Origin of the sequence: Bacillus sp. T2.9-1, from assembly GCF_950097965.1 — a bacterium.
GTDB classification, from domain to species: Bacteria; Bacillota; Bacilli; order Bacillales; family Cytobacillaceae; genus Niallia; species Niallia hominis.
In genome coordinates, this window is the sequence record NZ_CATNHG010000086.1 from 1 (window position 1) to 115,343 (window position 115,343).

Sequence of the window (115,343 nt, forward strand, 5' to 3'; positions counted from 1 at the left end):
GAACGTATTGGGTCAAATACAAAAACTTCAAATGGAGTAAGCTCAAACATTAAGGTTGGTCTAACTGAAAAAATCGTTTTTTTTCGGTCAAGGGTGAAGTCTGCCCAAAATTGACCCATTGAGAAAGTAAATTCAAGTATTAGTTTTGAACAGTTCATTTTTATAAAAAGTTTCATAAAAATTTAGTTTTTTATCCTTGAATTTAGCTGATTTTATGAGCTATGAATATTTCAGGTATAATCATTTAAATCATAGCCAAAGAGCGGAAATGATTCGATAAAGGAGCCGCGACCTGCCATAATTTCGGCACGTCCATTTGAGAGTCCGTCCAATGTTGCAAAATCTTGAAATACTCGAACTGGATCATCAGAGGAAAGAACGCTAACTGCACTTGTTAAGCGGATCCGGCTTGTTTGTGTAGCTGCCGCTGCTAAAATCAGCGCAGGTGCTGATGCCGCGTAATCCTTTCGATGATGCTCCCCTACTCCAAAGACATCTAATCCCACTTTATCTGCTAAAATTATTTCCTCTACTACTTGACGAATTCGTTCTGCATGACTAACGACCTTCCCTGAATGAGGGTCTGGTGTCGTTTCCACAAATGTACTTATTCCTATCTCCACTATTGTATATCCCCCTTAATCAAAAGCAAAAAATCAAACTAGGTACTACTTCTCTAATTAAAACAGGAGATGTCTCGAATTACAACTATTGTGTGCTACTGATAAAAAAGTAATGAACTTCCTGCTCCTTTCCCTTACAATAAGGGAAACATACATCATTTAACTGGAGGGATACGATGTTTCAGCATACAATCGATAAAGATTTAGCATTAAGAGTGTTTCGCTTAGACGATGCGGAAGAATTTTTTCAATTAACGATTAAAAATAAAGCCTATTTAAAAGAGTGGCTTGGCTGGCTCGATTATACGAACACAGTAGAAGATACGAAAGAAAATATTCGTGGAAGATTGCAAGGAATGGTGGAAACAGGTGGCTATCCAAAATCAGTAGTTATTTCTTATAAGGGAAAAATTGCTGGAACGATTGGCTACAATGAGATTAACCGTACAAGCAGAATTGGGAAAATCGGCTATTGGTTAGGAGAAGAATATCAAGGAAAGGGAATTATGACAAAAGCATGCGAAGCATTCATTACATATGGCTTTACAGAATTAGATCTTAATCGCATCGAAATTGCCGCAGCAACCGGGAACAAGAAAAGCAGAGCCCTGCCAGAAAGACTAAAATTCACAGAAGAAGGTACGATTAGACAAGCCGAATGGCTTTATGATCATTATGTAGACCATGTTATCTATGGGCTGTTACGCGAAGAATGGGCAAGAAATCATAGCTGATTTGCTTGGAGGGATAAAATGAAAATCATGGAAGTCAGCCCCTTTTCAGAGGATGCAAAAATGCTCATGGAGGAATTATCCTCAACCCTTGAATTTCTAACAGGAAGCAGTGGGCAAAATTCAATTCAATTAGTTGATTTGACGAAACCAAACGCGAAATTCGTTGTTGCGTATGAAAAAGGAATGCCTGTTGGTTGCGGTTCCTTTCGCCCACTCACTCCTGACATTGCCGAAATAAAAAGGATGTATGCGAAATATCCTGGTCAACAAATTGGAAAAACGATCCTTCTGCATTTAGAAGCATTAGCCAAAAAATCCGGCTACAAAAAAATCTGGTTGGAAACAAGAGTAAAAAACAGAAATGCTGTTGCATTCTATCAGAAAAATGAATATAGCAAAATAGAAAATTATGGGAAATATGAGCATATACCAGAAGCTATATGCTTTGCAAAAGTCTTAGATTAGATGCTCCAATACTATTAGACATAACAAAAAAGGATGGGATACGATTGTTTTATAAACTGACAAAAAAACAACAAGATGATATGATTGCCGATATTCAATTCTTCTTTTCTGAAGAAAGAGAGGAAGACATCTCCGAATTCGCTGCTGAAAGAGTGTTAGACTTCGTGAAGGAATCCCTTGCTCCCCATTTTTATAATGCTGGGGTTAAAGACGCAAGAAAAATAGTCGAAGAAAGAACTAGCGCTCTTGAAGACGAGCTATTAACACTAGAAAGACCGCTTAAATAAGAGCTCTCTATCTTCTACTTCAATCCAAGGGTGAGAGTAAGCTCTCCCCTTCTTTTTGTTCTTTTTCAAAAATTAATTCCATCGTTAAAGCCATCCCACCATTTCCAAAAGGCGGCGTTAGGATACTATGAAGCTGCCCTCCCTTTTTTCCGTCTCCTTACACGAAATATACTTCTTATTGGTTTCATGCTTTTTTCTTACATAAATTTATTTATTTGGCATATATTATAAACGAACAAATGTTCTGAAAAACCTTTAAAAAGAACAAACGTTCTGTTATTATATGGAGTATAGAAGGAGTGTGTTTTTCATGATTAAAGACCGTGGAACAAAAAAATGGGTGGCGATGATGCTGCCAGAACATGTTGCTGCTGTGAAAGAAGAACTATTAAATGAGAAAAAGGTGAAAAAACCAGAATTAGATCAAGAAAAGCTAAATGACATCGATTTACTGATTCACGAAGGAATGGAGTACCATTTATCCCTAAAATTCTCCTTATTCAAACAGGGTTTTATCGAAATACTGATTGGAAGAACAGTTTTTATTGACTACATAAAAAAAGAGCTTCGAATCGAGGATGAAAACAATACCATTCACTACATTCCGTTTCATATGCTAATCGATGTGGAACGTCGATAATTTAGAGGAAGACATCATGAATAGACTATCAAAGGAAGAAATAAAAATACTGGAGCATCTCATTTATTTACCTCTCTTACTAGCTGTTTTAGAAAGAGATTACCAGCAAGCAAAAACAACTCCCTTTAAGTTAAACCAAGTCTATATAAACCTTATAGAAAATACAATGTTAAAAGTCCAAGCCGATTTAAAAGGATTCAAGGAGAAATTGTATAAAAATAACATGAAACTGGTAAAGGGAAATACAGATAAAAGCTTTACCGAATATCATTATTATGTGGCCAACTATCATGAAGTCCGTCGTTATACTAATGCAGTATTAAAAGCAAATACGGAAAAGCTATTATGCTACTATTTGTTTAAGGAAAATGCTGGTTAATTAGCAAGAATCTTTGAAAAGCTACAAATGAATCTCCCTCACCATAAAAAAGCAATGTCCTCCTACAAGTAGGAAACATTGCTTTTATCCCTTATCCATACACTTTAATTATTTCGTGAAAAAAGAATCGGAATACAAACTATTTTGTTCGTTATCCATCCTCTACTACGATATTCCATATATGTACAGCATATAAATCTTCTATTGTTTACGATTGCTAAAAAAGTTATGTGAGCTTACTAATTGCTTCCATAATAGCTGACACATCCTCTTCTTTCTTTACTGTGAATAAATAATCAGCTTCTCCTGCTATTGGAGTAAATGCCTCCATACCTGTTTCCTTGTTTTGACGAGCAAGCACCTCATCATAAGAGCAGGCAGTTCTTAAACGAAGTGTATCACGGTTGGTTTTGGCAATTCGCTCTTTTAATAGGGTTAACGGAAGATTAAAATGAACAAGAACAGAAGTAAAATCATGTTTTTTATAATAGGAAAGCAATTCCTTGCGACTTGCCTGATTACGATTGGCATTGCTCAAAATAAGATGACAATCCGAGTGATGAACGGCATAATCAACAATCAATTTTGTCAAAGCATGCTTTATATGATTGGTTCCACCTTCTGGCACCAGTTTTTCATAGTGGGTCTGTAAAAATTCACTATGGTTATCTTGGTCGACAACAACTGCGTTTTCAAGCCTGTTTTCCAGCGCTTTTGCAAATGTCGTTTTCCCGCTATGTGTCATGCCAACTGTCATGATGACTAATCTGCTCATCCTTTTCCCCTCCATAAATTAGTTAATACCTTCATTTTACAAAAACCAACTATCTTTTCCCATCAAAAAATTGTTTCAGGTATATTCCTCTCCTCTTTTGGAAGGATAAAAAGGATATGTGATTATAAATAAAGGAGTTCTATGATTCATGTATTTTTATCGAGAAGATTTAATCAATATGATCGTCCCTGATAAGCCAGATCCGAATGCAGCAAAAGTTTTACAAGAAGCATTAGGTGGGCAATTTGGAGAAATGAGAACAATGATGCAGTTCTCTTTTCAAAGTGCAAACTTCCGTGGAAAGGCAAAGAATATCGTGACTTAATTCGCGGTGTGTTTTTGGAAGAGCTTAGCCATATTGAGCTCGTTCAAACCACCATCAATCAGCTGCTAAACGACTCAGGCGAAAGCATGCCAGGTAATCTAGCAAGTGACGGAGCTCCTTTAGATGATGTAATAAAAGCCGGCGCAAATCCTCATCACTATATAATCGGTGCTAAAGCATCTCTTCCTGTTGATGCAGGCGGCAATCCATGGAATGGCTCTTGGGTATATGATCACGGGAATCTCGTTGCAAATCTGTTGAATAATCTTGTTTTGGAATCAACTGGCGTTCTGCAAAAATCAAGAATCTATGAAATGAGCAGCAATAAAACACTAAGAGAAACAATTGCTTTTTTAATCGTCCGAGATAATGCCCATCAAAATGCCTTTGCTAAAGCACTAGAGACTTTAGGAGTAGATTGGGGTAATATCCTCCCTGTTCCAAACTATGATATAAACAAATATCCAGAATGTCGAAAATACGTGGAAATGGGCTTCCATAATGCGCAATTCAATTTCCGCCTTGATAATACAAGAATGGGTGAAATCTTCCAAGGAACAACGCCGAGCAGAAATAATGGCGACTTAAATGTTGTCCCACCACCACAAGGACATCCCGTTCCAGAGTTACCAGATATGCCGAATGAACATGCATCTGGACTTGCTGATTTAAATAATTAATTCTATCCAACAAAAGGGAGAAGCATGGTGCCTCTTCCTTTATACTTGCCTTTTTCTACTTTGATTTTAAAAAAAATGCATGCAACAAATTGATTATCTACGTCTATTGCCTTTAGCATATAAAAATCGCCCTACTCTGGATGAAATGAGTAGAGCTTTTGTGTGTTCCTAGCTGGCAAAAATATTGGTTGTCCATCCTCTTTATCTTATGCACTATGTGTAATTTTGGATATAGGAAAATACATTTTTTATTCCTAATTCCCTTTGAATATACATAATATACAAGGAACCAAATTAAATTTTTCTTTAAAACTTTTTCTGCAAAGTAATTATATTACCAGAAAGGAGTTACTCTGATGTTTCCCATCTTTTTGGAGTTTATTTCGCAGATAATCTTGATGATTTTTCCAAGTGAGAAATACAAAATCTAATGAATAGGAGGAATATAATTTAATATCGCCATCTATTATGGGATAGTGATATTTTCAAAAAATGTTCTTCCTAAGCAAAATCATTACATACATAAACACAGTTCTAAAACATTTTTTTAGAATCATTTTCTGTATTTATAAAACAAAAATAAAATGTAAATAATTACTATTTATATTATGGGTGTTTACTGGTAAAATGAAGGAAAAATTATACAATGTTAGGAGAAATGATCAATGTGATTGGATTATTAATTTCCGTACTTCTTTTTAACTTCTTTGCCTTTCGGTTGAATAAGCATTTAAACAAGAATCAGATACTACATATTTATATTTTTTCTATCGCATTTCAATTATTATTTGATATAATTATCGATTTTAAGCTGCATGCATATTGGTATTTTACGATAGAAATAGAATGGCATGTTTTATTATATGCTATCTTTCTAGTACCTCCTGTCAATATAATTTTTCTCAATTATTTTCCATTCAAAAAATCTATTTTACATAAAATAACCGCAATCCTACTATGGAATATTGCATTCCTACTCTATGAATTCCTTACTCTATCTCCAGAGCCTTGGGGCTACTTCCATTATGGCTGGTGGAAATGGTGGTACTCGGCTTTACTTAATCCAGTTTTACTAGTAATCGTCATTAAGTATTATCGTTATATACAGAAAATAGAAAGTTCGGTATAACGTTAAACATTGGTTAAATTATCGTTAGCTGCTTTACATATATTTTTTTCCTTTAGGTAATACTATGATTAATAATTATCTAATGGAGCAGGTGAAGATTGGATGAATATGGAAAGGTGGATTTTAATAGGAATCATTGCAATAAGCATCCTTGCCCTTTTCTTTCTTGTTCCCAAAAATAAAGCTAGAGAAGCTTGGATGATATTTTTATCTCTGCAGATCATCACTTGGCCAGCTGGATTACTTGCAGTGGAATGGAACATGATTGATTATCCTATTCAGCTTTTCTCCTTCGCAAACGAATTTAATCGATCAAGCTTCACCTTTGAATTTTTCCTTTTTCCCGTAACAGCAATTATGTTTAATTTATATTACCCGAAAAAAATAAAAAAAACAGGGACCTTTTTTTATTATTTTCTCTTTGCTGGCTTTTTCACCTGCCTGGAAGTCATCATTGAGCGACATACCGAGCTCGTGAACTATATAAGCTGGCATGGATCTTATACGCTAATAACAGTTATGGTTACCTTATTTCTTAATCATACTTATTATCATTGGTTTAAAAAAGGGGTAAAAGGAACAGAGACAAATGAATAAAGAACTAGTTATTTTAATTTTCTCATGGATTACTTGTTTATTTTTGCTCATTAAATTTATTCCGAAAGAGAAAAAAAGGTATTTCCAAATTATTTTTTTGTTTGCTCATGCAACAGCCTGGATATTTCAATATATCCAAGTAAATATAGGGTTAGTAAGTTTTCCTTATCGAGAATTTGAACAGGCAACCAAAATGAGTTTTTCCCTCTATTATGTGGTTTTGCCAACTTTCGCTGTTTTTTTCATGCTTTTTTATCCAGAAAAGCAGAATTGGATGAGAAAATGGATTCATTATCTAATTTTTTGCAACGGTATGCATCTTTATATGTTTTTAGTGGAGAGACATACTGAGCTTGTTCATGATATAAACTGGCATTGGTGGTTTGCTGTCACGATCGACCTATGTATATTATACCTTGTAAAAACATTTGCTTTCTGGTTTAGGAAAGGTTTAAGTGAATCGTCTGACTAAAAAAGCCAAAGTCCACTAAAGGATTTTGGCTTTAAAAATTATGCTAATAAAACAAACATTCAACATCTCACATATTTACGCTTAAAGCCAAGTATGCCTCTATCTAAATCCTTTTGAATTCTTTCTGACACATTTGACATCGTGCTTTTTTTCTTGCCTTTCTTGATTTCAACTAGACCAACCTCTTTAGCCGTTTCTACTGCTTTTTCATGAAGGGGCACATAGGATATGGCAACGGTGTAGATAAAGTTATTCATAGCTGATTTCACCGTATCTGGAGATTGATGAATCGTATTTTTCACTTGATCAAGCATACTTGCAAGCTTGCTTTCACTAAATTCAAAGTCCTGTCTATTTCCTAACAGCCAGCAATAACAGCTCCAGCCTGCAGACATTCGCAGTTCTTCTCCGCTTTGAATCCATTTATCGGCAACCGCTTGCGCAAAATCCGTTTCTGCTAAAGACACGGCCACCACATAATCTGACAGCATAAAGAAATAGGCCGCATCTATCCAGCGTTCAAAATCTTCCTCTGTCATGATATCTGGATCACAAATGACACCAGCAAAATACATCGCATCATAGTTGCCCGTTGCGTATAGCTCTTCTGCTAACGGTTGATTCTTCTTAATTTTCCGAGCAATTGGCTTCATCGCACCAGTAGCTACGCCAAATACTGGCTCGTTTGCACCATTGCCCATATAAAGCTTCTTCGTCCTTTCCTTCCCAAGTGCTTCTAACTCTTGCATCACTGTTTCAAACTCCATTGGTTCCCTTCCTCCTAATGATATAGTATCTTCTAATTATTCGTTCCCTTTATATCTTTCTTCTACCATATAAGCCATAGATTAGATTTAGCAGGAATTATCTATTTGTATATTGAATATGTACTAAAGCTATTTTATTTACAAAGAAGGAGAATTGTCAATGGAGCGCGTATTTCCACTTATTGAAACAGAGCGTTTAGCTTTACGAAACGTAAGCGCTAATGATGCTAAGGATATGTTTACCTACCTATCTGATCAAGATGTTGTTCAACATATGGGGCTAGAACCATATAAGTCTTCTGAAGAAGTGATGGAAGAAATTAATTGGTATAAATCAATCTGGGAAAACGGCACTGGAATCAGATGGTGCATTACATTAAAAGACGAAGATACCGTGATTGGCAGCTGTGGATTTTTGAATATGCAGCAGAAACATTATAAAGCAGAAATAGGATATGAACTAAGCAGAAATTATTGGGGGCAAGGCATTGCTAGCGAGGCTTTAGAAGCTGTGCTTGCCTATGGCTTCAAGCATTTGAACTTAGAAAGAATCGAAGCATTAATCGAACCATTAAATACCTCTTCGCAAAGATTAGTCGAAAAACATGGCTTTCTAAGAGAAGGATTATTAAGACATTATGAATATACTTGCGGGAAATTTGATGATTTATACATGTACTCTATCCTTAAAGGAGATTTTCCTTCTTTAAAGCATACTAAATAGATATTCATACAAAGAATCAGCCCTCCTTTTCCATGTAAAATTCAACATTAACTCTGCCTCCTTTGGTTAAACTAATATAAAATCAAAGGAGACAAAAGTATGAGGAAACGCAAGCGTGATGAAAACATATTAAGAATTTTATGTATCATAGGAATAGGTGCTTTTTTTAACCTACTTCGAAAGCCTCCATTAAAGGATTGGCTCATTATTTTCTTGGTGAAAAGTTATATAGCTTCCATTTTAGATAATCTTTTGGTAAAAAAAGGGTATCTCGTCTATCCAATAAAATTAATCAAAACCTTTGATGTGAGCGTATTATTCAGCTATCTTCTTTTTCCAGTAACATGTATCTATTTCAATCAAGTAACGAAAAATTCAAGTATCATCGGCATATTGATAAAGTGCTTATTCTTTAGCCTTCCTTCTGCACTTGCTGAATATTGGATAGAAAGAAAGACTAACTTAATTCGATATAAAAAAAATTGGAATTCCACTTATAGTTTTCTTTCCATTGCAGGAACCTTTTTATTTGTGCGTTTTGTAATCGTTTTAGTTCGAAAAGCTGCGAATAAGCAGGCAGAAGAAGCCTAATATTTTCATTTAGTTATTGTATTTTTCCACATAAACATTCCTCATTTTAAAGGAATTTCTTCTTTTTTATCGAAGTAATTTTATAATCCAAAATAAAGGTGGAATGTTTATGCATTCAATTATTTCTCCTATCATATGTAAAATAAATAATGTGTTTATACATGTTAGCAACCTCGAAGAATCAGCAAAATGGTATAGCGACTTACTTGGGCTTCCATTTCATAAGAGCAATGTGAAATCACCAGTATATAATATTCCTCTTCCTTCCGAAACAGGACTGACATTGGATGATCACACTTTCGATCCAGACTTTAAGCTCCAGCCCTCGGAACATGTTTTATTTAATTTTTTCGTTCGGGATATTGATGAAGCATATGAATTTGTAAAAAGCAAAGGAATTATCATTGTTAAAGAAATAGAGCGAATTGGCGATTTTGCTTATTTTAACTTTAAAGACTTAGATGGAAATGTACTAATGATTTGTAATAATTAATGAATATAACTTAAAATCAATGCAGCAATTCTTTGCTGCATTGATTTTACTTATATATCTTGTATTTTATCCCTTTTTAATACTAATTGTTAATATCTCAAGTTAGAATTAACCTGAAATATATAACAACTAAGGAAGACTTAAATCCGCTTCGTTCTTAAAGCAAACTTTCTTCTACTACCTTCATTTTATAAAAATATTCTTGTTTATTCATTAACTCCCTATAAGAACCGCACTCGACAATTCCCCCTTGATCCATTACAATAATTTGATCCATATGATCTAATTCCTGTAAACGATGGCTAACTAAAATGAATGTATCCTGTTCAGCACACTCAAAAATTTCCTGATAAATATTTTGTTCTGTCTGTGCATCAAGTGATGACGTTGGCTCATCTAGTAACCATAAATGCCCTTTTTTCAAAAATGCTCTAGCAATAGCCAAACGTTGTTTTTCTCCCCCTGAAAGATTTTCTCCTTTTTCTAACACGCGATGCTCTAGCGAAAAATGTTCTAACCTTGCCTTTTTTAATGCCGCTTCCATTTGTTCGTCACTAAGCTGTGATCCAGCTAATTGAAGATTATCACGAATAGTTCCATAAAAATAATAATTTTCCTGTAAGACAACTCTAGTTTGTTCCCAAATTGCCTCGCTGGATACTGTCGATGTGTCAAAATCTCCCCAATAAATTTTTCCAGCATCTACATGTTGTAGCTTTAAGATAAGCTGAAGCAAGGTGGATTTTCCAGAGCCACTCGCACCAACAATCGCCGTCTTTGACCCGGCTGGCATCATAAATGATAAGTTTGGAATCGTTCTACGCCAATTTCCCGTGTAAGTGAATTGAATGTCTATAAACGCTAATGATGGTGCGAGGCTAGGTAATTCATTAATAGTAGACTCCCTTTTATCTTCTATGAAACTCAGATCTTCTACTACTTCATATAAACGTGTAGATGCATCTCTACTTTCTTGCATATAAATAGGAAAAACCGCCATCGGTGCAGCAGGCTCAAAGACAGTTAGAGAAATCATGACAAGCATTGCCAAAAATATCCCTTCAAGCATCCCATTAGTAACAAAATATGCTCCAGCTCCTATGACAAACCAACTTGTAACAAACGTTATAAAACCATTAAACGATTGACTAGACACTTTATTTAAATTTTCTACTTTTTGTTGATTAATATACAATTCAGAGTGACTCAAAAGCTGTTGTTGTTTACTTGGTAATTGATGAAACAGCTTTAATTCACGAAATCCATACATTACCTCTGTAATGTAAGTTGATAGATCACCACGATCCTGCCTAACTTTCCCTTTAATTTTGACTTGCTTTAAGGAAAATAGTGCTGGAATGATAATCGTCGTTAGGAAAAATCCAAGTAATAGAATCAAAGCAATGGCGATGGAATAAAAACTAGTAAATAAGATAGTACTAACAAAAACAAGTAAGAGCACTAGCGGTGGATAAAACACCCTTAAAAAGAAATTTTGAAGGCTTTCTACATCTCCGACAACACGCGCAAGTAAATCCCCGCTTCTGTATTTGTGAAAAATTTGTGGAATAAGTGGCGTTAGTTTTTCAAAGAAAGCTACTCGTAAATTACCTAGAATCGTAAATGTTGCTCGATGTGAATAAAGTCGCTCCCCATATTTTGCTCCTGCCTTAACAAGACCGAGTAACTTTACTGTTGAAGTCAATATTATCAATGTATAAAAAGGAGGAATTAATGCAGACTTAGATATTAGATAACCGCTTGCAGCAAACAAACCTACACTGCTAGTTCCAGCAATAAATCCACAAATGACAGCAATGCTAATATCTTTTTTCTCCATTAACATCAATTTAATTATTTTCTGCAGTGCACTCACTTTTGACTCCTCCTTTTTTGGATCATTACTAACTCCTTATATGCGGGTGAAATTTTTAATAATGATTCGTGTGTACCAACAGCTAGTAGCTTTCCATTTTCTAAAAAAAGAATTTGGTCAGCATTTTTTATCGTATGTAAACGATGCGCAACAGTAATAACCGTTGCTGTCTCATTTAATTTTTGGATTGATTGTTGTAAGATTTTTTCAGTAGCTAAATCCAGCCCACGTGTTGGTTCATCCAACAATACAATATGAGGTTTTTTTAGAAAAGCACGTGCAATGGATACTCTTTGCTTTTCACCGCTAGAAAGCCCTCTTCCAGCTTCACCAATTCTAGTTTCAAACCCATTTTCTAATGGTTCAATCAATGAAGCGATTCCTGCTAATTGTGCTGCCGCTTTAATTGCTTCCATGCCAACTTCGTCTGTAGTTCCCATCGCAATATTTTCAGCTATCGTTCCTGAAAAAATATAAGGGTTTTGCGATATATAAGAAATTTTCTTTAACCAAGAGAATTCTGTATACTTTGTGAGCTCTTCTTGATTAATGTAAATCGCTCCCTTCTCAGGAGTAATCATACCTGCTATTAAATGAAGTAAGGTTGTCTTTCCTGCTCCACTAGCGCCAACAATGGCAATTTTTTGCTTAGGAAAAAAAGAAGCTGTCACAGATTCTAATTGAAAGTTAGTATTTGCGTAAGTGAAATTCACTTGATTGAGTTGAATGGTTGGTGGCACTTCCCACTCTGGAAAAATTTGTACCCCCCATATAGTAGGTTCATCTTCTTCGTCAAATACTTCTAATACTTTTTTAGCTGCTCCCATGCTGCTTCTACCGTTATGAAACGTTACTCCAAGTTCTTTTAATGAACTATAAAATTCCGGAACCAATATTAAAATCAAAAATGCAGTAAAAAAGGAGAGACTTTCATATATAATTATTTGAATAGCAAGTTCTAGTGCTACTATCCCAATACTCAACATCGATATAAGTTCAATGGCAAAAGATTGTGTAAATGCAATCTTCAATATTTCTAGTGTAGTATCGCGAAAGCTTACACTACTTTTTTCTAATTCTTCTTTTTGTCGAATTGTTTGTGCAAATAGCTTTATAGTTACTAACCCTTGTAAAGTTTCTAAAAATTTAGCAGAAAAAGAAGCTAATTTCTCCAACTTCTCTTCTGCTTTTTTTTGTGTTTTGATACCAATTACTATCATATAAATAGGAATAAATGGGGCACAGACCATTAAAATAATGCCTGAATTCATATGCAGTGTGGAAATAACAATAAGCATTAGAATCGGCACAAATATACTTTGCATAACCTGAGGGATAAACTGACTATAAAAACTATCCATCTCATCCACACCATCAAGTAGCATACTTACTTTTTCCCCAGTCTGACCTTTTTCAGCTAGTTGGACAGAATTAGAAACATACTTCTTTAATAACTTCTTACGCGTATCTCCCTTGACATCGCTTGCAATCAAAACACCAATCCGTTTACTTATATAATCCATACTAGACCTTACAAATAGAATGAGGAGTAACGCTATCAACCACGGTATAACTGCTGAAAATGTTTGTTTTTTTAGAAAAACACCATCGACAATACTTGTCATCACGTAAGCCTGTGCAACTATTGCGAGTCCAAGGATCAATGTGAGACCCATTAAAAAATAAACCTTCTTCTTATGAATCCAAACCGTTTTCTTTAAATTTCCCATGAACAATTCAGCCCTCTAATCTATAATTTAGCGTATTCTTCATTTTTTTCCTTTGGCATAATCTGCATCAAATAAAAAGAGGCGCATCAATAAGATTAGAGAAGGAATTAATAATAAAAGTCCCCCAATAAAGGCAATTATAAGCGCCATTGCCATAGATGAATTTGTAACACTATCTTTAATATTGATGTATGGATAGAGTAAATAGGGATACTTAGCCATTCCGTATCCGAAAAAGGCAAAGAGAAACTGCAGCATAATAGCAATAAATGCAATGCCATAATTTCTGCCAATATATAATAGGCTAATCCCAATGATGAAAAAGCCCATCGATAAGCCAAATATCCACCATAAATCCAACATATTTTCATAGTTGACCTGGTTTCTCTGACTTAAAGCAATCATCGTTGTCAACGCCATAATAATGGTTGGTGTTGCCCAAAATAATGCCCATTTACGTACTAACAGTAGTGCTGCTATATCTTTTGCTCTTGATGCATAATAGGTGATAAAGCTTGCACTAATAAATAAAACAGAAACAATAGCTAACGCAACAATACTCCATGCTAATGGACTGGTAAATAATTCTAAATACTTTAACGAAACTTGACCGTTTTGTTCAGAAATATATCCTCCTTCTGAAATCGTTAAGGCGACCGATAACGATGCCGGGATGAATAGCCCTGTAGCTCCATATAGAAACATATAAACATTACTTTGTTTTGAACCATAATTTTCAAAAGCATAAAAGGAACCTCGAATTGCTAGCAAAATAATCCCAAAACTTGCAGGCACAAGTAAAGCGGATCCATAATAATATGCCGTAGATGGGAAAAAACCGACGATTCCTACAAAAAAGAAAACTAAAAACACATTCGTAACTTCCCAAACAGGCGATAAATAGCGCGAAATTATTTGATTAATGATATGATCTTGCTTCGTAATCTTTGCATAATATGCAAAAAAACCTGCTCCAAAATCAATCGATGCTACAATGAGATAACCGTATAAAAACAGCCACAAAACCGTAATCCCAATTACTTCATAGCTCATTTTTCAATTCCCTCTTTCCATTCAGGGTAATGCTTCTCTAACTCCACTTCAGCTGGATTGTCTTTAAATAATTTTCGCAAGGTTATCGTAAATAATGTACCGAGCACTATATACAATGCTAGAAATAGAAAAAACATATGCAGGATATAAGGAGAAGAAGTTGCTGCCTCATCAACCGTCATATATCCTCTTACTATCCAAGGCTGTCTTCCTAGCTCTGCAAAAAGCCATCCAAGTTCTACAGCTAACATTGCAAGTGGTCCACTTATCGCAAGTAGCCAAAGCATTAATTTACTGTGCACATTCCAGCGCTTAAGCCTCCTTAAAACAATATATAAAAAGGAAATTCCTAATAAGAAGAAACCAATAGATACCATTGAATCAAATAGATAGTGTATGATTAATGGGGGTCTTTCCTGTTCTGGTGTTTCTTCCAATCCAGTTACCTCGCTCATAAAGTCACCATGTGCTAAAAAGCTTAGAAATCCTGGTACGCGAATCGCTCCAACGATTTCATTATCCTTATTCAACCATCCAAAAAGGAGAAGATCAGCATTCTCCTCTGACTCAAAAAGCCATTCTGCGGCAGCTAGTTTCTCAGTCTGATGTTTTGCTAAATATTTTGCTGACACATCACCGGCTAATGCAGTAATTACCGAAAATATAAACATAGCAATAACCGTCATTTTTAATGCTTTTTTATGATATTCACGAGCACCTTTGTTCCTTATTAACGCAATTGCGGCAATAGTTGCTAAAATAGCGGCTACAGTTAAATACGAACCTCCCAATACGTGAAAAATTCTAGTTGGAGATGATGGATTTAACATTGCTTTTAATGGATTAACAGCAACAAATTCCCCATCCACCATCGTAAATCCATTAGGCGAGTTCATGAATGAATTTACCGTCGTTATAAAAACAGCAGACATTCCCGCACCGATAACGACCGGTAGCGTTAATAGCCAATGTGTATACTTCCCTTTAAACCGATCCCAAGTATATAAATAAATCCCCAAGAAAATAGCTTCAAAGAAAAACGCAAAAACTTCCATAAATAACGGCAATGCAATTACATTCCCTGCAAGCTGCATAAAGTTTGGCCAGACTAAAGATAACTGTAGAGCAATGGCTGTTCCAGTCACTACTCCAATTGCAACAGTTATTACAAAGCCTCTTGACCATCTTTTCGCTAGCAATTCATAATGCTTGTCTTGTTTTCTAATACCGACTAATTCAGCTATTGAAATAAACAATGGTACTCCTACCCCAAGTGTCGCAAAGATTATATGAAAAAGCAGGGTCATTGCTGTAATCAATCTACTAATCGTGACCGTATCAAAATCCATATTTTCTCTCCTATTCATTTTAAATTAGTGAATTATTGAGCATAATTATGCCATATTATATCGATATAGGATTGCTGTACTTTTATAAATCTATCCTCATTTTACTAAAGATTCCCTTTTAGAATACCCACATTATTTAAAACTTATGTATGGACAAGGTAGATAGAAATAGGTACCTATCTAGCCTCTATTGATTAAATCAAAAACTATTTTCAGTTAAAATCACTTTTATTACCTCATTGGAATTTTATATAAACATAACACTTTGATAACACCACTTTTTTCCATTTGTTCAACTTAATGTTGACGATATTAGAACAATAATAGTTTAGTCAACTACTTCTTTTAGCTAATCAATAAATACTTATAATATTTCCATCCAAGTCTTCACTGCTGTTGCTAAAATTAAAATTCCCATTATTCCTTGTAAGACCCTTGTATTCACCTTTTTTCCAACGTTAGCTCCTATAGGTGAAGCAATCAGACTGGCAACAACCAAAATAAGAGAAGGCAATATCGGTACATGGCCTGTTGAGATTTTTCCTGAGACAGTTCCTATTGATGAAATAAGTGTAATGGCTAAGGATGATGCAATGGTCATTCTTGTTGGTATTTTTAATAGGACAAGCATGATAGGAACTAATAAGAATGCTCCTCCCGCACCTACAATACCTGACCCTACACCTACGATAAAGGCAAATGAGGCAGCTAGCCATTTATTAAACTTGACTTGATCTAAACGGTTAGCATCGATCTCTTTTTTAGGTACAAACATTAAAATAACAGCAATAATAGCTAAAATGCCATATACGGTATTAATTCCACTATCCGACATGTGAGTGGAACTGATGCCCCCAATAAAACTCCCGATTAAAACGCTAATTCCCATATTAACAATTAATGTTTTATTTAAATATCCGCCACTACGATAAGCCCAAACACCACCAAGCGTCGCAAAGAACACTTGGATGGCTGTAATTACTGAAACTTCATGTGATGTAAAATGACCCACCCCTAAAATTACTGGAATATATAATAACATTGGATAATTAATAATGGCTCCTCCTATTCCTAACATCCCAGAAAGAAAGGAACCAATAAAGCCAATTGTGAAAATAGTGATGATGAAATTAATATCCATATAGATCCCCCCTCTTTAGAAAAAAAAAGGAACCTTAATTGGGTCCCCTTATAGTTCAACCTTTTTTAATCCAGAATTTCAACACTCCGTTTTCATCTTCGTGTTGTAATAATTCATGCCCTCCTGATTTAGCCCAAGCAGTTAAATCATTTTTAGCCCCTTTATCAGTTGTATGAACTTCTAATACCTGACCTGATTCCATCTCTCCCATTGTTTTTTTTGTCTTTACAATCGGCATTGGGCAAGCTAACCCTTTTGCATCTAATACTTTAGTTGATTTCATTATCATATTTTCCTCCTATTTATAAATTATCGGACTGCACAACGGTTTGGCCCTATTTCCATCTCACGTTGTTTATCTAAGTCTGGACTAATTTTCCCCATATTTGTTTCACGAATTTCTTGATAAGCGTTTGGTTGTGGTGGTAGATTCTCTGTTACAAGTCTTCTAAACTCATTTTCGTCTTCCATATTTAAACCATGATTTTTCTCAAACAATGTACCTAATCTTTCTGATACACTACCGTCTTCACTCAGTTCATCAATAATCATAAAGTGAGCTGGAAGTACAATTAGTTCTTCTGAAAGTTCTCTGTAACGAGAATACAGGCTTTCACGTAAATCTGCTACCCAGTCTTCTGCCATTCCTGCTAAATCGGGTCTTCCAATTGAATCAATAAATAAGATGTCCCCTGACAGAAGGAATTTCCCATCCACAACAAATGATGTAGAACCGATTGTGTGACCTGGAGAGTACAGCGCATGAATATCAATTTCTGTTTTTCCGATTGTCACTACTTTGCCGCCTTCTAGAGCGTTGTATTCAAAAGTTACCTCAGTCGCATCTTTTGGAGGTAACCAGTATGTTGCACCTGTTTTTTCAGCGATGACTCTTCCTCCTGAAATATGATCTGCATGAAGATGAGTATCAAAAACATGTGTGATTTTTACTCCCATTTCATTCGCAAAGTTTAGAAAAATATCTGTCATACGAGTGGCGTCTATAATTGCAGCTTCTCCGTTAGAAATCACCATATAGGATAGACAACCTTTTCCGATGCGAACAAATTGGTGTAATTCTCCACCTTCCGTTAAATTCCCAATCTTTACAGGCTCTAAATGTTCACTCCACGCCTTCATACCACCTTGCAAATAAGAAACAGTTAAACCTTGTTCTGAAAGCATCTCTGCCACCATTACAGAAGAACCCTCTTTAGCACAAACAACTAATATTTCTTTTGTAGCAGGAAGTTTTTCTAAAATTTCTTCCACTCCATCAAGTAATTCAAAATACGGGATATTTAAATAATCAAAGTTTTCCCCTTCAATTTTCCAATCCTTAAAATCACTTTCGTTACGAACATCTAGAATAAATAATTCTTCTTTATTAAATACTTTTTTAGTTACTTCTTTTGTCTGCATAACTTTAACAGTCATATCATTTACCCCCTACGGTATATTTTTGGTTAAAAAAATAATAAACCCTTTTAAAAGTTAGTGTTGCGTCTGCATCTTTATCAAATTCTAAAAAGGTTACTGCTCCTCCTACTTCAGTTCCATCAACAAAAGCACCTTTTCTGATCCCATAACATTCATTGTCATTTGGCAACCAATGAATTTAACACCTATTTCTTGGGCATTGCAACTAATTCGGGGAATAGCTGGTACATTTGCATTAGCAAACCCACCCTTGCGCGAAATGTTCTTTGCCTTGAGGCATTGGTAATTGTTTGTATTCATTGTTGCTGCTGTTTGTTGTTTCAACTTTCACCTCTAGGAAAGGAACAGTGTGTTCTGCCAAAAAGTTTTTTCTGCAGAACACACTATGGACAACGTGAAGTAGTATCTAATGTTACTTCGTCCATATTAATCTCTCTATTTGATTAAAGAATCCAATTTTCCTGTCCAAGCACTCATGCCTGGAACCACATTTATCACATTATCAAAACCCTTTTCAGCTAATTTTTGAGCAGCAAGATCACTACGGTTACCTGTGCGACATACCACATAGATTTCATCATCTGCTTTTAATTCGTTTAAACGCAATTCTAATTCTCCTAACGGAATCGAAACCGCATTAGGTATATGATTAAATGCATATTCAGCTTCTTCCCTTACATCAAGAACCACGATATTTTCATTCGTTTCTAGCTTCTTTTCAAGTGCTTCATTGCTAGTTACATTGGGATGTTTTCTTTCAATTGAAGCATCATTAGATGATTTTCTTAAATAATGTTTTAATACATTGTCTTCTTCAATTGTGCCAAGATAATGATGACCAGCACTATTAGCCCATGCTTGAATATCAGCTTTTGAGCCCTTATCTGTTGCTTGAACTTCTAAGACCTGACCAGCTTGTAAATCATTCATTGCTTTTTTTGTTCTTACGATTGGCATTGGGCAAGCTAACCCTTTTGCATCTAATAAAAAATCTGTTTTTAATGATTCCATCTTATTAAAGCCTCCCATTTTACCCCATCGGGTATTTGATTAACCGAAAATATTTACTTCGTCTCGCCTTCCCATGCAAGCATTCCACCAGTCATATTTATTACTTTAAATCCATGATCTTCGAGAAATTGACTTGCTTGACCACTTCTTCCACCAGAACGGCAAACCATGATATATTCTTTAGATTTATCTAATTCATGCATACGGAATTCTACTAACCCTAGTGGGATATGAATGGCTCCTGGGATCTTACCAGTTGCAACTTCATCAACTTCTCGAACATCAATAATATTTAACACTTTACCTTCTCTTAAAAGTTTCTCTACTTCTTTTGCAGTTAATTGTTTCATGCTTTTGCCTCCTTATGATCTCCAGGCGCTCATTCCGCCTTTTACATTGGTCACTTTAGTATATCCTAATTTTTTTAACATTTTAATTGCGTTTTGACTTCTCATTCCACTTTGGCAAATAACAATTACTTCTTTATCTTTTGAGAGTTCTTTCTCCGCTTTTTGCATAATTTGTTGAAGTGGAAGATTTTTAAATCCTTTAATATTGTTTACTCTATATTCCCCAGGAGTACGGACATCAATAAATTGTTTATTTTTATCCTTTAACTCATCCCGTAGCTCTAATACTGTAATCTGTCTTACACCTTTTGTAGGAATGAATCGTCTGATGATAAAAATTAACAGTAGCCCAATTATTATATAATTTAGATATTCCAAGATTATCTCTCCCTTTTATGTAGGGAAGAATCCCCTACTGATTTAGATAAATAGGTTTACATTTCCATCTTCTGCATCACCCAAATAAGCAGCAACACCTGCATATTCAATATTATCCAACAGTTCTTCTTTTTGAAGTCCTAATAAATCCATTGTCATCGTACAGGCAACAAGCTTTATATCTTGTTCTCTTGCCATTTCGATTAAATCTGGAAGTGGCATTGCATTGTGTTTTTTAATCACATTTTTAATCATTTTAGGACCAAAACCAGCAAAGTTCATTTTTGACAGCCCCATTTTATCTGCACCTTTTGGCATCATTCTGCCAAACATTTTTTCCATGAAGCCTTTTTTCACTTGAATATCTGCATCTTTTCGCAAGGCATTTAGTCCCCAAAACGTGTGAAAAATGGTTACTTCATGATCATACGCTGCTGCCCCGTTCGCAATGATATAAGCTGCCATCGCTTTATCATAATCGCCACTAAATAATACAATCGTTGTTTTTTTCTTTTCTGTCATTGTAGTTCCTCCTCATGTATCAGTCACCCTTACCTGTATGGGTATATTTATAAACAAAAAAATTTAACCTTTTTTAATCCAAAACTTTAATACATCATTCGCTTCTTCATATTTTAGTAGCTCATGTCCACCCGATTTTGCCCAAGCAGTGAGATCGTTCTTTGCACCTTTATCAGTAGTATGGATTTCTAATACTTGACCAGCAGTTAATTCATTTATTGCCTTCTTTGTTTTTACAATTGGCATTGGACATGCCAATCCTTTTGCATCTAACAATTTATCTATATTCATTCTTTTAACTCTCCTTTCATCATTTACCTTTACCCCTATGGGTATAATAGTAATAAAAATAAAAGTGGGTGTCAACCCTTTTATTTTTATCTACTTTTCACAAGCAGATTTACAGCTTCTTTTACTAAATCTTCTGTGTTTTTTTCTCCATTTTCTTCTGCATTGCGCACACACTCTACTAAATTAGAACTAACCACAACACCAATTGTCCGATCAATAGCAGCACGTGTTGCAGATAGCTGAGTTATAACATCCTTACAGTCTTTGTTTTCTTCCATCATCCTTAAAATTCCTCTAAGTTGGCCTTCTATACGTTTTACTCTATTTTTCATTTGCTCATTGTACTCCATGTGATTACCCTCCTTAACAAATAATTACTTTTTAACTTGTCTCCTATAGTTACCTATGTTCTCCCATTTCATACTCATCGAAAAGGATGTATCCGACTATCTTGAAACCTTTTTGGCGTAATAAACGAACTCCTACATTCTTTTCCAAGCGATTCGAAGCTACTACAATCAGATCGCTTTTTGATATATCTGTGTAATGCCTATTTATATAAGAAACTGGAATGTTAATCGCACCTTGTATAGGGCTTTTATAAGAAACATTATAATCTCTTATATCTACAACATTCAACATACTTAATTCAATATCTTTTTTATTTATTTGTGGAACCCCAATTATTGGGATATTCCTTCTAAAGATAAAGTAACCAATAATGATAAAACTTAAAATAACAATAGTCATATGAATCTTTCCTCCTAAATGAAAGAGGCAGGAATAACTGACAAAATCTATATTATACCCCAATAGGTATTTTGTCAACACTCCTTTTTGTTTTTTATTACTCAATCACCGGACATCTTCTTACTCAAGAGCACAAGCATTTGCAAACCTTGATAATATCAAATAAGTATAATTGCTGTTACTACCTCCTATTATTTTAACTTTTGGATTTCAATCCATTGAGTTTTTTTAACTACTCATTTATAATACCAAGTATTACAATATGATTTTAAGGTTATTGTGGAGGTGCCATTATGCGTTTATTTAAAACTTTATTTAGCGAAAAGTGCCCTGAATGTCAGAAAACTTTAGTAACGGATAAAACAGCTTTTATGAATTCAATAGTAAAAAAGTCTTGTCCTGATAATCATTATCAAAAAGAATATCATCCAGCTCTTGAAACGTATGTTGAAAGCAATCATGTTTCTTAAAAAATATTAAAATGGCAGGAATCATAAATTTTATGGGAACTAAGACTATATCCTCCAACAAAGAATGAGTATACAAAAACATTAGCTATTAATTATATTCCCCAATACCTTACTGTTAACTTTGACAGATGATTTTGCGAAAGATAAAAAGCATGACTCCAAAAATAGGAGGCATGCTTTTAAAAGTATTTTTGATTAAATAGAAGTTAAATGCTTCCCTTTAATTTTTCTTCATTTTTTTCAATCCAAAATTTAATCACTTTTTCCTCTTGTTTTGTTTTTAAAAGGATATGTCCGGCATTTTTTGACCATGCAGGCAGATCATTTAATGCACCTTTATCTGTCACATGGATTTCTAATATTTGACCGCTATCCAACTGCTCAATCGCTTTTTTTAGTTTTACAATCGGCATTGGGCAAGATAAACCAGTAACATCAACAACAGCATTCACCGGTATTTCATCAATATCTTCTGATTCCTCAAGTTGATTTGTTTTCGTTTCAATCGTTTTGTTTATAACGCTTTTAAATACAGAGGAATACGTTTTAAAACCTCCATCAACATTTTTAACAGTATATCCACTATTTTTTAATATCCTGCTTGCCAGATATCCCCTTAATCCAACTTGACAACTGACATATATCGTTTGTTCTTTTGGAAGACTATCTAATCGGTTCCTTAATTCATCTAACGGAATATTCAAGGAACCTTTAATATATCCAAATTCCCGTTCCATTGGCTCGCGAACGTCAATCAATAACCCTCCATCTTTAACAATCTCATCGATTTCATGCCACTGAACCATTTCTAATTCACCTTCCATTATGTTAGAAGCTACATAGCCAGCCATATTAACAGGGTCTTTTGCTGAAGAATATGGGGGAGCATAAGATAATTCTAAATTAGTCAAATCATTCACCTTTAATCCACCTTTTATTGCTGTTGCAATTACGTCAATCCGTTTATCAACACCATCTGCTCCTATAGCTTGTGCACCAAATATTTTTCCTGTTTCTTTATCAAAGATTAATTTTAAAGCAATTGGTGCTGCTCCTGGGTAATACCCTGCATGAGAACTTGGATGAATATGAACAACTTCATATGAAACTCCTAAGCTTTTTAGCGTCTTTTCATTATTGCCAGTAGTCGCAACTGTTAAATCAAATACTTTAACAATGGAAGTTCCCAATGTGCCATGATACTTCTCCTTTTTCCCCATCATGTTATTTGCCGCAATTCTGCCTTGTCGGTTAGCCGGTCCTGCAAGTGGAATCATAGCTTTTTTCCCGCTAATATAATCCACCACCTCAACTGCATCCCCGACAGCATAAATATCCTCATTAGAAGTCTGAAGGTATTCATTTACAACAATTCCTCCACGCTCTCCTAGTTCAAGTCCTGCTACCTTAGCTAATTCATTTTCCGGTTTAACACCTATAGAAAGAATGGTCATATCGGTTTCTATTTCTGTTCCATCAGAGAGAATAACTTTTTTTCCCTTATTAGCAAATGCTTGGACCCCGTTTTCTAATATTAGATTCACACCTTTTTCTTTTATATTTCCGTGTAAAATACTAGCCATTTCAAAATCAATTGGAGCCATAATTTGCTTTGCCATTTCAATAATCGTTACTTCTATTCCTCTTTCCAACAAGTTTTCAGCCATTTCAATTCCAATAAATCCTCCGCCAATTACTATCGCCTTTTTAGGTTGGTTGGTATCAACATATTTTTTTATTTTATCTGTATCTGGAATATTTCTTAATGTAAATAATACCTCATTTTCACTTAATCCTGGAATTGGTGGGACGATTGGTTTAGCCCCTGGTGACAATAATAACTTGTCATAGGATTCCTCATACTCTTTCCCTGATTGTAAATTCTTAATTGTGACTTTTTTATTTTTGGGATTAATGCTTAATACTTCACTAAAATTCCGAATGTCCAGATTAAATCGATTCGACATTCCTTTAACGGTCTGGACTAATAATTTGCTTCTGTCTTTGATTGTTTCTCCAATGTAATAAGGCAGTCCGCAATTAGCAAATGAAATATATTCTCCCCTTTCTATAAGAACAATTTCTACATCTTCACTTATTCTTCTTAACCTTGCTGTAGCTGTTGCTCCACCTGCAACTCCACCTACTATAATGAGTTTCTGTGACATGTTATTCCCTCCAACTATTTTTAATTTAATTCCAATCAATACCCTTGAATATACCCCGATAGGTTTATACCTGTATGGGTATTATAAAATATAAATTAATTTTGTGAAGGTTATTTGAGTTTATTTCACAATATCTTCACAATTAAATACTTATAATATTGTAAAAATATTCCATCCAATCATTTTTTTAAGCGCATTTCTTCTAAAAGACTGTTTTTTCAATAGAAAAAAAGAATTAGTTGGAAAATAGAGCAGCCAAATACACGTAGACTCCCTACTGTGGGATTAGCGAGGACAGTCTGAGACTCTGCAGGAGCTTGAGTGAGACAACTGAAAAACCGATGATTAATCCTAAAAATCATCGGTAAATCTCTTTTCTAGTTTTTTGAGTATTACATCCATATATTCCCATATGCGAAAGGGATATTTATCTGCCCCACGGAAAAGCGAAGTATTCCGGCTGAGGGCGATAGCAACAAACTTTACGAAAAAAGCCTATTAAAAAAGTTTAAATTCAATGTGCGGAATAACATTAGACCTGATCTAATTACATGGAAACAGGTCTTGAATCATATAGTTTTTCAAGGATTAAAGAAACTTATTAACTCAACTCTTCAACTTTATATACTTTTATTAATACAGCTAATTAAACGGACCTCAATATCTTGTGCAAGTTTTTTGATTTCTTCATTATTTGCTAAGTTAATTAAAGCTGTTGGTCTCGGCATGCCAATTTTAGTTTTTCCCTGGTCGGTATAAACAATCATTTTACATGGCAAGAAATAACCAACTAACAAATTCTCCTTTAACACTCTTTGTGCTTCATGTGGGTTACAAACCTCTAAAACTTTATAGTCAGATTCAAACTCTAGTCCTTTCTCTTGAAGTTTATCTTTTATATCAAACATCCATAATACACCAAACTTTTCTTCTTTTAAATTTTCTTCCAAGCTATAGATTGCCTCACTAATATTTTTACTGGTTTCTACAGTATAATCAAACATTTGTCACACTCCTTAACTTTTAGTATTTATAATGGTGGTGAAATATATATCAGGATATTTTTTAAAATTACTAAAGGCAGAAAAGAAAATATACCCTTATTATCAATACCCAGACTTTTATTAAATAAAAGTGAAAAAAACAATCCACAGATAAAATTGAGTTGAACACCCAATTCTCTTAGAGACAAACATCTATAGAAGAGCGATGTCATAATATGATACAAACAAATTATAGGAGGTAAATCATGCAACCAGAAATAATCACCGGTCTTGATGGTGTAATGTATAAAGGTTATCCCTTTATTAAACATGGACCTTGGAATCAGCTTTTACATTGCCCTGGGAATTCATGTCACGTTCACTATGGGCATGGAACATATCACATTAAACAACTTCCATCTGATCCACATGCATACTATCATTATCTAGGACCACTTGTTCCAAATGTTACCGGCCTTACAACAGCTTTTCATGCTCATTCTAGGGAAAATATTGTGACTTTAATAGAAAAGGCAATAGATGGTGAATATTCAGCCATTTCATGTTATCAGCATTTAATTAATTTAGCTTCTACTCAATATATAAAAGATAAAATCAACGAAATCAGAAAAGATGAAATAAGACATTTTAATAGCTTTTCAAATTTATATACACAATTAACAGGTGAAAAATATAAACCAAAAATTAGTGAAGAATGCCCAAAGAAATATAAACAAGGATTAGATTTTGCGTTTAAAGATGAACAAGAAACAGTCGATTTTTATTTAGAAATTGTATCTAAAACAGATAATCCAAAAATTAAAGAAGAGTTTCAAAGAGCAGCACATGATGAACAAAATCATGCAGTTTGGTTCTTATATTTCTTGAAATAAGTTTTTAATTCTAGGTACCAACCTAGTTTTTTTATAAAATTTATTTAAGACTGTGCCTAATGGTCTTATACAAGAAAGAGCATTAATCTTACTCGAGTCAATACTCAGGGTAGTTTAAGTATAATTTCCACAATGTAGTCCTATAAATCCATCAGATTACAGAAATAGTAATCTCAAGACTGCATAAAAAAAGGTTGTACAATTTTTAATCTAATAAAATAAGCGTTAACTCTTATTTTGAGTGATAATTCTTCTTAGCCTTACTTATGATATAATAAAGAAACGTCTAATCCCTTATGTATCGAGGTTTTAGACGTATATCATTAGAAATTATTGTAGCATTAATATGAATTATACAAAATTTTCTGTTATTATTTGAACAATCTACATAAATTTTTTTTCTTGCTCGGCTAAAGCACACGGTAATGTAATAAGGTAATTTATTGATAATAATCTTACCAGGTACTTAAAGTTTATTACCATTTGGGTCATAAAAGTGGAAAAAAGTATGACCATTATCTTCTTTTATCTCCTCGACCTTAACTTGATTATCAATTAAGTGTTGATTAAATTCAGATAATTCTGGACTCTAATTGAAATACAATTTACACTGTTCCAAATACTTCATATTCTCATTCTAAAAAGGAGTCTGTAACCATTGAAATTAGCATACCAGGTTACAGACTCCTAATAAATATTTTAAATTCTTTGAACTTAATTCCGATACTTGGGCTAAATTCTGTATTTATATTGGATTTTAGAGCTCTTATTTTTTATTACCAAATGAACCTATTGCAACCCTACTCCATCATCTACTGTACAGATTAAAATAGGCTTATCCTCCTGTATAAACAGTTTCACAGGTTCCAGGTTTTGGCTCGTAAAAACAATGATCTTTATATTGACCTGCAAACGGTTGACCATACCACGTTGGAGGACATGGAGCATATGGATTGAAATACCAAAGGGCATATTTTCCTGGATGTTCTCGCCAGTAATCTAAATTTTGTTTTGCTAATTTTTTTCAGCTGCTCTTGCTCTTTGATAAAATACATTCCCTTTTTGAACAGCTTCAAAAGAATAATTTCCTCCTTGTACTTGAAAAATAACCTGTGAAATGGTTCTTAAACCTTTAAAATCTGTACAATCTGCTTTAAGACGATTAACAATTACATTTCCAACATACAGCATTCCTTGTGGGCCTTCCCCTTCTGCTTCCGCCCTCATCATCCTTGCCATTAGGTCAACGTCTGAACTTTTGTAGCTAACTCTTGGCATTTTTGTCACCCCTAAAATATAGTATAAAAAAAAGATTCATTAACAAAATTTTTATTAAGAAAATAAGAATACTTCGTTTGCCCTAAAAAAAATGAAAAGCATTCTTTTTTATAGTTTTATTCAATGAAATCCCTGTCCGATTACCTAAAAAATAAATTATTATTCTATAAATGAAATAATAGGCAGATAACCTTTTAAAAAGTTTTTTCAACGAATCCTCCACCTAATAAAAAAACGTCTAAATCCTTATGTAGCAAGGAGTCAGACGTTTCACACAAAATTTTACAAAGAATCGATTTTAACAATAGGAAAGGTGACTGTCACCTCTGTCCCCTTTCCTTCCTCGCTCCAAATGTTAATCATTCCATCATACTTTTGGATAATGCTATAACAGATCATTAAGCCGAGTCCTGTACCTTTGGCTTTTAAGGAATAGAAAGGGGTTCCTATCTGCTCCTGTTGTTCTCGGCTCATTCCAGAACCGCTATCGATTATCATTATTTTCACATTATCCTGTTCACCGGTCACTTTTACTCGAATTGTATCTCCATGATGAGAAGCTTCAATCGCATTTTTTAATAAATTTATAAATAATTGCTTAAACTCCATTATATTACATTTAATTTCATAATCTCTTGCCATTTCTAATTCAATATGAATCGTATCATTCATAGCATAGGTGTTTAGTAAGTCCATCACAGTATGAAGTGCAGTATTGACCGATACAATCTCCATCTTGGTTTCCGCCGGTTTTGCCAGTGATAAAAAATCAGAAATAACCGTTTCGGCAACTTGTAGCTCATCCAACATTAGTTTGTAATGCTTTTTGATATGTTCTGGCAATGCCTTATCATTTTCATGTAGTTGAATAAATCCTTTTACCACCGTTATAGGATTGCGAATTTCATGTGCAACAGCTGCCGCAAGCTGTCCAGTTGTCCTAAGTTTTTCAGCTTGCTTCACTTGATCGTAATATAATTCTTGATTCTTCATCCTTTTTTGGAAGAGAAGAAAAAGAAAAAGTAGCAAAAGCTGTGTCGCCAAGAAATTAATCGCAACTCCAAAGAAGTCCAAATAATTATAAATATGTATACTAGGTGTATCAACCATCATCATGTAGATAATAATGCTAATAGTAATTGTAATGTTACCAATCAATGTGATATAGAATAATCGGATATGCAAAAATAACACTGGAATAACTGGGATAAAACTAATAAGTAATAGCAAAGCAAATCTCTCGGGAAACCGTAAATACATAAAGAAAAAGTATGCTGACATGCAAATAATAATCGCAGCTCTATAATTTACGGAATCCCTTTTTGGAAAGATGATTAATAGCACAGAAATGCTTATAACGAATATAAATTGCAAAAGGAAAGATAAAGAAATGATTCGATCATCTTCTATGTATATTAAAACTAACCCTGCACTCATTAATACAATAAAAATGCCAATAATCATACGATAAAGCTTTATACTAGGTAAAAATTCATTGTCTATCATTTAAAAAATCCTCACAATACTATTGTATCTTTCTAAATTACTCGAAAAAAATGGTCCATTAGCTATATAAAAGTCTATTTTACCTTAATGTTCCTTCTTTTTGTAGTCTAGTTTTTCTCTAAAGCTATTATTTAGCCTTCTATTTCTTATTAAATAAGAAAAAACGTCTACCTTTATGAAAAAAAGGGATAGACGCTTAATTTTTACATAGTATGTAACATCTGAACTTTGAGGCTATTGAAACTAGTAAGACTTTGATCGTACTCCTTTTCCACCTATTGTTTGAAGAGTATTGATTCTTTCCATTCCAGTAAGGAGTGGTTTGGCGCGCCTTATTAATGTTTGTGTGACTTCAAGAGTCAGAGAGGCTTGATGGGCATTTTCATTACTCCAAACTTCATAAATATAAACAGAATTTGGATCACTTTCAGAAATATTAACAAGATACACTTCACATTCATCCAGATTCTTCATTGATTCTGCTGCTTCCAACAAAATAGCAACCATTGTTTCACGTTCGCCCTCTTGAACAGTAAATTTTCCAAACAAACTGAATTTCCCCATACTGTTCCTCCTTCCTTTATCACCCCCCATATTTGTTTCTACATCCCCCCCATCTAATCCTTTTATTCAATAAGGAAACATAATGGATTAATAATCCTTTTTTAGAAGTTTTAAGTTTGTTAATAATAAGGAAATAATTAAAATGAGAATAGCCAATGCCCACCAGAAAGCATTAATTGGATCATCATGCTCAATAATAATTAGTCTTACAATTGCTGTAATAGCAATGTAAATAAGATAGCGTAACGGAAAGTGAAACTGAGATCCAAAATACTTTATAATTAAAGCGATAAATTCAAAGTATAAAAAGTAAGTAAGCAGCTCCTCTGTGAATAAATAATAATCTTGTTCATTCTCTGGTACAAAGGCTACATATGTAAAAATATACCATGTTTCCTTTATAAGCAGAAAACTTAAAATCAATCCTATAAGAAACAGGGAAGCATTTAACAGTATTTGTAAAAATATAGGTATAAGCGAGAATATCTTTATTTGATTCAATTATCTATAACTCCTTTTTTAAGTGTGTATAACTTAATATGAGCTATTTTTGGATCAAATAACCAAGAAGTAAAGAGCGGACACTTTCTCAATAGTACAAATCGAACAAAACAAAACGAAGCTAATCGGAATGGAATTTTTCATTTGAATCAGACTCTTTTAAGTAGATATCATTTCCAATTTTTATCCTTGTAACCTTTTTTCCCCTATCGATGAAAAAAGGTTTACTCCTCCATGGAAAAATTACCTGTCATTGGATTTTTATTTTTACCCATCCTATTATTGGAGGTGGTAAAGATGAACAAGCAAAATCCGATTGAATATACTGGGAAAGTTCTAGACCAGCGAAATGATCTTACTGGACCAGATGCAGGCAAAGCATCGTATCCAAAACGCCCCAAGCATGTATCGATCCAGGATCCAAAAAGAAAATAGCTCCAACCCCTGCCCCCTATTCGGAGGGCACTGAAAAACTGATAGCTATTGATGATTGATTGTAACCGCCTTTTAAACTTAGATGTGTAAATTGTTTTCCGAGGTGACCACATGACTCATTGGGGCGAGCGCCGAGCCGCTTCACAGCTCACGCTCCTGCAGGGTCTCGGACTTTCTCGCTGCTCCCATAGGAGTCAAGCGGACACCTCTCCAAACCAACTTATTATTCGCTTTCAAATAAATAAAACCTCATTTTATTTGGAGAACTAGACTTTTTCAGTGCCCTCCCTATTCGATTAGGGGGAACTTACATAAAAACAAGCGCATATTTTATACTTACTTGTCTTATATGAAGATTGTAGCCGATTCAATCTTCCTTGTAATCAAAAAAAGAAGGACTACTCCACCTTACCTGTGTATTGCTCTATTCTCTCCAATACCCTACGCTTTTGATAGAGCTTATTCGCAACTTCTCCCACATCTTTTATGGCTGATTTATTCATATACGCACCAAAAATCATTCCAGCGACGGGAATCATTTGAAACAGCTTTTTCCAACCAAAATTATCTCGATAAGAGGCGAATACCTCTCTCCAGCCTTGTAGCTGCGCAAAGCCTTCCTCCTCTTGTGCATTTGTCAATTCATTTAAGATTGCTTTTTTTCCAACTATATCAGATGACGTAAATTGCATACATTTGATCATGAATATTCGTTCTTCCTTATTGGATGGGTCATATCCATATGCAACCGCCACTTCTTGTATAGTCTTTAAGGTAATCCCAAAAATAAGGGGAATATCTACAGCGAGAGTAAAAATCCCCCCAAATCCAGTTGTAGCCCCCTGAATTTGCGCATTCTTAGCATGACTTTTTATAAAGGCTTCTGCTGTCTTTTCCATGGAATCAATAGAAAAGTATTTTATATCATCAAGTTTTATATCCTTCTGTAAGGATAATTCTTTTTTTACTTTATGTACTGTTTTTTCCTTATTCACTAAATATTTTCCGCCATTGTCAATATATACTGCAATTTCATCTAATAGGATATGTATTTTGTCTTGTATGTATTTCGGTGTCCATTTGTCTAACAGCACAAATGGAAGCCGCCCGATTTTTTCCCAGAAGAACAACCCTTTTTGGTTTTTCTCCCATTTTTCAATTGTCTTTAATTTTATTCTGAGCTGTTCTAGATTTTCCATTCCTACACCTCTTATAATTAAATGCTTCCGCTATCACAACACATTATTTTCCCATTCTATATATTTCTCCAGATATCCTCTATATTCATCCGATAATTCACTAGGCAATTTATTTAAAGGAAAATACTGCATTTTTTCTGACTCATTATAATCAATGTTCATTTCTCCACTTATATCTTTCGTAAAATACACTGCTGTTACTGCATATACTTCATCGCCATTGGGGATTTTAAAATAATAATCAGAACCAGAAAATACATTTAGTAATGTAAGATTTTCAACTTTTAATCCTGTTTCTTCAAAGACCTCTCTTCTTGCTACTTCTTCAAAGCTCTCCCCTAAATCCATTAACCCACCTGGCAATCCCCAATATCCATCAAGCCTTTTTTGCAATAACACTTCCTCTTGTTCATTTAGCATGATGACAACAGAACCAGGTAGAATAAGTGGCTTATGCCCTACATGCTGCCTTAAATATTTATAGTATTCCATTTATTACGCCTCCAAGCTCAGATAAGTGAAAATTGTTATCCTTTTCGTAATGCTTCCTGAATTGCCCAGCTTTGATGTTCATGAAATAAACCTTCTATTGCTTGAATTGGTTCTAGCCATTTTAGAAAATGACCTTCCTCTGTTGGTTCCCCTATTTGTTTAACGATCTTGCATATATAGAAATACCCTTCACTCAGATAATACTTATATTCATTTGTTGAGTAAAAATATCTGCGCGCACTCCCAATAAAGGAATTTATTTCAATGTCCATTCCCATTTCTTCCAAAGCTTCTCTTACTAAGCATTCTTTATGGGTCTCATTCTTTTCTATTCCTCCACCCGGAAGAAAGTAGTTGCCATCACTAGTTTGAATGATGGCAATTTTATCTTTCTGCTTATTAAAGATCACACAATACGCTGCAGGTCTTATGATGTATTCTTTCCCTTCTTCTTTTTTGCCGAATGTGATTATTTCCATATAAATCTCCTCTTATACAAAAAAATTGATTATCTTTCCCTACTCCGTAATCACTTCAATATCCTCATACGTAGGTTCTTCCTTTGTATAAGAAATCCAATAGGTATATGCTCTTGAAAAATCATCTGTAAAATGCTCTAAATAGGTTACTGCTTTTGCAGATTCTCCAAGCACTTTTACCTCTTTGACAGCTGTATTTCCCGTTGGCATCGTAATAGTAACAGTAGGACCATCTTCTCTTGCAAATATCATAGACGTATCAACAGACCCTGTACGATCCTCTGGACCCGCTACCCAATTTACCTTTCCTTCCTTATTCTCTAAAATAACTAAATCAGGATTATGCGTATTGCCGCTTTCATGCTTGTTTTTAAAAATAACATAAATGAAATCATCTTTTAGATCGTAATCAATAATTTCTTTATTCTTTAATTGATGTTCTGCTATTACACTCGAAATTTGTTCTTCGAGTGAATCAGTATCACTTGATTTTACGTCAGACTCTTTCCCTTTATTAGAACAACCAAGCAAAGTGAATAAAATAAGAAAGGAAGCAAGTAATTTTTTCATAATTAAACAGCTCCTGACATTTTTGTTTACGGATTAGAATTGGAAAAGAATTTATTGAAACCTTATGCTTTATATAAAATGACTGCTGCGTAGATTTCTTGCTCCGTAAAAGGTTCATTGTTCACCGCAAACTTCACATCTATTATTTCATGATTTTCCAATTCTTTTAACGCTTTATTTAGATTAAGCTCGAATTTTTTATAGGAAGTAAAATATGCCTTATACTTCTTCACTAAATAAGCATCCAAGTTATTAGTTGAATTAATTTTTTCTTTCGCAGCTATTATCGTGTAATTATTTGGATCTTCTAAAATATCACGAAGCTCCTTATTAGGTACGGTAAACGTTTCGTTCAATACCGTTTCAAGTGTTTTACTGTTTTTTTCCTCTGAGGCATTTTGAGCCGAACACCCAACTACCATTGGCAACAATACAATGAATAAAATGGACATAAATTTTCTTACAAATTTATTTATTTTACTCACCCCTCTCTTAGGAAATACGTTTGAATAGTGAAAAAGTTTCACTTTGTGAATGAAAAAAAGGTCTACCCCAAAAATCAGTGGATGCTGATTTTCGGGGCAGACCTTTATATTACACAAGATGATTAAATTCTAAGCCTTCCCATTCAATTAGTGTATTTTTCTAGTTCAATAAGGAATATTATAGGGGCTCACTTTATTATTTACATAACTCTCTTGAACATCTTCTCCATCTCATAAGTCGAATAATGCACAATAATCGGTCTACCATGCGGACAGGTAAATGGATCGGATGTAGTCCGAAGTTTGTCTAATAAACTTTGAATCTCATCATTTCGCAAATGGCGGTTTGCTTTAATAGAGCCTTTGCAGCTCATCATAATGGCTGCTTCTTCTCGTAAAAGCTTGATGTCTACTTTTCTCATGGAGAGAACTTGTTCGATCATTTCTTCGATTGTTTCTTTTTCTTCTCCTTTTGGGAACCATTGTGGATGGGAGCGAACTAGGTAGCTTTGCTGGCCAAATGGTTCGAGAAATACGCCTACTTTTTCTAATTCAGCTTTATTTTCTTCTATTTTCATCCATTCATCTAGAGAATAATCTAATGTTAATGGGATGAGCATTTCCTGTAATTCATTATGCACTTCTCCAACTTTTTCCCGGAAAAATTCGTATTTGATTCGTTCTTGGGCTGCGTGCTGGTCGATGATGTATAGTCCTCTTTCGTTTTGCGCAAAGATGTAAGTTCCGTGCATTTGCCCAATTGGATAAAGGGGCGGAACTCTGGGACCTTCCACGACGTCGGCTATTTCTTCCTCACCCCACGTTTCCTCTATCTCTTCTACTGGTGCAGTTGGAATGAAATTGCTTCCTTTCTGTTCAAAGAAAAAGGCTGTGGTATCTGTTATTGTTGTTTCTTCTCTAGCTTCTCCAGCTTGCCAACTACTTGGTGGTTCTTCTATTGGCTCGTTCCAAGTTGGCTTTTCCTCTTGCTCTTCTGTTGAAATCGAAACAGTTGGTTCTGATTTTGGAGCAGATATTGGCATTGCTGGCTCACGCACCGTGTCAAAGCTAAACGCTGCTTGCTCTTCTTTTGGTGCAGTCTTTTTCTCGCGGATTAGTCCAGCTGGAATAAGCTCTTTTTTCTTGAAAGCTGCTTTAATGGTAGTACTTACAAGTTCATACAGCTCTTGTTCTTTACTAAAGCGCACTTCCATTTTCGATGGATGGACATTGACATCAACTAGAATCGGATCCATTTCCACATTTAAGAGAACAATTGGATATCTTCCAATCGGCAGCAACGTATGATAGCCTTCCTGAATGCTACGTACGAGAGAATAGTTTTTAATAAAGCGTCCATTAATCATCGTGGAAATATAGTTACGTGACGCTCGTGTAATTTCTGGCAGCGCCATATAGCCACTTAATTTAAAGTCAAGGGTGCTTGCTGAAATTGGAATCATTTTTTTTGCAATAGTTAAGCCATAAATGCTCGCAAGAACTTGTCTTACATCCCCATTGCCATTCGTATGAAGGAGCTTTCGGTCATTATGGACTAGGCGAAAGCTAATATCAGGATGCGCAAGGGCAAGTCGATTGACGATATCAGTAATATTGCCAAGCTCAGTATGAATCGATTTCATATATTTTAATCTTGCTGGCGTATTAAAGAACAAATCGCTGACGATAATCTCTGTACCTCTTCTTCCAGGTGCGCCTTCCTGTTTCACTAAATGACCGCCTTTGAGTTCGATCGTTGTACCCTTTTCCCCAGTGGAAGTTGTTAAGGTAACTTGTGAGACAGAGGCAATACTTGGTAGTGCCTCTCCTCTGAAGCCAAGGGTACGAATCCGGAATAAGTCATTTTCGTCTTTAATTTTACTTGTCGCATGTCTGGAAAAAGCAGTTAAGACATCCTCTTCGTCAATTCCTAGTCCATTATCAAGAATGCGGATGCTTTGCAAACCAGCCTCTTCGATAAAAATTTCAATCGAAGTACTTTTTGCGTCAATACTATTTTCTACTAACTCTTTTACAACAGAGGCTGGCCGCTCAACAACTTCACCTGCAGCAATTTTATTCGAGAGTGCATCATCCAGTTGAATAATCTTTGCCATTGTTTCTCCTCTTTTCTTTCTTACTTATTTTCAGATTGGTGGTAGTTTAGCATTAGAATGAACGGTGGTTCTAATTTCGGCTTTTATTTTGTGTATGATAACCACTTTTTCTGGGATTCCTCTTTTTTCTGGCGTTCATTTCGCTTATGAAAACCACTTTCCTCAACGATAACCCTATTCAAACGTTCATCCCACTCACCAAATCCACTTCATCTATCATTTCGGACTTTTTTATGAAGCTCATATAATGTATTTAATGCCTGCATTGGCGTCATTTCTAGAATATCTATCTCTTTAAGCTTCGCTACAATTTGCTTTTCCTTAGTAGAAAGCACTTTGTGCGGCTTTTTCTCTTCTTCTGTACCAAAGAAGGATAATTGTGCCTCTTCTTCGATCTTTTCTGCTTTTACGGTAGGTTGCTCGACTTCCGCCACTGCTGCTTCTTCAGCGAATTGATCTTTTTGCTCTAGGCTTGTTAATAGCTCTTGTGCTCGTTCAATAAGTGCCTCTGGTAATTCTGCAAGCTGGGCGACGTGAATACCATAGCTTTTATCTGCTGCTCCTTCTTTTATTTTGTGAAGGAAGACAACTTTTCCATTTTGCTCCATCGCACTTACATGAACATTGCTTAAGGACGGAAGCTCATCTGCAAGTACGGTTAGCTCATGATAGTGAGTCGAGAATAATGTCTTTGCCCCGACTTCATGGTGGATATATTCAATAATGGCTTGTGCAAGCGCCATTCCATCATAGGTACTTGTGCCTCGGCCAATTTCATCGAATAAGATTAAACTATTATTGGTGGCATGCAACAGGGCATTTCTCGCTTCTAGCATCTCAACCATAAACGTACTCTGTCCAGAAATAAGATCATCTGCGGCACCAATTCTTGTAAATACTTGGTCAAATAGCGGAAGAACTGCTTCGTCTGCTGGGACGTAACAACCAATTTGCGCTAAAATACTGGTTAAAGCAATCTGGCGCATATACGTACTTTTACCAGACATATTCGGTCCTGTAATTAACAGTAATTCTCGGTCTTTATGCATGGTGCAATCATTTGCTACATAGCTCTGTGCGTTCATCACCTTTTCTACTACAGGGTGACGGCCATTTTTAATAGAAAGTGTTCGGTCCGCAGAAAATTGCGGCTTCACATAGCGACGATCCTCACTGACAGTTGCAAAACACTGCAATACATCTAGTGCACTTACTGTTTTGGCTAGCTTCTGTAAGCGGGGAATATATTCTTTAATCGTTTCGCGGATTGTCGTAAAAATTTCATATTCCAGCTCGACCATTTTTTCTTCCGCTTGTAAGATTAGGCTCTCTTTTTCCTTTAATGCAGGCGTAATATAGCGTTCTGCATTGGCAAGTGTCTGTTTGCGCTCATATTGTCCTTCTTGTAAAAGATGAACATTGGCACGCGTCACTTCAATATAGTAGCCAAATACACGGTTATAGCCAATCTTTAGTGATTTAATGCCCGTTTTTTCCCGTTCTTCTCTTTCCAGCTGAGCAATCCATGTCTTGCCGTTTCGACTTGCATCCCGGTAGCTGTCTAATTCAGGATGATAACCATCTAAAATAATATTTCCTTCTTTAATAGAAAGTGGCGGATTTTCCACAATCGCACGTTCTAATAAATCGGTAATATCTTCACATGGATCCAATTTATCTGCAAGGCTGCTTGCTTCTTTTGACCCGAATGATGCCACGATTTGCTGAATAATCGGTATTTGCTGTAACGATTTTTTTAGTTGCACAAGATCTCTTGCATTGACATTACCGAAAGCAACGCGACCTGCTAAGCGTTCTAAATCGTATACTTCCTTTAATTTTTCTCGCAAATCTTGGCGCTCAAAATAATGACTAATCATTGTTTCTACTAAGTTTTGGCGATTTTCAATCTCGTCCTTATTTAATAATGGACGATCGATCCATTGTTTTAGCAATCTGCCACCCATCGCAGTTTTCGTTTCATCCAAGAGCCATAGCAGTGAACCTTTTTTCCCTTTTGAACGAATCGTTTCTGTTAACTCTAAATTTCGCTTTGAATAATAATCAATTTTCATAAATTGATCGATTACATAAATAGAAACTGGCTGTAAGTGATCCAGGCTTCGTTTTTGTGTACGATATAAGTAATTGAACAAACGAGTAACGGTATTTTTCAGCTGTTGTTCTTCTATTCCTTGTAATAAAGAAACATGCATGTCTTTTTCAACAATATCATTTTCAATCGAAAGGGTTATCGTTCCCCGCTCCTGTAATCTCTTCAAATACTCTTTTGAAAAGTCGTCTGCAACAACCACTTCTTTCGCCCCTGATAACGATAATTCATTCAATAATGAATCGATTCCAGTTAATATGGTTGCCTTGCTTTCCCCTGTCGATAAATCGCTGTATGCAAAGCCAAATTTTTCGTCTGTCAATGTTGATATGGTTGCAATATAATTGTTTTCTTTATCTGATAGATTTTTCCCTTCCATCATCGTACCAGGTGTGATTAGCTGAACCACTTCTCTTTTTACGACACCCTTTGCTTGCTTCGGGTCTTCTGTTTGTTCACAAATTGCCACTTTGTAGCCACGCTCAACAAGCTGTTCAATATAGTTTGGCGCAGAATGATGAGGAACTCCACACATCGGGATTCGTTCTGCTCCGCCCCCTTCTCTGCTTGTTAATGTAATTTCAAGCTCTTGTGATGCTTTGATCGCATCATCAAAGAACATTTCGTAAAAGTCTCCTAAACGAAAAAATAAAAAGGCATCCTGATAATCTGCCTTTACCTGTAAGTATTGTTGTATCATTGGCGTATATGTTGTCATAACTTCCTCCAAAATCCAAGTCCAAATCTATTATTTTCTCATTATACCATAAAGAAATAGAATATTTGAGTGGGGGGTTTTGGGAAAAGACAGCTAATTTGGTTTCCTTTTCTTTGTTAGACCAGTCCATTACATGACGCAGACACACTATTCCCCTTCTTTCCGTAAAAACATTCGACTAGTAGTGCTTCACAAGTAAAGCTTCTATCATTCAGCTTTCTACAATGCTACTATCAGGTAATAAGCATAGAAAAAAAGACTAGGAAGCTCCTAGCCTTTACTCTTCTTCTCCGCCTACTAAAAAGTCTGGATTTAATTCTTCAAATTCTTCGTCTTCTACGTCATCTTCAAACCATGTGTCGTCATCTTTACCACATTCATCTGTGCATACTTCTACACAAATTTTTGTTTCTCCAATAACTTCTACAATAAATTCTCTTTCTACATGAACAATAATTTTATTGCCATTTGGAGAAATTACTGCTTCGATACAGTTTGGTTGCTGTAATACTGTTGCAATCACATCGTGGTCTTCTAGGCAGTCAGGATCGCGATACTTTAGTTTAATGACATCTGTATATTTTACACGCTCTGTAACTACTTCTGTTTGTGTGTTGTCATTATAGGAATACCAAACATTTATGTCATAGTATCCGCAAATTTCTACTGTTTTACCAACCTTTTCTGCTTCATACGTATGGTTGATAATCCAGCAGCCCAAGATGCTTGAAGGGCTGTTGTCTGGACAGATCGTATGATTGGATTTTGTGAATTTGCGTCCTTTCGCTACGACTGCCTTTGTAATAATCTCTCTATATTCTCCCATGTTCGAGCGAAACCTCCTCATTCATTTTCATTTCATCCTATGCGGGATAGGAGTCTAGTGTGCGACAAATTTTAAAGACTGTAAGTAATGCTTAAATCTACTTCATTGTATGTAAAACTTGGGTAAGTGTGCCGATATTAGCCATTTTTCTAGACGGATATCCTTGCTTTTGCAAAGCTCCACTCCATGCCTTTGAATGGATCTACTTCCATTCTATTTATGGGTAAAACTCAGCATTCCTTCGATAAAATTTTTAACTCATAAAAAAATATGCGTTTGTATTAATACATTCGCGGATACAGCTTGGTCAAATCTTTATATACTGTAGTATACGGTAAGGGGGTGAGGAAGTTGGCAGGGTTATTTAATAACAACGATCAGTTTGATTTTAAATTCAATGTAAATGGCAAAGAGGTTTCTGGTGAAGAAGGAGCTAAATACGCACAAGAATTAGTCGGTAAGTTATCTACTGAAATGGGTGGATTGGTTCAAAAATTAACAGAAGGTTTAAAAAGCAATGTATCTGAAAGAACCATGGAGGCAGTGAAAGAAAAGGTTGCATCGAATGTTGACTTAGATTCTATTAAAGAAAAAGTGGCTAATATCGATTTAGATTCGCTTAAAGATAAAGTAATGCCGAATCTTAATCCAGAAACGCTAAAGAGTTTAATAAATCAAGAAACATTAAGTAAGATACAGGAGAAATTACCTGTTATTGATGCTTCAAATGATGATGGGAATCTCCAATTAAACGTGAATGGCAAGCCTATTTTTTCACTAGATTTATCAGATTTCATCAAAAAATAAGGAATTAATCTTACTTTTGAAAGGAGGTGAAATCATATGTTGTCTAACTACACATCTGATTGTCACAAAGGTAACGGTTCTGGCGTTGCTGGTACTGATGTTACTGCTAAAGGTAAAGGCATTGGAAATAAAGGAGCAGAACTTCGCGGATTCACTAACGCTACTCAAGGAAATGGTAACCTTGCTAACCAATTTACAGCTTCTGGCGCTGCTGGTGGTGCTGCTGTAGGTGTTAACTTATTAAACTTCTTTGTTGGTGGTATTTTAGTTAATGCTAACGTTGCTGGTGCTGCTACTGCTGTATCTTACAACGAAAACAGCCCTGAAATGGTGAACGAAGGTTAATCACCTTTAAAGATAATCACTCCTATAAGAGAGAAGCATATAATAAAGGGCAACATCATATTGATGGTTGCCCTTTTCTTTTACATATCTAACAGGAGGAGGGAAAAGAATGGCGCAAGAGAAAAATATTGGCTTAACTGCTGAGAAATTGAAGGAGCTTGGCGTACCAGAGGAACTTATTGATAAAATATTGGAAACGGGAGGACCTTCTGTTAATACACATGCAGAAGGAGGAAATGGCGGAAGTGCTGTCAGTCTAACTTATGTAGATAACTATTCTGTTCTATTTCTAGTCTATACATTTCTTCAACAAACGATTAATAATGGAAATGCGAAAGATAAAGAAACGAAACAGCTGAATAAAGCACTGCTTTCTACCTTGCAAACAGCTATGAAGGAACAACAGGAATATCGGAAAGCTTTCTTACGAGCAATTAACATTTTAAATAATCAAAATAAGTAAAAAACCAAGCGAGAATATGCTTGGTTTTTCTACTTTTGGGCATTTTAATTGTATTCGCAAATAAATGAAGCCTATTGCTTTCAGCTCCAATCAACGGAAGAATGTTAAACGTTATTTAACTCAATGAACATTCTAATCTAACAAAAACCCTTTTTACTCTTCTTTCTTCTTATCAACGGAAAGAATTTCGGTTTCAACTGTATCTGCGATAGTTTTTGTTACCATTTGGAGCATTTCATTGACGATTTCCTGTGATTCTTTAAACTCGCTGACGATTGGGAGCTCATCGATTTCTTTTTGCAGGGCATCAATTTTTGCTTCCGTTTCTTTTAAAGCGGCAATTTTCCCATAGTGCTGAAGATTGACTGCTTGTTTTTGCAATTTTTTGATTTGAGCAATTCGATCATTCACTTTTTTGTTTTGATTGATTTGCTGTTCTGCCCGCTGATAAAATTCGACTTCTTCTGTATCACGAATCATCTTGGCAAGTTGTTCTGTTCGCTCGATGATTTCTTCTTTTGTATACTTAGCCATTAGTTTGCCTCAACAGCTTCCGCTTCTAATACCTCAATCATTTCCCCGTTTAATGACCATGTTTTCGCATCCGTAATTTTAACAGATACAAGTTTACCGATAGCTGATTTTGGTCCAACAAAGTTTACTAGCTTGTTTTTGCGTGTATATCCAGCAAGTACATCTGGATTATTCTTACTTTCCCCTTCCACAAGGACTTCCACAATTTGATCTTGGTAGCCCTTCATGGAATTAGCAGAATACTCATTAACTAAAGCATTTAGGCGCTGTAAACGTTCCTTTTTCACTTCCATTGGAACATTATCTTTCATTTTCGCAGCTGGCGTACCTTCACGCGGTGAATAAATGAATGTATAAGCCGCTTCAAAGCCAACCTCTTTGTAAAGAGACAATGTTTCTTCGAATTGCTCATCTGTTTCATTTGGGTACCCAACAATAATATCTGTTGTTAGTGTTAAATTAGGAATAGCTGCCTTCATTTTGCGAACTAATTCTAAGTATTTTTCTCTCGTATATTTACGTGCCATAATTTTTAACACATCTGATGAACCAGACTGAACTGGTAAATGGATATGTTCTACTAAGTTACCGCCTTTAGAAAGCACTTCGATTAAATGATCATCAAAATCACGTGGATGACTTGTAGTAAAACGAACACGTGGGATATCAATTTTGCGCATTTCTTCCATTAAATCACCGAAGCGGAAATCAATGTCCGTGAAATCTTTTCCATAGGCGTTTACATTTTGACCAAGCAAGGTGATTTCTTTATAACCTTGTGCAGCCAATTGACGTACTTCTTGAATAATATCCTCTGGACGGCGGCTACGTTCTTTTCCTCGAGTATATGGAACGATACAATAGGTACAGAATTTATCACAGCCATACATGATATTAACCCATGCTTTTATTTTTCCGTTACGTACTTTCGGAAGGTTCTCGATAACGTCCCCTTCTTTAGACCAAACTTCCACAACCATTTCTTTAGACATATATGCTTCTTGAAGAATATTTGGTAAACGGTGAATATTATGTGTTCCAAAGATCATATCTACTTGTGTGTATGTTTTTAAAATCTTATTTACTACGGATTCTTCTTGGGACATACAGCCACAAACCCCGATTAAAAGATCTGGTTTTTCTGTTTTTAAATGCTTTAAATGTCCTAATTCACCAAATACTTTATTTTCTGCATTTTCACGAATCGCGCATGTATTAAGAAGAATAACATTGGCATCATCTACAGTATCTGTAGCTTCATAGCCTAATGCTAAGAAAATTCCTGCCATTACCTCTGTATCATGCTCATTCATTTGACAACCGTATGTGCGAATGTAGAATTTGCGTCCTTCTCCCATTCCACGGAATTGTTCGGAAATAGAGAAATCTTTTTCATAACGAACTTCTTCTTTTCCACGTCTTTTGGCATCTTTTAAAGATGGTGCTTTATACACTGTTTCGAAATATTTGCTGTAATCCTTTTCGGATTTTTTGTCCGAAGAATTATTGCTTTCAATTTTTTGTCCTTCTAAACGTTGTTTTTCGTTCATTTCAACTACTCCTCTCTTATCGATGAACTTGTTTCATCCATAAGTTTGTTAATATACATGGTTTAGGTTAGTTCTTATAGATTGTTTTCTTTATAACATGGTTTCCACTGATTTAGCCAGGTTAACCACTTGCTCCCCGCAGAAGTTCGGTACTGTCGCAATATAAACAACAATCTTTTCTTCATATGTACTATTCTTTATAGACATATTTTCATTATTCTAGTATAAGCCTTTGACCTTTTGAAAACAATAGCTAGGTTAGAAAGAAGAATTTCTACTATTTTCTTTATCTATATATAGGAATCTTACAGCAACGGGCAGTTGCGTTTTCCTACCTCAAAAGGAGAGAACGCAACTGCCCGGATGCTTTTTAAAATTACCCTTTATTTCGGAAATCTTTTTACCATATTCGAAAATAAAAACTTCTCTACTTGGCTACTAGTATAATATTTCATAAGTTCGTTAATTAGATTCGGGTAATCGGCAGTAGAAGATAACCCTTTAACGGTTTGAGAGATTCCATCAAAATCAGAACCAAAGCCGACATGATCCTCTCCTCCTAGGGAACAGATATAATCTAAATGCCGTAATACATCTGTAATGGTTGCAGCATTTGTGCCACTTAAAAATTGCGGCACAAAAGTAATCCCGATTACGCTGTCTGCTTCAATCAAAGCCTTTATTTGGTCATCTCGTAGATTACGAGGATGTGGACAAAGATTATATGTATTTGAGTGGGATGCATACGGATGATCGGCAAGTTCCATGACATCCCAGAAGGAGTTTTCTGACAAGTGGGAAACATCTACTAATATATCTTGTTGATTTAGTAGTTTTACTGTTTCTCTTCCAAATAAAGATAAACCAGCCCCTCTTGGCTCTAACGCACCATCTGCAACAGCATTGGCGTAGTTCCAGGTTAGTCCGACTGCTGATACGCCTAATTGAAGCAATGTCTTTAATTTCAATAAATCGCCAGCGATTGCATCACAGCCCTCAAGTGTTAGGATCGCGCCAATTTCTCCATCTTTCAATTGCTCGATATCCATTTTATTACGGATAAATTTGAGATCTGGGTTGGGCTGTAGGATTTTTTCATTAAAAATAGTTGCCATGGATAATGCAGCTTCAAACTTCATATCTGGATGAATGGATTCTGGAATATAGATGGCAAAGCATTGGATCTTTGCTCCACCCTTTTGGAGTCCTTCTTTCGTTATATGAAGTTTTTTACTATTCTGAAAATTAATCATTTTATCCTTAAACATTTTTAATAATACATCGCAATGCCCATCAAAGTAATTCAAAAAATTCACTCCTATACGATTATGCTCTTTATTTTCTTCTATGTAAATCTTAATTGGCCTTCCACCAAGATATCATTAATCTCAAACTATTTAAACCTGAATTTTCAATTTTAAAAAAAGTTGTTTTGAATGGTTAAAGAGGCAAACCTGATGAATCACAGCCATAATAAAAAAGAAAGGATGTCTCATTCATTCGGTTACAAAAAGCACAGCTTTTAAGAGATTCGTTAAAAAGAATGTCTATTCTCTAACTTAACTCTTGCTGCTGTGGAACGAAACCTAATCGATAAGACACCCCCCTTCTTTTTGAAGGTTTGCTCTATTTCATTCTAAATTAAAATCTCCCTAAAAGGATTCAAGCTGCTCGAGCAAATTCACCAACCATAAGAAGGGATAAATCGGGGAAAGCATGAGCATCACGCTTTCCTTTCTTTTTTTCCTATAATCTTATTTTCTCTTTATCTAGGCTCCACAATAAGCTTGATGGCCGTTCTTTCCTCACCGTCAATTACAATATCAGTGAAGGCAGGGATACAGATTAAATCCACTCCGCTAGGTGCTACAAACCCTCTTGCGATAGCAACTGCTTTAACCGCTTGATTTAATGCACCTGCACCAATTGCCTGGATTTCCGCTCCACCTCTTTCTCGTAGAACACCTGCAAGCGCACCAGCTACAGAATTGGGACTAGACTTTGCTGAAACCTTTAATATCTCCATTTCTAGCTCCTCCTTGTTTAACCCCCCCGCATGTTTCATTAAGATTAATGAACATATCAGGATATATATCATTCCAATGTTACTATATTCCAAGTTTAATACACATATTCCAGCTTGGACATAAAAACTTAGAAAATATTTGATTTTCAGGGAAAAAGGAAGAGCTACATTCTGTTAGGAATAAAAGGGGTGGTCCTCATTAATTAAAATGCGCTCAATTTTCTTTGCTTTACCTGTCTTCTTATCTACTTCAATCAGACATCCGCTCAGCTGAGCTCTCCCACTTTTTGGCGGCTCAAAGCGTGTTGGCAAATTCGTTAAAAAGCGATTTAGCACCAATTCTTTTTGCATACCAAGAATAGCATCATAAGGACCTGTCATGCCCACATCTGCCATAAATGCAGTCCCATTTGGAAGAATGCGATTATCAGCTGTTTGCACATGTGTATGTGTTCCAACCACCGCTGTAACCTTTCCATCTAAATACCAACCCATTGCTTGCTTTTCACTTGTTGCTTCTCCGTGAAAATCAACAAAAATTATATTTGTACGCTTTTTCGCTTCCTTCACTAAGCTATCAATTACGATAAATGGATCATCACTTGGATTCATGAAGGTACGACCTTGTAAATTAATAACAGCTACTTCCATATCATTAATTTTAACAAAAACCATCCCTTTACCAGGGTTATTTTCTGGAAAGTTAGCGGGACGCACTAAATATTTCGCCTTATCAATAAACTCAAATATCTCGCGATTATCCCATGTATGGTTCCCCATTGTTATCGCTTGAGCACCGATTTCCAGAAAGCTACGATAAATTTTCTCTGTAATACCTTTTCCGCCAGCAGCATTCTCTCCATTGATAATCGTTAACTGTGGTCTGTATTTATCCTTTAGCTTTGGTACGTACTCTTTAATCATGTCTCGGCCCATTGAACCGACAACATCCCCAATAAATAAAATATGCATATTTTTATTTCCTACTTTCTACTTTTCACTATGTAACAGTGTATCATATAATTCCTTTCGCTCCTAACGCCATTTTCCTTAAGGAACGTTTTAGTATGCCCTTCATTTTTGGAGATAAAAAAAACGGTGCAATAGCACCGTTTCTTATTTTGCATATTCAACCGCTCTTGTTTCACGAATGACCGTTACTTTTATATGACCTGGATAATCTAATTCCTCCTCGATTTTCTTACGAATATCGCGAGCTAATCGATGTGACTCTAAATCATCCACAAGATCTGGTTTCACCATGATTCGAATCTCACGTCCTGCTTGGATTGCGAATGATTTCTCTACTCCATCATAAGATTCAGAAATCTCTTCTAATTTCTCAAGTCGGCGAATATAATTTTCTAATGTTTCTCTTCGTGCTCCTGGCCTTGCAGCTGAAAGTGCGTCAGCTGCTGCTACTAGTACAGCGATAATTGAAGTTGGTTCTGTATCACCATGATGGGATGCGATACTATTGATTACAACAGGATGCTCTTTATACTTGGTAGCAAGCTCGACACCAATTTCCACATGGCTTCCTTCTACTTCATGGTCAATAGCTTTCCCAATGTCATGTAGTAGTCCAGCTCTGCGGGCAAGGGTTTGATCTTCCCCAAGTTCAGCAGCTAAAATTCCTGATAATTGAGCCACTTCCATACTATGCTTTAAGACATTTTGTCCATAGCTTGTACGGAATTTTAAACGTCCAAGAATCTTAATTAAATCTGGATGTAATCCATGAACTCCGACTTCAAACGTAGTTTGTTCCCCGATTTCACGTATATGTTCATCCACTTCCCGGCGCGCTTTATCAACCATTTCTTCAATACGAGCTGGATGGATACGCCCATCCTGAACGAGCTTATCTAACGCAAGTCTTGCAGTTTCACGTCTTATTGGATCAAAACCAGAGAGAATAACTGCTTCTGGTGTATCATCAATAATTAAATCAATTCCTGTTAATGTTTCAAGTGTTCGAATATTTCGACCTTCACGACCGATAATTCGCCCTTTCATTTCATCATTTGGAAGGTTTACAACGGAAACTGTAGTCTCTGCAACATGATCGGCCGCACAACGTTGGATTGCAAGTGACAGAATTTCTTTAGCCTTTTTATCTGCTTCTTCTTTTGCTCTAGTATCACTTTCTTTGATCATTACCGCAATATCATGAGCAACTTCTTGCTCTGTACGGTCTAAAATGATGGACTTTGCCTCTTCTCGAGTCAAGCCAGAAATGCGCTCTAGTTCTGTTTGCTGCTTGCGAACCATCTCGTCCACTTTGCTTTCCATCTCTTCCATATGCTGTTGTCTTTTATTAAGAGAATCGTCCCTCTTTTCTAAAACTGATTCACGTTTGTCTAACGCTTCTCCCTTGCGATCAAGATTTTCCTCTTTTTGCAATAAACGATTTTCTTGTTTTTGTAGTTCATTTCTTCGATCACGAACTTCTAGTTCTGCTTCACTACGAAGCTTGTGAATCTCATCCTTTGCTTCTAACAAAGCTTCTTTTTTCAATGCGTCTGCTTCACGCTTTGCATTTTCAATAATTTGTTCAGCAGTCATTGTTGCATTGCTAATTTTTGCATTAGCATTGGACTTTCGAATAAAATATACAACAAAGCCAACAACGGCAATAACGATTAGAATAAGCAAAATGGAGATGATCTTTAATAGTGGATCCATCATTTTCACCTCCTCTTGCTATCAAATTGTGTTTGTTACGATTTTAAAAGTATTGGCTTAATGTTCCTTTTTTCAATCGAAATTTTCCCTAGTCATTTTATCGTTTTCTAGGTTTTCATACTTATAAAAATGTAAAATATACAATTCAATTGTATAGTTGTACCAATTTATTGTCAAGACTTTGAACTAGTAGGATTAACCTATTTCTCATTGGCTATCTTGTTAGCCTTTTTCTCTAACAATTGCTCTATTATTCCTATATATGTATGAAATTTCTCCCTATTAAACATAATAGATTATCATATTCTAACCTATCATCCGTATTATGGTCAGAAAATAGGGTTGTTAAACCTAATTGAGTCTTTTATTCTGTATGTTTTTCTCTAGAAATCTCATTAAAATTAGGCTGTTTTCGTAAAGTTTGTTGCTATCGCCCGCAGCCTGAAACTATAATAAAATATCATCGAATAAACGATAGATTCTATTAGCTAGTCTAATCGTCACTTTATTCATAATCAATCAAAAAAAGATGGTAAAGTGGATATGCCACTATACCATCTTTTGGTAAACAATTAATCGATTAATTCAAATTGTTCTTGGTCGTCATTTTCAGGTTTTAGTGTTAATTCTTTATCTAGCCCGTAATGATCACGTATTTTCTTTTGAATTTCTAGACGCATTTCTTTGTTTTCTTTCAAGAATTGTTTTGCATTTTCACGGCCTTGTCCTAATCTTTCATCATTATAGGAATACCAAGCGCCACTCTTTTGAACAATATCAAGATCTGATCCAAGATCAATAATCTCGCCTTCTTTAGAGATACCTTCTCCATACATGATATCTACTTCTGCCACTTTGAAAGGTGGTGCTACTTTATTTTTAACCACTTTGATTTTTGTTTTGTTTCCTACCATGTCTGTCCCTTGTTTTAACGTTTCAGCACGACGAACTTCTAGACGAACAGATGAATAGAATTTCAAAGCACGTCCGCCAGGAGTTGTTTCAGGGTTTCCGAACATAACTCCGACTTTTTCACGAATTTGGTTGATAAAAATAGCAATTGTTTTTGACTTATTAATTGCTCCAGATAATTTACGAAGGGCTTGTGACATTAAGCGTGCTTGAAGTCCAACATGTGAATCTCCCATTTCTCCTTCAATCTCTGCTTTTGGTACAAGTGCAGCTACAGAGTCAATTACTAATATATCAACTGCACCACTTCGAACTAAAGCCTCTGCAATTTCTAGCGCTTGCTCCCCAGTATCTGGTTGAGAAAGTAATAATTCATCGATATTAACGCCAAGCTTTTGTGCATATACTGGATCTAATGCATGCTCTGCATCAATAAATGCTGCTTGTCCGCCATTTGCCTGAACCTCAGCAATAGCATGTAGCGCTACTGTTGTTTTACCTGAACTTTCAGGACCATATATCTCAACAATACGACCTCTTGGATATCCACCAACACCTAGGGCTGCATCTAAAGCTAATGATCCACTTGGACTAGTAGAAATGACTCTATCAGCTTGTTCTCCCAGCTTCATAATACTACCTTTACCGAATTGTTTCTCTATTTGTTTTAACGCCATTTCTAATGCAGCTTGACGATCACTCAAATACGTTCTCCTCCTTATATAAAAAATGAATCTAACTAACATGATTCATTCGTTGTTTAAAAGATTATATACTTAATATACCTTTTTTCTTTTCATTTGTACAGCAAAAAATCGAACATTCATTCGTTTTTTTATTTCTAGTGGGAGAAGCACTATTCTAGTAAGACGCAAGCAAGAAACCCTTACTTCCGTCTATTTAGTCTATTGCTGCAACATTTTCAATAAAAAATATTGACCATATTTTACACTTCTAATTCGGTTACCAGCTCTAGTACCACTTAGCACTAGAGCTTCCACTTTTGTCGGCTCCCCTTTTTTGGCTATCCCGATAAAAACGGTACCAACTGGATTTCCCTCGAGTTCATCTGGACCAGCAACACCTGTAAAGCTTATGCCAATATCAGCATTTAATAAGCTTGCAACATTTTCCGCTAGCTCTTTTGCACATTGTTCACTAACAACGCCATGTTCTTGTATGGTTGCCTCTTTTACATGAAGGATTTGATTCTTCACCTCATTTGTATAACAGACAACTCCTCCTTGGAAAATGTTTCCGGCACCAGGAATGCTCGTAACCTCTTGTTGAAATAAGCCACCAGTTAAGCTTTCTGCAGCAGCAAGAGTCAAGTTTTTCTTCAATAATACGTGTGCGAGTTCGTTCATTAACGTTGTGTCATCATACCCATAGAAGAATTCGCCTACTCGAGAGAATATTTCCTCTTCTGTCTTTGCAATTAATTTATCTGCTTCTTCCACTGAATCATGCTTACATGTAATACGCAATGTCACTTCCCCATCGCCTGCAAGTGGTGCAATCGTCGGGTTTGTCTGTGCATCAATTAAATCTTCAATTTTTGTTTCTAATAAAGACTCCCCAATACCAAAAAAGCGAAGCACACGCGAAATGATGACATCTTTACTTGTCATTTGCTCTTGTACCGCTGGAAATCCATATTTTACAAACATTGGCTGGATTTCTTTTGGTGGTCCAGGTAATAGCATATAAAAATGATTGTCTTTTTTCAGAAACATACCAGGAGCCATTCCATGGTCATTTGGAAGAACCTCACATCCATCTAGAACTAACGCTTGTTTTTTATTATTTTCGGTCATTGTCCGTTTTGTCTTTATAAAATAGTCTTCAATTGATTGAAGTGCAGCTTTATCAAAGACTAGCTCTTTTCCTAGATGATTTGCAATCGTTTCTTTTGTCAAGTCGTCCTTTGTCGGCCCAAGTCCTCCTGAAAAAATAAGCAATTGCGCTCTTCTTTCTGCAATTTTAATCGCCTCCTTTAAACGAGCAGCATTATCTCCCACAACGGTATGATAATAAACATTTACTCCTAAGTCGGCTAAATGCTTGGAAATAAATTGGGCATTTGTATTGGCAATTTGTCCAAGCAATAATTCTGAGCCAACCGCGATAATTTCTGCATTCATCTCTTGTGCTCCCCCTTTTTGTCGCTCATAAAGAAAGGACATCATTAATAAAGCAATATTCGCTTGTAAAATCGATGTCCTCATTTTTATTCCTCTATTTTATTTGGATGAAACAAAAGCTTGTTTGTTTTTTGCAAAATAATCCCAGCCAGACCAGATTGTAAAAATCAAGGCAACCCATAGTGCAAGGATATCAAATGGCAGTGAAACAAGCTCGAAAATCATGTTATGTAGTAAAAGTGCTGATATCGCAACAATTTGCGCCCATGTTTTAATTTTTCCTAGCATATTTGCTGCGACAACTTCGCCGCCACCAGCAAGTACTAATCGCAAGCCAGTTACCGCAAATTCTCTACTGATGATAACAATAGTAATCCACGCAGGCGCCATATCTAACCCTACTAAAACAATTAGTGCAGAAGAAACTAATAATTTATCTGCTAAAGGATCTAGGAACTTCCCTAAGTCAGTTACTAGATTATATTTTCTTGCAAAGTGTCCATCAATCCAATCCGTTGTGGATGCAATAATAAAAATCAAGGCACCGATAAAATGTGTCCTCGGTAAGGTAACTCCTAAAAGTGTTAGCTCTCCCCAAGAAAAATCTACTAGCATAATTACTAGAAAGACAGGGATTAATAAAATTCTTGCTACCGTAATCTTATTTGGTAAATTCATCTTACATCCTCCATTACCATGACGATCATCGCCACTTCCATAAAAATAAATTAAAACCATTAGTATTATAACCTAAATACGTTAGAATAGCGAAAAAATAGTCATCGAATGGATGACTATTCTTCTTTTACGTATTTAATGACAAGATCTTGTCTAGAGGAAGAATCACCTAACTCTAATTTCTCATCATTGACAAAAACATCTACCTGACTATTTCCGATAATGATATTAGCTTCAGTCTCTTTTGATAGATCTACTTCTTTGGTATCAGATCCATCTTTTTCAAGAATACCTTGGAAAAACGAATAGTTCTTCCCATTTTGGATATCGACCCAAACTTTTCCAGTGGAAACAAGCTTCACAACAAACTTTTCCGCATTTTCTACCTCATAAGTAGTGGTTCTTCCCTCTGTTTCTTTTTTAGTAATCTCTTGTTTTGGTTTTTCTTCCTCTTCTACCTTTTTCTCTTCTTCCTCTACTACTTTCTCTTCATCTTTATTTGCATTCTCTTCTGTTGCTTTTTCTTGTTCTTTTTCATTTAATGCATCTGATTTCATATAAACAGAATTTTGTTCCGTATCATTACTAGACTGTTTTTCTGGATCGGAATCTTTTGCATACACAAAATACCAGAACAAAAAGGCGACAGCTAAAACCAATATAGCTATAAGTATAGTTGGCAGGATATCAAGTACCTTGGAACTTGCTCCGTCTAACGATCTCCTTGAGTTCACTCTCGATAAATTTTGCGGTAACTCATCATTTGCCGTTGTCGGTACTTCCTCTTTATATTCTTCAAATAATTCTTCTGGCACCAAATCGACCGCTTCAGCGTATTGTTTGATAAATGCCCGTGTATAAAATTTACCTGGCATCATACTATAATTACCTTCTTCAATGCCAACTAAATAACGGACTTGGATTTTTGTAATCTCCTGTAATTGCTCTAATGTTAGTCCTTTTGCTTCTCTAGCTTCCTTTAATCGATTTCCTAATTCACTCAAGATAACACCTTCCAACTTACTAAAAATCAAAACCCTCGAATTCACTTTCTATGGCAAGAGCATTCTTTTTATGAACGTCATAAAGAATCTCCTCACCCTGCTCATGTCTTAGTTCAATAATATAATCAAAATCGTCTAAAGTGTATTCTGTATTATGTACAAAGGCATCGGGATGTTCTACCACTTTGATACAGGGCAGGCGCATCACTTCTCGAATTACGGCCCAATGTCGCTCATTGATTTGCTTAGAAGATACAATTCCATCAATGATAAATAAATTGTTTTCATTATATTCTCCTTGCATTAAGGAATGGCGGATTGTCTGCTTTAACAAGGTGGAGCTTACTAAAAGCCATCTTTTATTTGCACAAACGCTGGCCGCAACAATAGATTCGGTTTTGCCTACACGTGGCATTCCTCTAATGCCGATTAGTTTATGACCTTCTGTTTTAAATAATTCAGCCATAAAATCTACTAACAATCCAAGCTCATAGCGAACAAATCGAAATGTCTTTTTATCATCCGCATCTCTTTGAATATACCGACCATGTCTCACCGCAAGTTTATCTCTTAAAGAAGGTTCTCTAAGCTTGATTACTTTTATTGTGTCCATAGTATAGAGAATAGATTCTAACCTTTTTATTTGTTCCTTATTTTTCGCTAACATTAATAAGCCGCGTCGTCCATCGTCTACCCCATTAATCGTAATAATATTGATAGAAAGCATCCCTAGTAAAGAGGAGATATCCCCTAATAGACCAGGTCGGTTTTTTTGAATTTCGTATTCTAAATACCATTCCTTCTGTTCCAAAAAAATCCTCCTACAAATATCAAGTGAAAATTTCTAGTCTTTTAATTTCTATCATATAGGAATAGTATAAATAATCAAGAAAAAAGGGATAAAAATAGAAAAAAAGATAGACTTTTTGCAGAAAAGCTGTTTTCTAGAAAAATGGTGCTTTATTTGAGGTTTAGTGGCGATACTTTCTTCTTGCACGGTTGTGATGATGGTTGCCCTTTATAGGTGCTTTTGCTTTGGGGAATGGTTGTATTTTTATTGGTGGTTTAGACTGGATTTCTCTGTTGCCTTGTGTGCTACTTTTTCTTGCTTTCAGGCTTAGAGACGCTCTCTCTGTTACCTTCCACCCTACTTTCCTTGCTCTCGGGCTTCAGAGACGGTCACTAATTCAGCAAACACCATCTACCTCCTATCCCCAACAGAAAAAGCTCGATAAATATTCCTCTATTTATCGAGCTTTTACAAACATTATTTTGTTCCGTTATTATGAACTAGTTTTACCATCATATTAGCGATTGCATGTTGTTCTTGTTCATCTGCAACTGACCATAGATCAGATAGAATTTTTTCTTGTTCGTTTTTGGGTTGAACTTGATTGGATAGGTAATCTCCTATTTGAAAAGCAAGATCTCCTATTACTGCTTGGTTCATTCCTTCATTTTCAGCATGATGAAGACGATCTGCTAAAAAGTCTTTCCATTGATCCCAATTTTCTAAGATGGACATATGAAATACTCCTTTCATTGCTTAAGTGTGCATTACATCATTATTTTGGATAGTTCCTGAAATAATATGCATGAAAAGCAATTGGAAAAAGTATTACATATGCCATCCTCCATTTAGGGAAAGAACTTGTCCTGTCATATAGGAGGATTTCTCTGATAATAAGAATGATATGCTTTCTGCCACCTCTTTCGGCCTTCCTACTCTTCCCATTGGGATTTCTTCTTCGATTATTTGCATTTCCTCTGACGAAAATGACTGAAGCATATTTGTTTCAATGGCGCCAGGCGCAACTGCATTTACCCGAATACCATTGTAGGCAAGCTCCTTGCTTAACGCCTTCACAAAGCTTATTTGTGCTCCTTTTACAGCGGAATAAGCCACTTCCATTGCAGCCCCTACCTGCCCCCATATACTTGTTATTACGATAATATTTCCACTTTGCTTTGAAAGCATTTTCGGTAATAGCTCTCTTGTTATACACATCATCGAATGAACGTGGACACTCCATAAATCCATCATTTCTTTATCCTGTAAATCTGTAAATAACCCGTATGTACTAATGCCGCTCGCATGAACAATGCCATCGATTGTAAAAATATTTCCGACCATTTTCTTATAAGCGTCTGGTTGTTTTAAATCTGCTTGAATGGGAACATATTCTCCCCCATATCCTGATAACGCTGCAAGTAACTTATCCATTGCAGGTTTATTTTGATGAAAATGTAAATAAAGGGAATACCCTTCTTCAGCCAACTGTTTCGCTATTGCTTGTCCTATTCCACCAGATGCGCCCGTAACTAAAATCCATTTCCCCATTCTTTTTTCCACTCCATATACATCCTTATTTATCTAAACAGCAACAGACACAAAGTAAGCCATCCTTTGTGTCTGCATTCCTATTATTTCGGCACTACTTGGCATGTCGTGATTCTGTCTTCCTCCAATAATTTAGTCGCCGCGTTTTTAATATCTTCTACTGTGATTTCCTCCACAGTAGGCACTACGTCAAATAAATTCATCTCATTAAATGCATAGCGGGTAAATTGGTTCGCAATATATTCTGGTGAATTAATTGCACGCAAGAATGCACCAATTTTCTTTTTCTTTGTTCTTTCTAATGTCTCGCTTGCAAAATCACCTGTTTTCGCCTTCATAAGGATTTCTTTGATTGCAGCCTCTAAACGATCAGGATCACTTGTATCTCCACCAATCATCGCAAATCCAAAGCCATGTTCCTGTGTATAATCATAGGAGAAAGTATCATCAATTAAACCTTCTTGGAAAAGATTTTGATAGTTCTCTGAGCTTTCGCTGAATAGGAAATCAAGTAATAAATTGATGCTCCACTCTTGTTTCATCATTTCTTTACCTGACTGCTCCACGTCAATCCCTTTAATTCCAACAAGACATTTAGATGTATGAACGTTCATTTTTAATACTTGTTTTTCCTTATTTACATGCTTCGGTTCTTCTTCAAATTTACGTTGGATTTCGCTATGATTCGTATATTCTTTTTTCCCTTGATTTTCTTTTATTTGCGTCATATATTCTTCTGGATCAACTGGCCCCACAATGAAAAGCAACATATTGCTTGGGTGATAGAATGTATGGTAGCACTCATAAAGCATATCTTTCGTTATATGGGAAATCGATTCAATCGTTCCAGCAATGTCAATTTTCACTGGATGATTGACAAACATATTTCCAATTAATCCAAAATACAAGCGCCAATCTGGATTATCATCATACATCGTAATTTCTTGCCCGATTATTCCTTTTTCCTTTTCCACTGTTTTTTCCGTAAAATAAGGCTCTTGCACAAAGTTTATCAATGTTTCTAAATTATTGGCAACATTGGATGTGCTTGAGAATAAATAGGCCGTTCTTGTAAAAGAAGTAAATGCATTCGCACTTGCTCCCTGCTTGCTGAAATCTTGAAAAACATCTCCATCTTCTTTTTCAAAAAGCTTATGCTCTAAGAAATGAGCAATTCCATCAGGGACTTGTGTGAAATCAGAACCATCAAGGGGAACAAAGGTATTATCTACCGAACCATAGTTTGTTGTAAATGTACAAAATGTTTTATTAAAGCCCTTTTTCGGTAAAATATACACTTTTAGACCATTCGCTAATTTTTCATAATATAACTCTTCTTGCAATTGAGCAAATTCTATTTTTTCCATTATGCATTCCCCTCCGATCCGGTTAAGAAATAAACAGTATCCAATTCGATTTTCTTGGCAGCTTCGATAATTTCTTCTTTAGAAACTTTACTCATCTGCTGCAGCCATTCGCCCATTTCGATATATTTGTCACTTACACTATTGTGATAGAACAACTCAATCATCCCACGGGAGGTATCTAATGTTTCCAGCATTTGATTATGAATCACTGCTTTTGTCTGCATGATTTCCTGATCAGAAAACTCTCCTTTTTTCATGAGATCCAATTGTTCTTTAATAATTTTCACTGCTTTCTCGTAGTTTTGATTATCAATCCCTGACATAACTAGCAATAGACCTTTATGGCTTTCGAGACGACTTGCTGCATAATAAGCGAGGCTTTCTTTTTCTCTGACATTAATAAACAATTTTGAATGTGAGAAGCCTCCATATATGCCATTTAGTACTTGCAGCGCAAAATATTCAGGGTCCCCATAGACAATCTGAGTACGGAATCCCATATTTAATTTCCCTTGTTTAATATCCTGAACCTCGCGTACCTCCTTCACTTCTCTTGTTTCATGAGGGGTTCTGCGGTCAATGGACTTTGCGGTTCTTTCCTTAAACGGAAATAACTCTTCGATATAGGAAGCAACCTCTTCTTCATTTAGATCCCCCACCATATACAAATCTATTTGATCCTCTGCGAGTGCCTTTTGATAATAGGAATAAAGGGATTGTGGTGTAATGCTATCCACCTCTTCTTTTTCTCCATATACGCTTAGTGCATACGGTTCGTTTTCACACATTACATCAATCACACGTTGATTAGAATAACGCATTTTATCATCATAGATTGATTGAATTCTTTGCTTTAAAGCACGCTTCTCATTTTCTATAACATTTTGATCAAAACCATTGTCTGTGACATTCGGATGAAAAATAACCTCCGCTAAAAATTCCAATCCTTTTTTTAATAAAGGAGTCGGATCTGATAAAAATTTTTCATTCACAATTTCTAATGAAAACGAAACAATGTGATATTCGCCTTTTTTAGCAAGATCGATAAAAAAGGTCGCTCCATATAACTCTTCGATATAGGAACGAAGCTTTGCTGTTGTGGGATATTTCTCGGTACTATTTTGCATCACATATGGAAGAAGTGCCCGGTGTGTTACATTTTCTTTTGTTATGGGGGTTCGCCATTTCACCACAATATTGTTTGTTTTAAATTTTTCTGTCTTTACTGTATGTAATTGAAAGCCTCCATACTTCGTGATTTTTTCCGATGCTACACTCATAACATACCTCCTACGTATACTTGCGCTAGTCATACACTACTTACTAGTATTTACTCTATTTATAAGGTTATTCTTATAAAGGATGGATTCGTTAATTTTCCTTCCACTTATGATTCTATTTCACTTATTTCATTTCCTGCTTTATCGTATAGTTTAAACACCACATAAAAATACTTTCTCTTCTGACACCAAAAAGACTCATGAAACGGCTGCACCAAAAAATGACCTAAACGACCTGATTTTTTGTTAATCGGATAAAAATTAAAAAGTGGTGTTCTGCTCATCTACTAAAAGCTGTTTAGGTTGTGCTTACAGAGTTCCGCAGCACATTTATAGTTCATACCAAGGTACGTATAATTCCCTCTAGAATCTTTTTCAAACTTAATAATAAAGACCTGTCCTTCTCCATTAGTAAAATCAACCATTCTATTTTTTCCCTGCTAATAACGTTTATGCAATATTGTATATTCAACATATCATTTGGATTACGTCTATTTCAACCAAAAATGAATATAATCCCATTTATTTTATGCCACGAACAAGTTCAAAAGATTATTTATTCAAAAATAGGAAAAAAATAAAGGAAGCGAATAAGATGAAAAGGAGAAATGATGATGCCAAAACTTGTTTTAATTCGCCACAGGGAAAGTGTTTGGAATGTAGAGAACCGTTTTACCGGATGGACTGATGTCGAGCTATCCGAAACGGGATTAACAGAAGCAAGAGAAGCGGGGATGATTTTAAAAAGGAATGGCTTTTACTTTGATACTGCCTTTACTTCCTATTTAAAAAGGGCTATCCGCACCCTATGGATTATCCTTGATGAAATGGACAGTATGTGGATTCCCGTCCATAAAACATGGAAGTTAAATGAACGCCATTATGGCGCTTTACAAGGGCTTAATAAAGCAGAGACAGCGGAGAAATTCGGCGAAGATCAAGTACAGCTGTGGAGAAGGTCCATGGATGTTCGGCCACCTGCTCTCAGTAAAGAAGATCCTCGATACACAATCAATGATCCTCGCTATGGGCAGCTAAAAGAAGGAGAATTTCCGTTAACAGAAAATCTTGCCGATACGGAAAAACGAGTTTTAACCTACTGGGATCAAGAAATCGCCCCAATGTTAAAGAGAAACAAAAAAGTTATCATTGCTGTACATGGCAATACTATTCGGGCTATTATTCAGTATTTAGACAATGTTTCATCAGATGGCATCGCCTCTTTGAACATCCCAACAAGCATTCCCTTGGTTTATGAACTAGATGATAGCACCCTTAAGCCTATTCATCATTATTATTTAGATATGAACGGGGAAGTTCCAGCCAACGTCATTCCAAAACATATTCCAATTGAATTATTAGATAAAGAAATAAAGACGAAAGCGATTAATACACATGAGGAATAAGAAATCATAGGTTAGAAAGGATTTTTTTCCGAGAATAGGAACGAGAATGGAAAATAACTAAATAGAAGATCTGTAAGAGCGAATAATTATCAAAAGTGGTTTTCATTCCCTCAGTGAACTGTGAAGAGACTCGGCGCTCTCCCCATGCAAAGCGAGCGGTCATACCAGAAATAGTGTATTTTAGCTGCGCGTAATAGCAACTTCATGGAACATTATTTTCAAAAAAAGCCAAACAATTATACGAAGGTTTCGTGTAATTGTTTGGCTATAACTTGGGCTGGAGTACCTACGCCCCAGCCTCTTCTCATTTCCTAAAAATTCATATTATCTGCTACCTTTAATATAAGGTACACCAGAAGCTTTCGGTGCATCTGCGCGACCAATAAAGCCAGTTAACGCAATAATCGTTAATACGTATGGTGCAATTAATAGATATACACTTGGAATGCTTTCTAAGAATGGTAAGGTGCTTCCAACAATACTTAAGCTCTGAGCAAAGCCAAAGAAAATCGCTGCACCCATTGCACCCAGTGGATTCCATTTTCCGAAAATAAGGGCAGCAAGTGCCATGAACCCTTGTCCACTAATTGTAGCGTGTGTAAAATCATTCGTAATAGACTGGGCAAATACCCCACCGCCAACTCCGCCAAAAGCACCTGACAGAATAACTGCGATATAGCGCATTTTTATTACGTTAATTCCCATCGTATCTGCTGCCATAGGATGTTCCCCAACAGAACGTAAACGCAAACCAAACGGCGTTTTATACATCACATACCATGCAATAATTGCAACTATAATTGCTAAGTAAGAAGTCCAATACGTGTTAGAGAAAAATAAATCACCTATCACAGGGATATCCTTTAATATCGGAATATCAATTTTTTTAAAGCTATAACGAATGGTACCTGTTTGTCCTTTTCCATCATAAATTAATTTCACTAAAAACATTGCTAGTCCAGCAGCAAGCAAGTTAATCGCTACACCAGAAACGGTTTGATCGGCACGAAATGTGATACTTGCCACGGCATGTAGCACAGAGAAAATCGCACCAACAACCATTGCAACAAGCAATGAAATCCAAGGTGTCCAATCACCAAGACTATCTGCAAAAGTTAAGTTAAACACAATGGAAGAGAAAGCCCCCATAACCATTAAACCTTCTAATCCAATATTTACAACTCCAGCTCGTTCGGAAAAGTTACCGCCGAGTGCAGTAAATATTAGTGGAGCAGCAAACAATAGCGAAGAGGGTATGACAATTAATAAAACATCCATTAATCCCATTTACTTCTCCCCCTTTTTACTTTTATTTTTACTTAATCTGTCCAGGAATAAGCGAATCATGTAGCTTGAAGCAACAAAGAATACAATTAAAGCAATGATGATATCCACCATCTCATTTGGAACACCCGCTTCAAGTGGCATATTTAATGCTCCTACTTTTAAGAAACCGAATAAGCAAGCAGCTAGCAAGATTCCCACAGGGCCATTTGCTCCAAGCAAGGCAACGGCAATTCCATCAAATCCTACACCTGTAAATCCACCTTTATTACTTACATATTCAAAGGTTCCTAAACCTTCCATCGCTCCTGCAAGACCTGCAAAAGCACCAGAGATAACCATGGATAGAATAATGTTACGATTTACGTTCATTCCAGCATACTGAGATGCATTTTGGTTAAAACCAACCGATTTTAACTCATATCCTTTTACCGTCTTTTCTAAAATAACCCACATTAGAATCACACAGCCGATGGCGATTAAAATTCCCCAGTGAAGGCGAGAATAGTCCGTAATGCTAGCTAAAAAATCAGAGCGCAAGCTAGCAGATGGTGGAATCGTTTCTGTACGGTCTGCCTTATCTGTTAGGACATTTCGAATTAAGTAATTGGATACATGTAATGCAACATAGTTCATCATAATACTTACGATAACTTCATGAACTCTAAATCTTGCCTTTAAGAAGCCTGGCACAAATGCCCAAAGCGCTCCAGCAACTGCGGCCGCTAATACAGCAAGTGGCAAGTGAATGATTTTTGGTAAATCAAAAGCAATACCTACCCAAACTGCAGCAAGCCAGCCAACGATTAATTGTCCTTCTACCCCAATATTAAATAGTCCGGTACGAAAAGCGAAGGCAACTGCAAGACCTGCAAGAATCAATGGTGTAATTTGACGAACAACTTCTCCAGTGAAATAGATTTCGCCAAATGCACCATTCCATAGCGCAGTATATGCTTCAACAGGATTGTATCCTGTTGCAAGCATTATAATTGTACCAACAATAACCCCTAATAATACGGAAATAATTGGAATGCTAATTTTCTTTATTGTATTAGACATTATTTCTCCACACCCACTTTTTTAGCTTTCGATCCTGCCATTAATAGCCCTAATTCTTGTTCTGTTGTTGTTTTTGGATCCACAGTTGCAATGATTTCCCCGTCGAAAATAACTGCGATTCGATCACTCACATTTAAAATTTCATCTAATTCGAAAGAAATTAACAAGACTGCCTTTCCTTTATCTCGTTGTTCAATTAAACGTTTATGGATAAATTCAATCGCACCAACATCCAGTCCTCTCGTTGGCTGAGCTGCTATAAGCAAATCAGGATCACGATCTACTTCTCTACCAATTATCGCTTTTTGCTGATTTCCGCCAGAAAGAGCTCTTGCAGGTGTGTGAATACTTGGTGTTCTCACATCAAATTCTTCAATTAATTCACTTGCTTTTTTCTCCATTTCTGTTTGATTCAAGAAGCCATAATTAGAAAATGGTCTTTTATAATACGTTTGCAATGCCATATTTTGGCCAATCGAAAAATCAAGTACTAAACCATGTTTATGTCTATCTTGCGGGATATGGCCAATGCCACTTTCCGTTATTTTACGTGGTGTTAGGACACTAATATCCTTACCGTTAAGGGTGATGCTGCCATTATTTTTTTTCATTAAACCAGTAATTGCCTCAATCAATTCAGACTGACCATTTCCGTCTACTCCAGCAATTCCGACAATCTCCCCTGCTTTTACATCTAGGTTGAGAGAATTCACTACATGAACACCACGATTGTCTTTCACCGTTAAATCAGAAATTTTTAATACCGTATCTTTCGGATTTGGGGCTTTCTTTTCTGTTTTAAAGGAAACTTCACGACCAACCATTAAATTTGCAAGCTCATTTGGGTTTGTATCTTTAACATTATATGTGCCGATACCTTCCCCTTTTCTGATAACGGTCACTCGGTCACAAACTTCCATAATTTCTTTTAATTTATGAGTAATTAAGATAATGGACTTTCCTTCTTCAATTAACTTGCGGAAAATGCCAATTAATTCTGTAATTTCCTGTGGTGTTAAAACAGCTGTCGGTTCATCAAAAATTAAAATTTCTGCACCGCGATATAAAGTTTTTAAAATCTCTACTCTTTGTTGCATCCCTACAGAAATATTGGCAACTTTTGCTTTCGGATCTACCGCTAGGCCATATCGCTCAGAGATTTCCTGCACTTCTTTTTCTGCTTTTTTTAGATCGATTTTTCCTTTGCTAACTGTTTCTTTTCCTAAAATAATGTTTTCCGTTACTGTAAAGGTATCAATCAACATAAAATGCTGATGGACCATTCCAATTCCTAAATCATTAGCAATATTCGGATTTGAAATATTAACGACTTTCCCACGCGCACGAATTTCGCCTTTTTCTGGTTGATATAACCCAAAAAGTACGTTCATAAGCGTAGATTTTCCTGCACCATTTTCCCCTAAAAGCGCGTGAATCTCACCTTTTTTAACTTGAAGGGTGATATTGTTGTTTGCAACAATACCAGGGAATTCTTTTCGAATATTTAACATCTCGATTACATATTCCATCTAATCCACTCCTTCTTACTTGCCTTACAAATTATAAAGCTAAAAAATACGTATGATGTCAAAGAAATAATGTTCTAAAACCATCCACAAAGAAATTATGTAATTTTATACCACGATAATTTCATCCTATAAAATTTTTAATAAAGACTAGAATAATACTTCTACTCTTTAGTTAAAATTCTATTTTTTGTCGTAAAAAAGGAATAAGTGTTTGCAATGCAAACCACTTATTCCTGGAAAATTAGCATATGCTATTTACTCAACAGTATCAGGAACAGTGTACTCACCGTTTTTAATTTTTGCAGTCCATTCTTCAACAGCTGCATCGATTTCTGCTTTGTTTTCTACTTCTTCATTGATTGCTGCAAGTCCAACACCATCTTCTTTTAAGCCGTAAACAGTAGTTTCGCCACCAGGGAAATTACCTTCTTTTGCTTTTGTAGAGATATCTTGTACTGCAGTTGAAACACCTTTTAATGCTGAAGTTAACACAATGTTATGATCCCCAACAGCACCTTCAGCTGATTGATCAGAGTCAACTCCGATTGCCCAGATGTATTTTTCAGGATCTTTTTCTTTTAAATCACGTGCTTCAGAGAATAATCCAGCACCAGTACCACCTGAAGCATGGAATACTACATCTGCACCAGAAGAGTACATTTTACTTGCAATTGTTTTACCAATTTCAGGTTTATCAAAAGCACCAGCATATTGTACATCTACTTCAATATCAGGGTCTACTGCTTTAACTCCATCAACAAATCCAGCTTCGAAGCGACCGATAACTTCTCCTTCAACCCCACCGATAAAACCGATTTTCTTCGACTCTGTTGCATGGGCAGCTGCTACACCAGCTAAGAAAGCAGCTTCTTGCTCTTTAAATGTAATACTTGCTACATTTGGTTGATCTACTACAGCGTCAACGATTGCAAAATGAGCATCTGTTTGTTGTTGAGCAATTTCTGAAATTGCACCTTCCATCATAAATCCAATACCAAATACTAAATCATTACCTTGGCGAGTTAAGCTATTTAAATTAGTAGCATAATCTGCATCTGACTGTGATTGTAGGTAATCAATACCATTACCTTTTGAAAGACCATTGTCTTCACCAAACGCTTGTAAACCTTCCCAAGCAGATTGGTTGAATGATTTATCATCAACTCCACCGACATCTGTTACCATTGCAACTTGAAATGAGTCTTTCTCTTTATCATCCTCTGCTGCATTGTCGTTACCTTTGTCATTACTTCCACAAGCACTTAATACAGTACCAGCAGCTAATACTAAAGATAGTGCTAAGCCAAATTTACGCTTCTTCAAAGCTTGTACCCCCTAGATTTTTTGTAATTTAAAGAACGTTTGTGATTAGTTTGTCCAGCCTTTACGAATAAATTCGTTTTCTTAATACTTGAAAGCTAAACTTATCTGATCGAAAGTAATTTACTGAATAAAGAATCGGTTCATCCTTCTCATCATAGTGCATCTGCTTTAGAACAAGCAGAGCAGTTTCGGGCTCACATTGCAGAATGGGAGATATTTTCTCGTGATATCCAATTGGTTCGATTTGTGCAACAGCGTATGTAATATGTCTTTGACTATCCGATTCCAAGAATTGAAAGATCGATTCTTGATCGTATGAAAAACGTTCAGGTAAGATTTTCTGTGGCAATTTATCAATACAATAAACAACCGGTTCGCCATTAGCTGTTCGAACTCTTTCAATAACGAGTAGTTCTTCCTCTTGCACAGTAGAGAAGCGTGTCGTATCTTCTTCAGTGGCAAACATCGTGTTTGAACTTAGAAATATGGTGCCTGGATTCATTCCTGCCTGCTTAATCATATTCGTGACACTATTCAATTGTTCGATGCCAGAATTAAACAATGGTTTACTGTTAACAAAAGTGCCAACGCCATGTCTTCTGACAATCACATTTTCTTCTTCTAATGTACGTAATGCCTCTCTTAAAGTGGCACGACTTACACCTAGAGTCTTTGCAAGCTCGAATTCTGAGGGGAATTTTTCTTTTTCTTTGAATATTCCCTTCTGAATATCTTTCTTTAGACGATCAACCACTTGCAAATATAAATGTCTCGTATCCGATTTAATTAGCATATGATGTTCCTCCAAACATTTCTAAGACATCAGACCTCTGATGTTCAATCATTCCTACTAATCGAAAATACTATAACACTTTTTGACTAATAAATAAATAGACTTTTAAGAATTTCGTCGAAAAAAAACAGAAATGAGGGATTGTTCGGAAATCAATCGGTTTCATTTGTATATTCCTGTAAAAATTCCAGGCATTTCTCCTCTTTTTCTTCCGCCACTCGAAGGATTGTTCCGAATATACGATAAAAAGAGAACCTGAAATAGGCTATACTATTTCAGGTTCTCTTCTTAAATATGATTATTTTCTATCTAATTTAAACAAAAATTTTCATACTAAAACTGCTAGGATTTTATTTAATCCATACTAATTTAGCTTGTTCTTTACTGGATGTTCATTTCTTCCGACCCCTTTGGGATAAGGACGTTTCTCGGTTTACTACCTTCATATGGTCCTACTACTCCGCGAGCTTCCATCTCATCAATTAATCTTGCCGCTCTTGTATAGCCGATACGGAATCTTCTTTGTAGCATACTGACAGAAGCTGTTTGCATTTCAACGATTAATTCCACCGCATCATTATACAATTCATCTTCAACTGCCCCTGTAACTTCGACAATTTCATCAGGAATCATTTCTTCTTGATATTGTGCTTTCTGCTGTCCAATTACAAAGTCAACTACTTCCTCTACTTCCTCATCTGATAGGAAAGCACCTTGCACCCTAACCGGTTTACTAGCCCCATAAGGGAAAAATAACATATCTCCCCTTCCTAATAGCTTTTCTGCTCCACCCATATCTAAAATCGTGCGTGAGTCTGTTTGAGAGGATACGGCGAACGCAATTCGAGATGGTATATTCGCTTTGATAACACCTGTGATGACATCAACAGAAGGACGTTGTGTTGCAATAATAAGATGGATACCCGCTGCACGAGCCATCTGAGCAAGTCTCGTAATGGCATCTTCTACATCAGACGATGCTACCATCATTAAGTCAGCAAGCTCGTCCACAATCACAACAATAAATGGAAGAAGTGGCTGCTTTTCCTGTTCTTCTGCATTAATGCGTTTTATATATTCATTATAGCCTTCAATATTTCTTGTGCCCGTATGGGAGAATAAATCATATCTTCTTTCCATCTCACTTACTACCTTCATCAATGCTTGCGATGCTTTTTTCGGATTTGTCACAACAGGTGCAAGCAAATGAGGCACCCCATTATACACATTCAATTCCACCATTTTTGGGTCAATCATCATCAATTTTACTTCATGAGGCTTTGCTCTCATTAAAATGCTTGTAATGATTCCATTAATGCAGACTGATTTTCCGCTTCCCGTTGCTCCGGCAACAAGTAAATGAGGCATCTTATTTAATTCTGCACATACTGCTTCACCTGTTATATCCCGTCCAAATGCAATCAACAGCTTGGAATCTGGCTTATCATTTTTACTAGATTCCAACACTTCTCTAAGGGAAACGACAGCAACTTCTGAATTTGGCACTTCTATCCCGATTGCTGATTTCCCAGGAATCGGCGCTTCAATCCGAATATCCTTTGCTGCTAATGCTAATGCTAAATCATCACTTAAATTGACAATTTTACTTACTTTTACCCCTTCACTTGGATGAACTTCATACTTTGTTACAGCGGGACCTAAATGAACCTCTGTCACTCTTGCTTTTACACCAAAACTATGAAAGGTTCTTTCTAGTTTAGCAGCATTTGCATGGATTTGTTCATATTCCCCACTCTGATCTGCCTTTCTTGGTAGCTTCAATAGTTTTAATGGAGGAAGCTTATAATCTTTATTTTCTAGTTCTGTAAATGTTATTGGAACAACAACATCCTCTTCATCCAGCGGTTCTTCCGTCTTTGAAACAGGCTCTTCCTGAATGATTTCATCTTGATATGCTCTCTCTGCAAATGTGTTGATAATTGGCTCTTGTATGTAGGGCTCTTCTTCTTGCGGAGTATTCACGATAATCTGCGGACTCGTATTTTCCTCCTGCTGATTGCTTTCTTTCTTTGCTTGTTTATCCGCTTGGCGTTTTTCCTTATTTTTTTGCATGGATTCTTTCCAATCTTTCAAATCCTGCACAAACGCCGACCATTGATCCTGAATAAAATTCCAAATACCTGATAATACCTTTTTAAAGGCACCACTTAAAGTTTTGCCTGTCAATAAGATAAAGCCAATCACAATCACAATAAAGCTGATGATTTGTGTACCTACTGTATCAAATAAATAATGGAATAGGGCAAATAAAACGGCTCCTATCATTCCACCACCAAGATCAATATTCGTAGCTTGTTTATCTACTTCCATCCAAAATAATTCCCATGTGTTATAAATTACACTTGGATTCGTAAAAGCTCCTTGACTGGCCAACAGTTTAAATAATGTCACATGGCTTAATAACAAAATAGCTGCAACAATTAAATAGATGCCATTCAATTTAGTATGAAACATATATGGTTTTTCTCGTTTCCACATTAAATAACCACCGTATACGATTAGTCCAATCAGACAAAGCATATACCACTCTCCGAAGAAGAAACGGAAAAAGGATACCATTGTTGCACCAACTGCACCAAGCTGTAGAATGGAGATAAAACTCAACGCCATAATGACAAGTGCTGCAAGTTCATATTGTATTGTTAATTTTAGCGCTTGTTTTTGTCTTTTTTTTCTTCTCTTCCTTTTCGCCATTTTATATCACCTAATATAATCATTTGTAATAAAGAAGCAGCCTTTAGGCTGCTTCTTTATTGATTACTATATTATACCATAGTTTAGGAAAATCAGATTATATGTTTGGAATTTTTGTTCCGGGCTGCATGCCTATATGGAGAAAATGACTAGGGTCAGTGCTAAGCACTCTCACCACTTCTAATTCATTTGCTTCATTTTTTGCTACTAATATAGGTATTCCATTATAATTTATAACTTGTTGCTTTTCATATATGTCTTGACTCATTGGAAAAATCAATTCTTCTGGCATCATTGTATACATAATCATTGAATAATCCCTTCTGTCTGTTCTTTATTTGCATCAATTAACTCATTGAGCTTTTTCATTGCATTTCCTACCCCACCAACATCATCTATAAGCCCCGAAGTAACAGCATCTATCCCAATTACATTTGTTCCAATATCTCTTGTTAAATTACCTTTTGCAAACATAAGATCTTTGAAATCTTCTTCGGTTATTTTGGAATGTTTTGTAACAAAATTAACGACTCTTTCTTGCATTTTATCTAAGTACTCAAATGTTTGAGGAACTCCAATAACGAGCCCTGTTAATCGTATTGGATGAATGGTCATCGTTGCTGTTTCTGCAATATAAGAATAATCACAAGATACAGCAATTGGTACACCGATAGAATGTCCCCCACCTAAAACAAGAGAAACAGTTGGTTTAGAAAGAGATGCAAGCATTTCGGAAATAGCTAACCCAGCTTCTACATCTCCTCCAACTGTATTTAAAATAACCAGTACCCCTTCGATTTTCGGGTTCTGTTCAATTGCAACAATTTGCGGAATTAAATGCTCATATTTCGTCGTTTTATTTTGAGGTGGTAATTGTAAGTGTCCTTCAATTTGACCAACAATCGTTAAACAATGTATTTTGGAATCCTGAGAAAGCTGTGGGACATTGGTTTGACCCAACTGTTGGATTTTTTCCATTAAACCACCTGTTGGTTTATCCTCTTTCGGCTGTTCTTCAGGCTGATTATTATTTACTGAAACCATGATGTTCTCCCTTCCTAAAACCATAATAATATTAGTATGAAGCGAGAGACACTATTTCATGCGGTTGAAATCAAAAGACAAATCGGGTTTATAGTAATGATGGAAGGAACAGCATTATAAAAGGGGTTATTTGAATCAATAGACGGGGAGCATTGCTATGGATGTATTTTTATAGGGAGGGCTTGGAATAGTGGAGGGGTTTTAGCTATTATGAGCACTGCCTTTTTCTGGATGTCTCGATATTATGTGGTTAGATTTTCTTGATGAACACCATTTTATCTCACCTCTCACCACATAATGGTTTTCATCTGCCTTTTGAACACCTCTTTTTCTTTCTTCTCTCCATATTAAAGCGTTCATCTCTTTATCTGTTTACTAAGCCATTCCTCCATTACAAAAAAACAGCCCCCTAACAAAGGAGGCTGTAACTTTTATTTTCTAACTGGTTTTACTTCCATAATAATCGGCAGAATCATTGGTCTGCGTCTTGTTTTTTCATATAGGAATTGGTTTAATGTGTCTCTTATATCTTGCTTTATACCAGTCCAGTCAAAACTGTCCTTGCTGATGCTTTTTTCGACAATATCTCTTACTCGGTCAGACGCTTCTTCAAGTAATTTCTCTGATTCGCGAACATATACAAATCCTCTTGTAATAATTTCTGGACCAGCAGAAATCTTTCTCTCTATCTTATTTAAGGTTACGACAACTGTTAAGATACCATCCTGTGACAATAGCTTACGATCTCTTAGGACAATATTGCCGACATCGCCAACACCACTGCCATCAATTAATACATTGCCTGCTGGAATCTTTCCACCCACTCGAAGTGTATCTTCTTTGTATTCAAGAACCTCTCCTTGTTCAGGAAGATAAATATTTTGAGGAGCAACCCCACATTCGACCGCAATTTTTTCATGGGCTTTTAATAAACGATATTCACCATGGATTGGCAAGAAAAATTTCGGCTTCATCATATTAATCATGAATTTTAATTCTTCTTGGCTGCCGTGATTGGAGCTATTAAATGTTTTATAGCCTGCAAGAAGTGTTGCACCAGCTCTATATAGTTTATCAATTGTTTTTCCGACAAACACTTCACTGCCTAAGAAAGAAGATGCTGCAAATAACACGGTATCCCCTTGCATAATGCTCACTTGCTTATGATTTTTTCTCACCATTTTTTGTAGGGCTTCAATTGGCTCCCCTTTTGTTCCAGTTGTGATAATGACCATTTGATCCTGTGCATACTCTTGAAGCTCATTGTAGGTAACGATTGTTTCCTCATCTACTACTAAATACTGGTTCTTTATCGCAATCTGCAATACTCTTTGTAAATTTTTTCCGATAATGGCAACTTTGCGATTCGTTTTCTCTGCAGCGTCAATGATATGCTGAATTCGATTTAAGTCTGTTGCAAAACACGCTGCAATGACTCGGCCGTTAGTTTGTAAAAAGGCGTCAATTAAGCTTTGCGTTACGACAAAGTCTGTAGTTGAATAGCCTGGTTTATCTGCATTTGTACTATCAGATAATAATGCTAAAACGCCTTCTTCTCCAATTTTTGCCATCTCGCCATACTCGGGCTTATATAAATCACTTGCTGTCTGGTCAAATTTGAAATCTCCTGTATGTACGATTGCACCTTCTGATGTATGAATAACGATACCAATACTATCTGGGATACTATGATTCGTCTTAAAGAAGGACACTTTTGATGAAGCAAACGTAAGAACTGATTTAGAGGTAATAATTTCAAATTGTGCTTGTCCTTTGAAATCCTGCTCTTTCATCTTTTCCTTTGTTAGTTCAGCTGTTAAAAGAGTCGTAAAAACGGGCACGTCCAAATCTCTTAATATATAAGATAAACCTCCTATATGGTCTTCATGTGCATGGGTTAAGAAAATCCCTTTTACTCTGTCTTTGTTTTGCTTTAAATACGATATATCCGGAATAACGATATCAATCCCCAGCATTTCATTTTGTGGATACATTAATCCAGCATCAATTACAAATATGTCTTCATCCACTTCGACTACAAACATATTTTTTCCGTTCTCGCCCACTCCACCGAGTGCAACGAGCTTTATTTTTTCATTCTTCATAAATTTTTGTTTCCTCCTATGTTGAGTTAAGCCGACCATTGATCAGTTATGCTTATTATACTTGATGTTTAAAAATGTTTACAACCAATTTTATGAAATCTTCTTTTTTAAAAATGTTTTTTTCAGAAAATAAAGCATTTCCATTATTGGATTTTTCCTTATTTTATCGGCTTTTCCATAGTAATAATCATTTTTTAACGCTTATTTGACTTAAATTTAAAAATAGAAATAACGATTACAACAAAGAAACAGGCTAAACATGCCATGATGCTAATTCGATTTGCTTCATCAAACAAGAAACTGATACTAATAATAGCTAAACAAATAACCGTAATTATAGGTATGTACGGATATCCCCAAATTTTAAAGCTTGGTTCAAACGGATAAGATTTTCGAAGCTTTACTTGGGCTAAACAAATAGTAATCCAAACAATCGAAACGACAAAACCTGGGAATGCCATAAGCAAAGCGAATACTTCCTCTTGCTTTACTAACGCAATCATGGAGCCAGCAATTAAAATAATAGCTGTAAGCATTAAACTATATAAAGGAACTCCATTTTTATTTACCTTGCTGAACGCCTTTGGTCCTTGTCCTTCTAACGCAAGAGAATACATCATTCTTGTACAACCATATATACCCGAATTCGCCGCAGATAACACCGCAATAATCAAGACAAAGTTCATAATATGAGCTGCGCCAGATAATCCTGAAATAGTCAGCACTTGTACAAATGGACTAGAAGCATCATTTAGCTTATTCCAAGGAATAAGACCACATATAATTAATATTGGTAGTGTGTAAAATAATATGATTCGTAAGATAAAGCTTTTAATTACTTTCGGTAGTATTTTCTCTGCATCTTTTGCTTCTGTTACGGTAACCCCAATAAGTTCAGAGCCACCATAGGAAAACATAACAATTAATAATGCTGAAAAGACAGGCATCCAGCCATTTGGGAAAAACCCACCGTTTTCTGTGTAATTTTGCAAATAATTGGTTTCGCCAGATGGAATAATACCGAATAAAACAGCTGCTCCTAGAATAATAAAGAGAATAATCATCCCAATTTTAATTCCTGCAAACCAAAACTCAAATTCACCATAATTTTTCACATTCATTGTATTTACAGCGATTAAAATAATGGAACAAATAATGCTTAATATCCAAAGTGGTACGTCTGGTAACCAAAATTGTAAAAAGCTTCCGGCTACAACAACCTCAATCACGCATACAGCAAGCCATAAAATGCAATACATCCAGCCAATGATGAATGCCATTCGATCGCCAAAAGCTTTTCCGATAAAGCCTTTCATATTTGTATTTGGATAAATAATCGCCATTTCCGCAATGCTTCCCATTACTACGAGTAATAATAGCCCTGCAAATATGTATGTAAAGATAACGCCTGGGCCAGCAATCGATACGGTTTCGCCGCTTCCTTTAAATATTCCAGTACCAATAGCTCCTCCCATTGCCATTAAACTGATATGTCTTGGCAATAAATTTTTCTGTAACTTATTATTCGTCATACTTTCTCCTCCGTACTTCTTCCATTTACTTGCAATTAAGATTTTTCCATAAATCGAACATTTACTATGTATCCAATCATAATCAATTACTGGATTAGAAACAAGTTCTTCTTATTATGGAATCAAACAAAAAAGTCAGAAGAGCTAGTTATCTCACGGTGGAACGAACCAATTTTAGCATTGGTACATTCTTAGTAATAAGAGATAGCTGAACTCTTCTGACTAGTAACATTCTTTTAACCTTGCAAAACAAGCTGTTTTATCATGTTAATCCTAATTGCGGATAAAGACTAACACCTTATAAAAATTCTGCTAGTTCTTTGCGTTCTTCCTCTGTTAAAGGAACTAATGGTAATCGAACAGAACCAACATCAAATCCTTTTAATTGAAGCGCCGTTTTTACAGGCACAGGGTTAGGTGCTTTAAATAAGGCTAACATAAGCGGAAGTAATTTCTGATGCATTTTTGAAGCTTCCTCTATATTCCCAGCTAAGAAAGAATTCACCATTTCTTTCATTTCTTTGCCGATAATATGGGACGCAACAGAGATTATTCCTGTTCCCCCTACAGATAATAACGGTAATGTTAAACCGTCATCGCCACTGTAAACGTAAAAATCATCTGGGGTTGACGCAATAATTTTCGTGATGTTATTTAAATTTCCGCTAGCTTCTTTTACTGCTACTATATTTTCAATTTCAGACAATCGAATAATAGTATCTGGTTCAATATTAACAACAGAACGACCTGGAATATTATATATCATAACGGGTAGTTTTGTAGATTCTGCAACTGCTTTAATATGCTGAAACAATCCCTCTTGGTTTGGCTTGTTATAGTATGGTCCAACTACCATAACAGCGTCCACACCTGCAAGTTCAGCTTGTTTCGTCAATTCGATGGACTCATATGTGTTATAACTACCTGTTCCTGCAACAATTGGAACTCTCTTTTCCACTACCTTTACCACATGTTTAAATAACGCAATCTTCTCTTGTTTGGATAATGTGGGTGATTCTCCAGTTGTACCAGCTACTACTAAAGAATCCGTTCCGTTTTCAATTAAATGATTAATCAACTGTGTTGTTTTTGGAAAATCTATATGTCCCTTGGCATCAAATGGTGTAATCATGGCCGTTGACACCCTACCAAATAAACCCATCGTTCCACTCCTATTCTCATCTCGATCTTGTCGTATCTATATCTATTCTATTCTTTTTCTAGCTCAAACGCATCATGTAGTACATTCACCGCGTTTACTAAATCATCCTGCTTCACAAGGACCCATATCGTTGCATGGCTATCAGCTGATTGTAGGATTCGAATTCCTTTATTTGATAGTGCCGTCACAATTTTAAATGTAACACCTGGTACACCGGCCATTCCAGCACCAACTACTGAAACTTTCGCACACTCTCTTTCCATAACAGGTTCGTAGCCCATATTTTCAAGAACAGCTATTGCTTTATTGGTCATTTCATTTGTTACGGTATAGACAACACTGTTTGGTGATATGTTGATAAAGTCGACACTTATTTCTTCATTTGCCATTGCTTTAAATACTTGTGCCTGCAAATCATACTGATCTTTTTTTGCAAATACTTTAATCTGTGTTACATTCGCTACATGCGCAATACCAGTAACAGGTCTTTCTTTAATGTCGCTACCTCTGTTCTCTGCATTACTAGATGTAACGAGGGTACCAGTACCTTTTGAATACGTAGAACGAATTCGAATTGGCACCTTTGCCTGCATCGCAATTTCCACTGCTCGCGGATGTATTACTTTTGCCCCTTGGTATGCCATATTACATACCTCTGAATACGTGACCACTGATAATGGTCGAGCATTTTCAGCAATTCTTGGATCAGCTGTCATAATTCCTTCTACGTCTGTGAATATATCAATATATTCTGCGTTTAGGGCAGATCCTAAAGCGGCTGCTGAAGTATCACTTCCGCCTCTTCCTAATGTTGTCGTATCTCCATTTAGTGCTGCTCCTTGAAAGCCAGCTACCACGACTACATCATGGTTTTCCAATTCTTGTAGAATACGGCTGCAGTCCATTTCCATTATTCTTGCATTCGTAAAATCATTATTCGTTTTAAATCCAGCTTGAGCACCTGTCAAAGCTGTAGCTGAAATCTGATTTTCTAGCAATAGCTGTGTGAACACAACACTTGAAATAATTTCGCCGCATGACATTAGCAAATCATTTTCTCTTCTGCTGATACTTGTTTCTGCTCCGCCAACTAATGATAATAGTGTGTCCGTTGCATATGGTTCTCCTTTACGGCCCATTGCTGAAACAACTACAACCACTTTATACCCTTCACTTAATGCATCTTTAATATGATCTTTTGCTTGAATTCGGCTTTTTTCATCTCTTACGGATGTTCCACCAAATTTTTGAACCATTATTTTCACAGTAAACACCTCTGAACACTTTCTAAATGAGTGTAAATATAAGGGTGCCTTTTTCTAGAACAATTGGAGGATTCTCAAAATCCTTAACTCTATAGATTAGATTCACCTCAGACATCATATTACTAGGAGGATCCCTTGTTGTTTGACTCTAGTTAAGCTTTGAGCCATTTAATTGTAGTATTCGTTAAAAAAAGGATCTCTTTCTTCTAAAAATACTCATTTGTTAAGAAAGACAAGATTTTGGAAACGATGCGTATATTGCTGTGTCCAAACTTGTACTTCCTGTATGTAGAAAAATTAGAACTCTACTTACAGGCATTTTCCTGCATTCTAATCCTTTTTAAGTCTTGCCTTTCTTAATTTACTTATACAAGTCCTAATTTAATTAGGCTTTCTGCGATTTGAACAGAGTTCCATGCGGCACCCTTTAATAAGTTATCTGATACTACCCACATATGAAATCCGTTCTTCACGTCTAAATCTTGACGAATACGTCCGACAAAAACATCATTGCTCCCTACACAATCTGCAGGCATTGGATAGATTTGATTATTCGGATCATCTTGTAGCACAATGCCAGGAGAAACTTGTAATAACTCTTTTATTTCTGAAGCTGTTACTTGGTCATTGTCTAATTCAAAATAAATAGATTCAGAATGACCTGTTGCAACTGGTATACGTACACATGTTGCCGCAACTTTTAAGTCCTCTGCATGCATGATTTTCTTTGTTTCGTTAATCATTTTCATTTCTTCATAAGTAAATCCATTTTCAGTGAACACATCAATTTGCGGAACCGCATTAAAAGCAATTTGATAATGTTTCTTATCACTTTTAACTGGAAGAATTTTTGGCTCAAATGCTTCGTTGTTAAGAATCGCTTGCGTTTGGCTATTTAATTCCTCTACTGCTGCTGCTCCTGATCCAGACACAGCTTGATATGTCGACACTAATACTTTAGATAGTCCATATTTTTCTTTCAATGGTTGTAGAGCTACGACCATTTGAATAGTAGAACAGTTCGGATTTGCAATAATTCCGTTATGGTTGCGAAGATCTTCTTCATTTACTTCTGGTACTACTAATGGCACATCTTTGTCCATACGGAATGCACTTGTATTATCAACAACAATTGCTCCATGTCTTACCGCATGTGGTGCTAGCTCCTTTGAAACCCCGCCACCTGCACTAAATAGCGCAATATCGATTCCTTTAAAGCTTTCTGGAGTTGCTTCTTGTACAACTATTTCCTTATCTTTATAAAGAACTTTTGTCCCTGCTGAACGTTTTGAAGACAAAAGTGTTAATGTTGAAATAGGAAAATCTCTGCTTTCTAATGTTTTGATCATTTGCTGACCAACAGCCCCTGTTGCTCCAACTACTGCTACGTTATATCCTTTTAATTGATCCATTAATGGTTCTCCTTCCAAAGGCTTTCTCTAATAATAATAGGCTAGCGTCATGCACCGCCTTAAATAATATTATCTATTTTAACATATTCAAGCAGCAATAAAAGAAACTTTTATCAGATTCTTTCAAAAAACACCGATTGGCGCTAAAGAGCTCCAATTGGATTACAAAAAGCGCCTTGTTTTATCGGTGATTATAAAAAAACACTCGTTAATCTAAATATTTCTCTACAATTACTGGCTGAATCTGTTTATATTCTAATGCTGCTTCAATTGTTTCTGCAAGCATAGACATTCTTGCTACCATGGAATTTGGTTTTTTTTCTGGATCATCCTGACCAAATGGGATAAAGAAAATATTCTTTGTTGCCATCAAGCGCATAAGATTCATGCCGTTTAATCCTAATGCATCATTTGTTGATATTCCTAACACAACTGGTTTTTGATTTCTTAATGTAGCTTTAGCTGCCATTAGTACTGCATTGTCTGTCATAGCATTAGCAAATTTGCTCATGCTATTTCCTGTTAATGGAGCGATTACCATACAATCGAGTGGTGCTTTCGGTCCAAGAGGCTCTGCTGCTACGATGCTATCGATTATTGGCTGCCCAGTTATTTCTTCTACTTTGCTAACCCAATCCTTCCCCTTGCCGAAACGAGTATCTGTATTTTTAACATTTCCTGTGACAACTGGTACTACTTCTGCGCCAAGTGATACTAATTTCTCTACCTGTGGTACTACTTCTGCATATGTGCAGTGGGATCCTGAAATTCCAAATCCTATTCTTTTTCCTTGTAAACTACTCATGCTTATTTCTCCTTTCCTTGTTGCGGTTGATCAGCAAGTAATTGAGCTAAGACATCTGCGAGTATATTCCCTGCTGTTTTCGGGGCTACAATTCCTGGTAAACTTGGTGCAAGTAATGCCTTAACCCCTCTTTTTTCTGCATATTGAAAATCCGTTCCACCTGGTTTAGATGCCAAATCGAGCACCAAAGTGTGTAGAGGCATTTTTTCAATGACATCAGAAGTTACGACAAGATGGGGAATCGTATTGATACATATATCGATCTCTTCCACCGCGATTTGTAAATCATCTAAATGTACAGGGCTTAATCCCATTTCTATAATGCGTGCAATATGTTCACTTTGATTAGCTGCAACCTTTACTTTCGCACCTAATGCGTGGAAAGTTCGAGCAACACTCATTCCTACACGTCCTAGCCCTAGCACGATTACTTTAGAACCATGAATCGTTGTATCTGTATGTTGGATTGCCATCATAATCGTACCTTCTACTGTTGGAATGGAATTTAATATTGCTACATCATCTCGATCAAATAATTGAACGAGTTTTCGGTTTGTTTCTTTAATTAGCAAATTTAAATATTCATTCGTTATTCCTGAATATACGGTGCAATGCTCTGGGGTTTTTTCTAGTATTTCTTTTGTTAAAAAAACCTTTTCGTTCGAAAAGATTGTATCAACTTGCCCATTTAAATCGGTACCTTTAACGGGTAAGATAATAGCATCTATTTTCGAAAAATCTACGTTATCGATTTTTTCTTTTGTAGCTCCGGTGAATGCATGGTCTAACTGCTCGAACCCAATTAATGAAAGGATTGCCTCTTGTTCGGTTAACTTGCGAACAATTTCTAGCTGCCTTGCATCACCGCCGGTAACCGCGATTTTCATCCCTTTCAGCATGAATATTTCACCTTCTTTTTTTTAAAGATCCTGTTTTCATAGCTCGCTACTTCAACATCTTATGTGATTACATATTATTAGGTGAGTTGTTTCGAGGAATTCCTCAAAAAGAAGGATTTCTTCTTTATTTAGAACAACTAACTAAGAAGGGAAAGCTTCGTAACCTTCCTGTCCTAGTTTCTAATCGAACTAGCTCGAGCGTCCGCTACTTAAAAGCCTTTTTTACTTCAAAATTTCTCATCTAATTCGATTTATGCATCCCTTTATCTTTCTGTTCTTCATTACCTTCATAAAATAAGTTACCCACGGGAAGTTGTAAAAGCGGATAGAATGGAGGACAAAACGAAACAATGCCATCATTTCGTTGTAGAAAGCAATCTACTAGTTCAAAGGTAGGGGCACAAAAAAACTAGGAATTCAGAAATAAATTCTGTTTCCTAGTTTTTATTTTATATATGTAGTGCCATTTATTGAAGTGGTTTTGGCAGTTGTCCGTCTGGGCTGATTAAAGACACAGAGAATGTGTCAGTGAAAATATCTTTTGCCATTTGATCGACATCCGCTTTCGTAACTCGGTCTATATCAGCAATAATATCATCCAAGGAACGATGTTTACCTAATAATAATTCGTTTTTGCCATTTCTGCTCATTCGGCTATTTGTACTCTCTAAACTTAGCATTAAGCTACCTTTCAATTGCTCCTTACTATTTAGAAGCTCCTTTTCAGTAATTCCTTCTTTTTTCAAGGTAGCAAGCGTACTTTGAATCGTATCAAATAGTTCATCTAGCTGTTTTGCTCCTGTACCGCCATATATTGTTACAATCCCGCTATCTTGGTATGCAGAATGATAAGAGAAAACCGAGTAAGCTAAGCCTTTTTGCTCACGAACATCTTGGAACAGTCTACTGCTCATACTACCACCGAGAATATTGTTTAAGGAAACAAGTGTATACATTTTCTCATCGCCCACTTGTAATCCATTAAAGCCTAGGCATAGATGGGCTTGCTCTGTTTCCTTTTTTCGAGAAAAATTATTGGCATGGAAAGAAGGTTTCACAATTTCTATTTCTGATTTACCCGCTTCATATGTTCCAAAATACTTCTCTACCTGGGAAATAAATGTATCTGTAATATTTCCAGCAATCGAAATAACTGTATTATCTGGTGTATAATGATTAAACATATATTCTCTTAACGTATCTCCATTAAAGGTAGCAAGCGTCTCTTCTGTACCTAAAATTGGATAGCCTAATGGATGTTTATCATAGATTGCCTGACTTAATAAATCATGGACAATATCATCTGGTGTATCATCATACATCTTAATCTCTTCATATACAACATTTTTCTCTTTCTTTAACTCTTCTTCATCAAAAGTTGAGTTAAAATACATGTCTGCTAACACTTCTAATGCCATATCAGCATGTGTATCCAACACCTTTGCATAATAGCAAGTATATTCCTTTGAAGTAAAAGCATTTACTTGACCACCAATACTGTCAAATGATTCTGCTATTTCTCTTGCACTACGTGTTTTTGTTCCTTTAAAAAACATATGCTCTAAAAAATGGGATACACCATTATTTTTTTCATCCTCTTTCCGTGATCCTGTTCCTATCCATACGCCAATAGCTACAGAGCGAACGGTTGGAATGTTTTCCAATACTATTCTTACTCCATTTTGGCAAGTATATCTTTTGATCAATTATGTTCCTCCTGTTCTTCTACCAAGTTGTTAAATATAGCTGCGACTGCTAGTATATCTTATTCCTCTTATTTTTTCCAAAACATTGTTTGATTATAATCATAACATAGGAAGGTTTAAAAGATGAATAACGTTTCATTCCCGTATGAAGAGAAGATAAGTATGTTATTTTTACTTTTCGTATGCTCCCTGTTGATTTCCGCTTTACTGGCGCCGCTCCCATTTCCTTCATTCCCGAAGAAACTATTCCTTACACATCCATTAATTCAAGCCTTCATAAAAATAAAGCAACAGCATTTAAAATACATTTCATCTTATAGAATACTATAAGATGGATGGAACTACTATTTTTTTGTATTATAGCTTTCCCGCTCCTCACTAAGCATGTCACTAACCGTATCAATTTTATACCCTTTATTCTCAATTTCAATAATTAATCGCTCGAGACTATTTGTCGTTACTTCTGTAGGGTGCATGAGGATAAGTGCCCCATTATGGATTTTTGCAAGAACTCGATTAAGCAATGTATCTGGGCTTGGTTTTTGCCAATCGATTGTATCTACAGACCATATTACTGTTTTCAACTTCTGCTGATCTGCAATCTTTACTACTTCATTATTAAAATATCCGCTTGGTGGTGCTAACAACGTGACTTGCTCTCCTGTTGTTGCTTCTATCACATCATTTGTTTTAACTATTTCCTCATGAATTTTGCTGCTACTAATTTTACTCATATCAGGATGTGTATAGGAATGATTTCCGATTTCATGCCCAGCTTCTGCAATCATTTTTGCAAGATCTGGGTTTTTTTGAACCCATCTACCCTCTAAGAAAAAACTAGCCTTCACATGATGTTTTTTCAAGGTAGCTAAAATATCAGGCAAAAATTCATTGCCCCATGCTACATTTATAATAAAACTAACTGTCTCTTTGTCTGGATTTCCTTTATAAATAGGAGCAGGCGGCAAATCAGCTAAAGTAATTTCTGGTTTCACTTGTTGGAAAACTAATTTTTGTTCATTGAATTTCTTCTCTTTTTTCATATTTTTATATGATGCATCTATATCGACCTTTAGCCCGTTTAATCCAGGAATTGCTTTCCATACTGGATCTAACTTTGCATCTATTGGTGCTTTTTCAAACTCTTTTGCTTTTTCACTAATAGTTGTGTATAAGGAACCATTTGCTGTTACGGTTACTGATTTTTCTTGCAAGGTGCTAACATATGTATCTGCTAAAGGATTATTAACTAAAAACCAAGAGACAACAACAATCCCTACTAGTGAAACTATTTTCTTCATCACCTTTCCCCCCTAGTTATTACAATATGATAATCAAGGACAAGGTAGAACGCAGAAATATGGACATTGCTTATCCTTATTTTTTATTTTGGTTCAAGATGAATCATTTCATTCCACAAAAAAAGATGACTTGATAAAATATCTGTTAAACCATTAACAGCTTTTATCAAAGTCATCTTTTTCTTTTTGTTATTTAGTTAGTTTTTAGCATTCTCAGCTTGTTCTTTTTGTTCTTTTAAAACCGCTTTGCGTGATAAGTTAACTCTTCCTTGTTTATCAATTTCTGTTACTTTCACAAGGATTTCATCACCGATTGCTACGACGTCTTCTACTTTGCCAATTCTTTCTTCAGCAAGCTCAGAAATATGAACAAGGCCGTCTTTTCCGTTAAAGATTTCAACGAATGCACCGAATTTCTCGATTCGTTTTACTTTGCCAAGATACATTTGTCCGACAACTACTTCACGAACAATATCTTCAATAATTTGTTTTGCTTTGTTATTCATTTCATCATCAATAGAAGAAATGAATACTGTACCATCTTGCTCGATATCAATTTTAACTCCAGTTTCTTCAATGATTTTATTGATTTGTTTACCACTTGGTCCAATTACATCGCGAATTTTGTCTGGGTTAATAGACATCATTAAGATTTTTGGCGCATAAGAAGATAAAGATTCTCTAGGAGTATTGATTGTTGCCATCATGGATTCTAAAATTTGCATACGACCAATTTTTGCTTGCTGTAATGCCTCTTCTAAAATTTCACGAGATAGTCCATCAATTTTAATATCCATTTGAAGTGCTGTAACCCCTTTAGAAGTACCAGCAACTTTAAAGTCCATATCTCCTAAATGATCTTCCATTCCTTGTATGTCTGTTAAAATACTGTAGTGTTCACCAGATTTAATCAGACCCATTGCAATACCTGCAACTGGTGCTTTAATTGGCACCCCAGCATCCATCATAGCAAGCGTACTTGCACAAATACTAGCTTGTGAAGTAGAACCATTGGATTCTAATACTTCTGATACAAGTCGAATAGTATATGGGAAGTCTTTTTCAGAAGGAATGATCGGTTCTAAGGCTCTTTCCCCTAGTGCGCCATGGCCGATTTCTCTTCGTCCAGGTCCACGCATTGGTCCTGTTTCACCAACACTGAAGTTAGGGAAATTATAGTGATGCATAAACCGTTTTTCTTCTTCTACTCCAAGACCGTCCAAGATTTGTACGTCTCCTAGAGCACCTAATGTACAAATGCTTAATGCTTGCGTTTGTCCACGAGTGAACAGACCAGAACCATGTGTTCTTGGTAATAAATGAACTTCTGAAGATAGTGGGCGGATTTCTTCTAATCCACGTCCGTCTGGGCGAACTTTATCTTCCGTAATTAAACGGCGAACTTCATTTTTCACTAATTTATCTAAAATTGCTTTCACTTGCTTTAATTCTTCTTCTTCTGTTTCTTCTGCTTCATACTTTGCAATAACAGAATCTTTTACCACTTTAATAGCTGCTTCACGAGCATGCTTTTCTTGTACTCGAATGGCTTCTAGCATTTCGTTTTCACATAATGCGCGCACATCTGCTTCGATGTCTTTATCCAATTCGTATAGAACAACTTCCGTTTTCTCTTTGCCAATCTCTTCAGCAATTTTTTCTTGGAAAGCAATTAGACGTTTAATTTCATCATGACCAAACATAATTGCTTCAAGCATTACTTCTTCTGGCACTTCATCTGCACCAGCCTCAACCATGTTGATTGCATCCTTTGTACCTGCAACAGCAAGATTAATATCACTTTTCTCTGCTTGTTCTACTGTAGGATTGATTACAAATTCGCCATCGATTCTTCCAACATATACACCAGCGATTGGACCGCCAAATGGTATGTCAGAAACAGATAATGCGAGTGATGACCCAAACATTGCTGCCATTTCAGATGTACAATCTTGATCCACACTCATAACCATGCTGACTACTTGCACTTCATTACGGAAGCCATCAGCAAATAATGGTCGAATCGGTCTGTCGATTAAACGGCTTGCAAGAATCGCTCTTTCGCTTGGACGTCCTTCTCTTTTTATAAAGCCACCTGGGATTTTACCAACTGCATATAGGCGTTCTTCATAGTTTACTGTTAATGGAAAGAAGTCTAAGTTTTTCGGTTCTTTTGAAGCAGTCGCTGTGCTTAATACAGCAGTATCACCATATCGTACAAGTACTGCGCCATTTGCTTGTTTTGCTAATTGTCCAATTTCGACTGTAAGCTTTCTTCCAGCCCAGTCAATGGAATAGACATGCTTATCTTGTCCCATTCATAAACCCCTCTCTACTCATTCACTTCATGGAGGTTTCCGGTTAAATACTACCTAAAACCTACTATTTTATAAAATAAAGAATACTACCTTTAAATTTTCTCTTCTACTAGTATACACATTTTATGTAACTAAAAAACGAAATTAATTTATGTAATCTATAGAAACCATATGTTAGATTCGCATTTATTTACAATAAAAAAGCGGGAAAAATATCCCGCTTTTTTAACTATCTACGTAGACCAAGTTTGTTAATTAAAACACGGTAACGTTGAACGTCTTTATTACGTAGGTAAGTTAAAAGATTACGACGTCTACCTACCATTTTCAAAAGACCACGACGTGAGTGATGATCCTTTTTATGTGTACGTAAATGTTCATTTAAGTTATTGATTGACTCAGTAAGGACAGCGATTTGAACTTCTGGAGATCCAGTATCGTTCTCATGCGTTTTGTACTCATTGATAAGTTCGTTTTTACGTTCTTGAGTGATTGCCATCCTGTTTCACCTCCTATTTCTATTACACTAATCCCCATTTACCGAGCAAAACGTTGGTGATTCGATTTGCCAAGCAAAGGTTGTTTTTAGTACGTATTTAAGAATACCTGTTTTCTTGTGAAAAATCAAGACATAACCTTTTATTTTTTAAAATAAGCAAAGAACACAAAAGAGAGTCTGGCCAAACATCGATTCTAATAGAAACAAATAAAAGTTTCCTTACTATTACTTGTTTCTTTCTATTTACCTGTTGGAATATATTTAACCAGTATTTCCAAATCTATTTAGAATATTCCGTATTACTTTCATTTTTTTCTTATTGTGCGTTATCATAAAAATATTGTAATGCCGTTTGCTTGTCTTTTTCTATTTGGGCTACTAGTTCATCGATTCCATTGAATTTTTGTTCACTTCTGATTCGTTTATGCCATTCTACTGTTACGGAATGTCCATAGATGTCTTGATGGAAATCGAAAATATGGACTTCAATGCTGGCTGTTTTCTCTTCTGGAGTGAAGGTTGGTTTTGTGCCTAAATTACATACCCCTTCATACCACTTTCCATTTACTAATAATCGGACCGCATATACACCAAGTGGTGGCAAAATAACATCACTTGCTTGCTTTACGTTTGCTGTAGGAAAACCGATTGTTCTTCCCCGCTTATCGCCATGAATGACAGTGCCTTTTATCGTATAATATCTGCCTAATAGGGAAGGAACTTTTTCCATATCTCCATTATTAATAAGGGAACGAATCAATGTGGAACTTACTTTCTCTCCCCCAATGGTTTCTTTTCCAATAATGGTTGTTTCATATTTACCTCGTGAATGTTCCGAAAGTGTTCCAGCCGTTCCTTGAGCTTTCTTGCCATAAGTATAATCAAAACCTGCTACAACATGCTTCACATTTAAGTCAATTAAATACGTATCTACGAATTCTTGCGGTGGCAAACTAGCAAATTCAATAGTGAAATCAACAATGAATAAATAATCAATTCCTAATTTTGCTAATTCTTCCACTTTGGATTCAAAAGAGGTTAAATACTCTACTTTTTTCGTTTTTCCACCTAGCACGATAGAAGGATGGGGATCGAACGTCATAACAGCACTGCTCCATCCATTTTGATCTGCTATATTTTTTGCTTCTCCGATTACTTTTTGGTGACCAAGATGTACACCATCAAAAGAACCTAACGCAATGGAAATTGGCGGATAATCTTGCTCTTTATTTCGTTCTGAATGATTGATTCTAACTATTTTCACTACGCTACTCACCTTTTCTAGCTCTAATTTCTTTATCCCTTTTGTCACACTGTTTCAAGGTGTACGACGCATTATTCACTATTCCAAAATTTTCAATATTTTTGACGGTTTTATTAAACCATTTTTTGTTGGATGCTGAACATAGATAGCTAACGCTTCACCTGTTGTTGTTTGAATGACAATTGGCTCCTGTTCTTCTACTAAATGAGCAGGAGTTTCTAATACCGTTCCGTTTCGTACCTTCATTGCTAATGTATCATTTATTTCATATTTCGGCAAATGTAAAAGCGCGTCTTCAATCGGATAAATAAGCTTATCAACAATCCCTTTTTCTACATATTCTTCAAGCTCTTCAAAGGTCACACATTCTTTTTCCGTAAATGTTGCAGAACGTGTTCGACTTAAGTCTGACATATGGGCAGGATACCCTAATTTTTCTCCAATCATCACAGCGAGCGTTCTGATATATGTTCCTTTACTGCAGCTTACTTTAAATCGAAAGGATACGATATCACCCTTTAATTCTTTCCATTCTTCTATTAATTCTAAAGAATAAATAGTCACTTGTCTTGAAGGTCGTTCAATCACTAATCCTTGTCTTGCATATTCATAAAGCCTTTTTCCATTTACTTTTACGGCAGAATACATTGGCGGTGTTTGCGTAATTGTCCCTGTTAATTCTTGTAATATTGCCTCGATTCTTTCTCTCGTAATCGTTTCTGTTACTTCCTTTTCCTCTACCTTTTCTCCAGAACGGTCTTCTGTAGTAGTAGAGTAGCCTATCGTTACTTCTCCTACGTATTCTTTGCCAGCATCTGTTATATATTCCGCTACTTTCGTCGCTCTTCCTAAACAAATCGGCAATACCCCTGTTACATCTGGATCGAGTGTGCCAGTATGACCAATCCTCTTCATATGTAATATCTTTCGCAAACGAAAAACACAATCATGCGAAGTAAGCCCCTTCGGCTTCCATAACGGTAAAATCCCTTCCATATACCTCATCCTTTATTCATTTATAAATTTAAATAATTAATGCGAAAATAGATCTTGCTCTTTACTTGTAATGTCATTTAAAATTCTGAGTTGATTGAGGGAACTTGACTCCTGCGGGAGATGAGGGAAATAAGAGACCCGCAGGCAAAGCCGAGGAGGCTCTCATCCCTCCCCGCGGAAAGCAAGTTCCTGTAACGGAAATCAACGCGCTTTGTTCGAAAGTTAACTTTATTTAAGCCTCTATAAAAAAACTCCTATCGTCCATATCCATAACCATCATGGAAAAAGTCCGATAGGAGCATACTTATTTTTACATCTTATCTTTCGTCGTTGCTAGACGGATTTTCTTTTGCGATTTGATGCAATAATGTATCAATTCTATTTCCGTAATCTATCGACTCATCAAATTCAAAAGTAATCTCAGGAGTTTTGCGTAAACGAATGCGTTGTCCAATCTCTGAACGGATAAAACCTTTCGCTTTTGCTAATCCTTTTAGTGTATTTTCACGTTGTTCCTCATCGCCAAGTACGGAAATATACACAGTTGCTTGTTGAAGGTCACCTGTAACGTTAACATCTGTAACGGTTACAAAGCCGATGCGAGGATCTTTTATCTTACGAGTAATAATCTCGCCCAATTCCTTCTTCATTTGTTCACCAACACGATTTGGTCTTAGACTCATCGCGCAATTCACCTCATTTTATTAAAGCCATTCTATATCTGTTACCGTTCTCTCTATTTCTGGGAAAGAATCGATAAACTGCTGTGCTTGCTGCAACACACCTTCAACGGAGACACGTGCAGAAGCAACTGTAACGATAGCAATCTTTGTTCTTTGCCAAGTATCTTGAAAGTCTACCTCTGAAATAGAGATATTGTATTTTTGCTTTAAGCGGGTCATAATCCTTTGTAGGACCGCCCGCTTTTCTTTTAATGAGTGGGCATCATAAATAATGCATTCCACTGTCATTAAACCAATTATCATTTACGCTCAATTTCTTCCATAACATATGCTTCGATAATATCGCCTTCTTTAACATCGTTAAAGTTTTTGATTGTAATCCCACACTCGTAACCCTGAGCTACTTCTTTTGCATCGTCCTTAAAACGTTTTAATGCATCGATTTCGCCTTCAAAAATTACAACACCGTCACGGATTAAGCGAATGCCGCTATCTCTTGTAATTTTTCCGTCTGTTACATAGGAACCTGCAATCGTACCGATTTTAGAAACCTTGAAAGTTTGACGAATTTCAGCCTGACCAATAATTTTTTCTTGGAATTCAGGGTCAAGCATCCCTTTCATTGCCGCTTCGATTTCTTCAATTACTTTATAGATAATACGGTGTAAACGTACATCTACTTCTTCAGCATCTGCAGCTCTTTTCGCATTAACATCAGGTCGAACGTTAAATCCGATAACAATTGCATTAGATGCAGCTGCAAGTGTAATATCTGATTCATTAATGGCACCTACACCAGTATGAATAATTTTAACATTTACGCCTTCTACTTCAATTTTATAAAGAGCGGCAGCTAATGCTTCTGCTGAACCTTGAACATCGGCTTTAAGAACGATATTAATATCTTTCATTTCCCCTTGTTTCATATGTTCAAACAGATTATCAAGACTGATTCTTGTTTTTTCTGATCTTTGAGCTTGAATTGCTTGTGTAGAACGAGCTTCTCCGACTTGTCTTGCTGTTTTCTCATCATTGAAGACAACAAATCGATCACCAGCTTGTGGAACCTCGTTTAAACCAGTAATTTCAACAGGTGTTGATGGTCCTGCTGATTTCACACGTCTACCTAAATCGTTAACCATTGCACGAACGCGACCAAATGTATTTCCAACTACAATTGGATCTCCTACGCGCAATGTACCATTTTGAACTAGTAAAGTTGCGACAGAACCTTTCCCTTTATCTAGCTCTGCTTCAATAACAGTTCCAACTGCATTACGATTTGGATTAGCTTTATATTCTTCTACTTCACTTACTAATAAAATCATTTCCAGTAAAGAATCAATACCTTCACCAGTTAATGCGGAAAGTGGAACAAAGATAGTTTCCCCACCCCAAGCTTCTGGTACTAATCCATGTTCTGTTAATTCCTGCATTACTCGATCAGGATTTGCAGTTGGTTTATCCATTTTATTGACTGCCACAATAATAGGAACCTCAGCAGCCTTCGCATGGTTGATTGCTTCGATTGTCTGTGGCATAACACCATCGTCAGCAGCTACAACAAGAATGGTGATATCTGTAATTTTCGCACCACGTGCACGCATTGTAGTAAAGGCTGCGTGTCCTGGTGTATCAAGAAACGTAATTTTCTTGCCATTTTCCTCAATTTGGTATGCACCGATATGCTGGGTAATACCACCAGCTTCTCCTGCTGTTACCTTTGTATTACGGATACTGTCAAGTAATGTTGTTTTCCCGTGGTCAACGTGTCCCATGATTGTAACAACAGATGGGCGCTCTATTAATTCTGCATTTTCATCATCTGCAAAGTATACTTCTAGGTCCGTTGTATCTATTTTAATTTCTTCTTCAACTTCTACCCCGTAATCTGTACAGATTAACTCGATCGCATCTTTATCTAATTCTTGGTTGATCGTTGCCATTACACCAAGTAGGAATAATTTTTTGATGATTTCAGATGGTTCACGATGTAATTTTTTTGCTAATTCAGCAACAGTTAAAGACTCACTGAATGTAATTTTCTCTGGTAATTCTTTTTCTTTTTTCGGAGCAGGTGGAGCAACTGGAGCAGCATTTTGCTTCCCTTTGCGATTGTTATTTCTATTTTTGTTATTATTGTTGTTATTGTTTTTTGGTTTATTAAACCCTGGTTTATTATCTTTAGTATTTTTCACAGATTGATTTACTTTCCCCTTTTCAGCCATTTCATCGCTTTCTTTTTCATACTCGTCTGCGATATTTTTAGCAACCGCTTTTTGAGCCGGTGTTTTTGGCTTATTTTCTTCGTTCTTTTTATTATATACACGATCTAGTTTTTTTATTGCTTCCTCTTCCAATGTTGTCATATGGTTTGAGACTTCTACGTTCATCTCTTTTAATTTAGCAATAACATCCTTGCTTGAAATGTTATATTGTTTTGCGTATTCGTATACTCGCACTTTACTCATCATTTCACCCCCGCTAGAATTAATCGAGCAGCGTTAAAAGTTTTTTTGCAAATCCATTATCCAAAACAGCGACAACCACTCTTTGCTCTTTCCCTATTGCTTTCCCGAGGATTTCCCTATTAGAAACAAGCTTCACTGGTACTTTATAGGAACGGCACTTATCCGTGATTTTCTTTGTCGTGTTTTGTGACGCATCTTCCGACAATAATATTAGCTTTGCATTACCGCTTCTAATTTCTTTTACGGTCAATTCCTCACCTGAGGTTATTTTCCGTGCTCGATTTGCTAAGCCAAGTAATGACATCCACTTGTTATCGTTCATTTGGATTGTCTTTGCTCCTTATCTATTAGTTCTAACAGCTCCTCATAGACAGAATCATCTACTGTAACTTCTAGCTGATTAGAAAGAATATTCTTCTTCTTGGCTAATAGTACTGCTTCTCTATCCAATGAAAGATATGCTCCGCGACCAGATTTTTTCCCTGTTAAATCGACGGATACATCCCCTTCTTTGGAACGAACGATGCGAACTAATTCTTTTTTCGGCCTCATTTCACCGGTAGCAACACATTTACGCATTGGTACTTTTCTTGGTTTGTTCACACACATTCACCTCTATCACTCGAAATCTTCCGTGCTTAAACGAAAATCATCCTCTTCTTCTACTTCATCATCAAATTTAATTAATGAATTTTCTGTTGGATAAATTCCAACTTCTCTTGCTTCCGATTCAGATTTGATATCAATTTTCCAGCCAGTAAGCTTCGCTGCTAAGCGTGCATTTTGGCCTCTCTTACCAATTGCCAATGACAATTGATAATCTGGAACAATCACAGTAGTTGCTTTGTCTTCTTCATTCACAATTACTTCTAATACTTTTGAAGGGCTTAATGCATTTGCGACAAATACTGTTGGGTCACTAGACCACTTAACAATATCAATCTTTTCCCCTTTTAACTCATTTACAATCGTCTGCACACGAGTTCCTTTAGGACCTACACATGAACCTACTGGATCTACTTCTTCATTTTCTGAATGAACGGAAATTTTGGAACGATCTCCAGCTTCACGAGCAACCGATTTGATTTCTACTGTGCCATCATAAATTTCTGGCACTTCCATCTCAAATAATCTTTTTAGTAAACCTGGATGTGTTCTAGAAACAAAGATTTGTGGACCTTTTGTTGTCTTTTCCACTTTTGTTAAGAACACTTTGATTCTATCATGTGGTTTATAATGCTCATTTGGCATTTGTTCATTTGTAGGCAAGATTGCTTCAATTTTTCCTAAGCTTACATAAATAAATTTGCTATCTTGACGTTGAACAATCCCTGTCATGATGTCTTCTTCGCGATCGATAAATTCGGAATAGATAATTCCTCTTTCTGCCTCACGAACTCTTTGTGTAACTACTTGTTTTGCAGTTTGCGCTGCAATACGACCAAAATCTTTTGGTGTAACTTCTAATTCCACAATATCTTCTACTTCATAGTTCGGATTAATTTTTTGTGCATCTTCCAAAGAAATTTCCAGACGTGGATCAAATACCTCATCTACTACTTCTTTTCTAGCCAATACACGCATAGAACCTGCACCTAAATTCAAATCAATTCGTACATTTTGTGCCTGGTTAAAATTGCGGCGATAAGCAGAGATTAAAGCCGCTTCCATTGCATCCATGATCACTTCTCGTGATATTCCTTTTTCTTTTTCAAGTAACACTAGAGCATCAACTAATTCACTGCTCATGAGCGTGTATCCCCCTTTATTCTCTATTATCAATAATGAAATGACCGTAAGTTAGCGAAGCTTTTTCTTAAAGCTTCTTAATTAAGGTCCTTTATAAATTATGAAAAAGTAACTGCAAGCCTTGCTTTAGCAACTTTTTCGTATGGGATCTCAATCGTTTTCTTTCTTGTCTTTATTTTGACTTCGACTGTCACCATTTTTCCATCAAAAGCTGTTAAGATTCCTTCAAAGGTTTTTTCGTTTTCAATTGGTTCATATGTTTTAATATAAACATTTTTCCCGATTGCCTTTTCGAAATCTTTGTCTTTTTTTAATGGTCGTTCTGCTCCAGGGGAAGAAACCTCTAAAAAGTAGTTCTCTGAAATCGGATCGACTTCATCTAGCTTTTCACTTAGTTTTTCACTAACAACTGCACATTCATCAATATCCACGCCAGTTTCTTTGTCAATGTAAACACGTAAAAACCAGTTTGGTCCCTCTTTTACATATTCAACATCTACTAATTCTAAATGTAGTTCATCTAAAATGGGATGTGCCATTTCTTCCACTATTTGTGTTACTTTGCTCAAAATTTTTCCCTCCTTAAGCAAGGAACCTTATTATGTTTTTAGAGTCAACTTAGTAAACTAAAATATGTACACTTGTTGCTCAATTCTCAAATTAGTGTGATACCATTCACTTCTGATTTTAGGAAAAAACCCTAATACAAACAGGAAAGAGTGGGTTGCCCCACTCTCCATTCGCGAAAGTTATCCTTAGTATTTCCAATTAAACTATACCATAACCGCTTCATTTATGCAAATGAAAGTCCGTTATTACAACGTTTCTTCCGACTTCTAAAAAATCTATTAGAATAAGGAAAGCTGATTTTGGTCTGGCATATCTGCCAAGCAACCGTGATTGTCAAGATATTGCATAATGGTTTTAGAAACTTTTCCCCGTTGCTGTAAATCCTCTTTTGATAAAAACTCCCCATTTTTTCTAGCTTCCACAATATTTATTGCAGCATTTGTTCCCAATCCTGGGATACTATTGAATGGTGGAATAAGAGAATTACCTTCAATAATAAATTCAGTAGCACTAGATTTATATAAATCAACCTTTTTAAAGGAATAGCCCCTTTCTACCATTTCAAAGGCTAGCTCCATTACAGTTAATAAGTTCTTCTCTTTCGTTGATGCGTCTAACCCTTTTGCACTTATATCATCTATTACTGCTTTAATACTATGGGAGCCTTTCACCATTGCATCAACATCAAAATCATCGGCACGAACAGTGAAATATGCAGCGTAATAAAGCAATGCATGATGCACTTTGAAATAAGCAATCCTTACTGCCATTAATACGTAAGCAGCGGCATGCGCCTTCGGGAACATATATTTTATCTTTTTGCAAGAATCAATATACCATTCTGGTACTTCGTTCTTTCTCATTTCTTCTTCCATCTCATCTGATAGACCTTTCCCTTTACGCACACTTTCCATGATTTTGAAAGCGAAACTTGGATCCAGTCCTTGATAGATTAGATAAACCATAATGTCATCACGACATCCTATTACTTCACTTAAGTTACAAATATTATTATGAATAAGTTCTTGGGCATTGCCTAGCCAAACATCTGTACCGTGAGATAGACCAGATATCTGTACTAACTCAGAAAACGTTGTCGGCTTTGTATCTTCTAGCATTTGTCGAACAAATTTTGTTCCAAACTCAGGGATACCAAATGTACCTGTTTTACAATAAATTTGTTCTGGGGTTACCCCAAGTGACTCCGTACCACTGAATATTTTCATTACTTCTGGATCATCTGTCGGAATTGTCTTAGGGTCAATCCCACTTAAATCTTGAAGCATTCTGATAACAGTCGGATCATCATGTCCTAGAATATCAAGCTTCAGTACATTATCATGGATAGAATGGAAATCAAAATGGGTTGTTTTCCATTCGGAATTTCGATCATCTGCTGGAAATTGAATCGGCGTAAAGTCATAAACATCCATATAATCCGGAATAACAATGATTCCCCCTGGATGCTGTCCAGTTGTTCGCTTAACACCCGTACAGCCAGATGCTAATCGGTCAATTTCCGCACCGCGAATTTGCAAATTATTATCGTTTTGATATGCCTTAACATAACCATATGCTGTTTTATCAGCTACAGTACCTATTGTTCCTGCACGGTATACATACTCATCACCAAACAGTACTTTTGTATAGTTATGGGCGATTGGCTGATATTCACCGGAAAAATATGGCAATAGGTAAGCCTTTGATGTCATCTCTAGCTTTTCCCCTGCCCCACACCGTACGTGACCCTTTCGGTGTCATACGGCGCTCTATCGTCTTTATATTTACGATAATTAGATCACTAACGCTCGGAATCCTACTACCTTGCGTAGTGCATTGAGTTTCTTTAATGCTTTGGCGTCTAGTGTATTGACATGATAATAGTTTGACCAGTTGTTCTGTTTCCAGTGTTCCTTTTCAAGTTTTGAAAAGCGAGAAGAATATTTTCTTCTGAGATGATTAAATCGTACAGCTTATTAAAATACCTTCCATTTTTACTTTCAGCATACAAATGGTCAAATGTGTCTTGAACATTGAAATATTCGTTATTTCTTAGCTTTTGAACCATTAAGTCAGCCAACTAATCACCTCCAAGAAAGGCTTTCGTTTCTATTTAGTCATACAAGAATACTGACTTGTGTAGGATTTGTATCGTAAAAGACTACTCAAGCCCTTCCCTCAGAACTGTTTTTCCCTCGGACCTATTCAGTATATTTGGTCGTCATCAGCAGTTCCTACAATCGGTACTACGGCTTTACTGCCACTTCGACAAATCTTCATTATACTCAAGCTGAGCTTTTTGAAGAACGACTTTCAATCGGTGTGTAATCACCTCAAGTCTCCGAAGCTTCCCACGTTCCGTTAACTCTATCTATACATACTTCCGTAGGTTTCCTCTAAACTCCGTCTAGCTTGATAGCTCCTATAAAGCTATATGGATTTTCATAACCTAACGTTTACTCATCCACACTAGAAAGTCCTATTAGGACCCCTAAGCATTTCTACTTAGTGACATTCACGAAGAGTCAGTCGAGGATTCGTCCAGATAACTCTATCCATACTAACCATAGAAGTTTTGTAGACACCCGGCCTATCGTTTACAACTCTATTAGGGTCTTGCCTCACCATTATGTGTTAGGGTAAACTTCAGCCGACTTTAGCGGGCTTCAAACGAGTTTAACTATTTACATTATTTCCTTCGCTTGCCGCAGATTCAGTGAGTGTGTTTCAAGGCGTTACCCTATCATTCCACACTTTGAGTTAACAGTTCTCCTAGCAAAAGCTAGTGACCAATCTTTTCAATTGATAACGTGGCGCACTCAAATCAATATCAGGTACCTTATCCCCTTTAAATCCAAGGAAAGTTTCAAACGGAATATCATGACCATCTTTCTTCAACCGCGCCCCACAGTTAGGACAATTTTTATCCGGCAAGTCAAATCCAGAACCAACAGAACCATCGTTAAAGAACTCCGAATATTTACATTCTGCGCAAATATAATGAGGAGGAAGTGGGTTTACCTCGGTTATTTCTGTCATCGTGGCGACAAAAGAAGAACCAACAGATCCACGGGAACCTACTAAATATCCATCATCTAATGATTTTTTCACGAGTTTATGAGAAATCAAATAAATAACGGCAAATCCATGACCAATAATACTCTTCAGTTCTTTTTCCAAACGGGCTTCTACGATTTCAGGAAGTTCATCCCCATAAATCCGTCTTGCCATTCCATAGCTCATTTCCCGCATTTCTTCTTCAGAGCCTTCAATTTTTGGTGTATAAAGATCATCCTTGATTGGTTTAATGACATCAATCATATCAGCGATTTTATTTGTATTTGTGACGACTATTTCCTTTGCCTTTTCTTTGCCGAGGAAGGTGAAACAGTCTAACATTTCATTCGTTGTTCTAAAATGTACATCTGGAAGCTTATGGCGATTCAGTGGATTCGCTCCACCTTGTGATCCAACCAAAATTTCTCGATAAATCTTATCATTTGGATTTTGATAATGAACATTTCCCGTTGCGACAACAGGTATGTCTAATTTATCGCCTAGCTTTACGATATTACCGATTATTTCTTCTAATGCTTTTTCATCTTGCACTAGCTCCATTTCGATTAAATGAGCATAAACCTCTTTTGGCATTACCTCTAAATAATCATAAAATGGGGCAATATCTTCTACTTCTTCAGGAGCCTTTTGCATCATCGCTTCAAAGACTTCCCCTTTATCGCAGGCTGAGCCTACTAGCAAACCTTCTCTATATTTTTCCAACACAGATCTCGGAATACGGGGAACACGATAGAAGTAATTAATATGGGCAATTGATACGAGCTTAAATAGATTTTTTAAGCCAACCTCGGTTTGTGCAAGGACGGTACAGTGATAAGGACGAGCTCTTTGGTATGCATTTCCCTGCCCCATATTATCATTTAATTGATTATGATTAAGAATTCCCTTTTCAGAAGCATCCTTCAGCATTTTCAACGCAAGATACCCCGTCGCCTCTGCATCATATATCGCGCGGTGATGCTGGGTTAATTCAATATCAAATTTCTTCGCTAATGTATTCAACCGGTGATTTTTCATTTCCGGATATAAGAATCTACCTAATTCCAATGTATCAATGACCGCATTTGTCGATTTTGGCAATCCCGCTTTCTGGTAACCGACATTTAAAAACCCAACGTCAAACGAAGCATTATGGGCAACCAAAATACTATCGCCTGTCCACTCTGCAAACTTACGTAAGACAATATCAATTTCAGGTGCACTTTCTACCATATCATCAGTAATACCGGTTAAATTTATCGTTGTCGCAGAAAGGCGATGATGCGGATTTGCAAATGACTCAAATCGATCAATGATTTCCCCATTATGAATCTTCACTGCTGCAAGCTCAATAATCGTGTTATATACGGCTGAAAGTCCTGTTGTCTCAACGTCAAATACCACATACGTGGCATCATCTAGCACGATATCCTTTGGATTATAGGCAATCGGTACACCATCGTCCACTAGATTCATCTCTACTCCGTAAAGAATTTTGACATCGTTTTTCTTTCCAGCTCCAAACGCTTCTGGGAATGATTGCGCAACAGCGTGGTCTGTGATAGCTATCGCTTTGTGCCCCCATTTTTTCGCTTGCCCAACAAGTGTAGCAACAGATGAAACTGCATCCATTTGACTCATTGGAGTATGAAGATGCAATTCTACTCTCTTTTCATCCTCTTTTGCTGTATCTTTCCGTTCAACAGCCTTTATTTCATTTAAATCATTTCCAATCATCACTAAATCACGAACGAAGGTATCATTTTGAATACTTCCACGTGCTCTGAGCCACATACCCTTTTTGACTAATTGGAAAAGTGCTGCATCTTCTTTATCACGAGAGAACATTTTTACGAGAATAGAACTTGTGTAATCTGTAATTTTAAAGGTTAGAAGTGTCCGTCCACTACGAAGCTCTTTTGTTTCAGCAAAAAAGACATAGCCTTGGACCGTCACACGTCTTTCTTCATCCACTATCTCTTCCATACGGCGATAGTCACTATCATCCTTAATCGTTAATCCAATTGTTAATGGACCACTAGGTATTGGAGAATCGCCGGCTTCTTTTTCAGCTTCCATCTTCTGAATGTCTAATAATGCTTGCTTTCCTCTTTCCTCGTCCTCTTTTTGCTTCGCTAGTAAAAATTGTTCATACTCTGAATTCGATTTTTCCTGTACAATTTCTGTATCTAAACTCATTGCAGGAAAACCAAAATATTGATAGGCATCGGTAATCAAGTTAGCATATTTTCGTTTAATCGCTAAACCTTCCATTTCATTTCTCACTTGAATGGTTAGCTTATTTCCATTAAATTGAGGCACTTGCTCATTTAATAATTTTAAAAGCGGGGGAGAGATTCCTTGCATTTCCTCTATACATGCAGACCAATAGTCACGAATTAATACATCTGTGACGATTCCATTTCTTACTCGAATATCATACGTAATAGTAGCAATATGAGAAAAGCTACTTCTTAACTTTGCAGTAAATAATTGATAGACTTGAAATGGAATGATATCGTCAAACAAAAAATGAAAATGCCATTTCTTGGATCGCTTTTCGACAACAATTTTTTCAATGCTGGCGTTGCGAAAATGGGAAATATATTGATCGTCTGTGAATTGCAATTGCTGCAACAAAATCTGGAAACGATCTACTTTCCCCTGTATATCACTCATTTATGTCGCTCCTTCCAATCTTACTAAATTCTATAAAAATAATTATAGCACAGAAAATCTGTTCTTCTACTTAATGCAGTTTAGCATACAATCGAATACACAAAAAGAAAAAGATTTAGCCAATTGCTAAATCTTTTTCTTTTTATCTTTTTTCAATTATCCTTCTACTTGTGTTAAGCGAAGAATGGTAGCTGCAAGCTCGCTTTCATGAACTTCTAGCATTTCTCCTGTACTTCTCACTTTCACTTCTACGATTCCTTCAGATGCTTTTTTCCCAACTGTTATTCGAATTGGTAAACCAATTAAATCAGAGTCAGCAAATTTCACACCAGCACGCTCAGCGCGGTCATCGACTAATACATCAATACGATTTGCTTTTAATGATGCATATAATTTATCTGTTAATTCATTTTGTGCTTCGTCTTTTGTATTGACAGTGATTAAATGAACATCGAATGGAGCTATAGTATTTGGCCATACAATTCCTCTGTCATCATTAAATTGCTCTACAATTGCTGCCATCGTTCTAGATACACCAATTCCATAGCAGCCCATAATAAGGGCCTGGCTTCTGCCATTTTCATCTAAATATGTTGCACCCATTGCTTCGCTATATCGAGTACCAAGCTTAAAGACATGTCCTACTTCAATCCCTTTTGCAAAAGTAATTGTGCCTTTTCCGTCTGGTGAAAGGTCCCCTTCTTGAATGAAACGGATGTCTGCATATTGATCAACCGCAAAATCACGTTCAGGATTCACATTCACATAGTGGAAATGCTCTTCATTTGCCCCACAAACACCATTAACAATTGCTTTCACAGCATGATCGGCAATTACTTCTACATCTTTTACATTAATTGGACCTAATGAACCAATCTTGCTTCCTAAAACAGCTTCCGTATCTGCATGATCTGCTAATTCTACACTATTTGCTTCTAATAAGTTTTTCACTTTTATATCATTTACTTCATGGTCTCCACGAACTAATACTAGAACAAACTTTTCATCTACTTTAAATAAAAGAGATTTTATGCATTTATCTGCTGCTACATTTAAGAAAGAAGAAACTTCTTCAATTGATTTCTGCTCTTTCGTTTCTACTTTTTCTAGTTCCTTTGCAGGCTCTTCCGCTTTTTCATAAGTGTTAACAACAGGCGCCATTTCAATATTTGCAGCATAATTGGATTCTGTTGAATATGCAATAGTATCTTCTCCTACATCAGATAATACCATGAATTCATGGGTATCCTTCCCGCCCATTGCACCACTGTCTGCGATAACTGCACGATAATTTAAGCCGCAACGCTCGAAAATATTGCAATATGCTTTGAAAATCGCATCATAAACTTCCCCTAAGCTTTCATGGGAAGAATGGAAGCTGTATGCATCCTTCATAATAAACTCTCTGCCGCGCAAGATTCCAAAACGTGGTCTTTTCTCATCTCTGAATTTCGTTTGGATTTGATAAAGGGTAAGCGGCAGACGTTTATACGATTTTACTTCGTCACGAACTAAGCTTGTGATGACTTCTTCATGGGTTGCACCTAATGCAAATTCACGACTATTGCGGTCTTTAAGACGCATCAATTCTGGTCCATAAGTAAACCATCTGCCTGATTCCTGCCATAATTCGGCTTGTTGCAAGGCAGGCATCAAAAGTTCTACTCCTCCTGCAGCATCCATTTCTTCGCGAATAATTTGTTCAATTTTCTTTATTACTTTATTTGCTAGTGGCAAATAGGAATAGATACCACTTGCATTTTGTCTAATATATCCTGCTCTTAATAATAACTGATGGCTTTTAATATCAGCATCTGCTGGTACTTCTCTTAATGTTGGTATTAACATTTTACTTTGCTTCATCTATGTTTGCACCTCTAATATTTTTATGTGTTTGTTATTATTGTGAAGAAAGCTATAGATTAGATTGATTTTTTCTCCACAAAACAACATTCCCCTTATAAAAGGGGAATGAAAAGTATCCTACTGTATAAAAAATCGTTGGATATCATTCCAAGTGACAACGATCATCAACAGCATGAGTAAAGCAAATCCAATAAAATGGACCAACCCTTCTTTTTGTCGGTCAATTGGTTTACCGCGAACTGCTTCGATTGCAAAGAATAATAGGCGTCCACCATCCAATGCCGGTAATGGAAGTAGATTCATAATTCCTAAGTTAATGCTTAAGACAGCCGCCCAATTCATTAAGGAATAGACGCCTGATTGAGCAACAGTATCTGTTGATTGATAAATAGCTACAGGACCACCTAATGCATCAATCGAAAATTGGCCTGTTACTAGTTTTCCAACTGCTCCAATAATATCTTTCGTCCATGTATAGGTTTGTGTTGCTCCATATTGAATAGATTTTAATGGGGATTTTTCCATTGGGCTGTATACACCAACAAGCCCAATTGTTTTCCCATCTACTTCTGTTTCCTTCGGTGTAACATCAATCGTCATTTCTTGTCCATTACGATCAATAAGAAATTCTAAATTTTCCCCTGGACTCTTTTGAATGATAGAAACAACTTCTTTCCATGATCCAACCGACTGGCCATCAATACTTATTACATTATCACCTTCGTGTAACCCAGCACTAATTGCCACCCCATCATCTGTTAGCTTACCAAGCTTAGCTTCATTCGAAGGAATCCCTTGTAATAGAGCGATAACGATAAAAATAAGGAAAGCTAGTACAAAGTTCATGGCAGGACCTGCAAAAATAGCAAGCGTTCGTTGTCCTAATGACTTACTTGCAAACTGACGGTCATATGGCGCAATCTGTGTTTCAACACCATTCTCAACGAAGACCGCGTCTTTTTTAATAGGAAAAACAAGCAGTTTTTCCTCCAAGTCATCCTCAACATAGCCTTTAATGAAGAGCTTATGTTCTAAATCAGCATCCTCAACATTAATAACACGTGCATTTGGATACTTCTCTTTATTATTAATAATGATTTTGGTTACTTCTTCCTTTTCATTTAGGATTAAACCGATTCGATGGCCAGGTTTAATATCGACCATTTCTGGATCTTCCCCTGCCATACGGACATAGCCACCAATTGGTAGAAGACGAATCGTATATACGGTTTCTCCTTTTTTTAAGGAAAGAACTTTAGGTCCCATTCCAATTGCAAATTCACGGCATAAAATACCTGCACGCTTAGCTAAAACGAAATGCCCTAATTCGTGAAAAAATACTAACGCACCAAAAATGATGATAAAAGCTATAACTGTATACAAAATTTAACCACCTTTTTATAGAAGTGTGCTTACTCTTTTTCTTGTTTCTAAGTCAACCTCTTGGATCACTTCAAGACTAGGGTTTAGTATATTCTGATGACTATTTAGTGCTTTTTCGATTAAGTCTTCAATTTGCAGAAAGCTAATTTCGTTATTTAAGAACTTTTGAACCGCCACTTCATTTGCTGCATTTAAAACGGTTGGCAATGTGCCGCCTACTTTTCCTGCCTCATAAGCAAAATGAAGACATTTAAATCTCTCCATATCCATTTCTTGAAAATGCAATTTTCCTATTGTAGCCAAATCTAATCGTTTCCCATTCGCAACAGAAAGGCGCTCTGGATAGGAAAGGGCGTATTGGATTGGTATTCGCATATCTGGTGTCCCTAATTGAGCAATCACACTACTATCATGAAATTCTACCATCGAATGGATGATACTTTCTTTATGTAATAATACATCTATTTTCTCATACGGAAGCCCAAATAACCAGTGTGCTTCAATTACTTCCAATCCTTTATTCATCATTGTTGCAGAATCTATCGTAATTTTTGCACCCATTGACCAGTTCGGATGATTCAAAGCATCTTCTACTGTCACTTGTTCTAAATCTGTTCTGCTTAAATCTCGGAAGCTCCCACCCGAGGCTGTAATGATTAGGCGCTCAATATTCTTTTGATTTTCCCCTTGTAAACATTGAAAAATAGCTGAATGCTCACTATCAACTGGTAAAACAGGTACATTATATTTTGCAGCAGCTTCCATCACAATATGCCCTGCTGTTACTAATGTCTCCTTATTTGCGATCGCTATAACCTTTTTTGCTTCGATTGCTTGTAAGGTTGGATGTAGCCCAACACTACCAATTACTGCATTAACTAGTATATCCGCTTTATCAAAGACAGCTACTTCCGTTAGACCTTCCATTCCATAGCTTAAATGAATGGTCGGAAAAATTTGTTTTAATTGCTCATAATCGCTTTTTTCTGAAACGGAAACAAGTGATGGTCTGAATTCTTCGATAATCTTTTTTGTAAGTTCTAAATTTCTTCCTGATGAAAAGGCAACTAATTGAAACATATCAGGATGATTTTTAATAACATCCAACGTTTGTGTTCCAATCGATCCAGTCGCCCCAAGCAAACTAATATACTTCACTACCTCACTCCTACACCCATTATTTCCTACCTTTTATTTTAAATTAAATCAAGAAATCGTTCAAAGATAAAATAAAGCAGTGGCCAGACAAAGATAAGGCTATCAAACCTATCCAGAATCCCACCGTGTCCTGGTAATAATCTACCAGAATCCTTCACATCATAATGGCGCTTTAAAGCTGATTCTGTTAAATCCCCAATTTGTCCAAAAATGGATAAGATAATGGTAGTAAAAGCAAAGCCTATAGACCATTCTATGTAGCCAAACACACTAAATAGAACCCCTACCACTAAAGCACTGATAATCCCTCCAACAAATCCTTCGACTGTTTTATTTGGACTGATTTCTGGCCATAATTTTCGCTTTCCAATAGCTCTGCCTATAAAGTAAGCCCCAGAGTCTGTTGCCCAAATAATAAATAACGAATAAATAAGATACGCTAATTGTGTTTCTCTAATTTCAATAAAGAAATGAAATCCAGTTCCTATGTAAATAACAGCCAATATCGAAAATGCGACATCATCAAATGTAAATTTATTTTTAGAAAAAACCATATACGTTAAATACAATAAAACAGCGATTAATCCTATTTCAACTTTTGTGATATTTAAATAATGGTTAGGTAGTACCATCAACCATACAGTAACTAAAGAAATAATTCCCGGAATAGAAAGAAACGGTATTTTTCTCATCCGAAACATTTCAAATATGCCGATTCCGACTAGTAGAAAAGTGAAAAGTACCAGTGGTAGCTTTCCGATTAAAACGAACGGCAAAAATACGGCTATTGCAATAATTGCTGTAATTATTCTTTGCTTCATCTCTAAACCAACTCTCTTCAGACACCGCCAAAACGGCGTTGTCTGTTTTGAAATTCTTCGATTGCTTCTATTAAATGTTGGCCACTAAAATCTGGCCATAAGACTTCTGTAAAATAAAGTTCCGAATAAGCTATTTGCCATAGCATAAAATTACTTATTCTTATTTCCCCACTTGTACGAATTAATAAATCAGGCTCTATTATCTCTTCTGTCATTAAATAAGAGGCAAACATTTCTTCTGATAAGTTGTCTATCTCTATTTTCCCCGATTGACTATCTTTTACAACACCTTTAACAGCGTCTATGATTTCGGCTCGAGAACCATAATTCAAGGCAAAGTTTAATTGAAGACCAGTATTATGCTTTGTTTGTTCCACAGCACGATTTAAGGCATTAAGTGTAGACTCAGGCAATCCCTCTGTATAGCCAATCGCTGTTACACGAACATTTTTCTCTATTAATTCCGGCAAAAATGTACCAAGAAATTGTTCTGGAAGGGACAGTATATAATCCACTTCCGATTTTGGCCTTTTCCAATTTTCTGTAGAAAAGGCATATAGAGTTAACACTTTAATTCCAAGATCATTTGCGATGGTTGTAATCCGCTTAACGCATTTCATTCCTTCATGATGTCCAGCAATTCTCGGCAATTTTCTTTTTTTCGCCCATCGCCCATTACCATCCATGATAATCGCAACATGCTCTGGAATATTTCGCATTTTTAATGCAGATATGCGGTCTTGGAAATTAGAAGAAATTGGTTTCTTTTTCCATAACCTTATTTTGTTAAACATAAAATAGCTCCTCCAAAATAGATCCCTTTCGTATCTTACTATTAACAGTGATTATATGTATACAGTATATGATTTAAACTGTATCTGTTTATATTCTCTACTAAACAACTAGCTTTAAGATAATCATCATAATAACGATATTGCATAATACAAGGATCGACTTTTCTATTAAATTCTTCGTGTCCATAAACCTATCATATCCCCTAGTAAGATAACACAATAAGTTCCCTTTCTATATTATAGGAAAATAGTCAGCTTAAGCAACTAAGAATTAAAAAACTAGCTAGTTTTGGCTATTTTTGGACAAAAATTAATATTTTGGACAATTTTGATCCTTTTCAAATTGATTTATTTATACGTAATCACTTAACACTATTCTTGCTAGCTGGAGGAAGTTATTCCCTCTCTTATCTGCTTTAAACAACTTACTCTTAAATAGACAAAAAGTAATTTTAGAAAAGAAAGACATGAATTTGATGAAGAAAAAAACCCCCTATATAGTAGAGGGTTTCATCAACATATAAACAAATCTCGTTGATTTCCGCTCCAGACACACTTGCTTTTTTGGAGAGAAATGGGAGGAGCGCCTCCTTGGCTTATAGCTTGCAGGGATTTTTCCACTTCCCTCTCTTCCCGCAGAAGTTTAGTGTCCATTGCTGTAAGAATCAACTAAAGAATTCTCATTAGAATACACCTTAGTACCTTGCAGTGTTATACTTCTAAAATTTCTTTTTCTTTTTCTTTTGTTAACGCATCAACTTTACTAATGAATTCATCCGTTAATTTTTGGATATCTTCATTAAAGCCGCGTAGTGCATCTTCTGTGATTTCGCCGTTTTTTTCTAATTTCTTTAGATCATCATTACCGTCTCGGCGGATATTACGAATAGCAATTTTCGCTTCTTCGGATTCTTTTTTCACGTTCTTTACTAATTCCTTACGACGCTCTTCTGTAAGCATTGGAATAGAAAGACGGATAACACTTCCATCGTTTGAAGGATTTAATCCAATATCAGATTTAAGAATTGCTTTTTCAATATCTCCAAGAATCGTTTTATCATACGGTTGAATTACAAGCAACCTAGCTTCTGGAACACTAATACCAGCAATTTGATTGATTGGTGTTGGTGCACCATAATAATCTACTGTAATTCGATCTAATAAGGAAGCATTAGCTCTACCTGCACGAATACTTGCAAGCTCACGTGAATAGCTTTGAATCGCTTTATTCATTTTTTCCTTTGTATTTGCAATAACTTGTTTAGGCATTATTTTTCCCCCTCACGATTGTTCCAATTGTCTCACCCATTACCGCTCTCTTAATATTGCCGTCTTCCATGATAGAGAACACGATTAACGGAATGTCATTGTCCATACATAATGATGAAGCAGTTGAATCCATTACTGCAAGACCGTCTTTAATCACATCAAAATAAGTAAGTTCTTCAAATTTCGTTGCAGTTTTATCTACTTTCGGATCTGCTGAATATACACCGTCCACATTATTTTTTGCCATTAAAATAACGTCTGCCTCTATTTCAGCAGCTCTTAGGGCAGCTGTTGTATCTGTTGAGAAATAAGGGTTTCCAGTTCCTGCAGCAAAAATCACAACACGTTTCTTCTCAAGATGTCGAATGGCACGTCTTCTAATATAAGGCTCCGCTACCTGTCTCATTTCAATTGAAGATTGTACACGTGTTTCAATGCCCATTTGCTCTAAACTATCTTGAAGTGCCAATGAATTCATAACAGTAGCAAGCATTCCCATATAATCAGCGTTCGCTCGGTCCATTCCCATTTCTTCCCCGATTTTACCGCGCCAAATATTTCCACCGCCAACAACTACAGCCGCTTCTACACCAAGATCTGCAACTTCCTTCACTTGCTGTGCTACGTTTTTGATTACACTTGGATTGATACCAAATCCAGCTTCACCAGCTAATGCTTCACCACTTAATTTCAGAACAACACGTTTATATTTTGGATTACTACTCATGGAAACCTCCGCTATATTTGAAATATCTTGAAAAATAGGGAACACCGTGGTGCCCCCTATGATAACATGAATTAATCAATCATTTATTTATTATTATTTCTTATTTACTTGGTTCATAACTTCTTCAGCGAAGTTATCTTCACGTTTTTCGATTCCTTCTCCCACTTCGTAACGAACGAATTCACGTAAAGTAGCACCTTTAGATTCTACAAATTGACGAACCTTTTGGTCAGGGTTTTTAACAAATGTTTGATCAAGTGCACATACATCTTCAAAATATTTGCTTAAGCGGCCTTCAACCATTTTCTCAACGATTTTAGCTGGTTTTCCTTCGTTAAGCGCTTGTTGTGTTAATACTTCTTTCTCATGTGCCACTTCTTCTTGAGAAACTTGGTCACGAGATACATATTTAGGATTTAATGCAGCAATGTGCATTGCAACATCTTTAGCAGCAGAATCATCAGTAGTTCCTTCTAATACAGTTAGAACACCAATGCGTCCGCCCATGTGAAGATAAGCACCAAATGAATCATTATCTGTTTTTGTTTTGATTTCAAAACGACGTAGAGATAATTTTTCACCGATTTTAGCGATTGCTGCATTGATATGTGATTCAACTGTTGTACCTTCCGTAATGTTTGAAGCATGTGCTTCTTCTACAGTTGCAGGTTTAGTTGCTAATAAATGTGTAGCAAGTTCGTTTACTAAGTTTTGAAAACCTTCGTTTTTCGCAACGAAATCAGTTTCAGAGTTTACTTCAAGAATAACTGCTTCATTACCTTCTACAGCGATATAAGTTGAACCTTCAGCAGCTACACGGTCTGCTTTCTTAGCAGCACTTGCAATACCTTTTTCACGTAAGAAGTCAATCGCTTTATCTAAATCTCCATTCGTTTCAGTAAGTGCTTTTTTACAATCCATCATTCCAGCACCAGTTTTTTCACGTAGTTCTTTTACCATTTGAGCTGTAACAGCCATAGTAATTTGCCTCCTTAAGGTTTATGTATTATTTTTTTTACCATTTTATTTCACTTTTAAGCAGGATGCTTGAAAAAAAGGTGATAAGAGGGATGCTCTTTATCACCTTTTCCACAAGTCCCTAAACAAATACTTATTATCCATTAAGTTCAATCAAATTGATCCTAAACTCATTCGTAACAAGTCATGCGGTTCTATTAAGCAGAAGTTACTTCTTCGCCTTGTTTAGCTTCAAGAATTGCATCTGCCATTTTTGCAGTTAATAATTTAACAGCACGGATTGCATCATCATTCGCAGGAATAACAACATCAATTTCGTCTGGATCACAGTTAGTATCAACAATACCAACGATTGGAATATTTAATTTATGAGCTTCTGCAACTGCAATACGTTCTTTACGTGGATCTACGATGAATAAGCAGTCAGGAATCTTCTTCATATCTTTAATTCCGCCTAGGAATTTTTCTAAACGCTCAAGCTCTTTGTTTAATTGAACTACTTCTTTTTTAGGAAGTACTTCAAAAGTGCCATCTTCAGACATTCTTTCGATATCTTTAAGACGAGCAATACGCTTTTGAATCGTTTCAAAGTTAGTTAAAGTTCCACCTAACCAGCGTTGGTTTACATAGTATTGACCAGAACGGATAGCTTCCTCTTTAACTGAATCTTGTGCTTGCTTTTTCGTACCAACGAAAAGAACTGTACCGCCGTTTCCAGCTAATTCTTTCACATAGTTATAAGCTTCTTCAACCTTTTTAACTGTTTTTTGAAGGTCGATGATGTAAATGCCGTTACGCTCTGTGAAAATATATTTTTTCATTTTTGGGTTCCAACGGCGAGTTTGGTGACCGAAATGTACACCAGCTTCAAGTAATTGTTTCATTGAAATAACTGACATGTTTTTTCCTCCTAATGGTTTTGATTTCCTCCGCTTTTTTCATTTTTAATCAAAACTGTAAATAATACAGCACCAATGATTAAATCCAAAAGCGTGTGTATTAACACCATTTGTTAATATAGCATATGTACTACATACAATCAAGTATATTTACGAATTTTGTCTAAATTTAAGGAGTAGCTCCATTTCTGTCTTCCCTTTATTTAATGTTTTCGCTATTTCCTCAATGCTTTTTCCTTCTGCTTGCATCTCAGAGGCTAATTCAGCAATAGACTTTTCCTTCTTTTCTTTCTCTGGCGGAAGGATTAAGTTCAACAGCTCTTCCATATCTTCCTTCTCTAGTCTATCTTCTTTATTATTTTCTCGTTCAGACGGAGAAGGAGAGGTATTTTTATATACATTTAACATGGCTTTATTCCCTTTCAACTCTTTCGGCTTAAAGTCAACGTTTGTCGCATCATCCATCTCTTTTTCCTCTCGCTTCTCCTGTTGTATTACTTTAGGTTGGAATGAATAAAGCTTTTCGATAAACTGTTCATTATCCTCTTTAATTTCCGATATAAAGGTAGAAATTATTTCTTCCATTTCCTCTATATTCTTTTTCTGTTCTTTTTCTATGTCGACAAACCGGTTTTGTCTAAGATATAAAATGACAATACTAAGTATAGCGATTAAATTTAATGTAATGCTTAAAAAAAGTAAAAAGTTAACCATTTTATCCCTCTATCCACTAAAGTCGATACTTTGTCCCTTATATGGGTGTATCGTGGTATTCTCTATTTCGTTAAACTCCTTCTTTTCTTCACTCCTTGTTTGTTCGTGAAGGTGTTTATCTCCCTTTTTATTAGAATTGACTTTTCCCTTTCCTTCTCCCTTTATGACCGTTATTCTTTTTCTTTCCTCTTCTTTTCCAGCTTCTTTGGCAGCGAAAGAATACATTTGCTGATGTTTCTGATCTTGTTGTTCTTGAAGCTTTCCTGCATCATAAGTTCTTGGTAGAGCAACTTGCATTTCTATTGCCTTCAAACTCATATGCCTTCACCCATTTCATTAGATTACTTTTTCTAAAGAATGCCTTAATTTAAAGATAGCTTTTGAATGTATTTGCGATATTCTTGAAGTGGATAAATTCATTACTTGTCCGATTTCCGTTAACGTTAATTCCTCTTTATAAAACAAACTAATAACAAACTGTTCTTTCTCATTTAGCTCCTGAATTTTTTCTGCCATTTCTTGCACTAATTCATCCTTGATAACTTTTTCTTCTGGAATAATGGTTTTATCATCTCGGATTGAAAAACTTTGTGCCTCTTTCTCCTCCCCCTCATTTAGCTGCTCATCAATAGATAGCACATTGGCAAAAAAGTGTTCATTCATCGTACTATACACTTCTTCAACACTTGTGCCTAATTCATCAGCAACTTCCTGTGCAGTGATATTTCTCATTAATTTTTGTTCCAGTTTTTCAATTGCGGCTTCAATCTTCTTTGACTTTTCCCTTGTCCCCCTTGATAACCAGTCTTCCTTCCGAAGGCCATCAATAATACTTCCTCTAATCCGAAAAGATGCATATGTATCAAACTTTAAGTCTCTATTTGGATCAAATCGTTGTAAAGCATCATATAAACCCATCATCCCGAGGCTCGTTAATTCGTCTCGCGACACACTTTTCGGTAATCCTATGGATATTCTTTGCACATGAAAACTAACTAAAGGCATATACTTCTTTATTAACTGGTTGCCTGCTTCTTGATCTCTCGAACTAATCCACAATTCCCATGCTTGCTTTTCTTCTGTTGTTGACTCATTGGCCATTAAATACCCTCCTCTAAAAAACAGTGAACATTAACATTCGCACTAAATCTTTTCTGTCTATAATCGTAAAGGAGAAAGAGACTTTCATTCTTTCCTTTCCTTTTTCTACAAGAAAACTACATTTATAAAGCCATTCACTAAAATGAACACTCATCAGCAGGCTTTCCCCTTCTCCCACTAATGGTCAGCTGAATCCTCGGACATGTAAGGACGGTTCGTCTCCCTGTTATCTTTTGAATTATAAAAAGCAAGAAGTGAGAGTCTTACTTATGTTTAGGAGTAGGAACGGAGAATAGGTCGTCCCATTTTTTCATTTTCGTGCTTTTTATTTTTATCCTTTACATTCCTATCCATTCAGCAAAAAAATAAGAATTATAATTAAGATACTTCGTCCCTTTTTATGTATATATTTCACTATTGATTTTAGCAGAAGACATGATTTTTTATCTATCCTTTCTAATACCGCTACAAAAAATAGGTATAAAGACTTATTATAAATTTGCTTCAAAAATAAGAAGTTTTCTTTTCGGCCACAATATGTTCACAGAATCTCGATGGGAGCATTCCAGTTAAACTGCTATAGTATTTATTCAATAAAAAAGCAGCAAAAAAAGACTAGCTCTTAACAAAGAATAACCTATAGAATAGGAATTCTTTTTAACGAGAGACAGTCTTATTCTTCACTCCTATTCGGTTCATTAAACAAACTACTTTCGTCCAACTTAGATAATATGTATTCCTTTGTTCACCGTACGAATCGTTAATTGATGGGTAGCTGGGGAAAATTCAATTGTTCTTCCGCTATTCCCCCCTACATCTTCACTAACTATTTTAATCCTTAATGCTTCCAATGTATTTTTCACTGCTTCTACATTTCTAGGACCTATTCTCATAACATCGCTTGTTCCATTAAACTGAAACATTTGCGCTCCGCCAGCAATTTTGGCTAATAAGGAATGTCTTTTTACCCCTAACCCTTCTAAACGTTCCACTAATTCAATAATCGCTGTATCTGCAAATTTAGCCTTATTTATAGTTCCAGATTTTGAAATAGACGCTTCTGGCAGCATGATATGTGCTAATCCAGCAATAGATTTCATTGGACTATATAATACAATTCCTACACAGGATCCGAGTCCTGAGGTTCGAATCGTGTTAGGAGGATGTACCACATTCATATCAGCAATTCCAACTTTTATCACTGTAGTCTGTTCAGTCACCATCTTTCACTCCTAATGACTGAAATAATGTGCTAAAAGAGTCTGGATCAGGCAATAAAAAGAAATGTCCATTTACAGTATCAGAAAGCTTAATATCTTCTCCATTCAATTCTGTATTGATGACAATTGCATAATCGCTTACTTGTGAATGTTCGACTAATCCATATGTAATAATCGCGCCAACCATGTCAATGGCAAGCGCTGGAACAGATGGATATAAGGATAGCTGCGTGAAATCGGATAAGGAAGATAAATAGGAACCAGATAAAATATTTCCCAATTCCTGTAATGCTGAAATAGATAACTCATCATATGGCAGTGCAAAGTTAACAGAAGTATCTCCAATCATATCCTGGACAAATTTAGTTGCCTGCTCGATAGGAAGAATAAAGAACATACTTCCAGGAACATCGCCCTCTATTCTTAAGAAAACTCCTGCAACAATATTATCTGCCCCTCCAGCCATTTCCATCATTTCATCAAATGTTACAATTTGAACATCAGGCACCTTCATATCAATCTTTTTATTAAGGAGCTTTGACAAAGAGGTTGCAGCGTGTCCTGCCCCAATATTACCAATTTCTCTTAATACATCAAGCTTCATTGAATCAATATCATTTATATAACCCATGCTTATTCATCACTTTTAGTAGTAGAATAATTTCTTAAAATAGTGCGGTCAAACACTTTTTCTAAATCTACAAGAATTAGTAAACGTTTATCAAGCTTGACTACCCCTTTAATATAATCAACCTCATCCCCATTAATGGTTTCTGGAGCTGGCTCATATAAAGCAGTATCTACATCTACAACATCATTGGCTGAATCAACAATAATGCCTACTTCCATATCTTCTAACATAATAATGATGATTCTTGTACTTTCTGTGTAAGGAATTTCTTCCAAATTAAACCGAAGCCGTAAATCAATAATCGGCGTTACTACTCCTCTTAAATTAATCACACCTTTAACAAAAGGAGCGATATTTGGAATTCTAGTAATATGCATATTCTTTTCAATGGACATGACTTCATTGACAGAAATAGCATATTCCTTTCCTTTCAATTCAAATATTATTAATTTTTCGTCTGTTGAAACTGCATCACTCATCTTTTTCATCCCTCTCCAATTAACCTTATCTACATACTAAAGCCAAAGAGTCTTTATCATCACCTAAGTGATGCTTTATGTCATTTTATAGCATGCATTAACATTTCCACCATTTGATGTGTTTGCAATATTAATGGGTATTATGTTTGCTACATAGACATACATCTTTTATAAGAGAATTATTTAATTAATGCATTACAATCCATTATTAGTGCTACTTGTCCATCACCCAAAATGGTTGCCCCAGATATTGCATATGCACTTGAAAGGTAAGCACCTAATGACTTTAATACAACTTCTTGCTGTCCGATAAATCCATCCACAACAAGACCTGCGAGTTTTTCTCCTTTTCTTACGATAACAACTGAATAATATTCACTTTCCGCTTTTGTTGATGGAACATCAAAAATATCTTTTAAGAATAATAATGGAACCACTTTACCTCGGAAATCAATGACTGTCTGATTATGGGCATGCATTACATCCTTTTTATAAACAATGGCTGTCTCAATAATCGATGACAATGGAATGGCATACTTTTCAGCTTGAATTTCTACTAGCATTACAGAAATAATCGATAGGGTTAATGGTAATTGAATAGAGAATAGCGATCCTTTTCCTTCTTCTGATTCGATTGTGATGGAACCACCTAAAGATTCTATTGTATTTTTTACAACATCAAGTCCTACGCCACGTCCCGAAATATCTGAGATTTGGTCTGCGGTAGAAAACCCAGATGCAAAAATAAGTTCAGCAATTTGCGAATCCGTTAATGTCTTAGCTATTTCTTTTGAAACAATGCCTTTATTAATAGCTTTAGAAAGAACTTTCTCTTTATTTATCCCTGCTCCATCATCTTCGAGCTCAATAAAAACATGGTTCCCGCTATGATATGCACGAAGAACGACTGTCCCTTCTTCATGTTTATTATTTGCTCTTCTAACCTCTGGTGTTTCCACTCCATGATCAAGCGCATTGCGGATTAAATGAACTAACGGATCGCCAATTTCGTCAATAACCGTACGATCGAGTTCTGTTTCAGCACCAATGATTTGCAAGTCAATTTTCTTATTTAAATCACGAGCAAGCTGTCTTACCATTCTTGGAAAACGATTAAACACGGTTTCAACAGGAACCATTCGCATATTCAAAATAATATTTTGCAGGTCTCCTGTTACTCTTGACATTCTCTCCACGGTTTCATGCAGCTCTTGATCTTTGAGATTAGAAGATATTTGCTCTAATCTTCCTCTGTCTATAACAAGCTCCTCAAAAAGATTCATCAAAATATCTAAACGCTCAATATTAACACGAATGGTCTTATTCGAAATTTTAGTCGCCGTTTGTTTCTCTGGCTGCTTATTTTCTGCAGGAGCATCATTTTCTGCAACAGGAGTATTTTTCTTTTCTTCCTGCCCTTCCTCCACCACATTCCTTTCAGTTGTAGATTGGTCTGCTTGCTTACCTGATATACTAGTTGCAAAAAACTCTCTTACTTCTACCTTTTCTACTTCTGAAACTTTCATGATAGATGTTTCTATTTTATTAGCTGCTTCTTTTGATATAAGAGTTACCATAAAGTCATAATCAAACTTTTCTTCCTCTAGCTCATCTACAGCTGGCACCGATTTAACAACTTCTCCTAATGATTCTAAAGCTTCAAAAATCATATATACTCTTGCAGCTTTTAATAAACAGTCGCTTTTCAATGTAATATTAATTTCATAAGTAAAAAAACCTTGATCTGCTGATTGTTGTAATACGGTCGTTTCAAATTGATCATAATGATTTTCTCTTGCTGGAGCTTTTTCTATAGTAGTAGCGGCAACCTCAACCTCCGCTTTCTTAAGTTGATTTATCGGTTCACCTTTTTCGATTTGAACAAGCTTTTCAACAACTTCCTCTACATTTCTCTTTCCGTCTCCACCACTAGCAATTGATTCTACCATCGCATCAAGATCATCGACAGCTAAGAAAATGACATCCAATATTTCTGGAGAAAAAACAATCTTCTTATTTCTGATTGCATCAAGCACATTTTCCATTTGATGGGTTAAGCTTGCTAAGTCCTCATACCCCATTGTCGCCGACATCCCTTTTAAAGTATGGGCTGCACGGAAAATCTCATTTACTATTTGTAAATTCTCAGGATCCTTTTCCAATTCTAATAGATGTTCATTACATGCTTGTAAATGTTCTTTACTCTCTTCAATAAAAACTTCTAAATACTGACTCATTTCCACCTTGCTTCACATCCCTTGACGTTATACATATTTCATAATAGTTTCCGCAATTTGATCTACCTTTTGAATATCATCTATATAATTCGTGGCAATAGCTGTTTTAGGCATTCCAAAAACTATACATGTTTCTTGCGACTCAGCGATAGCCTTTAGATAGCCTTGTCTTGCTAATTTCTTTAAACCCTCTGTACCATCAGAACCCATACCAGTCATAATAACTGCAATTTTTGCATAGGCTTTCAATTCGCTAACAGACTCAAACATTACATCTACTGATGGCCGATGACCGTTTAGAGGTGCTGCTTCGTCCAACACAATGGCTGTATGACCTCCAGCTGTCTTTACCTTTAAATGCAAACCACCTGGCGCGATATAGGCAACACCATTACGGATAATTTCGCCATGTTCGGCCTCCTTTACTGTAATCGCCGATAACGTATTAAGGCGATTTGCAAGCGAACGGGTAAATCCTGCTGGCATATGCTGAACCACTAAAATCGGTGCTTCTATATCACTTGGTAAACTAGTTAAAACTTTTTGCAACGCTCTTGGACCACCTGTCGATGTTCCAATAACCACTACTTTTTTCATAGGTTTCATCCATTTATCTGAAAAACCTATCTTTTGTACTACTTTCTCTTTTTCTTCGCTTGGTTCCATTTTACTATAAGAAGATTGTGAAGGAATAGTCTTTTTTCCTTCATTAGAGAGATTTATTAATGTTTTTCGCTTTACATTGCTTGCCAAAATTATTTTTTCTATTAATTCCTGCTTTACTTTATATAAATCTAGAGAAATAGAACCAGATGGCTTTGTAATAAAATCAATTGCACCTGCCTGCATTGCCTGAATGGTACTTTCCGCTCCCGCCTTCGTTATACTTGAAAGCATTAGAACTGGTACAGGATGCTCTGCCATCATTCTCTTTAAAGCACTTAGTCCATCTAATACTGGCATCTCAACATCAAGAGTTACCACATCAGGAGCTAATTCCTTGACTTTTTTAATGCCATCCTCGCCATTTCTAGCGGTGCCAATAACGGTTATTCTCGTGTCTTCAGAAAGAAAATCAGTAATTAGCTTCCGCATAAATGCAGAATCGTCAATAACGAGAACCTTTATTTTCTCCACTTTAATCCCCAACTACCTTTCAAACAAAAACCTTTTTAATTTTGACACAAAAGAGTGTCTATTAAATTGATGAGATTCTGTAAACTGTTGTTTACCATATCTATCGGCAATTTCACACAAAGCTTTAGATGCTTCTGATTTTTCATTAAAAAAGACGAAAGGAATTTGTTTTCTGACAGCCTGTGCAACATTTGCATCATCAGGAATATAACCTAGGTTAATAAGGTCTCGATGTAAAAATTGTTTCACTACTTGACGAAGCTTTTGGAGTGTCTCCACTCCATCTTTTTTCGTTATCGCACGATTAACGACAAGATACAATGGGAGTGTATTGTTCCTCGTATGAATGAATTTCATCGCTGCATAAGCATCTGTTATCGATGTCGGTTCCGGCGTAGTGATGACAATACAATCATCAACAGATAATATGAATTTTAAGGAATCCGTACTGATTCCTGCTCCCATATCAAGGAGGATATAATCATATTGGCTTAACAACATATAAAAATGCTGAAAGAAACTTTCAAGCTTCTCCTCCTCGATATCAACAAAATCACTAAGTCCAGAACCACCTGCAATATAATCTAGTCCCTCGAACCCCTTTGTAATAATATTCTCAAAGCCGATATTATTTCTAAAAAAATCAACAATTGTAAAACGAGATTGGGTTCCCATTAAAATATCAATATTGCCCATTCCTATATCCATATCAATTAGCAATGTACGGTAGCCCCGTTTTTGTAACGTAAGGGCAAAATTAAGAGAAAAATTTGATTTCCCAACCCCACCTTT

Annotated in this window: 110 protein-coding genes and 7 pseudogenes (1 of these 117 running past the window's edge); 19 read left to right on the top strand and 98 right to left on the bottom strand. The window is 36.0% G+C overall.

Annotation, left to right across the window (positions count from 1 at the left end; genetic code table 11):
* Nucleotides 1-236: 236 nt before the first annotated feature.
* A pseudogene (locus QQZ16_RS09870) lies at nucleotides 237-623 on the bottom strand (LLM class flavin-dependent oxidoreductase); the annotation flags it as partial.
* Nucleotides 624-799: 176 nt separating this feature from the next.
* On the opposite strand from QQZ16_RS09870, the gene QQZ16_RS09875 reads away from it, so the two are divergent.
* The 5 genes from QQZ16_RS09875 (at nucleotide 800) to QQZ16_RS09895 (ending at nucleotide 3,128) form a co-directional block, all read left to right on the top strand.
* On the top strand, nucleotides 800-1,357 hold the full coding sequence (locus QQZ16_RS09875; RefSeq protein WP_284561322.1) for a GNAT family N-acetyltransferase: 558 nt from the start codon (nucleotides 800-802) through the stop codon (nucleotides 1,355-1,357).
* 18 nt (nucleotides 1,358-1,375) lie between these two features.
* Nucleotides 1,376-1,822, top strand: a complete 447-nt coding sequence (locus QQZ16_RS09880; protein WP_284561323.1) for a GNAT family N-acetyltransferase — start codon at nucleotides 1,376-1,378, stop codon at nucleotides 1,820-1,822.
* Nucleotides 1,823-1,866: 44 nt separating this feature from the next.
* The gene (locus QQZ16_RS09885; protein WP_031540028.1) at nucleotides 1,867-2,109 is read left to right on the top strand and encodes a DUF2164 domain-containing protein; all 243 of its coding nucleotides are present in this window, start codon (nucleotides 1,867-1,869) and stop codon (nucleotides 2,107-2,109) included.
* A 310-nt stretch (nucleotides 2,110-2,419) separates the two neighbouring features.
* Nucleotides 2,420-2,749 (top strand): YolD-like family protein, encoded by a 330-nt coding sequence (locus QQZ16_RS09890; RefSeq protein ID WP_031540030.1) that lies wholly within the window; start codon nucleotides 2,420-2,422, stop codon nucleotides 2,747-2,749.
* 16 nt (nucleotides 2,750-2,765) lie between these two features.
* On the top strand, nucleotides 2,766-3,128 hold the full coding sequence (locus QQZ16_RS09895) for a hypothetical protein (RefSeq protein ID WP_235247650.1): 363 nt from the start codon (nucleotides 2,766-2,768) through the stop codon (nucleotides 3,126-3,128).
* Between the two features lie 226 nt (nucleotides 3,129-3,354).
* Here QQZ16_RS09895 and QQZ16_RS09900 read toward each other — a convergent pair whose 3' ends face one another.
* Complete coding sequence (locus tag QQZ16_RS09900) at nucleotides 3,355-3,903, bottom strand: ATP-binding protein (RefSeq protein ID WP_031540033.1); 549 nt, start codon at nucleotides 3,901-3,903, stop codon at nucleotides 3,355-3,357.
* Nucleotides 3,904-4,051: 148 nt separating this feature from the next.
* On the opposite strand from QQZ16_RS09900, the pseudogene QQZ16_RS09905 reads away from it, so the two are divergent.
* The 4 genes and pseudogenes from QQZ16_RS09905 to QQZ16_RS09920 all read left to right on the top strand — a co-directional run bounded on the left by QQZ16_RS09905 (nucleotide 4,052) and on the right by QQZ16_RS09920 (nucleotide 7,106).
* A pseudogene (locus QQZ16_RS09905) lies at nucleotides 4,052-4,908 on the top strand (manganese catalase family protein).
* A gap of 646 nt (nucleotides 4,909-5,554) precedes the next feature.
* Nucleotides 5,555-6,037 carry a hypothetical protein gene (locus tag QQZ16_RS09910; protein WP_081836529.1) on the top strand — a complete coding sequence of 161 codons (483 nt, stop codon included), beginning with the start codon at nucleotides 5,555-5,557 and terminating at the stop codon, nucleotides 6,035-6,037.
* Between the two features lie 102 nt (nucleotides 6,038-6,139).
* On the top strand, nucleotides 6,140-6,634 hold the full coding sequence (locus QQZ16_RS09915) for a CBO0543 family protein (RefSeq protein WP_031534681.1): 495 nt from the start codon (nucleotides 6,140-6,142) through the stop codon (nucleotides 6,632-6,634).
* Nucleotides 6,627-7,106, top strand: coding sequence for a CBO0543 family protein (locus QQZ16_RS09920; protein WP_031534680.1), 480 nt, complete (start codon nucleotides 6,627-6,629; stop codon nucleotides 7,104-7,106). Before QQZ16_RS09915 ends, QQZ16_RS09920 begins: the two co-directional genes overlap by 8 nt.
* A gap of 59 nt (nucleotides 7,107-7,165) precedes the next feature.
* Here the strand turns inward: QQZ16_RS09920 and QQZ16_RS09925 are convergent, their stop codons facing one another.
* Complete coding sequence (locus QQZ16_RS09925; protein WP_031534678.1) at nucleotides 7,166-7,873, bottom strand: DNA alkylation repair protein; 708 nt, start codon at nucleotides 7,871-7,873, stop codon at nucleotides 7,166-7,168.
* Between the two features lie 160 nt (nucleotides 7,874-8,033).
* On the opposite strand from QQZ16_RS09925, the gene QQZ16_RS09930 reads away from it, so the two are divergent.
* From QQZ16_RS09930 to QQZ16_RS09940, 3 genes are all read left to right on the top strand, one after another.
* Nucleotides 8,034-8,597, top strand: coding sequence for a GNAT family N-acetyltransferase (locus tag QQZ16_RS09930; protein ID WP_031534676.1), 564 nt, complete (start codon nucleotides 8,034-8,036; stop codon nucleotides 8,595-8,597).
* 99 nt (nucleotides 8,598-8,696) lie between these two features.
* A complete protein-coding gene (locus tag QQZ16_RS09935) occupies nucleotides 8,697-9,188 on the top strand; it encodes a CBO0543 family protein (RefSeq protein WP_031534674.1) in 492 nt (163 codons plus the stop codon).
* A gap of 109 nt (nucleotides 9,189-9,297) precedes the next feature.
* Nucleotides 9,298-9,681, top strand: coding sequence for a VOC family protein (locus tag QQZ16_RS09940; RefSeq protein ID WP_031534672.1), 384 nt, complete (start codon nucleotides 9,298-9,300; stop codon nucleotides 9,679-9,681).
* A gap of 157 nt (nucleotides 9,682-9,838) precedes the next feature.
* On the opposite strand, the gene cydC is transcribed toward QQZ16_RS09940, so the two are convergent.
* The 15 genes and pseudogenes from cydC to QQZ16_RS10015 all read right to left on the bottom strand — a co-directional run bounded on the left by cydC (nucleotide 9,839) and on the right by QQZ16_RS10015 (nucleotide 21,572).
* Nucleotides 9,839-11,557 (bottom strand): thiol reductant ABC exporter subunit CydC, encoded by a 1,719-nt coding sequence (gene cydC, locus QQZ16_RS09945; protein WP_284561324.1) that lies wholly within the window; start codon nucleotides 11,555-11,557, stop codon nucleotides 9,839-9,841.
* On the bottom strand, nucleotides 11,554-13,287 hold the full coding sequence (gene cydD / locus QQZ16_RS09950; RefSeq protein WP_031534670.1) for a thiol reductant ABC exporter subunit CydD: 1,734 nt from the start codon (nucleotides 13,285-13,287) through the stop codon (nucleotides 11,554-11,556). Before cydD ends, cydC begins: the two co-directional genes overlap by 4 nt.
* Before the next feature lie 39 nt (nucleotides 13,288-13,326).
* Nucleotides 13,327-14,340 carry a cytochrome d ubiquinol oxidase subunit II gene (locus tag QQZ16_RS09955; RefSeq protein ID WP_235247652.1) on the bottom strand — a complete coding sequence of 338 codons (1,014 nt, stop codon included), beginning with the start codon at nucleotides 14,338-14,340 and terminating at the stop codon, nucleotides 13,327-13,329.
* Nucleotides 14,337-15,689 (bottom strand): cytochrome ubiquinol oxidase subunit I, encoded by a 1,353-nt coding sequence (locus tag QQZ16_RS09960; protein ID WP_235247653.1) that lies wholly within the window; start codon nucleotides 15,687-15,689, stop codon nucleotides 14,337-14,339. Before QQZ16_RS09960 ends, QQZ16_RS09955 begins: the two co-directional genes overlap by 4 nt.
* A gap of 364 nt (nucleotides 15,690-16,053) precedes the next feature.
* On the bottom strand, nucleotides 16,054-16,830 hold the full coding sequence (locus QQZ16_RS09965) for a sulfite exporter TauE/SafE family protein (RefSeq protein ID WP_235247654.1): 777 nt from the start codon (nucleotides 16,828-16,830) through the stop codon (nucleotides 16,054-16,056).
* Between the two features lie 55 nt (nucleotides 16,831-16,885).
* A complete protein-coding gene (locus QQZ16_RS09970) occupies nucleotides 16,886-17,113 on the bottom strand; it encodes a sulfurtransferase TusA family protein (RefSeq protein ID WP_235247655.1) in 228 nt (75 codons plus the stop codon).
* Between the two features lie 26 nt (nucleotides 17,114-17,139).
* Nucleotides 17,140-18,267, bottom strand: a complete 1,128-nt coding sequence (locus QQZ16_RS09975; RefSeq protein ID WP_235247656.1) for an MBL fold metallo-hydrolase — start codon at nucleotides 18,265-18,267, stop codon at nucleotides 17,140-17,142.
* Nucleotide 18,268: 1 nt separating this feature from the next.
* Nucleotides 18,269-18,601 (bottom strand): annotated as a pseudogene (locus QQZ16_RS09980) (DsrE/DsrF/DrsH-like family protein).
* A gap of 104 nt (nucleotides 18,602-18,705) precedes the next feature.
* A complete protein-coding gene (locus QQZ16_RS09985) occupies nucleotides 18,706-19,281 on the bottom strand; it encodes a sulfurtransferase TusA family protein (RefSeq protein ID WP_235247657.1) in 576 nt (191 codons plus the stop codon).
* 53 nt (nucleotides 19,282-19,334) lie between these two features.
* Nucleotides 19,335-19,631: a rhodanese-like domain-containing protein gene (locus tag QQZ16_RS09990; RefSeq protein ID WP_031534658.1), complete on the bottom strand. Its 297-nt coding sequence runs from the start codon at nucleotides 19,629-19,631 to the stop codon at nucleotides 19,335-19,337.
* A 12-nt stretch (nucleotides 19,632-19,643) separates the two neighbouring features.
* Entirely contained in the window at nucleotides 19,644-20,009 is a 366-nt protein-coding gene (locus QQZ16_RS09995; RefSeq protein ID WP_235247658.1) for a rhodanese-like domain-containing protein, read from the bottom strand.
* Nucleotides 20,010-20,051: 42 nt separating this feature from the next.
* On the bottom strand, nucleotides 20,052-20,531 hold the full coding sequence (locus tag QQZ16_RS10000; protein WP_235247659.1) for a DsrE/DsrF/DrsH-like family protein: 480 nt from the start codon (nucleotides 20,529-20,531) through the stop codon (nucleotides 20,052-20,054).
* A 63-nt stretch (nucleotides 20,532-20,594) separates the two neighbouring features.
* Nucleotides 20,595-20,822: a sulfurtransferase TusA family protein gene (locus tag QQZ16_RS10005; protein ID WP_031534653.1), complete on the bottom strand. Its 228-nt coding sequence runs from the start codon at nucleotides 20,820-20,822 to the stop codon at nucleotides 20,595-20,597.
* Nucleotides 20,823-20,908: 86 nt separating this feature from the next.
* Nucleotides 20,909-21,172 carry a metal-sensitive transcriptional regulator gene (locus QQZ16_RS10010; protein WP_031534652.1) on the bottom strand — a complete coding sequence of 88 codons (264 nt, stop codon included), beginning with the start codon at nucleotides 21,170-21,172 and terminating at the stop codon, nucleotides 20,909-20,911.
* Nucleotides 21,173-21,221: 49 nt separating this feature from the next.
* Nucleotides 21,222-21,572 carry a hypothetical protein gene (locus QQZ16_RS10015; RefSeq protein ID WP_031534651.1) on the bottom strand — a complete coding sequence of 117 codons (351 nt, stop codon included), beginning with the start codon at nucleotides 21,570-21,572 and terminating at the stop codon, nucleotides 21,222-21,224.
* A 293-nt stretch (nucleotides 21,573-21,865) separates the two neighbouring features.
* On the opposite strand from QQZ16_RS10015, the gene QQZ16_RS10020 reads away from it, so the two are divergent.
* Nucleotides 21,866-22,042: a hypothetical protein gene (locus tag QQZ16_RS10020; RefSeq protein ID WP_235247660.1), complete on the top strand. Its 177-nt coding sequence runs from the start codon at nucleotides 21,866-21,868 to the stop codon at nucleotides 22,040-22,042.
* Between the two features lie 206 nt (nucleotides 22,043-22,248).
* Here QQZ16_RS10020 and QQZ16_RS10025 read toward each other — a convergent pair whose 3' ends face one another.
* Together QQZ16_RS10025 and QQZ16_RS10030 are read right to left on the bottom strand one after the other, a co-directional pair.
* Nucleotides 22,249-24,210, bottom strand: a complete 1,962-nt coding sequence (locus QQZ16_RS10025; protein WP_235247661.1) for a CoA-disulfide reductase — start codon at nucleotides 24,208-24,210, stop codon at nucleotides 22,249-22,251.
* A 620-nt stretch (nucleotides 24,211-24,830) separates the two neighbouring features.
* Nucleotides 24,831-25,214 carry a DUF302 domain-containing protein gene (locus QQZ16_RS10030; RefSeq protein ID WP_031534647.1) on the bottom strand — a complete coding sequence of 128 codons (384 nt, stop codon included), beginning with the start codon at nucleotides 25,212-25,214 and terminating at the stop codon, nucleotides 24,831-24,833.
* A gap of 491 nt (nucleotides 25,215-25,705) precedes the next feature.
* Between QQZ16_RS10030 and QQZ16_RS10035 the strand changes: the two genes are divergently transcribed.
* Entirely contained in the window at nucleotides 25,706-26,086 is a 381-nt protein-coding gene (locus QQZ16_RS10035; RefSeq protein WP_031534646.1) for a ferritin-like domain-containing protein, read from the top strand.
* A 466-nt stretch (nucleotides 26,087-26,552) separates the two neighbouring features.
* On the opposite strand, the pseudogene QQZ16_RS10040 reads toward QQZ16_RS10035, so the two are convergent.
* The 5 genes and pseudogenes from QQZ16_RS10040 to psiE form a co-directional block, all read right to left on the bottom strand.
* Nucleotides 26,553-26,675 (bottom strand): annotated as a pseudogene (locus QQZ16_RS10040) (VOC family protein); the annotation flags it as partial.
* Nucleotides 26,676-26,921: 246 nt separating this feature from the next.
* Nucleotides 26,922-27,364, bottom strand: a pseudogene (locus QQZ16_RS10045) (cell wall hydrolase).
* 282 nt (nucleotides 27,365-27,646) lie between these two features.
* Nucleotides 27,647-28,870, bottom strand: coding sequence for a sensor histidine kinase (locus QQZ16_RS10050; protein ID WP_235247662.1), 1,224 nt, complete (start codon nucleotides 28,868-28,870; stop codon nucleotides 27,647-27,649).
* A 243-nt stretch (nucleotides 28,871-29,113) separates the two neighbouring features.
* On the bottom strand, nucleotides 29,114-29,434 hold the full coding sequence (locus QQZ16_RS10055) for a putative quinol monooxygenase (protein WP_031534644.1): 321 nt from the start codon (nucleotides 29,432-29,434) through the stop codon (nucleotides 29,114-29,116).
* Between the two features lie 87 nt (nucleotides 29,435-29,521).
* Nucleotides 29,522-29,935 carry a phosphate-starvation-inducible protein PsiE gene (gene psiE / locus QQZ16_RS10060; RefSeq protein ID WP_035415921.1) on the bottom strand — a complete coding sequence of 138 codons (414 nt, stop codon included), beginning with the start codon at nucleotides 29,933-29,935 and terminating at the stop codon, nucleotides 29,522-29,524.
* 297 nt (nucleotides 29,936-30,232) lie between these two features.
* On the opposite strand from psiE, the gene QQZ16_RS10065 reads away from it, so the two are divergent.
* Nucleotides 30,233-30,370 (top strand): hypothetical protein, encoded by a 138-nt coding sequence (locus QQZ16_RS10065; protein WP_235247663.1) that lies wholly within the window; start codon nucleotides 30,233-30,235, stop codon nucleotides 30,368-30,370.
* A gap of 398 nt (nucleotides 30,371-30,768) precedes the next feature.
* On the opposite strand, the gene QQZ16_RS10070 is transcribed toward QQZ16_RS10065, so the two are convergent.
* The 8 genes from QQZ16_RS10070 to QQZ16_RS10105 form a co-directional block, all read right to left on the bottom strand.
* A complete protein-coding gene (locus QQZ16_RS10070) occupies nucleotides 30,769-31,569 on the bottom strand; it encodes an EcsC family protein (RefSeq protein WP_031534641.1) in 801 nt (266 codons plus the stop codon).
* Nucleotides 31,570-31,602: 33 nt separating this feature from the next.
* Complete coding sequence (locus QQZ16_RS10075) at nucleotides 31,603-32,061, bottom strand: NUDIX hydrolase (protein ID WP_031534639.1); 459 nt, start codon at nucleotides 32,059-32,061, stop codon at nucleotides 31,603-31,605.
* Nucleotides 32,062-32,096: 35 nt separating this feature from the next.
* A complete protein-coding gene (locus QQZ16_RS10080) occupies nucleotides 32,097-32,540 on the bottom strand; it encodes an NUDIX hydrolase (protein ID WP_031534636.1) in 444 nt (147 codons plus the stop codon).
* A 39-nt stretch (nucleotides 32,541-32,579) separates the two neighbouring features.
* On the bottom strand, nucleotides 32,580-33,110 hold the full coding sequence (locus QQZ16_RS10085) for a hypothetical protein (protein ID WP_031534634.1): 531 nt from the start codon (nucleotides 33,108-33,110) through the stop codon (nucleotides 32,580-32,582).
* Between the two features lie 62 nt (nucleotides 33,111-33,172).
* Nucleotides 33,173-33,562 (bottom strand): hypothetical protein, encoded by a 390-nt coding sequence (locus QQZ16_RS10090; protein ID WP_031534632.1) that lies wholly within the window; start codon nucleotides 33,560-33,562, stop codon nucleotides 33,173-33,175.
* Between the two features lie 233 nt (nucleotides 33,563-33,795).
* Nucleotides 33,796-35,712, bottom strand: a complete 1,917-nt coding sequence (mutL, locus tag QQZ16_RS10095) for a DNA mismatch repair endonuclease MutL (protein ID WP_235247664.1) — start codon at nucleotides 35,710-35,712, stop codon at nucleotides 33,796-33,798.
* A 209-nt stretch (nucleotides 35,713-35,921) separates the two neighbouring features.
* Nucleotides 35,922-38,543: a DNA mismatch repair protein MutS gene (mutS, locus tag QQZ16_RS10100; RefSeq protein WP_235247665.1), complete on the bottom strand. Its 2,622-nt coding sequence runs from the start codon at nucleotides 38,541-38,543 to the stop codon at nucleotides 35,922-35,924.
* Nucleotides 38,544-38,820: 277 nt separating this feature from the next.
* A complete protein-coding gene (locus QQZ16_RS10105; protein WP_031534625.1) occupies nucleotides 38,821-39,369 on the bottom strand; it encodes an outer spore coat protein CotE in 549 nt (182 codons plus the stop codon).
* 351 nt (nucleotides 39,370-39,720) lie between these two features.
* Between QQZ16_RS10105 and QQZ16_RS10110 the strand changes: the two genes are divergently transcribed.
* The 3 genes from QQZ16_RS10110 to QQZ16_RS10120 all read left to right on the top strand — a co-directional run bounded on the left by QQZ16_RS10110 (nucleotide 39,721) and on the right by QQZ16_RS10120 (nucleotide 40,984).
* Nucleotides 39,721-40,176, top strand: a complete 456-nt coding sequence (locus QQZ16_RS10110) for a hypothetical protein (RefSeq protein WP_031534623.1) — start codon at nucleotides 39,721-39,723, stop codon at nucleotides 40,174-40,176.
* A gap of 36 nt (nucleotides 40,177-40,212) precedes the next feature.
* Nucleotides 40,213-40,521: a hypothetical protein gene (locus QQZ16_RS10115; protein ID WP_031534622.1), complete on the top strand. Its 309-nt coding sequence runs from the start codon at nucleotides 40,213-40,215 to the stop codon at nucleotides 40,519-40,521.
* A 109-nt stretch (nucleotides 40,522-40,630) separates the two neighbouring features.
* The gene (locus tag QQZ16_RS10120) at nucleotides 40,631-40,984 is read left to right on the top strand and encodes a hypothetical protein (protein WP_235247666.1); all 354 of its coding nucleotides are present in this window, start codon (nucleotides 40,631-40,633) and stop codon (nucleotides 40,982-40,984) included.
* Between the two features lie 153 nt (nucleotides 40,985-41,137).
* Here QQZ16_RS10120 and QQZ16_RS10125 read toward each other — a convergent pair whose 3' ends face one another.
* The 15 genes from QQZ16_RS10125 to yfmF all read right to left on the bottom strand — a co-directional run bounded on the left by QQZ16_RS10125 (nucleotide 41,138) and on the right by yfmF (nucleotide 57,508).
* Nucleotides 41,138-41,518, bottom strand: a complete 381-nt coding sequence (locus QQZ16_RS10125; protein WP_235247667.1) for a RicAFT regulatory complex protein RicA family protein — start codon at nucleotides 41,516-41,518, stop codon at nucleotides 41,138-41,140.
* On the bottom strand, nucleotides 41,518-43,068 hold the full coding sequence (gene miaB / locus QQZ16_RS10130) for a tRNA (N6-isopentenyl adenosine(37)-C2)-methylthiotransferase MiaB (protein ID WP_235247668.1): 1,551 nt from the start codon (nucleotides 43,066-43,068) through the stop codon (nucleotides 41,518-41,520). Before miaB ends, QQZ16_RS10125 begins: the two co-directional genes overlap by 1 nt.
* Before the next feature lie 383 nt (nucleotides 43,069-43,451).
* Complete coding sequence (locus QQZ16_RS10135) at nucleotides 43,452-44,375, bottom strand: dipeptidase (RefSeq protein WP_031534616.1); 924 nt, start codon at nucleotides 44,373-44,375, stop codon at nucleotides 43,452-43,454.
* A gap of 458 nt (nucleotides 44,376-44,833) precedes the next feature.
* Nucleotides 44,834-45,094 (bottom strand): stage V sporulation protein SpoVS, encoded by a 261-nt coding sequence (gene spoVS / locus QQZ16_RS10140; RefSeq protein WP_016201204.1) that lies wholly within the window; start codon nucleotides 45,092-45,094, stop codon nucleotides 44,834-44,836.
* 174 nt (nucleotides 45,095-45,268) lie between these two features.
* On the bottom strand, nucleotides 45,269-46,066 hold the full coding sequence (locus QQZ16_RS10145; RefSeq protein ID WP_031534615.1) for a TIGR00282 family metallophosphoesterase: 798 nt from the start codon (nucleotides 46,064-46,066) through the stop codon (nucleotides 45,269-45,271).
* A 144-nt stretch (nucleotides 46,067-46,210) separates the two neighbouring features.
* Complete coding sequence (gene rny, locus QQZ16_RS10150; protein ID WP_235247713.1) at nucleotides 46,211-47,782, bottom strand: ribonuclease Y; 1,572 nt, start codon at nucleotides 47,780-47,782, stop codon at nucleotides 46,211-46,213.
* Between the two features lie 572 nt (nucleotides 47,783-48,354).
* On the bottom strand, nucleotides 48,355-49,398 hold the full coding sequence (gene recA / locus QQZ16_RS10155; RefSeq protein ID WP_284561325.1) for a recombinase RecA: 1,044 nt from the start codon (nucleotides 49,396-49,398) through the stop codon (nucleotides 48,355-48,357).
* Nucleotides 49,399-49,599: 201 nt separating this feature from the next.
* The gene (locus tag QQZ16_RS10160; RefSeq protein WP_284561347.1) at nucleotides 49,600-50,838 is read right to left on the bottom strand and encodes a competence/damage-inducible protein A; all 1,239 of its coding nucleotides are present in this window, start codon (nucleotides 50,836-50,838) and stop codon (nucleotides 49,600-49,602) included.
* Nucleotides 50,839-50,937: 99 nt separating this feature from the next.
* Nucleotides 50,938-51,516: a CDP-diacylglycerol--glycerol-3-phosphate 3-phosphatidyltransferase gene (pgsA, locus tag QQZ16_RS10165; protein ID WP_031534609.1), complete on the bottom strand. Its 579-nt coding sequence runs from the start codon at nucleotides 51,514-51,516 to the stop codon at nucleotides 50,938-50,940.
* A 116-nt stretch (nucleotides 51,517-51,632) separates the two neighbouring features.
* Nucleotides 51,633-52,550, bottom strand: coding sequence for a helix-turn-helix domain-containing protein (locus tag QQZ16_RS10170; RefSeq protein WP_192840930.1), 918 nt, complete (start codon nucleotides 52,548-52,550; stop codon nucleotides 51,633-51,635).
* A complete protein-coding gene (locus QQZ16_RS10175; protein WP_031534606.1) occupies nucleotides 52,540-53,331 on the bottom strand; it encodes a DUF3388 domain-containing protein in 792 nt (263 codons plus the stop codon). Before QQZ16_RS10175 ends, QQZ16_RS10170 begins: the two co-directional genes overlap by 11 nt.
* A 456-nt stretch (nucleotides 53,332-53,787) precedes the next feature.
* Nucleotides 53,788-54,045 carry a DUF3243 domain-containing protein gene (locus QQZ16_RS10180; protein WP_031534605.1) on the bottom strand — a complete coding sequence of 86 codons (258 nt, stop codon included), beginning with the start codon at nucleotides 54,043-54,045 and terminating at the stop codon, nucleotides 53,788-53,790.
* 93 nt (nucleotides 54,046-54,138) lie between these two features.
* Complete coding sequence (gene ymfI / locus QQZ16_RS10185) at nucleotides 54,139-54,861, bottom strand: elongation factor P 5-aminopentanone reductase (RefSeq protein WP_235247670.1); 723 nt, start codon at nucleotides 54,859-54,861, stop codon at nucleotides 54,139-54,141.
* A gap of 83 nt (nucleotides 54,862-54,944) precedes the next feature.
* Nucleotides 54,945-56,228: an EF-P 5-aminopentanol modification-associated protein YfmH gene (gene yfmH / locus QQZ16_RS10190; protein WP_235247671.1), complete on the bottom strand. Its 1,284-nt coding sequence runs from the start codon at nucleotides 56,226-56,228 to the stop codon at nucleotides 54,945-54,947.
* A complete protein-coding gene (gene yfmF / locus QQZ16_RS10195; RefSeq protein WP_235247672.1) occupies nucleotides 56,228-57,508 on the bottom strand; it encodes an EF-P 5-aminopentanol modification-associated protein YfmF in 1,281 nt (426 codons plus the stop codon). The genes yfmH and yfmF overlap by 1 nt, the downstream gene beginning before the upstream one ends.
* A 614-nt stretch (nucleotides 57,509-58,122) precedes the next feature.
* Here yfmF and gpmA point away from each other — a divergent pair.
* Entirely contained in the window at nucleotides 58,123-58,914 is a 792-nt protein-coding gene (gene gpmA, locus QQZ16_RS10200) for a 2,3-diphosphoglycerate-dependent phosphoglycerate mutase (RefSeq protein WP_235247673.1), read from the top strand.
* Nucleotides 58,915-59,238: 324 nt separating this feature from the next.
* On the opposite strand, the gene QQZ16_RS10205 is transcribed toward gpmA, so the two are convergent.
* From QQZ16_RS10205 to QQZ16_RS10450, 50 genes and pseudogenes are all read right to left on the bottom strand, one after another.
* Nucleotides 59,239-60,201: an ABC transporter permease gene (locus QQZ16_RS10205; protein ID WP_235247674.1), complete on the bottom strand. Its 963-nt coding sequence runs from the start codon at nucleotides 60,199-60,201 to the stop codon at nucleotides 59,239-59,241.
* A complete protein-coding gene (locus QQZ16_RS10210; protein ID WP_235247675.1) occupies nucleotides 60,202-61,260 on the bottom strand; it encodes an ABC transporter permease in 1,059 nt (352 codons plus the stop codon).
* Entirely contained in the window at nucleotides 61,260-62,789 is a 1,530-nt protein-coding gene (locus tag QQZ16_RS10215; RefSeq protein ID WP_031534595.1) for an ABC transporter ATP-binding protein, read from the bottom strand. Before QQZ16_RS10215 ends, QQZ16_RS10210 begins: the two co-directional genes overlap by 1 nt.
* A 255-nt stretch (nucleotides 62,790-63,044) precedes the next feature.
* Nucleotides 63,045-64,112, bottom strand: a complete 1,068-nt coding sequence (locus QQZ16_RS10220; RefSeq protein WP_031534593.1) for a BMP family lipoprotein — start codon at nucleotides 64,110-64,112, stop codon at nucleotides 63,045-63,047.
* Nucleotides 64,113-64,173: 61 nt separating this feature from the next.
* Nucleotides 64,174-64,905, bottom strand: coding sequence for a GntR family transcriptional regulator (locus QQZ16_RS10225; protein ID WP_031534591.1), 732 nt, complete (start codon nucleotides 64,903-64,905; stop codon nucleotides 64,174-64,176).
* 381 nt (nucleotides 64,906-65,286) lie between these two features.
* A complete protein-coding gene (locus tag QQZ16_RS10230) occupies nucleotides 65,287-67,620 on the bottom strand; it encodes an FtsK/SpoIIIE family DNA translocase (protein WP_031534590.1) in 2,334 nt (777 codons plus the stop codon).
* Between the two features lie 97 nt (nucleotides 67,621-67,717).
* Nucleotides 67,718-67,930 carry a YlzJ-like family protein gene (locus QQZ16_RS10235; RefSeq protein WP_031534588.1) on the bottom strand — a complete coding sequence of 71 codons (213 nt, stop codon included), beginning with the start codon at nucleotides 67,928-67,930 and terminating at the stop codon, nucleotides 67,718-67,720.
* On the bottom strand, nucleotides 67,927-68,664 hold the full coding sequence (locus tag QQZ16_RS10240) for a ClpP family protease (RefSeq protein WP_031534587.1): 738 nt from the start codon (nucleotides 68,662-68,664) through the stop codon (nucleotides 67,927-67,929). The genes QQZ16_RS10235 and QQZ16_RS10240 overlap by 4 nt, the downstream gene beginning before the upstream one ends.
* Before the next feature lie 201 nt (nucleotides 68,665-68,865).
* Complete coding sequence (locus QQZ16_RS10245) at nucleotides 68,866-69,024, bottom strand: hypothetical protein (protein ID WP_284561326.1); 159 nt, start codon at nucleotides 69,022-69,024, stop codon at nucleotides 68,866-68,868.
* 71 nt (nucleotides 69,025-69,095) lie between these two features.
* A complete protein-coding gene (locus tag QQZ16_RS10250; RefSeq protein ID WP_235247676.1) occupies nucleotides 69,096-70,769 on the bottom strand; it encodes a ribonuclease J in 1,674 nt (557 codons plus the stop codon).
* 194 nt (nucleotides 70,770-70,963) lie between these two features.
* Nucleotides 70,964-72,301 (bottom strand): amino acid permease, encoded by a 1,338-nt coding sequence (locus tag QQZ16_RS10255; RefSeq protein ID WP_235247677.1) that lies wholly within the window; start codon nucleotides 72,299-72,301, stop codon nucleotides 70,964-70,966.
* A 298-nt stretch (nucleotides 72,302-72,599) separates the two neighbouring features.
* Nucleotides 72,600-73,463: a 4-hydroxy-tetrahydrodipicolinate synthase gene (gene dapA / locus QQZ16_RS10260; RefSeq protein ID WP_031534581.1), complete on the bottom strand. Its 864-nt coding sequence runs from the start codon at nucleotides 73,461-73,463 to the stop codon at nucleotides 72,600-72,602.
* A gap of 47 nt (nucleotides 73,464-73,510) precedes the next feature.
* Nucleotides 73,511-74,728 carry an aspartate kinase gene (gene dapG / locus QQZ16_RS10265; RefSeq protein WP_031534580.1) on the bottom strand — a complete coding sequence of 406 codons (1,218 nt, stop codon included), beginning with the start codon at nucleotides 74,726-74,728 and terminating at the stop codon, nucleotides 73,511-73,513.
* A gap of 365 nt (nucleotides 74,729-75,093) precedes the next feature.
* A complete protein-coding gene (gene asd, locus QQZ16_RS10270) occupies nucleotides 75,094-76,140 on the bottom strand; it encodes an aspartate-semialdehyde dehydrogenase (RefSeq protein ID WP_031534579.1) in 1,047 nt (348 codons plus the stop codon).
* Between the two features lie 208 nt (nucleotides 76,141-76,348).
* The gene (gene dpaB, locus QQZ16_RS10275) at nucleotides 76,349-76,945 is read right to left on the bottom strand and encodes a dipicolinate synthase subunit B (protein ID WP_031534577.1); all 597 of its coding nucleotides are present in this window, start codon (nucleotides 76,943-76,945) and stop codon (nucleotides 76,349-76,351) included.
* 2 nt (nucleotides 76,946-76,947) lie between these two features.
* Nucleotides 76,948-77,844 (bottom strand): dipicolinic acid synthetase subunit A, encoded by an 897-nt coding sequence (gene dpaA / locus QQZ16_RS10280; protein ID WP_235247678.1) that lies wholly within the window; start codon nucleotides 77,842-77,844, stop codon nucleotides 76,948-76,950.
* A gap of 467 nt (nucleotides 77,845-78,311) precedes the next feature.
* Entirely contained in the window at nucleotides 78,312-79,550 is a 1,239-nt protein-coding gene (locus QQZ16_RS10285; RefSeq protein ID WP_031534573.1) for a M16 family metallopeptidase, read from the bottom strand.
* Between the two features lie 344 nt (nucleotides 79,551-79,894).
* Nucleotides 79,895-80,851, bottom strand: a complete 957-nt coding sequence (locus tag QQZ16_RS10290) for a polysaccharide deacetylase family protein (RefSeq protein WP_031534572.1) — start codon at nucleotides 80,849-80,851, stop codon at nucleotides 79,895-79,897.
* Nucleotides 80,852-81,048: 197 nt separating this feature from the next.
* Complete coding sequence (gene pnp, locus QQZ16_RS10295) at nucleotides 81,049-83,169, bottom strand: polyribonucleotide nucleotidyltransferase (RefSeq protein WP_235247679.1); 2,121 nt, start codon at nucleotides 83,167-83,169, stop codon at nucleotides 81,049-81,051.
* Between the two features lie 229 nt (nucleotides 83,170-83,398).
* Nucleotides 83,399-83,668, bottom strand: coding sequence for a 30S ribosomal protein S15 (gene rpsO / locus QQZ16_RS10300; RefSeq protein ID WP_016201171.1), 270 nt, complete (start codon nucleotides 83,666-83,668; stop codon nucleotides 83,399-83,401).
* A gap of 316 nt (nucleotides 83,669-83,984) precedes the next feature.
* A complete protein-coding gene (gene ribF / locus QQZ16_RS10305) occupies nucleotides 83,985-84,932 on the bottom strand; it encodes a bifunctional riboflavin kinase/FAD synthetase (RefSeq protein WP_031534569.1) in 948 nt (315 codons plus the stop codon).
* A gap of 78 nt (nucleotides 84,933-85,010) precedes the next feature.
* A complete protein-coding gene (gene truB / locus QQZ16_RS10310) occupies nucleotides 85,011-85,928 on the bottom strand; it encodes a tRNA pseudouridine(55) synthase TruB (RefSeq protein ID WP_031534567.1) in 918 nt (305 codons plus the stop codon).
* A 317-nt stretch (nucleotides 85,929-86,245) separates the two neighbouring features.
* Nucleotides 86,246-86,611, bottom strand: a complete 366-nt coding sequence (gene rbfA / locus QQZ16_RS10315; RefSeq protein WP_031534565.1) for a 30S ribosome-binding factor RbfA — start codon at nucleotides 86,609-86,611, stop codon at nucleotides 86,246-86,248.
* Between the two features lie 21 nt (nucleotides 86,612-86,632).
* Nucleotides 86,633-86,914 carry a DUF503 domain-containing protein gene (locus tag QQZ16_RS10320; protein WP_031534563.1) on the bottom strand — a complete coding sequence of 94 codons (282 nt, stop codon included), beginning with the start codon at nucleotides 86,912-86,914 and terminating at the stop codon, nucleotides 86,633-86,635.
* Nucleotides 86,911-89,082 (bottom strand): translation initiation factor IF-2, encoded by a 2,172-nt coding sequence (gene infB / locus QQZ16_RS10325; protein WP_031534562.1) that lies wholly within the window; start codon nucleotides 89,080-89,082, stop codon nucleotides 86,911-86,913. The genes QQZ16_RS10320 and infB overlap by 4 nt, the downstream gene beginning before the upstream one ends.
* A gap of 19 nt (nucleotides 89,083-89,101) precedes the next feature.
* Complete coding sequence (locus tag QQZ16_RS10330) at nucleotides 89,102-89,404, bottom strand: YlxQ family RNA-binding protein (RefSeq protein WP_016201165.1); 303 nt, start codon at nucleotides 89,402-89,404, stop codon at nucleotides 89,102-89,104.
* Nucleotides 89,401-89,685, bottom strand: a complete 285-nt coding sequence (gene rnpM, locus QQZ16_RS10335) for an RNase P modulator RnpM (protein ID WP_031534561.1) — start codon at nucleotides 89,683-89,685, stop codon at nucleotides 89,401-89,403. The genes QQZ16_RS10330 and rnpM overlap by 4 nt, the downstream gene beginning before the upstream one ends.
* A 15-nt stretch (nucleotides 89,686-89,700) precedes the next feature.
* Nucleotides 89,701-90,831 carry a transcription termination factor NusA gene (gene nusA / locus QQZ16_RS10340; protein WP_235247680.1) on the bottom strand — a complete coding sequence of 377 codons (1,131 nt, stop codon included), beginning with the start codon at nucleotides 90,829-90,831 and terminating at the stop codon, nucleotides 89,701-89,703.
* A 98-nt stretch (nucleotides 90,832-90,929) separates the two neighbouring features.
* Nucleotides 90,930-91,403 carry a ribosome maturation factor RimP gene (rimP, locus tag QQZ16_RS10345; RefSeq protein WP_192840931.1) on the bottom strand — a complete coding sequence of 158 codons (474 nt, stop codon included), beginning with the start codon at nucleotides 91,401-91,403 and terminating at the stop codon, nucleotides 90,930-90,932.
* A gap of 276 nt (nucleotides 91,404-91,679) precedes the next feature.
* Nucleotides 91,680-93,083, bottom strand: a pseudogene (locus tag QQZ16_RS10350) (PolC-type DNA polymerase III); the annotation flags it as partial.
* Between the two features lie 179 nt (nucleotides 93,084-93,262).
* Nucleotides 93,263-93,481, bottom strand: a complete 219-nt coding sequence (locus QQZ16_RS10355; protein WP_031534554.1) for a hypothetical protein — start codon at nucleotides 93,479-93,481, stop codon at nucleotides 93,263-93,265.
* 737 nt (nucleotides 93,482-94,218) lie between these two features.
* A pseudogene (locus tag QQZ16_RS10360) lies at nucleotides 94,219-97,137 on the bottom strand (PolC-type DNA polymerase III); the annotation flags it as partial.
* 156 nt (nucleotides 97,138-97,293) lie between these two features.
* The gene (locus QQZ16_RS10365) at nucleotides 97,294-99,000 is read right to left on the bottom strand and encodes a proline--tRNA ligase (protein WP_284561327.1); all 1,707 of its coding nucleotides are present in this window, start codon (nucleotides 98,998-99,000) and stop codon (nucleotides 97,294-97,296) included.
* A gap of 120 nt (nucleotides 99,001-99,120) precedes the next feature.
* Nucleotides 99,121-100,386, bottom strand: a complete 1,266-nt coding sequence (gene rseP, locus QQZ16_RS10370) for an RIP metalloprotease RseP (protein WP_031534548.1) — start codon at nucleotides 100,384-100,386, stop codon at nucleotides 99,121-99,123.
* Nucleotides 100,387-100,401: 15 nt separating this feature from the next.
* Nucleotides 100,402-101,544 (bottom strand): 1-deoxy-D-xylulose-5-phosphate reductoisomerase, encoded by a 1,143-nt coding sequence (dxr, locus tag QQZ16_RS10375; RefSeq protein WP_284561328.1) that lies wholly within the window; start codon nucleotides 101,542-101,544, stop codon nucleotides 100,402-100,404.
* Nucleotides 101,545-101,582: 38 nt separating this feature from the next.
* Nucleotides 101,583-102,365, bottom strand: a complete 783-nt coding sequence (locus QQZ16_RS10380; protein ID WP_031534546.1) for a phosphatidate cytidylyltransferase — start codon at nucleotides 102,363-102,365, stop codon at nucleotides 101,583-101,585.
* Nucleotides 102,366-102,382: 17 nt separating this feature from the next.
* The gene (locus tag QQZ16_RS10385; protein WP_031534544.1) at nucleotides 102,383-103,159 is read right to left on the bottom strand and encodes an isoprenyl transferase; all 777 of its coding nucleotides are present in this window, start codon (nucleotides 103,157-103,159) and stop codon (nucleotides 102,383-102,385) included.
* Nucleotides 103,160-103,870: 711 nt separating this feature from the next.
* Nucleotides 103,871-104,428 carry a ribosome recycling factor gene (gene frr, locus QQZ16_RS10390; RefSeq protein WP_031534542.1) on the bottom strand — a complete coding sequence of 186 codons (558 nt, stop codon included), beginning with the start codon at nucleotides 104,426-104,428 and terminating at the stop codon, nucleotides 103,871-103,873.
* Nucleotides 104,421-105,155 (bottom strand): UMP kinase, encoded by a 735-nt coding sequence (gene pyrH / locus QQZ16_RS10395; RefSeq protein WP_031534539.1) that lies wholly within the window; start codon nucleotides 105,153-105,155, stop codon nucleotides 104,421-104,423. Before pyrH ends, frr begins: the two co-directional genes overlap by 8 nt.
* Before the next feature lie 93 nt (nucleotides 105,156-105,248).
* On the bottom strand, nucleotides 105,249-106,133 hold the full coding sequence (gene tsf, locus QQZ16_RS10400; protein WP_031534538.1) for a translation elongation factor Ts: 885 nt from the start codon (nucleotides 106,131-106,133) through the stop codon (nucleotides 105,249-105,251).
* A 197-nt stretch (nucleotides 106,134-106,330) separates the two neighbouring features.
* Complete coding sequence (gene rpsB / locus QQZ16_RS10405; protein WP_031534537.1) at nucleotides 106,331-107,032, bottom strand: 30S ribosomal protein S2; 702 nt, start codon at nucleotides 107,030-107,032, stop codon at nucleotides 106,331-106,333.
* Nucleotides 107,033-107,182: 150 nt separating this feature from the next.
* Nucleotides 107,183-107,746: a hypothetical protein gene (locus QQZ16_RS10410; RefSeq protein WP_031534535.1), complete on the bottom strand. Its 564-nt coding sequence runs from the start codon at nucleotides 107,744-107,746 to the stop codon at nucleotides 107,183-107,185.
* Nucleotides 107,747-107,755: 9 nt separating this feature from the next.
* On the bottom strand, nucleotides 107,756-108,064 hold the full coding sequence (locus QQZ16_RS10415) for a hypothetical protein (protein WP_031534533.1): 309 nt from the start codon (nucleotides 108,062-108,064) through the stop codon (nucleotides 107,756-107,758).
* An 18-nt stretch (nucleotides 108,065-108,082) separates the two neighbouring features.
* Nucleotides 108,083-108,847, bottom strand: coding sequence for a FliA/WhiG family RNA polymerase sigma factor (locus tag QQZ16_RS10420; RefSeq protein ID WP_284561329.1), 765 nt, complete (start codon nucleotides 108,845-108,847; stop codon nucleotides 108,083-108,085).
* A 722-nt stretch (nucleotides 108,848-109,569) separates the two neighbouring features.
* Nucleotides 109,570-110,067: a chemotaxis protein CheD gene (locus QQZ16_RS10425; protein ID WP_081836533.1), complete on the bottom strand. Its 498-nt coding sequence runs from the start codon at nucleotides 110,065-110,067 to the stop codon at nucleotides 109,570-109,572.
* Nucleotides 110,060-110,698: a chemotaxis protein CheC gene (locus QQZ16_RS10430; protein WP_284561330.1), complete on the bottom strand. Its 639-nt coding sequence runs from the start codon at nucleotides 110,696-110,698 to the stop codon at nucleotides 110,060-110,062. The genes QQZ16_RS10425 and QQZ16_RS10430 overlap by 8 nt, the downstream gene beginning before the upstream one ends.
* A gap of 2 nt (nucleotides 110,699-110,700) precedes the next feature.
* Nucleotides 110,701-111,177: a chemotaxis protein CheW gene (locus QQZ16_RS10435; RefSeq protein ID WP_035415917.1), complete on the bottom strand. Its 477-nt coding sequence runs from the start codon at nucleotides 111,175-111,177 to the stop codon at nucleotides 110,701-110,703.
* 179 nt (nucleotides 111,178-111,356) lie between these two features.
* Nucleotides 111,357-113,420 (bottom strand): chemotaxis protein CheA, encoded by a 2,064-nt coding sequence (locus QQZ16_RS10440; RefSeq protein WP_284561331.1) that lies wholly within the window; start codon nucleotides 113,418-113,420, stop codon nucleotides 111,357-111,359.
* Nucleotides 113,421-113,441: 21 nt separating this feature from the next.
* The gene (locus tag QQZ16_RS10445; RefSeq protein ID WP_031534523.1) at nucleotides 113,442-114,551 is read right to left on the bottom strand and encodes a protein-glutamate methylesterase/protein-glutamine glutaminase; all 1,110 of its coding nucleotides are present in this window, start codon (nucleotides 114,549-114,551) and stop codon (nucleotides 113,442-113,444) included.
* A 12-nt stretch (nucleotides 114,552-114,563) separates the two neighbouring features.
* Nucleotides 114,564-115,343, bottom strand: partial view of a MinD/ParA family protein gene (locus tag QQZ16_RS10450; protein WP_284561332.1) — the 3' portion only. The gene runs 99 nt beyond the window's last position; 780 of the gene's 879 nt are visible here — the last part of the coding sequence; its start codon lies beyond the right edge, outside the window — the gene reads right to left on this strand; it ends in the stop codon at nucleotides 114,564-114,566.

Coding starts and splice junctions, on each gene's coding strand:
- QQZ16_RS09875 (WP_284561322.1), top strand. CDS start 800: ATGTTTCAGCATACAATCGATAAAGATTTAGCATTAAGAGTGTTTCGC.
- QQZ16_RS09880 (WP_284561323.1), top strand. CDS start 1,376: ATGAAAATCATGGAAGTCAGCCCCTTTTCAGAGGATGCAAAAATGCTC.
- QQZ16_RS09890 (WP_031540030.1), top strand. CDS start 2,420: ATGATTAAAGACCGTGGAACAAAAAAATGGGTGGCGATGATGCTGCCA.
- QQZ16_RS09895 (WP_235247650.1), top strand. CDS start 2,766: ATGAATAGACTATCAAAGGAAGAAATAAAAATACTGGAGCATCTCATT.
- QQZ16_RS09900 (WP_031540033.1), bottom strand. CDS start 3,903: ATGAGCAGATTAGTCATCATGACAGTTGGCATGACACATAGCGGGAAA.
- QQZ16_RS09910 (WP_081836529.1), top strand. CDS start 5,555: ATGTTAGGAGAAATGATCAATGTGATTGGATTATTAATTTCCGTACTT.
- QQZ16_RS09915 (WP_031534681.1), top strand. CDS start 6,140: ATGAATATGGAAAGGTGGATTTTAATAGGAATCATTGCAATAAGCATC.
- QQZ16_RS09920 (WP_031534680.1), top strand. CDS start 6,627: ATGAATAAAGAACTAGTTATTTTAATTTTCTCATGGATTACTTGTTTA.
- QQZ16_RS09925 (WP_031534678.1), bottom strand. CDS start 7,873: ATGGAGTTTGAAACAGTGATGCAAGAGTTAGAAGCACTTGGGAAGGAA.
- QQZ16_RS09930 (WP_031534676.1), top strand. CDS start 8,034: ATGGAGCGCGTATTTCCACTTATTGAAACAGAGCGTTTAGCTTTACGA.
- QQZ16_RS09935 (WP_031534674.1), top strand. CDS start 8,697: ATGAGGAAACGCAAGCGTGATGAAAACATATTAAGAATTTTATGTATC.
- QQZ16_RS09940 (WP_031534672.1), top strand. CDS start 9,298: ATGCATTCAATTATTTCTCCTATCATATGTAAAATAAATAATGTGTTT.
- cydD (WP_031534670.1), bottom strand. CDS start 13,287: ATGGGAAATTTAAAGAAAACGGTTTGGATTCATAAGAAGAAGGTTTAT.
- QQZ16_RS09955 (WP_235247652.1), bottom strand. CDS start 14,340: ATGAGCTATGAAGTAATTGGGATTACGGTTTTGTGGCTGTTTTTATAC.
- QQZ16_RS09960 (WP_235247653.1), bottom strand. CDS start 15,689: ATGGATTTTGATACGGTCACGATTAGTAGATTGATTACAGCAATGACC.
- QQZ16_RS09965 (WP_235247654.1), bottom strand. CDS start 16,830: ATGGATATTAATTTCATCATCACTATTTTCACAATTGGCTTTATTGGT.
- QQZ16_RS09970 (WP_235247655.1), bottom strand. CDS start 17,113: ATGAAATCAACTAAAGTATTAGATGCAAAAGGGTTAGCTTGCCCAATG.
- QQZ16_RS09975 (WP_235247656.1), bottom strand. CDS start 18,267: ATGACTGTTAAAGTTATGCAGACAAAAGAAGTAACTAAAAAAGTATTT.
- QQZ16_RS09985 (WP_235247657.1), bottom strand. CDS start 19,281: ATGGAATCATTAAAAACAGATTTTTTATTAGATGCAAAAGGGTTAGCT.
- QQZ16_RS09990 (WP_031534658.1), bottom strand. CDS start 19,631: ATGAAACAATTAACTGCAAAAGAAGTAGAGAAACTTTTAAGAGAAGGT.
- QQZ16_RS10000 (WP_235247659.1), bottom strand. CDS start 20,531: ATGACAGAAAAGAAAAAAACAACGATTGTATTATTTAGTGGCGATTAT.
- QQZ16_RS10005 (WP_031534653.1), bottom strand. CDS start 20,822: ATGAATATAGATAAATTGTTAGATGCAAAAGGATTGGCATGTCCAATG.
- QQZ16_RS10010 (WP_031534652.1), bottom strand. CDS start 21,172: ATGGAGTACAATGAGCAAATGAAAAATAGAGTAAAACGTATAGAAGGC.
- QQZ16_RS10015 (WP_031534651.1), bottom strand. CDS start 21,572: ATGACTATTGTTATTTTAAGTTTTATCATTATTGGTTACTTTATCTTT.
- QQZ16_RS10020 (WP_235247660.1), top strand. CDS start 21,866: ATGCGTTTATTTAAAACTTTATTTAGCGAAAAGTGCCCTGAATGTCAG.
- QQZ16_RS10025 (WP_235247661.1), bottom strand. CDS start 24,210: ATGTCACAGAAACTCATTATAGTAGGTGGAGTTGCAGGTGGAGCAACA.
- QQZ16_RS10030 (WP_031534647.1), bottom strand. CDS start 25,214: ATGTTTGATTATACTGTAGAAACCAGTAAAAATATTAGTGAGGCAATC.
- QQZ16_RS10050 (WP_235247662.1), bottom strand. CDS start 28,870: ATGATAGACAATGAATTTTTACCTAGTATAAAGCTTTATCGTATGATT.
- QQZ16_RS10055 (WP_031534644.1), bottom strand. CDS start 29,434: ATGGGGAAATTCAGTTTGTTTGGAAAATTTACTGTTCAAGAGGGCGAA.
- QQZ16_RS10065 (WP_235247663.1), top strand. CDS start 30,233: ATGAACAAGCAAAATCCGATTGAATATACTGGGAAAGTTCTAGACCAG.
- QQZ16_RS10070 (WP_031534641.1), bottom strand. CDS start 31,569: ATGGAAAATCTAGAACAGCTCAGAATAAAATTAAAGACAATTGAAAAA.
- QQZ16_RS10075 (WP_031534639.1), bottom strand. CDS start 32,061: ATGGAATACTATAAATATTTAAGGCAGCATGTAGGGCATAAGCCACTT.
- QQZ16_RS10080 (WP_031534636.1), bottom strand. CDS start 32,540: ATGGAAATAATCACATTCGGCAAAAAAGAAGAAGGGAAAGAATACATC.
- QQZ16_RS10085 (WP_031534634.1), bottom strand. CDS start 33,110: ATGAAAAAATTACTTGCTTCCTTTCTTATTTTATTCACTTTGCTTGGT.
- QQZ16_RS10090 (WP_031534632.1), bottom strand. CDS start 33,562: ATGTCCATTTTATTCATTGTATTGTTGCCAATGGTAGTTGGGTGTTCG.
- mutL (WP_235247664.1), bottom strand. CDS start 35,712: ATGGCAAAGATTATTCAACTGGATGATGCACTCTCGAATAAAATTGCT.
- mutS (WP_235247665.1), bottom strand. CDS start 38,543: ATGACAACATATACGCCAATGATACAACAATACTTACAGGTAAAGGCA.
- QQZ16_RS10105 (WP_031534625.1), bottom strand. CDS start 39,369: ATGGGAGAATATAGAGAGATTATTACAAAGGCAGTCGTAGCGAAAGGA.
- QQZ16_RS10115 (WP_031534622.1), top strand. CDS start 40,213: ATGTTGTCTAACTACACATCTGATTGTCACAAAGGTAACGGTTCTGGC.
- QQZ16_RS10120 (WP_235247666.1), top strand. CDS start 40,631: ATGGCGCAAGAGAAAAATATTGGCTTAACTGCTGAGAAATTGAAGGAG.
- QQZ16_RS10125 (WP_235247667.1), bottom strand. CDS start 41,518: ATGGCTAAGTATACAAAAGAAGAAATCATCGAGCGAACAGAACAACTT.
- miaB (WP_235247668.1), bottom strand. CDS start 43,068: ATGAACGAAAAACAACGTTTAGAAGGACAAAAAATTGAAAGCAATAAT.
- spoVS (WP_016201204.1), bottom strand. CDS start 45,094: ATGGAGATATTAAAGGTTTCAGCAAAGTCTAGTCCCAATTCTGTAGCT.
- QQZ16_RS10145 (WP_031534615.1), bottom strand. CDS start 46,066: ATGCATATTTTATTTATTGGGGATGTTGTCGGTTCAATGGGCCGAGAC.
- rny (WP_235247713.1), bottom strand. CDS start 47,782: ATGGATCCACTATTAAAGATCATCTCCATTTTGCTTATTCTAATCGTT.
- QQZ16_RS10160 (WP_284561347.1), bottom strand. CDS start 50,838: ATGAATGCAGAAATTATCGCGGTTGGCTCAGAATTATTGCTTGGACAA.
- pgsA (WP_031534609.1), bottom strand. CDS start 51,516: ATGAATTTACCAAATAAGATTACGGTAGCAAGAATTTTATTAATCCCT.
- QQZ16_RS10180 (WP_031534605.1), bottom strand. CDS start 54,045: ATGTCCATCTTAGAAAATTGGGATCAATGGAAAGACTTTTTAGCAGAT.
- ymfI (WP_235247670.1), bottom strand. CDS start 54,861: ATGGGGAAATGGATTTTAGTTACGGGCGCATCTGGTGGAATAGGACAA.
- yfmH (WP_235247671.1), bottom strand. CDS start 56,228: ATGGAAAAAATAGAATTTGCTCAATTGCAAGAAGAGTTATATTATGAA.
- yfmF (WP_235247672.1), bottom strand. CDS start 57,508: ATGAGTGTAGCATCGGAAAAAATCACGAAGTATGGAGGCTTTCAATTA.
- gpmA (WP_235247673.1), top strand. CDS start 58,123: ATGCCAAAACTTGTTTTAATTCGCCACAGGGAAAGTGTTTGGAATGTA.
- QQZ16_RS10205 (WP_235247674.1), bottom strand. CDS start 60,201: ATGGGATTAATGGATGTTTTATTAATTGTCATACCCTCTTCGCTATTG.
- QQZ16_RS10210 (WP_235247675.1), bottom strand. CDS start 61,260: ATGTCTAATACAATAAAGAAAATTAGCATTCCAATTATTTCCGTATTA.
- QQZ16_RS10215 (WP_031534595.1), bottom strand. CDS start 62,789: ATGGAATATGTAATCGAGATGTTAAATATTCGAAAAGAATTCCCTGGT.
- QQZ16_RS10225 (WP_031534591.1), bottom strand. CDS start 64,905: ATGCTAATTAAATCGGATACGAGACATTTATATTTGCAAGTGGTTGAT.
- QQZ16_RS10230 (WP_031534590.1), bottom strand. CDS start 67,620: ATGGCGAAAAGGAAGAGAAGAAAAAAAAGACAAAAACAAGCGCTAAAA.
- QQZ16_RS10235 (WP_031534588.1), bottom strand. CDS start 67,930: ATGATTATGTATACAATGATGCCAGAAGAATTGATTTTTCCAATGAGT.
- QQZ16_RS10240 (WP_031534587.1), bottom strand. CDS start 68,664: ATGGTTTCAGTAAATAATAATCAGCCTGAAGAACAGCCGAAAGAGGAT.
- QQZ16_RS10245 (WP_284561326.1), bottom strand. CDS start 69,024: ATGAACGCTTTAATATGGAGAGAAGAAAGAAAAAGAGGTGTTCAAAAG.
- QQZ16_RS10250 (WP_235247676.1), bottom strand. CDS start 70,769: ATGAAGAATGAAAAAATAAAGCTCGTTGCACTCGGTGGAGTGGGCGAG.
- QQZ16_RS10255 (WP_235247677.1), bottom strand. CDS start 72,301: ATGACGAATAATAAGTTACAGAAAAATTTATTGCCAAGACATATCAGT.
- dapA (WP_031534581.1), bottom strand. CDS start 73,463: ATGGGTTTATTTGGTAGGGTGTCAACGGCCATGATTACACCATTTGAT.
- asd (WP_031534579.1), bottom strand. CDS start 76,140: ATGGATCAATTAAAAGGATATAACGTAGCAGTAGTTGGAGCAACAGGG.
- dpaB (WP_031534577.1), bottom strand. CDS start 76,945: ATGAGTAGTTTACAAGGAAAAAGAATAGGATTTGGAATTTCAGGATCC.
- dpaA (WP_235247678.1), bottom strand. CDS start 77,844: ATGCTGAAAGGGATGAAAATCGCGGTTACCGGCGGTGATGCAAGGCAG.
- QQZ16_RS10290 (WP_031534572.1), bottom strand. CDS start 80,851: ATGAAGAAAATAGTTTCACTAGTAGGGATTGTTGTTGTCTCTTGGTTT.
- pnp (WP_235247679.1), bottom strand. CDS start 83,169: ATGGGACAAGATAAGCATGTCTATTCCATTGACTGGGCTGGAAGAAAG.
- rpsO (WP_016201171.1), bottom strand. CDS start 83,668: ATGGCAATCACTCAAGAACGTAAAAACGAACTTATCAATGAGTACAAA.
- truB (WP_031534567.1), bottom strand. CDS start 85,928: ATGGAAGGGATTTTACCGTTATGGAAGCCGAAGGGGCTTACTTCGCAT.
- rbfA (WP_031534565.1), bottom strand. CDS start 86,611: ATGAGTCTAAGACCAAATCGTGTTGGTGAACAAATGAAGAAGGAATTG.
- QQZ16_RS10320 (WP_031534563.1), bottom strand. CDS start 86,914: ATGATAATTGGTTTAATGACAGTGGAATGCATTATTTATGATGCCCAC.
- infB (WP_031534562.1), bottom strand. CDS start 89,082: ATGAGTAAAGTGCGAGTATACGAATACGCAAAACAATATAACATTTCA.
- QQZ16_RS10330 (WP_016201165.1), bottom strand. CDS start 89,404: ATGAACGATAACAAGTGGATGTCATTACTTGGCTTAGCAAATCGAGCA.
- nusA (WP_235247680.1), bottom strand. CDS start 90,831: ATGAGCAGTGAATTAGTTGATGCTCTAGTGTTACTTGAAAAAGAAAAA.
- QQZ16_RS10365 (WP_284561327.1), bottom strand. CDS start 99,000: ATGAAGCAAAGTAAAATGTTAATACCAACATTAAGAGAAGTACCAGCA.
- QQZ16_RS10380 (WP_031534546.1), bottom strand. CDS start 102,365: ATGAAGCAAAGAATAATTACAGCAATTATTGCAATAGCCGTATTTTTG.
- QQZ16_RS10385 (WP_031534544.1), bottom strand. CDS start 103,159: ATGTTTAACAAAATAAGGTTATGGAAAAAGAAACCAATTTCTTCTAAT.
- frr (WP_031534542.1), bottom strand. CDS start 104,428: ATGCCTAAACAAGTTATTGCAAATACAAAGGAAAAAATGAATAAAGCG.
- pyrH (WP_031534539.1), bottom strand. CDS start 105,155: ATGAGTAGTAATCCAAAATATAAACGTGTTGTTCTGAAATTAAGTGGT.
- tsf (WP_031534538.1), bottom strand. CDS start 106,133: ATGGCTGTTACAGCTCAAATGGTAAAAGAACTACGTGAAAAAACTGGT.
- rpsB (WP_031534537.1), bottom strand. CDS start 107,032: ATGTCAGTTATTTCAATGAAACAATTACTTGAAGCTGGTGTACATTTC.
- QQZ16_RS10410 (WP_031534535.1), bottom strand. CDS start 107,746: ATGGTTAACTTTTTACTTTTTTTAAGCATTACATTAAATTTAATCGCT.
- QQZ16_RS10415 (WP_031534533.1), bottom strand. CDS start 108,064: ATGAGTTTGAAGGCAATAGAAATGCAAGTTGCTCTACCAAGAACTTAT.
- QQZ16_RS10420 (WP_284561329.1), bottom strand. CDS start 108,847: ATGGCCAATGAGTCAACAACAGAAGAAAAGCAAGCATGGGAATTGTGG.
- QQZ16_RS10430 (WP_284561330.1), bottom strand. CDS start 110,698: ATGGGTTATATAAATGATATTGATTCAATGAAGCTTGATGTATTAAGA.
- QQZ16_RS10435 (WP_035415917.1), bottom strand. CDS start 111,177: ATGAGTGATGCAGTTTCAACAGACGAAAAATTAATAATATTTGAATTG.